At 42.7% G+C, this 115,343-nt stretch carries 104 protein-coding genes, 2 tRNA genes and 1 other RNA gene (2 of these 107 running past the window's edge); 35 read left to right on the top strand and 72 right to left on the bottom strand.

Features of this window, described 5'->3' with window-relative positions:
* Nucleotides 1-66: the 3' portion of a hypothetical protein gene (locus MCT08_RS06350; protein ID WP_274678059.1), read on the top strand. It extends 753 nt beyond the left edge of the window; the window shows 66 of its 819 coding nt (coding positions 754-819); its start codon lies off the left edge, out of view; its stop codon occupies nt 64-66.
* Between the two features lie 371 nt (nt 67-437).
* Here MCT08_RS06350 and MCT08_RS06345 read toward each other — a convergent pair whose 3' ends face one another.
* From MCT08_RS06345 to MCT08_RS06330, 4 genes are all read right to left on the bottom strand, one after another.
* Nucleotides 438-1,061 carry a Tn7 transposase TnsA N-terminal domain-containing protein gene (locus MCT08_RS06345; protein ID WP_274681340.1) on the bottom strand — a complete coding sequence of 208 codons (624 nt, stop codon included), beginning with the start codon at nt 1,059-1,061 and terminating at the stop codon, nt 438-440.
* A 120-nt stretch (nt 1,062-1,181) separates the two neighbouring features.
* An RNA gene (gene ffs / locus MCT08_RS06340) (signal recognition particle sRNA small type) lies at nt 1,182-1,278 on the bottom strand.
* 164 nt (nt 1,279-1,442) lie between these two features.
* A complete protein-coding gene (locus MCT08_RS06335) occupies nt 1,443-3,464 on the bottom strand; it encodes a GGDEF domain-containing protein (RefSeq protein WP_274678058.1) in 2,022 nt (673 codons plus the stop codon).
* Nucleotides 3,465-3,591: 127 nt separating this feature from the next.
* Nucleotides 3,592-4,329, bottom strand: a complete 738-nt coding sequence (locus tag MCT08_RS06330) for a VP0952 family biofilm-associated protein (protein WP_172532653.1) — start codon at nt 4,327-4,329, stop codon at nt 3,592-3,594.
* Nucleotides 4,330-4,381: 52 nt separating this feature from the next.
* Here MCT08_RS06330 and MCT08_RS06325 point away from each other — a divergent pair, with 52 nt between their 5' ends.
* The gene (locus tag MCT08_RS06325) at nt 4,382-4,684 is read left to right on the top strand and encodes an MGMT family protein (protein WP_053312166.1); all 303 of its coding nucleotides are present in this window, start codon (nt 4,382-4,384) and stop codon (nt 4,682-4,684) included.
* 30 nt (nt 4,685-4,714) lie between these two features.
* Here MCT08_RS06325 and MCT08_RS06320 read toward each other — a convergent pair whose 3' ends face one another.
* The gene (locus MCT08_RS06320; RefSeq protein ID WP_053312167.1) at nt 4,715-5,146 is read right to left on the bottom strand and encodes a YbaY family lipoprotein; all 432 of its coding nucleotides are present in this window, start codon (nt 5,144-5,146) and stop codon (nt 4,715-4,717) included.
* Between the two features lie 137 nt (nt 5,147-5,283).
* On the opposite strand from MCT08_RS06320, the gene tesB reads away from it, so the two are divergent.
* A complete protein-coding gene (tesB, locus tag MCT08_RS06315; protein ID WP_274675140.1) occupies nt 5,284-6,144 on the top strand; it encodes an acyl-CoA thioesterase II in 861 nt (286 codons plus the stop codon).
* 64 nt (nt 6,145-6,208) lie between these two features.
* Here the strand turns inward: tesB and MCT08_RS06310 are convergent, their stop codons facing one another.
* On the bottom strand, nt 6,209-6,667 hold the full coding sequence (locus tag MCT08_RS06310; RefSeq protein ID WP_261917548.1) for an Lrp/AsnC family transcriptional regulator: 459 nt from the start codon (nt 6,665-6,667) through the stop codon (nt 6,209-6,211).
* 119 nt (nt 6,668-6,786) lie between these two features.
* On the opposite strand from MCT08_RS06310, the gene MCT08_RS06305 reads away from it, so the two are divergent.
* Complete coding sequence (locus tag MCT08_RS06305; protein ID WP_168521605.1) at nt 6,787-7,857, top strand: PLP-dependent cysteine synthase family protein; 1,071 nt, start codon at nt 6,787-6,789, stop codon at nt 7,855-7,857.
* Between the two features lie 59 nt (nt 7,858-7,916).
* Here MCT08_RS06305 and MCT08_RS06300 read toward each other — a convergent pair whose 3' ends face one another.
* Together MCT08_RS06300 and MCT08_RS06295 are read right to left on the bottom strand one after the other, a co-directional pair.
* On the bottom strand, nt 7,917-8,234 hold the full coding sequence (locus MCT08_RS06300; RefSeq protein ID WP_053312171.1) for a DUF1244 domain-containing protein: 318 nt from the start codon (nt 8,232-8,234) through the stop codon (nt 7,917-7,919).
* A 166-nt stretch (nt 8,235-8,400) separates the two neighbouring features.
* Nucleotides 8,401-9,273, bottom strand: a complete 873-nt coding sequence (locus tag MCT08_RS06295; protein ID WP_168780582.1) for a Tim44 domain-containing protein — start codon at nt 9,271-9,273, stop codon at nt 8,401-8,403.
* Between the two features lie 179 nt (nt 9,274-9,452).
* Between MCT08_RS06295 and MCT08_RS06290 the strand changes: the two genes are divergently transcribed.
* From MCT08_RS06290 to MCT08_RS06280, 3 genes are all read left to right on the top strand, one after another.
* A complete protein-coding gene (locus MCT08_RS06290) occupies nt 9,453-10,043 on the top strand; it encodes a TetR/AcrR family transcriptional regulator (RefSeq protein ID WP_168786626.1) in 591 nt (196 codons plus the stop codon).
* Nucleotides 10,044-10,058: 15 nt separating this feature from the next.
* Nucleotides 10,059-11,930, top strand: a complete 1,872-nt coding sequence (locus MCT08_RS06285; RefSeq protein ID WP_274678057.1) for an MFS transporter — start codon at nt 10,059-10,061, stop codon at nt 11,928-11,930.
* Nucleotides 11,931-12,091: 161 nt separating this feature from the next.
* Nucleotides 12,092-13,015 (top strand): YeiH family protein, encoded by a 924-nt coding sequence (locus tag MCT08_RS06280; RefSeq protein WP_274678056.1) that lies wholly within the window; start codon nt 12,092-12,094, stop codon nt 13,013-13,015.
* Between the two features lie 57 nt (nt 13,016-13,072).
* Here MCT08_RS06280 and MCT08_RS06275 read toward each other — a convergent pair whose 3' ends face one another.
* The 7 genes from MCT08_RS06275 to MCT08_RS06245 all read right to left on the bottom strand — a co-directional run bounded on the left by MCT08_RS06275 (nt 13,073) and on the right by MCT08_RS06245 (nt 20,685).
* Nucleotides 13,073-13,246, bottom strand: a complete 174-nt coding sequence (locus tag MCT08_RS06275) for a hypothetical protein (protein WP_171822959.1) — start codon at nt 13,244-13,246, stop codon at nt 13,073-13,075.
* Nucleotides 13,247-13,372: 126 nt separating this feature from the next.
* Nucleotides 13,373-14,815, bottom strand: a complete 1,443-nt coding sequence (menE, locus tag MCT08_RS06270) for an o-succinylbenzoate--CoA ligase (RefSeq protein WP_274678055.1) — start codon at nt 14,813-14,815, stop codon at nt 13,373-13,375.
* A complete protein-coding gene (gene menC / locus MCT08_RS06265; protein WP_274678054.1) occupies nt 14,815-15,801 on the bottom strand; it encodes an o-succinylbenzoate synthase in 987 nt (328 codons plus the stop codon). Before menC ends, menE begins: the two co-directional genes overlap by 1 nt.
* Nucleotides 15,802-15,992: 191 nt before the next feature.
* Nucleotides 15,993-16,859 carry a 1,4-dihydroxy-2-naphthoyl-CoA synthase gene (gene menB, locus MCT08_RS06260; protein WP_053312178.1) on the bottom strand — a complete coding sequence of 289 codons (867 nt, stop codon included), beginning with the start codon at nt 16,857-16,859 and terminating at the stop codon, nt 15,993-15,995.
* A 37-nt stretch (nt 16,860-16,896) separates the two neighbouring features.
* Complete coding sequence (gene menH, locus MCT08_RS06255) at nt 16,897-17,676, bottom strand: 2-succinyl-6-hydroxy-2,4-cyclohexadiene-1-carboxylate synthase (protein WP_274678053.1); 780 nt, start codon at nt 17,674-17,676, stop codon at nt 16,897-16,899.
* Nucleotides 17,666-19,381, bottom strand: a complete 1,716-nt coding sequence (menD, locus tag MCT08_RS06250; RefSeq protein WP_261915305.1) for a 2-succinyl-5-enolpyruvyl-6-hydroxy-3-cyclohexene-1-carboxylic-acid synthase — start codon at nt 19,379-19,381, stop codon at nt 17,666-17,668. The genes menH and menD overlap by 11 nt, the downstream gene beginning before the upstream one ends.
* The gene (locus MCT08_RS06245) at nt 19,378-20,685 is read right to left on the bottom strand and encodes an isochorismate synthase (RefSeq protein WP_168521585.1); all 1,308 of its coding nucleotides are present in this window, start codon (nt 20,683-20,685) and stop codon (nt 19,378-19,380) included. The genes menD and MCT08_RS06245 overlap by 4 nt, the downstream gene beginning before the upstream one ends.
* Nucleotides 20,686-20,902: 217 nt before the next feature.
* Here MCT08_RS06245 and MCT08_RS06240 point away from each other — a divergent pair, with 217 nt between their 5' ends.
* The 3 genes from MCT08_RS06240 (at nt 20,903) to MCT08_RS06230 (ending at nt 24,187) form a co-directional block, all read left to right on the top strand.
* On the top strand, nt 20,903-22,117 hold the full coding sequence (locus MCT08_RS06240; RefSeq protein ID WP_168521583.1) for a pyridoxal phosphate-dependent aminotransferase: 1,215 nt from the start codon (nt 20,903-20,905) through the stop codon (nt 22,115-22,117).
* Between the two features lie 98 nt (nt 22,118-22,215).
* Nucleotides 22,216-22,800 (top strand): 5'-deoxynucleotidase, encoded by a 585-nt coding sequence (gene yfbR, locus MCT08_RS06235; RefSeq protein ID WP_247651901.1) that lies wholly within the window; start codon nt 22,216-22,218, stop codon nt 22,798-22,800.
* A gap of 58 nt (nt 22,801-22,858) precedes the next feature.
* Complete coding sequence (locus tag MCT08_RS06230; protein ID WP_053311743.1) at nt 22,859-24,187, top strand: anti-phage deoxyguanosine triphosphatase; 1,329 nt, start codon at nt 22,859-22,861, stop codon at nt 24,185-24,187.
* Nucleotides 24,188-24,206: 19 nt separating this feature from the next.
* Here MCT08_RS06230 and MCT08_RS06225 read toward each other — a convergent pair whose 3' ends face one another.
* Nucleotides 24,207-24,815 carry a tRNA-uridine aminocarboxypropyltransferase gene (locus MCT08_RS06225; RefSeq protein ID WP_176245808.1) on the bottom strand — a complete coding sequence of 203 codons (609 nt, stop codon included), beginning with the start codon at nt 24,813-24,815 and terminating at the stop codon, nt 24,207-24,209.
* Between the two features lie 3 nt (nt 24,816-24,818).
* Between MCT08_RS06225 and rrtA the strand changes: the two genes are divergently transcribed.
* Nucleotides 24,819-25,412, top strand: coding sequence for a rhombosortase (gene rrtA / locus MCT08_RS06220; protein WP_274678052.1), 594 nt, complete (start codon nt 24,819-24,821; stop codon nt 25,410-25,412).
* Between the two features lie 82 nt (nt 25,413-25,494).
* Here the strand turns inward: rrtA and sohB are convergent, their stop codons facing one another.
* Nucleotides 25,495-26,556 (bottom strand): protease SohB, encoded by a 1,062-nt coding sequence (sohB, locus tag MCT08_RS06215; RefSeq protein ID WP_274673348.1) that lies wholly within the window; start codon nt 26,554-26,556, stop codon nt 25,495-25,497.
* A gap of 90 nt (nt 26,557-26,646) precedes the next feature.
* Between sohB and MCT08_RS06210 the strand changes: the two genes are divergently transcribed.
* Nucleotides 26,647-27,390, top strand: a complete 744-nt coding sequence (locus MCT08_RS06210; protein ID WP_274673347.1) for a YciK family oxidoreductase — start codon at nt 26,647-26,649, stop codon at nt 27,388-27,390.
* A gap of 72 nt (nt 27,391-27,462) precedes the next feature.
* On the opposite strand, the gene MCT08_RS06205 is transcribed toward MCT08_RS06210, so the two are convergent.
* Nucleotides 27,463-28,407 carry a chemotaxis protein CheV gene (locus tag MCT08_RS06205; RefSeq protein WP_053311748.1) on the bottom strand — a complete coding sequence of 315 codons (945 nt, stop codon included), beginning with the start codon at nt 28,405-28,407 and terminating at the stop codon, nt 27,463-27,465.
* 90 nt (nt 28,408-28,497) lie between these two features.
* Nucleotides 28,498-29,715 carry a sugar metabolism global transcriptional regulator Mlc gene (gene mlc / locus MCT08_RS06200; RefSeq protein WP_053311749.1) on the bottom strand — a complete coding sequence of 406 codons (1,218 nt, stop codon included), beginning with the start codon at nt 29,713-29,715 and terminating at the stop codon, nt 28,498-28,500.
* 281 nt (nt 29,716-29,996) lie between these two features.
* On the opposite strand from mlc, the gene pyk reads away from it, so the two are divergent.
* Nucleotides 29,997-31,445, top strand: a complete 1,449-nt coding sequence (gene pyk, locus MCT08_RS06195; RefSeq protein ID WP_168523964.1) for a pyruvate kinase — start codon at nt 29,997-29,999, stop codon at nt 31,443-31,445.
* A gap of 95 nt (nt 31,446-31,540) precedes the next feature.
* Here pyk and MCT08_RS06190 read toward each other — a convergent pair whose 3' ends face one another.
* Both MCT08_RS06190 and cydH read right to left on the bottom strand, forming a co-directional pair.
* Nucleotides 31,541-32,707 (bottom strand): patatin-like phospholipase family protein, encoded by a 1,167-nt coding sequence (locus MCT08_RS06190; protein ID WP_274678051.1) that lies wholly within the window; start codon nt 32,705-32,707, stop codon nt 31,541-31,543.
* Nucleotides 32,708-32,725: 18 nt separating this feature from the next.
* Nucleotides 32,726-32,815, bottom strand: a complete 90-nt coding sequence (gene cydH / locus MCT08_RS06185) for a cytochrome bd-I oxidase subunit CydH (RefSeq protein WP_141652903.1) — start codon at nt 32,813-32,815, stop codon at nt 32,726-32,728.
* An 835-nt stretch (nt 32,816-33,650) separates the two neighbouring features.
* Here cydH and MCT08_RS06180 point away from each other — a divergent pair.
* Together MCT08_RS06180 and MCT08_RS06175 are read left to right on the top strand one after the other, a co-directional pair.
* Nucleotides 33,651-35,111: a sodium-dependent transporter gene (locus tag MCT08_RS06180; RefSeq protein WP_168521571.1), complete on the top strand. Its 1,461-nt coding sequence runs from the start codon at nt 33,651-33,653 to the stop codon at nt 35,109-35,111.
* A complete protein-coding gene (locus tag MCT08_RS06175) occupies nt 35,111-35,212 on the top strand; it encodes a MetS family NSS transporter small subunit (RefSeq protein WP_141652904.1) in 102 nt (33 codons plus the stop codon). Before MCT08_RS06180 ends, MCT08_RS06175 begins: the two co-directional genes overlap by 1 nt.
* Before the next feature lie 551 nt (nt 35,213-35,763).
* Here the strand turns inward: MCT08_RS06175 and ptsG are convergent.
* The 14 genes from ptsG to yceD all read right to left on the bottom strand — a co-directional run bounded on the left by ptsG (nt 35,764) and on the right by yceD (nt 48,162).
* A complete protein-coding gene (ptsG, locus tag MCT08_RS06170; protein WP_168786622.1) occupies nt 35,764-37,194 on the bottom strand; it encodes a PTS glucose transporter subunit IIBC in 1,431 nt (476 codons plus the stop codon).
* A 445-nt stretch (nt 37,195-37,639) separates the two neighbouring features.
* Nucleotides 37,640-38,407: a TatD family hydrolase gene (locus tag MCT08_RS06165; protein ID WP_168786621.1), complete on the bottom strand. Its 768-nt coding sequence runs from the start codon at nt 38,405-38,407 to the stop codon at nt 37,640-37,642.
* Nucleotides 38,398-39,366 (bottom strand): DNA polymerase III subunit delta', encoded by a 969-nt coding sequence (gene holB / locus MCT08_RS06160; protein ID WP_168786620.1) that lies wholly within the window; start codon nt 39,364-39,366, stop codon nt 38,398-38,400. Before holB ends, MCT08_RS06165 begins: the two co-directional genes overlap by 10 nt.
* Nucleotides 39,367-39,376: 10 nt before the next feature.
* Nucleotides 39,377-40,006, bottom strand: a complete 630-nt coding sequence (gene tmk / locus MCT08_RS06155; protein WP_168521563.1) for a dTMP kinase — start codon at nt 40,004-40,006, stop codon at nt 39,377-39,379.
* Between the two features lie 2 nt (nt 40,007-40,008).
* The gene (gene mltG, locus MCT08_RS06150) at nt 40,009-41,019 is read right to left on the bottom strand and encodes an endolytic transglycosylase MltG (protein WP_053311757.1); all 1,011 of its coding nucleotides are present in this window, start codon (nt 41,017-41,019) and stop codon (nt 40,009-40,011) included.
* Nucleotides 41,016-41,819 carry an aminodeoxychorismate lyase gene (gene pabC / locus MCT08_RS06145; protein ID WP_168786619.1) on the bottom strand — a complete coding sequence of 268 codons (804 nt, stop codon included), beginning with the start codon at nt 41,817-41,819 and terminating at the stop codon, nt 41,016-41,018. Before pabC ends, mltG begins: the two co-directional genes overlap by 4 nt.
* Before the next feature lie 79 nt (nt 41,820-41,898).
* Entirely contained in the window at nt 41,899-43,143 is a 1,245-nt protein-coding gene (fabF, locus tag MCT08_RS06140; RefSeq protein WP_053311923.1) for a beta-ketoacyl-ACP synthase II, read from the bottom strand.
* 91 nt (nt 43,144-43,234) lie between these two features.
* Nucleotides 43,235-43,468, bottom strand: coding sequence for an acyl carrier protein (acpP, locus tag MCT08_RS06135; RefSeq protein ID WP_053311759.1), 234 nt, complete (start codon nt 43,466-43,468; stop codon nt 43,235-43,237).
* A 233-nt stretch (nt 43,469-43,701) separates the two neighbouring features.
* Complete coding sequence (fabG, locus tag MCT08_RS06130; RefSeq protein ID WP_053311924.1) at nt 43,702-44,436, bottom strand: 3-oxoacyl-ACP reductase FabG; 735 nt, start codon at nt 44,434-44,436, stop codon at nt 43,702-43,704.
* Between the two features lie 19 nt (nt 44,437-44,455).
* Complete coding sequence (gene fabD / locus MCT08_RS06125; RefSeq protein WP_168521558.1) at nt 44,456-45,379, bottom strand: ACP S-malonyltransferase; 924 nt, start codon at nt 45,377-45,379, stop codon at nt 44,456-44,458.
* A gap of 63 nt (nt 45,380-45,442) precedes the next feature.
* Entirely contained in the window at nt 45,443-46,393 is a 951-nt protein-coding gene (locus MCT08_RS06120) for a beta-ketoacyl-ACP synthase III (protein WP_053311761.1), read from the bottom strand.
* 5 nt (nt 46,394-46,398) lie between these two features.
* The gene (gene plsX / locus MCT08_RS06115; RefSeq protein ID WP_053311762.1) at nt 46,399-47,424 is read right to left on the bottom strand and encodes a phosphate acyltransferase PlsX; all 1,026 of its coding nucleotides are present in this window, start codon (nt 47,422-47,424) and stop codon (nt 46,399-46,401) included.
* A 9-nt stretch (nt 47,425-47,433) separates the two neighbouring features.
* A complete protein-coding gene (gene rpmF / locus MCT08_RS06110; protein WP_053311763.1) occupies nt 47,434-47,604 on the bottom strand; it encodes a 50S ribosomal protein L32 in 171 nt (56 codons plus the stop codon).
* A gap of 33 nt (nt 47,605-47,637) precedes the next feature.
* Complete coding sequence (yceD, locus tag MCT08_RS06105; RefSeq protein WP_053311764.1) at nt 47,638-48,162, bottom strand: 23S rRNA accumulation protein YceD; 525 nt, start codon at nt 48,160-48,162, stop codon at nt 47,638-47,640.
* 146 nt (nt 48,163-48,308) lie between these two features.
* On the opposite strand from yceD, the gene MCT08_RS06100 reads away from it, so the two are divergent.
* Nucleotides 48,309-48,890 (top strand): Maf family protein, encoded by a 582-nt coding sequence (locus MCT08_RS06100; protein ID WP_168521545.1) that lies wholly within the window; start codon nt 48,309-48,311, stop codon nt 48,888-48,890.
* A gap of 60 nt (nt 48,891-48,950) precedes the next feature.
* Here the strand turns inward: MCT08_RS06100 and rluC are convergent, their stop codons facing one another.
* Complete coding sequence (gene rluC, locus MCT08_RS06095; protein ID WP_053311925.1) at nt 48,951-49,898, bottom strand: 23S rRNA pseudouridine(955/2504/2580) synthase RluC; 948 nt, start codon at nt 49,896-49,898, stop codon at nt 48,951-48,953.
* Nucleotides 49,899-50,512: 614 nt separating this feature from the next.
* On the opposite strand from rluC, the gene rne reads away from it, so the two are divergent.
* The 3 genes from rne (at nt 50,513) to MCT08_RS06080 (ending at nt 56,254) form a co-directional block, all read left to right on the top strand.
* Complete coding sequence (gene rne, locus MCT08_RS06090; RefSeq protein WP_274678050.1) at nt 50,513-53,452, top strand: ribonuclease E; 2,940 nt, start codon at nt 50,513-50,515, stop codon at nt 53,450-53,452.
* Between the two features lie 250 nt (nt 53,453-53,702).
* Nucleotides 53,703-55,262: a SulP family inorganic anion transporter gene (locus MCT08_RS06085; RefSeq protein ID WP_053311767.1), complete on the top strand. Its 1,560-nt coding sequence runs from the start codon at nt 53,703-53,705 to the stop codon at nt 55,260-55,262.
* A 116-nt stretch (nt 55,263-55,378) separates the two neighbouring features.
* Entirely contained in the window at nt 55,379-56,254 is an 876-nt protein-coding gene (locus tag MCT08_RS06080; protein WP_053311768.1) for a DMT family transporter, read from the top strand.
* A gap of 113 nt (nt 56,255-56,367) precedes the next feature.
* Here MCT08_RS06080 and adhE read toward each other — a convergent pair whose 3' ends face one another.
* Entirely contained in the window at nt 56,368-59,043 is a 2,676-nt protein-coding gene (gene adhE / locus MCT08_RS06075; RefSeq protein ID WP_274675292.1) for a bifunctional acetaldehyde-CoA/alcohol dehydrogenase, read from the bottom strand.
* A gap of 625 nt (nt 59,044-59,668) precedes the next feature.
* On the opposite strand from adhE, the gene MCT08_RS06070 reads away from it, so the two are divergent.
* Both MCT08_RS06070 and MCT08_RS06065 read left to right on the top strand, forming a co-directional pair.
* Nucleotides 59,669-60,307, top strand: coding sequence for a YchE family NAAT transporter (locus MCT08_RS06070; protein WP_192076042.1), 639 nt, complete (start codon nt 59,669-59,671; stop codon nt 60,305-60,307).
* 50 nt (nt 60,308-60,357) lie between these two features.
* Nucleotides 60,358-61,221 (top strand): ion transporter, encoded by an 864-nt coding sequence (locus MCT08_RS06065; protein ID WP_168521538.1) that lies wholly within the window; start codon nt 60,358-60,360, stop codon nt 61,219-61,221.
* A gap of 38 nt (nt 61,222-61,259) precedes the next feature.
* Here MCT08_RS06065 and asd read toward each other — a convergent pair whose 3' ends face one another.
* On the bottom strand, nt 61,260-62,375 hold the full coding sequence (gene asd / locus MCT08_RS06060) for an aspartate-semialdehyde dehydrogenase (protein WP_053311772.1): 1,116 nt from the start codon (nt 62,373-62,375) through the stop codon (nt 61,260-61,262).
* A 427-nt stretch (nt 62,376-62,802) separates the two neighbouring features.
* Here asd and nhaC point away from each other — a divergent pair, with 427 nt between their 5' ends.
* Nucleotides 62,803-64,245, top strand: coding sequence for a Na+/H+ antiporter NhaC (nhaC, locus tag MCT08_RS06055; RefSeq protein WP_168521536.1), 1,443 nt, complete (start codon nt 62,803-62,805; stop codon nt 64,243-64,245).
* 61 nt (nt 64,246-64,306) lie between these two features.
* Here the strand turns inward: nhaC and MCT08_RS06050 are convergent, their stop codons facing one another.
* Both MCT08_RS06050 and yejK read right to left on the bottom strand, forming a co-directional pair.
* Nucleotides 64,307-65,581: an Hpt domain-containing protein gene (locus MCT08_RS06050; protein ID WP_274678049.1), complete on the bottom strand. Its 1,275-nt coding sequence runs from the start codon at nt 65,579-65,581 to the stop codon at nt 64,307-64,309.
* A gap of 87 nt (nt 65,582-65,668) precedes the next feature.
* A complete protein-coding gene (gene yejK, locus MCT08_RS06045) occupies nt 65,669-66,670 on the bottom strand; it encodes a nucleoid-associated protein YejK (RefSeq protein WP_053311774.1) in 1,002 nt (333 codons plus the stop codon).
* Between the two features lie 84 nt (nt 66,671-66,754).
* On the opposite strand from yejK, the gene MCT08_RS06040 reads away from it, so the two are divergent.
* The 4 genes from MCT08_RS06040 to MCT08_RS06025 all read left to right on the top strand — a co-directional run bounded on the left by MCT08_RS06040 (nt 66,755) and on the right by MCT08_RS06025 (nt 69,191).
* Entirely contained in the window at nt 66,755-66,979 is a 225-nt protein-coding gene (locus tag MCT08_RS06040) for a YejL family protein (protein WP_053311775.1), read from the top strand.
* A 24-nt stretch (nt 66,980-67,003) separates the two neighbouring features.
* Nucleotides 67,004-68,809: a DUF3413 domain-containing protein gene (locus tag MCT08_RS06035; protein WP_168521532.1), complete on the top strand. Its 1,806-nt coding sequence runs from the start codon at nt 67,004-67,006 to the stop codon at nt 68,807-68,809.
* 62 nt (nt 68,810-68,871) lie between these two features.
* Nucleotides 68,872-68,948, top strand: a tRNA-Pro gene (locus MCT08_RS06030).
* Nucleotides 68,949-69,100: 152 nt separating this feature from the next.
* A tRNA-Ser gene (locus tag MCT08_RS06025) sits at nt 69,101-69,191 on the top strand.
* A 110-nt stretch (nt 69,192-69,301) separates the two neighbouring features.
* On the opposite strand, the gene MCT08_RS06020 is transcribed toward MCT08_RS06025, so the two are convergent.
* Both MCT08_RS06020 and MCT08_RS06015 read right to left on the bottom strand, forming a co-directional pair.
* Entirely contained in the window at nt 69,302-69,442 is a 141-nt protein-coding gene (locus tag MCT08_RS06020; RefSeq protein WP_274678048.1) for a hypothetical protein, read from the bottom strand.
* A gap of 12 nt (nt 69,443-69,454) precedes the next feature.
* Entirely contained in the window at nt 69,455-69,655 is a 201-nt protein-coding gene (locus MCT08_RS06015; RefSeq protein WP_274678047.1) for a hypothetical protein, read from the bottom strand.
* Between the two features lie 444 nt (nt 69,656-70,099).
* Between MCT08_RS06015 and MCT08_RS06010 the strand changes: the two genes are divergently transcribed.
* From MCT08_RS06010 to MCT08_RS06000, 3 genes are all read left to right on the top strand, one after another.
* Entirely contained in the window at nt 70,100-73,189 is a 3,090-nt protein-coding gene (locus MCT08_RS06010; protein ID WP_274678046.1) for a glycosyltransferase family 32 protein, read from the top strand.
* A gap of 336 nt (nt 73,190-73,525) precedes the next feature.
* Nucleotides 73,526-75,520, top strand: coding sequence for a cellulose-binding domain-containing protein (locus tag MCT08_RS06005; RefSeq protein ID WP_274674536.1), 1,995 nt, complete (start codon nt 73,526-73,528; stop codon nt 75,518-75,520).
* Nucleotides 75,521-75,732: 212 nt separating this feature from the next.
* On the top strand, nt 75,733-77,106 hold the full coding sequence (locus MCT08_RS06000; protein WP_274678044.1) for an HD-GYP domain-containing protein: 1,374 nt from the start codon (nt 75,733-75,735) through the stop codon (nt 77,104-77,106).
* A gap of 32 nt (nt 77,107-77,138) precedes the next feature.
* On the opposite strand, the gene MCT08_RS05995 is transcribed toward MCT08_RS06000, so the two are convergent.
* Both MCT08_RS05995 and grxD read right to left on the bottom strand, forming a co-directional pair.
* A complete protein-coding gene (locus MCT08_RS05995; protein ID WP_274678043.1) occupies nt 77,139-79,079 on the bottom strand; it encodes a DNA topoisomerase III in 1,941 nt (646 codons plus the stop codon).
* Between the two features lie 83 nt (nt 79,080-79,162).
* On the bottom strand, nt 79,163-79,495 hold the full coding sequence (gene grxD, locus MCT08_RS05990) for a Grx4 family monothiol glutaredoxin (protein WP_053311780.1): 333 nt from the start codon (nt 79,493-79,495) through the stop codon (nt 79,163-79,165).
* Between the two features lie 348 nt (nt 79,496-79,843).
* On the opposite strand from grxD, the gene sodB reads away from it, so the two are divergent.
* The 3 genes from sodB (at nt 79,844) to MCT08_RS05975 (ending at nt 81,911) form a co-directional block, all read left to right on the top strand.
* The gene (gene sodB / locus MCT08_RS05985; protein ID WP_053311781.1) at nt 79,844-80,428 is read left to right on the top strand and encodes a superoxide dismutase [Fe]; all 585 of its coding nucleotides are present in this window, start codon (nt 79,844-79,846) and stop codon (nt 80,426-80,428) included.
* Nucleotides 80,429-80,550: 122 nt separating this feature from the next.
* On the top strand, nt 80,551-81,051 hold the full coding sequence (locus tag MCT08_RS05980) for a VC2046/SO_2500 family protein (RefSeq protein WP_168786603.1): 501 nt from the start codon (nt 80,551-80,553) through the stop codon (nt 81,049-81,051).
* Nucleotides 81,052-81,239: 188 nt separating this feature from the next.
* Nucleotides 81,240-81,911, top strand: a complete 672-nt coding sequence (locus MCT08_RS05975; protein WP_053311783.1) for an SDR family oxidoreductase — start codon at nt 81,240-81,242, stop codon at nt 81,909-81,911.
* 34 nt (nt 81,912-81,945) lie between these two features.
* Here the strand turns inward: MCT08_RS05975 and MCT08_RS05970 are convergent, their stop codons facing one another.
* The 23 genes from MCT08_RS05970 to sixA all read right to left on the bottom strand — a co-directional run bounded on the left by MCT08_RS05970 (nt 81,946) and on the right by sixA (nt 103,370).
* The gene (locus MCT08_RS05970) at nt 81,946-82,710 is read right to left on the bottom strand and encodes an MlaA family lipoprotein (protein WP_274674539.1); all 765 of its coding nucleotides are present in this window, start codon (nt 82,708-82,710) and stop codon (nt 81,946-81,948) included.
* A 69-nt stretch (nt 82,711-82,779) separates the two neighbouring features.
* Entirely contained in the window at nt 82,780-83,997 is a 1,218-nt protein-coding gene (gene ccmI, locus MCT08_RS05965; RefSeq protein ID WP_274678042.1) for a c-type cytochrome biogenesis protein CcmI, read from the bottom strand.
* A complete protein-coding gene (locus MCT08_RS05960) occupies nt 83,997-84,491 on the bottom strand; it encodes a cytochrome c-type biogenesis protein (protein WP_053311927.1) in 495 nt (164 codons plus the stop codon). Before MCT08_RS05960 ends, ccmI begins: the two co-directional genes overlap by 1 nt.
* Complete coding sequence (locus tag MCT08_RS05955; protein WP_053311786.1) at nt 84,491-85,042, bottom strand: DsbE family thiol:disulfide interchange protein; 552 nt, start codon at nt 85,040-85,042, stop codon at nt 84,491-84,493. The genes MCT08_RS05960 and MCT08_RS05955 overlap by 1 nt, the downstream gene beginning before the upstream one ends.
* A complete protein-coding gene (locus tag MCT08_RS05950) occupies nt 85,043-86,998 on the bottom strand; it encodes a heme lyase CcmF/NrfE family subunit (RefSeq protein ID WP_053311787.1) in 1,956 nt (651 codons plus the stop codon).
* A complete protein-coding gene (gene ccmE, locus MCT08_RS05945; RefSeq protein ID WP_053311788.1) occupies nt 86,995-87,480 on the bottom strand; it encodes a cytochrome c maturation protein CcmE in 486 nt (161 codons plus the stop codon). The genes MCT08_RS05950 and ccmE overlap by 4 nt, the downstream gene beginning before the upstream one ends.
* Entirely contained in the window at nt 87,477-87,683 is a 207-nt protein-coding gene (gene ccmD / locus MCT08_RS05940) for a heme exporter protein CcmD (RefSeq protein WP_168521516.1), read from the bottom strand. The genes ccmE and ccmD overlap by 4 nt, the downstream gene beginning before the upstream one ends.
* 1 nt (nt 87,684) lies before the next feature.
* Complete coding sequence (locus MCT08_RS05935) at nt 87,685-88,437, bottom strand: heme ABC transporter permease (RefSeq protein ID WP_168521513.1); 753 nt, start codon at nt 88,435-88,437, stop codon at nt 87,685-87,687.
* A gap of 103 nt (nt 88,438-88,540) precedes the next feature.
* A complete protein-coding gene (gene ccmB, locus MCT08_RS05930) occupies nt 88,541-89,209 on the bottom strand; it encodes a heme exporter protein CcmB (RefSeq protein ID WP_053311791.1) in 669 nt (222 codons plus the stop codon).
* Nucleotides 89,210-89,211: 2 nt separating this feature from the next.
* Nucleotides 89,212-89,829, bottom strand: coding sequence for a cytochrome c biogenesis heme-transporting ATPase CcmA (ccmA, locus tag MCT08_RS05925; protein WP_053311792.1), 618 nt, complete (start codon nt 89,827-89,829; stop codon nt 89,212-89,214).
* Nucleotides 89,830-90,055: 226 nt separating this feature from the next.
* On the bottom strand, nt 90,056-90,553 hold the full coding sequence (locus MCT08_RS05920) for a DUF2802 domain-containing protein (protein WP_053311793.1): 498 nt from the start codon (nt 90,551-90,553) through the stop codon (nt 90,056-90,058).
* On the bottom strand, nt 90,553-91,047 hold the full coding sequence (locus tag MCT08_RS05915) for a chemotaxis protein CheW (protein WP_053311794.1): 495 nt from the start codon (nt 91,045-91,047) through the stop codon (nt 90,553-90,555). The genes MCT08_RS05920 and MCT08_RS05915 overlap by 1 nt, the downstream gene beginning before the upstream one ends.
* 37 nt (nt 91,048-91,084) lie before the next feature.
* A complete protein-coding gene (locus MCT08_RS05910; protein ID WP_053311795.1) occupies nt 91,085-92,101 on the bottom strand; it encodes a chemotaxis protein CheW in 1,017 nt (338 codons plus the stop codon).
* Nucleotides 92,094-92,870 carry a ParA family protein gene (locus MCT08_RS05905; protein ID WP_053311796.1) on the bottom strand — a complete coding sequence of 259 codons (777 nt, stop codon included), beginning with the start codon at nt 92,868-92,870 and terminating at the stop codon, nt 92,094-92,096. Before MCT08_RS05905 ends, MCT08_RS05910 begins: the two co-directional genes overlap by 8 nt.
* A 10-nt stretch (nt 92,871-92,880) precedes the next feature.
* The gene (locus tag MCT08_RS05900; RefSeq protein ID WP_053311797.1) at nt 92,881-93,993 is read right to left on the bottom strand and encodes a protein-glutamate methylesterase/protein-glutamine glutaminase; all 1,113 of its coding nucleotides are present in this window, start codon (nt 93,991-93,993) and stop codon (nt 92,881-92,883) included.
* A 27-nt stretch (nt 93,994-94,020) separates the two neighbouring features.
* Nucleotides 94,021-96,255, bottom strand: coding sequence for a chemotaxis protein CheA (locus tag MCT08_RS05895; protein WP_274678041.1), 2,235 nt, complete (start codon nt 96,253-96,255; stop codon nt 94,021-94,023).
* Nucleotides 96,256-96,264: 9 nt separating this feature from the next.
* A complete protein-coding gene (locus tag MCT08_RS05890; protein WP_053311799.1) occupies nt 96,265-96,984 on the bottom strand; it encodes a protein phosphatase CheZ in 720 nt (239 codons plus the stop codon).
* 60 nt (nt 96,985-97,044) lie between these two features.
* Nucleotides 97,045-97,413 (bottom strand): chemotaxis response regulator CheY, encoded by a 369-nt coding sequence (cheY, locus tag MCT08_RS05885; protein ID WP_168523960.1) that lies wholly within the window; start codon nt 97,411-97,413, stop codon nt 97,045-97,047.
* Nucleotides 97,414-97,457: 44 nt separating this feature from the next.
* Nucleotides 97,458-98,192 carry an RNA polymerase sigma factor FliA gene (locus MCT08_RS05880; RefSeq protein WP_053311800.1) on the bottom strand — a complete coding sequence of 245 codons (735 nt, stop codon included), beginning with the start codon at nt 98,190-98,192 and terminating at the stop codon, nt 97,458-97,460.
* On the bottom strand, nt 98,185-99,072 hold the full coding sequence (locus MCT08_RS05875) for a MinD/ParA family protein (protein ID WP_053311801.1): 888 nt from the start codon (nt 99,070-99,072) through the stop codon (nt 98,185-98,187). The genes MCT08_RS05880 and MCT08_RS05875 overlap by 8 nt, the downstream gene beginning before the upstream one ends.
* A 13-nt stretch (nt 99,073-99,085) precedes the next feature.
* Nucleotides 99,086-100,579 carry a flagellar biosynthesis GTPase FlhF gene (gene flhF, locus MCT08_RS05870; protein WP_053311802.1) on the bottom strand — a complete coding sequence of 498 codons (1,494 nt, stop codon included), beginning with the start codon at nt 100,577-100,579 and terminating at the stop codon, nt 99,086-99,088.
* Between the two features lie 56 nt (nt 100,580-100,635).
* Entirely contained in the window at nt 100,636-102,729 is a 2,094-nt protein-coding gene (gene flhA / locus MCT08_RS05865; protein WP_172532353.1) for a flagellar biosynthesis protein FlhA, read from the bottom strand.
* A 176-nt stretch (nt 102,730-102,905) separates the two neighbouring features.
* Nucleotides 102,906-103,370 (bottom strand): phosphohistidine phosphatase SixA, encoded by a 465-nt coding sequence (gene sixA / locus MCT08_RS05860; protein WP_274678040.1) that lies wholly within the window; start codon nt 103,368-103,370, stop codon nt 102,906-102,908.
* Nucleotides 103,371-103,582: 212 nt separating this feature from the next.
* Here sixA and MCT08_RS05855 point away from each other — a divergent pair, with 212 nt between their 5' ends.
* The gene (locus MCT08_RS05855) at nt 103,583-106,360 is read left to right on the top strand and encodes an insulinase family protein (RefSeq protein ID WP_274678039.1); all 2,778 of its coding nucleotides are present in this window, start codon (nt 103,583-103,585) and stop codon (nt 106,358-106,360) included.
* A 31-nt stretch (nt 106,361-106,391) separates the two neighbouring features.
* Here the strand turns inward: MCT08_RS05855 and MCT08_RS05850 are convergent, their stop codons facing one another.
* Nucleotides 106,392-106,988, bottom strand: a complete 597-nt coding sequence (locus MCT08_RS05850) for a VOC family protein (RefSeq protein WP_274678038.1) — start codon at nt 106,986-106,988, stop codon at nt 106,392-106,394.
* Between the two features lie 205 nt (nt 106,989-107,193).
* On the opposite strand from MCT08_RS05850, the gene argS reads away from it, so the two are divergent.
* Both argS and MCT08_RS05840 read left to right on the top strand, forming a co-directional pair.
* On the top strand, nt 107,194-108,927 hold the full coding sequence (gene argS, locus MCT08_RS05845) for an arginine--tRNA ligase (protein WP_168521495.1): 1,734 nt from the start codon (nt 107,194-107,196) through the stop codon (nt 108,925-108,927).
* 85 nt (nt 108,928-109,012) lie between these two features.
* The gene (locus MCT08_RS05840) at nt 109,013-109,441 is read left to right on the top strand and encodes an HIT family protein (RefSeq protein WP_261915270.1); all 429 of its coding nucleotides are present in this window, start codon (nt 109,013-109,015) and stop codon (nt 109,439-109,441) included.
* 54 nt (nt 109,442-109,495) lie between these two features.
* Here MCT08_RS05840 and MCT08_RS05835 read toward each other — a convergent pair whose 3' ends face one another.
* The 4 genes from MCT08_RS05835 to MCT08_RS05820 all read right to left on the bottom strand — a co-directional run.
* Nucleotides 109,496-109,726 (bottom strand): FeoC-like transcriptional regulator, encoded by a 231-nt coding sequence (locus MCT08_RS05835; RefSeq protein ID WP_053311809.1) that lies wholly within the window; start codon nt 109,724-109,726, stop codon nt 109,496-109,498.
* The gene (gene feoB / locus MCT08_RS05830; RefSeq protein ID WP_274678037.1) at nt 109,723-111,996 is read right to left on the bottom strand and encodes a Fe(2+) transporter permease subunit FeoB; all 2,274 of its coding nucleotides are present in this window, start codon (nt 111,994-111,996) and stop codon (nt 109,723-109,725) included. The genes MCT08_RS05835 and feoB overlap by 4 nt, the downstream gene beginning before the upstream one ends.
* Nucleotides 111,996-112,223, bottom strand: coding sequence for a FeoA family protein (locus MCT08_RS05825; RefSeq protein ID WP_053311811.1), 228 nt, complete (start codon nt 112,221-112,223; stop codon nt 111,996-111,998). The genes feoB and MCT08_RS05825 overlap by 1 nt, the downstream gene beginning before the upstream one ends.
* 598 nt (nt 112,224-112,821) lie before the next feature.
* Nucleotides 112,822-115,343, bottom strand: the 3' portion of a protein-coding gene (locus MCT08_RS05820) for a helix-turn-helix domain-containing protein (protein ID WP_425609324.1). Its footprint extends 838 nt past the window's final position; the window shows 2,522 of its 3,360 coding nt (coding positions 839-3,360); its start codon lies beyond the right edge, outside the window; it ends in the stop codon at nt 112,822-112,824.

The raw sequence follows: 115,343 nt of genomic DNA, 5'->3' as shown, positions 1-115,343 counted from the left end.
TATTATTTTGAAAAAATGAGCCTCTTACAATTGGTTTATGATAAAAAATACAAAGAGTATTGTTGATTACTTGTTCGCATAGTAGTCATACTCAAATTTCTCTCGAGTTTACTCCCGTGATATACAAAGTGTTTACTAATGAAATATCTATCGGTTGGATTGTTTTTATTAAAAAATAGGCAATTACAGGGTGTGGGTAAGTATTCGGTCTAACTAGCTTTGGGGCAGAAACACGTTAGACCTAATGCTCTAGAGCTCACACCGAAAGTAAGCCAAAAAACAAAAAACCACCAAGCCTAGACTTGATGGTTTTGATTATTAACTGCTTGTTCAGCAGGATGGTTGCTTTCTTCCAGACCTATTCTTAGCTGCCTATGCGGCAGGACACTATTAACTATAAATAAAACCAAAAACATCATCAAAGTCTGACGCCATACCTAACACCAAACGTAGCTATTCAAACCAAAATCAGAACTTCTAATATCGGTTCTAACTCTCCCTGACGATAGCCAGCAGAGCGTCGATATCAGCGTTTCATGCTCAGATAGTCCTAGGTATTCAGATACTTCGCGTAACTGCACTTTTTGTTTACGTTGTATAAACCCAAGAACAGACTTTTGAACTTTTGTGACGGTATGCAAACCAGAATAACGATGTAATAGCTTGAGGTTGCTAAAAATAGGGTCAATGCGAATTTGTTTTTCTGTCACCAAAACAAGACGTTTTCCTTGCTCTTCAAGTGCTACCCGTTGTTTTTCAGCGAATCGCTGTCTGAAATCAGGTTTTAAGATTTGGCTTGAGTTCTTAATTTCAATAAGAGTAGACTCGTCTTTATGATCATCGGCTAAGAAGTCTGGCGTATAACGACACTTGCGACCATTAAAGTAGTAATAAAAACCGTGTGGTTGAGATATGTACCTTTTAACATCAGGGTTATATTCGAGATGGAAACAAAAATCGAACTCTAAAACAGAGAGAGTGCGAACGACAGCATCGTTTTTCAAGCTCATGAACTTGCAGATGTTGTGGACGTGAGAGGATTTTTTGGTTTGGTCGAACATAGTGCGCTTCACTTTTGTTGTAAACCTACAACAAAAAATAGACTATGCTGACTTATAGTGCGAATTTGCTAAATATTTTGCAATTTATGCTAAGTTATTTTGCAAACATCAGAAGGGTGGAAGCCCCAGCCACATCCCGGCACACAAGTCACTCGCTGCGGCTGCTTCCTTCCGGACCTGACCGAGTTCACGAGCTATTGTTGCGGGAGGACCAGGGCCTCCATAGATTTTTTATCTTGGTTTGAATCACCAAAGAGTGCGAGGATTATCAAGCATCACTCTGACTAATGCAAGCCGAAATCCTGACAGATTTCGTCATTTGGCTTTAAGTGACTAGCATTTAAACAATTCGGGAGGCAAAAAGACATATTTACCCTTATATTAACGAGTTGATGTACCTATCACTTTTAGTTTTGGGGTAGATTTTGGCTCTGCATGCCGATGTTTTGCTTGGTACATCGCAATATCGGTTTCATGAAGTACATCTTGCAAACTCATGAAATGATCACGTTGGTTTGATACACCAATCGCCACATTCACTTCAATGCTTAAACCTCTCTTCTCATCAATAAATAGGAATGATTCTAACTGCTTTAGAATGGAAGAGAGCGAGTCATTATTATATTGGCCGATAAGGATAAACTCATCACCACCAATGCGATAGCTGCGACCGCGCCAGATATTATTGATACGACTGGCTAGTGATTTAAGAACTTCATCTCCCACTTCATGCCCATAATTGTCGTTAATCGGTTTAAAGTTGTTCACGTCTAAATAGATCAGTGTTACGTAGCTATTTAATCCTCCGGAGTAGCGGCTATACAGCGCTCGGCGGTTACGCAGTTTGGTTAAGTTATCCGTGTTTGATTGCGAATGAAGGTACAGAGCGACAATGGATAGAAAACCGAGCACCAACATAAACAACCATTGAGTTTGTCGTGAAAATGCTTGCTCTGCGGCTAGCGTAGCACGCCAGTCTGGTTGATAGTCATAGCTGTTAATGATTTTGGGGGTATCAATCATCTTAATAGCACGAGAAAACAGCGGAGCAAGCGAGGCTCCCATGCTATTTTTAGGAAAACCAATAGCAATATCAGAAGAATAAAAACTACCGATCAAAGTATCTTCGACCAAAGGTAATAAGTTATCCGCTTCACGCAGTACCTGGTTGAAATTGGCTCGGCTCAAAACAACATAATCGACTTCTTTATTTAACAGTGCTTTGATCTGCTCATCCTGCATTTTATAAACGTTTAATGCTTTATGCGGTAACATTCCACTGAGCAGTTCTTCAAAAAAGTCATCTTTAATAACGCCAATACGCTCCACCACAAGTTCAGATATATTGCTATAGACATTATCTTTGTAGTTTTCACGCTTGACCAAAATAGCTTCTGGTCGATAGTAACTGTCGCTGAAGTAAAGCAAACTTTTCCGCTGTTGAGAAATCGTAACCGGGGCAAGAATATCAATCTGTTTATCAAGTAAATCACCATACATACTTTCCCATGTTTCATCAGCCGTACTAGCTAATTGACACTTAAGCAGTAAGATATCACACGCTTGAAATACAATATCTGCACTGATCCCTTTAACCTCACCGTTGCGTTGATATTGCGCAAATTGACTGGCATTTTCTAACTTTATTTTTAATGGTCGCTGTACATTGAGCCCGCTGTCGATAACGGACTGACGCAATGCTTGTTTACGAATATCAAATTGGTACTTCTGTACCGACTCACGTAATAACTTTTGCACAGCAGCAGAATGTACATACGACTCAATTTGCTTCAACAGTAGAGTATTGTGTTGTTTAGGTGTAATGATTGAAACAGGTTGAATCGGCAACTGATCATTGAGCAATTGTGCATCGAGGCCTTCCATCAACATCGGTTTTAGCTGATTAATTGCATCAACCACACCATCCACTTTTGCCGCTTTGAGTAATGCTTTAGCTTTAATAGCACCATCATATTCAATTAATTCAATGTGAGGATAATGATCGCGGAACAATGATCCATAAATGGTCCCTTTCGGCACGCCTACTGTTCTCATTTCATTTAACTTTGCATTGATATGACTGAACACATACGTATATTCAATATTGGTTGGGCTAGAGAAGTCGAATCGTTCGGCACGCTCATTGGTATAGGTAACGTTCGCGGCAAAATCACTTTCACCAGACTCAACCGATTTTAAAATCGCATCAAAACTGGGGTAATTGACATAGTCAATATCAAGATGGAATTGGTAAGCAACGGCATCAAACAAAACGCGAGTAACGACATCGTCAGCCTCTGTGGCAACGCGGTAAGTTTTATCAGTCACTATCGGGGCTGACACCGCGGTATTGGCCGCTAATATCGATCCGAGAAGACAAAGATGTAAAAAAGCTTTAGCCATGACGTGTAACATTATTTTTATCTGTTTTTTTGATAAAAACATCATATACCAATGCCGTTGATATGCATAAGCATGAACTAACATTAATATCTATAATTTTGCACTAAATGTGATTGTGCATTCACTTTTATTCTATTTGCTCTTCTGTGCTTTTGAGCAAATAATCCGTCATCCACGCCGTACACAATAGGCAGATCCAAACCACAAACACCGAGCTAGGTACCTCGCTCGTTGGTGACACAACCAAAGTTGCAAAGCCGACAGTGGGCAATGTCCAACACAGTAAAGGGTTCCAACTAAACGTGGTGAGTTTAGTTAAACTTTCCATCGATGCCATGATGCCAGTGATGCTGAGTGCGACCAGCACCGCATAAGAGAAGTCCGCCATCCACAAGGGTAATAACAGACATAGAGCCCACCAGCGATGTTTATTTGAGGGTTTCCAGTGTGAAGCTGCCCACCAGACCAGTATCACCGACAAGGTTTGAATGATGGTTAACCAACCAGTACCGCCCAGTTTTCCTGCCGACTGCGTAACAATAATACCCACTTGCAGAGTGACAACAATAAGCGCGCTGATTAATACAACTCCAAGCCGACTTCGCTTGGAAAATGCCACCATCAACAATGGCAGCAGCACCCAAATACTAACGGATAAAGCAATCGGTTGATAAGACAACGTAAAGCCGTATGTTGTCATCGCTGCAAGAAGTACTAAACCTGCCACTCCACCTTGTGGCAAAATCCACAAAGCAGGAATGACAACGGCCAAAACGGGAATGTCGCCGTCACTTAAACCGATGGCGCGCGCGCAAACTACAGCTAACGCTGTTGTGATCAGAAATTGAAATGTTGAAAATAGCATGCCCTCTCCTTATACCGTTCCTTGGTAACAATCGAACTAGGACATTATTAGTATGGACCAATTTTTAGCACAGATCTTTGCGGTGATTCACCAAATTCCAGAAGGAAGAGTAACAACCTATGGTGAAATTGCACATTTAGCAGGCTACCCCGGCTATGCTCGCCACGTCGGCAAGGCTTTAAGCCGCTTACCAGAAAGCAGTAAATTACCTTGGTATAGGGTTATTAATAGTAAAGGGGAAATATCCTTGAAAGGTGATGATTTAGAACGTCAAAAACGAAAGCTTATCGCAGAAGGGGTCGCGGTTACGGAAAGTGGTAAGGTTAAATTACGGCTCTACAAATGGCAGCCATAAATGCTGCCATTTATTATTCGTTAACCTTTTTTATTTGCTGCCGACACCAATCAAACGCAAATTGACATGTTTAGTGTTATTCTCATCAGTAATTACGGCATAATGTGTATCCGTGATAAAGCGAAGTTTTCCGTCAATTTCAATACGAGCGCTTACGCTATAGGTATGACGTGCATCAATTTTTCTGCTGTCAAAAGCTAAATCAAACTCAAGCGGCACTTGCATGCCATTGGTTTCAAAGCGGTGCTTAGCAATGATTTGGGCTGGTGCATCCGCTAATGACACATCTTGTAGCGTCACGGTAACTAATGCGTGGTCCGGCAATGCAATTCGCTCACGATACGCTACCGTACCAGTGATAGTTTGGATTGGTTTCGCAGAAGATGGTTTTGGTGATGACTGACAACCAACTAGAAGCAAACCTAGGGCTGCTGATACGATAAACAACAATGCCTTTTTCATAAAACCTCACTTATGATATTGAATTGTCGGTGAGTATAGGCATGGTTCACTTTTCTGTCATGTAAGCTTTTAGATATTGACAAAATAATGACTCAGTAAAAAATACGATAAAGAGATTGATAATTAGGTGAGGATCTATGAGTAAGCCACTAAATGAACTATTAGATTTACTACAACTCGAAAAATTAGAAGAAGGGCTATATCGGGGTGAAAGTGAAAATTTAGGCTTGCCACAAGTTTATGGTGGGCAGGTCATTGGTCAGGCTCTCTCCGCCGCTCGTTACACCGTAGAGTCAGACCGTACCGTTCACTCGTTCCACAGTTATTTTCTCTACCCTGGTGATCCTGAAAAGCCAATTGTATACGATGTAGAGAATCTCAGAGACGGCCGTAGCTTTAGTACACGCCGAGTCAAAGCGATTCAAAATGGCCGCCCTATTTTTTATCTCACCGCTTCATACCATGGTGAAGCCCCAGGATTTGAGCATCAAAACACCATGCCCAATATCCCAGGGCCGGAAAATTTTGCATCCGAATCAGAATTAGTCGAGCAAATCGCTCAATTTTTACCAGAGAAGGTAAAGAAAATGTTCTGTGGTGAAAAAGCGATAGAAATACGCCCTGTCACTGTGATTAATCCATTGAAACCCAAAAAAGCAGAGCCAAAACAATACCTTTGGATTAGAGCCAATGGCGCATTGCCCGACAACCAATTGATCCACCAATACCTGATGGGTTATGCCTCAGACTGGGGATTTTTAGTGACTGCACTGCACCCGCATGAAGTCTCTTTGATGACACCTAATTTTCAGGTTGCGACCATCGATCATTCCATCTGGTTCCATCGCCCCTTCAAAATGGATGAGTGGTTGCTCTACGCTATAGAAAGCCCAACAGCCAGTAACACACGCGGCTTAGTTCGAGGGGAAATCTATAACCGTCAAGGTGACTTGGTCGCAACAGCCGTTCAAGAAGGTGTAATGCGCTTTACTAAATAACGACCAACCAAAGCTTTACCTTAACCTAGGGTAAAGCCTTTGTGTTTTGAGTAACCGGCTCAGCTCATAAAGGTAATTGAGTGGTATATTTCAACGACTCCATAGCAAAGGTTGACGTAACATTACTGATACCTTCAACGCTATTGACCAGTTTTTTGTAAAACTGATCAAAACACTTCATGTCTTTTACCAGCACTTTCATCATGTAATCATATTCTCCGGCCATTCGATAAAATTCCATGATTTCTGGGTATTCCGAAACTGTCGCAACAAAACGGCTATACCATTCATGTGAATGGTCACTGGTTTTTATGAGCACAAACGCCGTAAAACTTAGGTCCAGCTTTTCAGGGTCTAACAACGCCACTTTCTTGGCGATCACACCGGATTCTTCTAATTTTTTCAATCGCTTCCAGCAAGGAGTTGTCGTCAGGTTTACCGCTTCAGCCAACTCATTGAGTGATAAGGTACTGTTTTGTTGCAGTAATGAGAGAATCATCCTATCAATTTTATCGAGTTCCATCTTTTTACCAAAAAAGGAGAATTATTTTCTCCAAAAATACAAAACCACAGTCAAGATAGCAAAGTTTTTCTCCTCAACTAAGGGTAAATTACACTTATAATAACAACGGAGATAGACTCATGTGTACTGATCATCAGTGGATTAATAATGCAATAAAAAAAATAGAAGCTGACTATCAACGCTCAGCCGACACGCACTTGATCAAATTAGATCTACCTTGTGTCGATGGCATTGACATCTATTTGAAAGATGAAAGCACACACCCGACAGGCTCGTTAAAGCATCGTTTGGCGCGTTCTCTTTTCCTTTATGCTATTTGTAATGGCTGGGTTGGCCCTGAAACCACCATTATTGAATCATCATCTGGTAGCACTGCGGTTTCTGAAGCGTACTTCGCCCGCTTGCTTGGTTTGCCTTTTATCGCGGTGATGCCGAAATGTACGGCTCGCAAGAAAATCGAGCAGATTGAAATGTACGGTGGTCAGGCACATCTTGTTGATCGTTCAGACCAAATTTATGCTGAATCTCACCGCTTAGCACAAGAGCTCAATGGTCACTATATGGACCAATTTACTTATGCAGAACGCGCAACAGACTGGCGTGGTAACAGCAACATTGCCGACAGCATTTTTAGCCAAATGAAAATGGAAGACCACCCCGTTCCTACTTGGATTGTCATGAGTCCTGGTACTGGTGGTACTTCAGCAACGATTGGTCGCTTTATCCGCTACCAAAAATACGACACAAAACTGTGTGTCGTTGATCCTGAAAACTCAGTATTTTACGACTACTTCCAAAGCCGTGATCCTAACCTTACTCTGGTCTGCGGCAGTAAAATTGAAGGGATTGGTCGCCCACGTGTTGAACCTAGTTTTATTCCTGGCGTAGTCGATGATATGCGCAAAATCCCAGATGCAGCAAGCCTTGCAACCGCCTATTGGCTAGAAAAATTACTTGGAAGAAAAGCAGGCCCATCGACAGGCACTAACTTGTACGGTGTATTGCAACTCGCCAGTGAAATGAAACAACGCGGTGAGAAAGGGTCAATTGTGACACTGTTGTGCGATAGCGGTGAACGCTATTTAGACACGTACTATAACCCAGAGTGGGTTGCCCGCAACATCAGTGATCTACAACCTTATTTAGATAAACTGAACCTGTTCGAGCAAACCGGCCATATAATGAATTAACTATTCTCAAATTCAAAAGCCTTTTAGCAAAACGCCCTCTGTGATGGGGGCGTTCTCGTTTATTTATTCTGTTTAGCTTCAAAAGCCGCAAGTTGCTCTGGAGTAGCCGGCGGCTGATGATTCAGCTTCCACTCATCATAAGTCATGCCATATACACGCTCGCGGGCGTCATCGATATCCAGTTCAATCCCTTGGTTATCCGCTTCCGCTTTATACCATTTACTAAAGCAGTTACGACAAAAACCCGCAAGAATCATTAAATCTATATTTTGCACATCTTTATTATCATCTAAATGTGCTAGCAGGCGACGAAAAACCGCAGCATCTAGCTTATCTTGCTCTGCTTGTTCAAGGTTTTTATATTTAAATTCAGCCACTTTATTTCCTTTTTATTTTTATTGAAGACAGACATGAGTATGTCTTAACTATCACCCCTTGCCAACGTCTTACAAGATTGTGGGAGATAAGAAAGACAAAACGCCCAAGAAGACTTGAGCGTTTAATATGATCATCAGATTAATGTATAACCTTAAATAACAGCGGTTAGCCTTGAATACCGACAATTAACCATGGCGCATTAGGCTGAGTGAGATCTCGTTCTAAATGCCACACATCTTCAATATCTTCTTCAATACCTTCTACAGCATCACGATAACGACCGCTAAACTGCAAGCTAAGCTGCGCTTTGTTAGCATCGTAGTCAGCACGAACGATTTCAGCATCAACGTACATCACGTCGGTATGTTGTTCACCCTCTAACTTAGCACGCTCTTGCTTTAGGTCTTCAAACAAGCTTGGAGACACATACTCTTCAACCGTTTCAAGTTGGTTGTGGTTCCACGCACCTTGTAAAATACGGTAGTGCTCACGTGCACCATTTACAAAGGAGACTTTATCAAAACCAGCAGGATAGTTATGCGGGATATCGCTGTGTGCATTGGCACCAAATCCACCCGTTGCTTGTGGTTGCTGTTCGAAGTTGTGAACGTTAGGTTGTTCAAATTGATGTTGATTGCTGTTCGCACCACCAAAAGCTGGTTGTTGTCGATTCATACTGCCTTGCTTGGCTCCAAGCATGCCGCGCATAAGCTTGAATAAGACAAACGCGATAAGGCCCATGATAAGAATATCCATAAACTGGATACCTTCAAACGCACCACCAAAGAAGGCAGCAAGAAGGCCGCCCGCTAACAAACCGCCAAGTAAGCCGCCCATTAGACCTTTTTTGCTCGAACCAGCTTTACCTGTTTGATCTTGTTTAATTGTGTCATTTTTTGGTGTTTGTTGTTTTGGCGCAGGTGCCGTTTTAAAACTTTTACCAAATGACTTACCGCCACCAAATTTCTTTGCTTCGGCTATTGGAGTGACCGCAACAGCGACCATCAGTAGCGCAACAAGGGAAAAAAGACGTTTCATGTTTTTCCTTAGGGTTATTTTTTATTGAGGCGCTACCATCATAACCACTTCGGATATACAAGAAAACCTCTGCTTTAAGTGGACATGTATCAGAATATTGCAAATAAAGTGTGTATCAGTTGACGCTTATACACCACCTATCTAGAATATCGAACATTGTTCATTATTAAAACATAACCATGGCAAGACGAAACGATCACACCCGAGAAGAGCTGATTAAATTGACACTCAAGGTAGTAAAACGCTTTCTTGAGGATCACACCTATCATGAGTTAAGTTTACGCAAAATCGCCACCATGATTGGCTATGTACCAAGTACGTTAGTCAATGTGTTTGGTAACTACAATTTGCTGCTTTTGCATGCCGTAGCACAAACGCTTGATGAATTATCAGCGCAAGCTAAAAAAGCCGTCAATCAATGTGATGACCCAAGACAAGCGCTCTATCTGTTAGCCTACTGCTATCATGACTTTGCTTTGCAGCATCCTAATCGTTGGCAGCTTATTTTCGAACACAATATGAATGGCGAAGCCCTACCTGACTGGCAAGCTGAGCGCATAGATACCATGACAACCATGCTTGAAGGTTTGTTACAAATAATCGCACCACAGCGCACCAAACAAGAAATTTTGCAAGCAAGTCGCGTATTATGGTCTGGCGTGCATGGTATTACCTTATTAAGTGTAGATGACAAGTTTTTCGCAGCCGAACCGATTGATGGTAAGGAGCTGATCGAAAACTTACTCTCCAATTATCTCACTAACTGGTAAAAATAAGGAATAGCAATGCCTCAGCATCAATCCTCGCTGCTTACTCAACGACGTTTTCTACCTTACTTTATCACCCAGTTTTTTGGGGCTTTTAACGATAATATTTTCAAAAATGTACTGCTGCTTTTCGTCGCTTTTGCCGGTGCGAATGTTTTACCTATATCAAGCAACCTTTTTATAAACCTCGCTGCTGGGTTATTCATTCTGCCTTTCTTCCTCTTTTCAGCCTCTGCGGGTGTGCTTGCAGACAAGTACGAGAAATCCGCCTTTATTCGTAAAGTCAAACTAGCCGAAATTGGCATTATGTGCCTTGGAGCAATAGGTTTTATTACTGAAAGTTATGCTATTTTACTGTTGTTACTCTTTTTAATGGGCACGCAATCGGCATTTTTTGGCCCAGTAAAATACGCATTACTCCCTCAACAGCTTAAATCTGAAGAGCTGGTTCCTGGCAATGCGTTAGTAGAAACGGGAACTTTTCTGGCGATTTTATTAGGTACGTTAGGTGCTGGGTTGATTGCGTCAGCAGAGAATGCAAAATACGTTGCCGCTGCAGCGGTTGTCGTGTTCGCTATTGTGGGTTACTTAGCCAGTCGCCATATCCCTAATGCTCCCGCTTGCGCACCTGATTTGAAGTTTCGTTGGCAGCCAATCAAACAAACCAAGCAAACCATTGCCATAGCAAAAAGTGACCGCACAATTTTTCAATCGATAATGGCCATCAGCTGGTTTTGGTTTTTGGGCGCAGCCTATTTAACTCAATTTCCTAATTTCACTCACCATTATTTAAATGGTAACGAAAGCGCTGTCTCCTTTTTGCTGGCGCTCTTTTCGATTGGAATTGCCACCGGTTCAATGACATGCGATAGGCTCTCTAACCATCGCATCGAAGTCGGTATCATTCCTATTGGTAGCTTTGGTATTACTATTTTTGGTTATTTGATGGCACAAGCGGTTCCTGATAGCTTGCCGATATTTACCGACTTTCATAGCTTTTTAAGCTACCAACCACTGTGGCCATTATTTTTCTATTTGCTGATGATTGGTGTCTCTGGTGGTATCTTTATTGTGCCTTTATACGCCTTAATGCAGCAACAAGCTAAAGTGACACAGCGAGCACAAGTGATTGCCGCACTCAATATTTACAATTCACTATTTATGGTCGGTAGTGCCATTTTAGGTATTGTTTGTTTAACTATACTGGAACTCTCCATCCCTCAATTGTTTGTTATTTTAGCGTTACTCAATCTATTCGTTACGCTCTATTTGTGCTTACAGGTGCCCATGTTTTTAGTTCGTTTTTTAGTGTGGATTTTGACTCACACTATGTACCGAGTGAACCATAAAAACCTGCATCATCTCCCCGAAAAAGGCGGAGCATTGATCGTATGTAACCATGTCAGCTATATGGATGCATTGCTACTCAGCGGCGTGTGCCCACGATTAATCCGATTTGTGATGGAAGAAGATTATGCAAACTTGCCGCCTTTGCGCCGATTCCTAAAGCGTGCTGGCGTTATTCCTATTTCGGCAAGTAATAGAAGCTCTATTCGTCGCGCTTTTAGTGAGGTAGAACAAGCATTAGCTGAAGGTCATATCGTGTGTATTTTCCCTGAAGGACAATTAACCGCCGATGGTGAAATCCATGATTTTATGCGCGGAATGGATATCATCTTAAAACGCAGTCCCGTCCCTGTCATACCGATGGCTTTAAAAGGGCTGTGGGGCAGCTACTTTAGCCGAGTAAAAGGGCAAGCGTGTCGCGGCTTACCGACTCGATTCTGGTCTCGTCTCGAAATAGAAGCCGGAGAACCTGTTGCTCCGTTACAAGCCACAACACAAGTGATGCAAGAAAAAGTCATTCAACTACGTGGAGACTGGCGTTAACACGCTTACGAATTGCGCTTTGTCTCTGCGTAATACTCTACTCTCATTGCCATCATTTTGAACTGGCGTTCAATAAAACTGAACGCCAGTTCAAAACATCGAAACTACAATCGCGTGTGTATCCTATACAATGACACTCTTCTTATCTTTCGATTAATACGATGAACATCTCTTTTAAGCACATTGCATTTTTACTGGCCGCTATTGCTTGTTTAACACCTTACATCACCTCTCCTACCGCTTTGGTAATTGGCTTTTTTATGGTGAGTGTAGGTTTGGTGCCAGGCAATCTACCGATTACCAAAATGACTAAGAAATTGCTCGCCTATTCAATCGTCGGCTTGGGGTTTGGTATACCTTTGCAAGAAGCGTTAACGGTAACCAGCAATGGGATAGGACTTATTATTGCTTCGATTACAGCCACGTTATGTGTAGGCTGGGTATTAACTAAACGGCTAGGATTGGCACGAAAAACTGGCTATCTTATTGCTTCAGGCACAGCAATTTGTGGTGGTAGCGCCATTGCTGCGGTCGCCCCAGCCATCAATGCTGACGATGATGAAATCGGTTTAGCGCTGGCCACCGTTTTTGTCTTAAACTCGGTTGCTCTGTTTATATTTCCACTCATTGGCCATGCTTTGCAGCTCGATCAACACACTTTTGGTACTTGGGCAGCCATCGCTATCCATGACACCTCTTCTGTTGTAGGGGCAGCTTCTGCTTATGGCGAAGAAGCACTTAAAACCGCGACAACACTAAAGCTCGCGCGAGCCTTGTGGATAGTACCTGTTGCTTTAATCAGTACGATGATTTTTCGCAGCCAATCCAAGAAAGTCACTATCCCTTACTTCATTGTCTTTTATTGCATCGCAATTTTAGTCAGTGATTTTTTTCCGCAGTTTGATGCGATATATAACGCAATCTTTGCTGTGGCGAAAAAAGCACTCGTCGTTTGTCTATTTTTGATTGGTTGTGGTATTTCAGTAGAAAAACTTAAAGCATCAGGACCGAAACCCCTGATTCTTGGCATCACTCTATGGTTTGCTATTTCAGTTTCATCATTGGCGTGGTTAATGTTCGCTTAATACCAAAATGGGAAAATAGAACAACGATGTATCAGGTGATATTAAGAAAGGCAAAGCCTAAAAATCTTCAGTTTTGAAAGTTGCTTGCTGAGACTTATCGATTCGATATCTAAACAGCCACACGACAATAGCAATAAAAGCAAATAACTCAGCAACTGAGCGAACCACGCCCTCACTGCTTATCGATATTCCAACAAGTAGCGCGATGATGATGATAAATACGCCTTTCATTATTTCTCGCTATTCCAAACTCTGCTTTTTAATAACTTCATTATGAGGTTGAGTTATAAGCTTGAGAAATTCAGTTTTGGACTATCTAATAACTAAGGCGTGTTGTACTCGTGAGGTGAGTGCGAGTTAATCGGCGATTCGGTACTGGGGTTGGTGGTTGGACAACCACGCTTTAAGCGCACTACGAGAGACTTTGATGCCTGAGTCTGCCAATGCTTCTGGCATCAAAAAATAAGCCACTGGCCATTTAAACTTATCTAATTTACCCGTCAACCACAGCTCTATTTCTTGCTGATTAAGTGGTAAATTCCCACGTACCACGGCAATCGCTCGGCAGCCGAACTCAGCATCTTTAACCGCTACAACCATCGCTTGTTCAATATCAGGGTGGCGATTGAGCACCGTTTCAATTTCTTCACAGTGAATATTCTCTCCGCCGGAAATAAATTGGTTATCGGCTCGTCCGATAATACGCAGTTCGTCACCTAACCATTCGCCGAGATCTTTACTGTCAAACCACCCCATAGCATCGACAAAAGGAATAACAATCCCCTGGCGATAGTAACCACTGGCCAGAGTCTCACCACCAATCCATATACGCTTTTGTTCTATTTTCAACTGGCGATTCGGTAATAAATAACCCGCACTATTTTGAGTATCTACCCGCTTGGCGGTGACTGTCGACGCAGCCTCGGTCATGCCATAACCTAACCAAGTTGCAATACCAAGTTGTGCTGCTTGTTGGCTGAGACTATGTGGAATATGACTACCACCAAGCAAAACATGAGTTAAAGTAAGTGCTTGCCCGCTTTCAAGCAGACGTTTTAATTGCGTAGCCACCAAAGAAGCATGAGTGACTTGCTGGATATCTTGACTCAGTTCTCCACACCCAACTTTTAAACACGCCCCAGCACTAAGCCAGCGGTAGATAATCGCCAAGCCAGAAACATGATACATCGGCAAACTCAATAGCCATGTATCCTGCTCTGTATAAGGAAAGTGCGCCAATAGCCCAGTTGCAGAAGCAAAATGCTGTGCAGAAGTATGGACGACCGCTTTGGGCTCACCCGTTGAACCGGAAGTAAACACGATCGAGCTCAATCGCTTTGCGTCAAAACCTTCCGCAATGGGAGTGCTACTCGCTAGCATCTGGCTATCATCAAGCTTAACGACCTCTGTTTTTGGTGTTAATGCGGCGATTTCAGCAGTGCTCAACGCCGCACCACACCCGAGCCACAAGCACGCGGTTTGGTCCGGCTTATATAGGGTCTTCAGCTTTTTTTGAAGCAGTTCGTAAGGCTGCGGCATGGTTATCGCGCAGATCACGCCAAGTTTAAGGCTCGCCAAATACAAAAACAGCAATTCAGGGCTATTTTTACCCACCAACGTTAATACGTCATTGGCTTTCAGCCCTTGCTGCCTAAGCACATCAGCATAGCTATTCACTAACTGTGTTAACGCTGACCACGTGTAATCACCTGATGGGGTAATTAAAGCCAGTGAATTGGCCACCTGTTGCGCTTTCTGCTCCCAAGGGAGAGAAGATAATGTGTGCCGAGCTTGTTGCATTATGACTGCCAAACAACGCACTGGTTAGTCAAAGATTGCAGTGGTAAATCGCACCCCGGCCAACTCACTTCTAATTGGGCTTTAAATAAACCAATCGTGTCTAGCCCTGGCACTTCGTCAGGCAATTGCCACTGTGCCAAACGGGCTAATTGGCAAAGCCCCAAACTGGATTCAATGCTTGAACTTATCACCGCTTGAATGCCCATCGCTTTGGCTTTTTCAATCAATGCAATGCAACGGGCAACAGAGCCAATCAATGTCGGTTTAATCACAATGGCTTTTGCACCCGTTAAGTCTTCTAAACGAAAATCATCTCGGCGCACGGCATGTTGCAGTGTTTCGTCCCAGGCAATGGCGATACCACTGTTAATCGCAAACGCGAGACTGTGACTTGGCGACTGACATGGCTCTTCTAAAAAAGCAATGCGTTGACGTACCGAAGGAGAAACATACTTGGCAAACTGTTCCGCTTTAGCTGGCGTCCAAGCGCGATTCGCATCCAGACGAAGTTGTAAATCAGGCATCGATTCTAAAAATAGGTTCACTAGCATCCCATCACGGATCGCCTCATAAAGACCCACTTTTACTTTCGCCACTTTTTTACCCGGCATGGCATTTAACAATGGAATCAACTCATCAGGGTCACCAGTGCATAAAGGTGCTGCGTGATAGTTGCCCATTTGTGGCAATTCACCATTCAGCTCAAGCTCTGCCATCGAGAGGCCAAAGGCAACCGAAGGGAAAAGATCATCATAGGCAATTTGCTCACCACCAACCCAAAGCTCAAGTTGTTGCGCGGCTTGCTGTTGTGCTTCTTCAGCTGACTCCACACTAAAACCGACCAGCGGTGCAACTTCACCTAAGCCTTTATTTTCGCCTTCGCACAACTCAATTATGAAGCCTTCGCGCTCCACCAGCTTTTGATCACGAAGAATTACGCCGCTATCCATCGGTAGACAGTAACGATATAGTTTGGCACTGCGCATAAATTTCATCTCTTTCTTAATGACGTTCTCTAGAGAGTAATAAATCTTCTCTAGCTATAATTTTCCTACTTGAAGTTGTTTGGGTATATCAATGTACCGTGAATAAAAACAGCCATCAAAGGCGATAAGAGATGCTTAGTACTACTAATAAGCACCTCCAATATGACCATGAAACGACTGATGAGATTCAATTAAGGGTTGCGAGGAAATTTATTAAACTCTGGGCGTCTTTTTTCATTAAACGCATTACGACCTTCTTGGCCTTCTTCTGTCATATAGAACATCATGGTTGCGTTACCCGCCAGTTCTTGTAGGCCGGCTTGACCATCACAGTCAGCATTTAATGCTGCTTTCAGGCAGCGCAGCGCCATAGGGCTATGCTGGAGAACTTCACGACACCAACGTACCGTCTCTTTTTCTAGTTCATCAACCGCAACGACGGTATTCACTAAGCCCATATCCAACGCTTCTTTCGCGTCGTAAAAACGGCATAAGAACCAAATTTCACGCGCTTTTTTCTGACCAACGATACGGGCCATGTAAGAAGCACCCCAACCGCCATCAAATGACCCCACTTTTGGACCAGTTTGACCAAACTGTGCGTTTTCAGCCGCGATGGTTAAGTCACACATCATGTGTAATACATGACCACCACCTACTGCCCACCCAGCAACAGAAGCAATGACAGGTTTTGGACAAGTGCGAATTTGGCGTTGGAAATCAAGTACATTAAGGTGGTGCGTACCTGAATCGTCACGGTAGCCGCCGTAATCACCACGAATTTTTTGATCGCCCCCAGAGCAGAAAGCATCTTCGCCCAAACCAGTAAGAATGATCACACCAACTTGTTCGTCATAGCGTGCGTCCGCCAGCGCATTGATCATCTCTTTTACAGTTTGAGGGCGAAATGCATTGCGCACTTGTGGACGAGCGATGGTGATTTTTGCAATGCCATCTGGGGATTTGTGATAGTGAATATCTTCATATGCTGCGCCGCAGTCATTCCACACAACGGGCGCGTACAATTCTTCTTCAGTAATACCAACAGTTTTAGCCATGATGATTTTCCATTGTTGTTCTAAATTCGATGCTTATTTAGCATCGACGTATAAATTCTCGAATAATTTCGGCAAAAGCCTGTGGCTGCTCTTGGTGAACATTATGTCCAGCGTCTGGCACAGGGTAATACCGCAAACCACTTTGCTTGGCCAATTGGGTAAACTTAGTGTCGTTCTCGCCACAGACATAACACATTGGTATCTGCGACGACTTTAACTTATCAAGCAAATAAGGCTGTTTAGCAAGCGAGGTAGAAACTAGCGTCTGAGCAACCGCAGCGCCAAGGTTAGCACTACGTTTTGTGATTAAGGTTTGTCTTTGCTCATGATTTAATGAAGAAAATACCGCTTGCTGATACCAATCGCCCAACACTTGTTCAATTGGCTCACTTTTGAACCGTTCTGACCAAGCTGTGTCACTGGCAAGTCGCTCACTTCTGAGTGCGTCATTCTGTAAACCAAAATTACCGCCTTCGATCACGACACCTTGAATATTAAGTGTATTGAAACATTGCATCGCAACACCATACATCGCCATTCGTCCGCCTAAAGAATAGCCGATCAGAACAATAGGAGTATTCGGCGCTATGTGCCGATTAATGATATTAGAAATGTGATTACAATCAGCTTCAAAGCCACCGCTTGGGGTTGATTGGCTTATACCATGCCCTGGCAGTTCAATCGTCACACAACGATAGTCTGTGAGGTAATGAATACTCTCTAGCCAATCATCACCACCCCCCAATAAACCATGAACAAACACCAACACGGGTTCGCTGTTTATCGCTATTGGCTGTGGACGTCGACTAGCTGGCATCAATTTGCTGAGTAAATTGTTTAAGTTGAGTTGAAGCTTGTTCAGGAGGTGTGATCACTTCAACGATTAATGTTCCTTGTCCCTGCTGTAAGTGCTCACTCACGGCAGATTGATACGCGGATAATGTTTGAGGACGAACATAGGACAAACCAAATTGCTTGGCCGCAAACTTAAACTGATAGCCATGAGGCATTTGATAAAGCGCTGACTTTTGAGCGGCAGGTACTGGCAATAAATCAAAAATCGCCCCTCCATCGTTATTGGTGACCACAATCACTAATGGCGCACAAGTATGAGTGACTAGTGCAAGAGAGTTGAGATCATATAATAAGGCGGTATCACCGATAAGCATAAGCATCGGCTGTTGGTTAATGCGTTGCACACCAGCCATGGTTGCCACTAAGCCATCAATGCCAGAAGCACCTCGGTTGGAATAGACATGGCGATTGTCGAGCGTAGCAAACATATCAACTAGGCGCACAATTAGGCTGTTACCAAGAAAAAGATCAGCATTTTGGCTACGCTCAGCAAGATCCAACGCAACCGCAATTTCACTTAATGACTCATCACCACACAAATGCAGTTGTGCCAGTTGCTCAAGCTCGCTAGCTTTGCTTTTTAATTGGTCAGCCCAACCTGCTTGAGTCGCACCTAATGCCGTCCACTTGCTAATGTGCGTTTCGACCCACTGTTCAATATCAGCAACAAAGTGCCATTGAGGTAAGTGGGAAGGGTTATTACGCTCAGCTTGAGATGAAACATATATATACTGCGCTGCGCGCTGCGTAACCTGTTCACTTAACCATTGATTAAGCCTTTTCGACACTAAACGAGATCCAAATTGAACAATCACCTCACATTCGCTGAGCTGCTCTTTCGCTACGCTATTTTGCAGCCATAAATCAAAATGTGCCCAGTCGCTGTTCACCCCAGATTGTGGATCACACAATACTGGCCAACCGAGTTTATTTGCAAACTGCTTGGCTTTCTTTGCGTTTGCTAGGTTCAATGAACCAATAATGACTAAACCTTTTTTATTAAATAGCTCACCACAATCCATGCTTTCAGTGCACCATTGCCCAAAGCTTGAACTGTATGGCTGAGAGCTTGACTGCCATGAATCGATAGATGCTAGATAGCCAGCAAACTGGGTTTTATCCCCTTGCGAATATAAAGGTTCGGGAAATGGGCAGTTAATGTGTACCGTTCCACCTTGTCGAGCTTGGTTTGCCATCATTTCATCAAGGCTAGTGAGCAGCCAGGTTAATGGTACTGCGGTATTTGGGCTCGGTAAGTTAAGGGTTTGAGTCACATGTGAAGAATAGATGCCAACTTGATTGATGGCTTGATTCGCACCACACCCTACTAACTCAAGTGGGCGATCTGCGCTTAAAACCACCAATTTTTCGCCGGTGAGTTTAGATTCAGCAATCGCTGGCAACAGATTAGCCACCGCGGTGCCAGAGGTCACGATTACCGCGACTGGCTTTTGACTTGCCTTGGCTAATCCCAAAGCTAAAAAGCCTAAACCACGTTCATCAAAATGCGTATGCAGTGTGAGTTTTTGATTGGCATCCGCTTCAAGGGTCAAAGGAGTCGAGCGCGAACCCGGTGCAATACAAACCTCTTCAACATCCAAACGTGTCAGCTCTTCAAGAAGGGTCTGGCTCCAAATTCGATTCAATACCGCTTGATCTTGTTTCATGATGCGACTCCTAGTGGCAAGTGGTCACTGATCAAACTCAACAATGTTGACATCTTTTTATCTAGTTCTTGCCATTCATATTCCGCCACTGAACCGGGGACAATCCCAGCCCCAGCAAATAGCTGCACTTGTTTATCCACTAATAACGCACTGCGAATGGCCACACAAAACTCCGCTTTTTGATGGCTGATATAGCCTACCGAACCAGCATACCACCCACGAGCAAAAGGTTCATGGGCGAGAATGAAATCCATCGCCTCTTTGCGCGGTAAACCTGCAACCGCAGCCGTAGGTTGCAATGCACTGAGCAGTTGCACACCGTTAATGCCTTTTTTAAGCTGAGCATGGATACTACGTTTTAAATGCTGCACTTTACGTAACCGCACTAAGCGCGCTTCCTGTTCTACCTCAACACATTCAGAATGTGGCGTTAAACGCTCAACAATATCATCCACCACATATTGGTTCTCATTGAGATTTTTACTGTCTTGAGAGAGCCAATTTGCCAATTCCATATCTTGGCTCGCATTCATGCCACGACCAATGGTTCCAGCCAGAGCTTCCGTATAAAGCTCATTTCCTTGACGCGCATATAAACGCTCAGGGGTTGAGCCCATAAAGCTGTGTTTTTGGTCCAGTGCTAACAAAAAATGAAAACTGTGATGGTTTTGCGTAGAGCTAGCTTTCAACAATTGCGCAGCACTGAGTGGCGAATCTAAATTCAGTGTTGTTTTTCTTGCTAGCACCACTTTCTTAAATGCATTTGCCTCAATCCCATCAAGTACCTGATCGACAAGCTGCTGCCATTGATTCTCATTTGGCTCATGCTTTATGCATTCAATATGTGAAGAGATTGAACGTAATGGGCTTACATCCATTTGCAGTTTACTCAGCGCCGCTAAAGTACGGTGGCGTTCTGCGGTCACGTTAACAGCAATTGACCATTGTTCATCAAACCGAATCAATTCAATTTGTGGCAAAAAAAAGAATGACGACATGCAACGCTTGTTTTTATCGGTATTACCATCAAACGAGCGACCACCCCAGACACGTTGCTCAGCACCTAAAATAGTATAAGCAGGTTCTGGTTCAGAGAACGTATATAGTTGGCCTAACGCGACCACTTCTTCACGCGTGTCACGTGATTGCCAGTAAAACTTAGGGAAAATTGGTTGGGCTTCAAGCCAATCAATAGACGCGAAAAGTGGAGCTTCTTGCAAATTTTGTACAAAACGAACGTCATCATCCTTCGCGTCGTTTATTTGCTCTATCAACAGAGCAATGGCTTGATGAAAATGCGACAAATCGACCTCGTAAATATTGAGAGACGGGCTTTACTGATGGCTACTCTATTTAGACAGGCAGCGTAAATCAAGGTTGCCTCCCATCTTTTGCAAATTCCTGTGATAAAGAGCTAGCCTATCACTTCCGAAAAAGCACCCTATTGTAGATTTTTATTCTATCAAAAATCAATTTGGTGTATTTTAATAAAGAAATCATTTAATTTTCAGGAATCACACAATGCAAAATATCGGGATGTCGTCAAAACTCGATAATGTCTGCTACGACATTAGGGGACCTGTACTCAAACATGCTAAGCGCATGGAAGAAGAGGGGCATAAAATACTGAAGCTAAATATCGGTAACCCAGCCCCATTTGGCTTTGACGCCCCAGACGAAATCCTTGTTGATGTGATCCGTAACCTCCCAACATCTCAAGGTTATTGTGACTCGAAAGGTATCTATTCGGCACGTAAAGCCGTAGTGCAACATTACCAGAAAAAAGGCTTACGCAGCTTAGATGTCGAAGACGTTTATATTGGTAATGGTGCCTCTGAACTTATCGTGATGGCAATGCAAGCCTTACTTAATAATGGCGATGAAATGCTGGTTCCAGCACCTGATTACCCACTATGGACAGCTTCTGTCGCACTTTCTGGTGGTAAAGCCGTACATTACCTATGTGATGAAGAAGCCGATTGGTATCCCGACCTTGACGACATCAAAAACAAAATCACGCCGAAAACGCGCGGTATTGTGTTGATCAACCCGAATAACCCAACTGGTGCAGTTTATAGCCGCGACTTTTTACTAGAAATTATCGAAATTGCTCGTAAACATAAGTTGATCATCTTCGCCGACGAAATCTACGATAAAATTCTCTATGACGGTGCGACTCACACGCCGATTTCAACACTAGCTGATGATGTCTTAATGCTAACGTTTAATGGTCTATCGAAAGCTTATCGAGTATGTGGTTTCCGCGGTGGATGGATGTTCATCACCGGACCAAAACATATCGCTCAAGGCTATGTAGCTGGCTTGGAAATGCTCGCATCAATGCGCTTGTGCGCCAACGTGCCAATGCAACATGCCATCCAAACGGCACTAGGTGGCTATCAAAGTATCAATGAGTTGATTCTGCCGGGCGGACGCTTGCTCGAACAGCGCGATCGCGCTTGGGAATTGATCAACCAAATCCCTGGCGTTTCTTGTGTGAAACCGAAAGGGGCAATGTATCTGTTCCCGAAAATCGACACCAAGATGTACAACATTAAAGATGACCAAAAAATGGTCCTCGATTTTCTGAAACAAGAAAAAGTACTGCTTGTACAAGGTACGGGCTTTAACTGGCCAAAACCGGATCACTTCCGTATTGTAACATTGCCTCACATTGAAGATTTGGAAATTGCTATTGGTCGGTTTGAACGTTTCTTATCAACCTACAGCCAGTAGAATTTTAACGTAAAGTTCCATATGCTAAACGGACGCACTTTCCTAAACTGAAAGAGCGTCCGTTTTCTTTTCCACTCAAAGCAAGGATGTTTATTGCAATGAAAGAGAGCCATTTTTTTGCCCATCTCGCTCGAATGCAGTTAATTCAACGTTGGCCTTTAATGCGTTCGGTTTCCAGTGAAAACATTTCAGAACATAGCCTGCAAGTTGCTTTTGTCGCACACGCATTAGCGGTGATCAAAAACAAAAAATTCGGTGGGAAGGTTAACCCTGAACGAATTGCAATTTTGGGGATGTATCATGATACCAGCGAAGTATTAACTGGCGATTTACCGACACCAGTCAAATACTACAACCCAGATATAGCTAAAGAGTATAAAAAGATTGAAGCCGCTGCTGAGCAAAAACTGCTTTCTATGCTGCCAGAGGAACTGCAGGAAGACTTCGCGCCGTACCTGGTGACGCAAGCAGCGCATCCTGAAGATGCGGCTATTGTAAAACAAGCTGACTCTATCTGTGCTTATCTCAAATGTTTAGAAGAGTTGAGCGCTGGAAACCACGAGTATGCACTCGCGAAAAAGCGCCTTGATATCACTCTTAAAGAGCGCCGCACACCTGAAATGGAGTATTTCCTGAATACCTTTGCCCCAAGTTTTGAATTAACGCTGGACGAAATCAGCTAATTAGCGATAAGTTACCAGGTAAGTGTTTGAAAATTAGCAATGTGTTGCAGGAGATGGTATGGAAATTTCCATTAGCCCTAAATGGCTTGAGCGCAAAGATGATGAACATAAAATTCGTCGAGATGATCACCGCAGCCCATACCAACGTGATCGCGCACGTATTCTCCATTCAGCGGCCTTTCGTCGCTTACAAGCGAAAACTCAGGTACACGGTACCAGCCTTAATGATTTCCACCGCACCCGTTTAACACATTCACTGGAAGCGGCTCAATTAGGTACTGGTATTGTTGCTCAGATAAAGCTAAAACAACCCGAATTTCGTGATCTATTGCCTTCAGATAGCTTAATCGACTCATTGTGCTTGGCGCATGATATTGGTCATCCCCCTTATGGGCACGGAGGCGAAGTCGCGTTGAACTACATGATGCGTGAACATGGTGGTTTTGAAGGTAATGCTCAAACCTTTCGCATTGTGACAAGCCTTGAACCCTACACCGAACACCATGGCATGAATCTTTCTCGGCGAACGGCGTTAGGACTACTAAAATATCCCGCTTTACTTAGCCAAACTCGAGCTGAAAAACTTCCCGAGGCGGTCTCACATCAACGTCAACTCAAAGCAAAAGATTGGTCTCCTGCCAAGGGTATTTATGATTGCGACCAATCGATTTTGACTTGGGTTTTTGAACCGTTATCAGCACAAGATAAAGACTTATTAAGCCAAATGCGTGACCTACCAGCAACGCCTTATCAGCACAAAAAGACGCGCTTTAAATCACTCGATTGCTCCATAATGGAGCTAGCGGATGACATTGCCTATGGGGTGCATGACTTGGAAGATGCTATCGTACTTGGCATGGTCACACGCCAGCAGTGGCAAGAGGCGGCAGCCTCTCAATTAGCCGAATGTGGCGATGCTTGGTTTGAAGAACACATTGCTTCAATCAGTGAAATGTTATTTGCTGGCAAACACTATCGCCGCAAAGATGCTATCGGTGGCATGGTCAACGCTTTACTCACTAGCATTAATGTTAAACCAGTGGACGCTCCGTTTCACAATGAACTCCTCGCTTTTAATGCCTTTCTCGAACCCAATATGGCTAATGCGCTTGAAGTTTTGAAGAATTTCGTTAGCCAATACGTCATTCAAATTCCACAAGTTCAACGTGTGGAATACAAAGGACAACAGATCATCATGGATCTATTCGAGGCGCTCAGTGCTGACCCTGAACGGCTACTGCCAGAAACAACTCGCGGTAAATGGCAACAAGCAGAAGATGGCTCTGGAGATGGAATGCGGGTGATATGCGATTACATTTCTGCCATGACCGATGGCTATGCACAAAGAATGCATCAACAATTGTTCTCAGCGCATCACCACTGCTGATGTGCCGCGCAAAGACTATTTATTTGGACAAATAGTTACGCTCAAATACGCCTGGGGGCATCTGGGCAATTTGAAACTCTATCATCTGTTCAAAAGCTGTCATTAGTGGTTGAAAATTTCGCGTTGGCTCAAGCAGCGATAAAATATGATATCCCGCTTCAACCGTCGATAAACTGTTTTCACTCGGCGCTTTACGAATACGGTAATTACCGACGAGGTCTTTAGGTAAATGTACACTTGGCAACGCGTGCAAGTTGCCGGAAAGTTGCCACATTTTATATGCTTTCTTCCATGTACCATCGAGTAAAATGATACGAATTTTTTTGGCTGGAGATAACGTCGACAGCTCAGATGCACAGCGAGAAACATCACTGGGATACAGCACATAGTGAGCGACATCAGGCTCAGAAAGTAGCGCATTGAGCTGCGCATGTTGGCTGAAATCTTCTCCTACCAAACGCATACTGTTCGCCAAAGATAAATCCAAAATACGCGCAGTTCCCATCGGGCGATGTTCTTCTGTCGGATGTTGAAGGATGATAAGCTCTACCGACGATGCAAGCGGTACAATAGATGCACAAATACACGCCTTAAGCGATTTACCACATTGAGAACAATAACGAGACATAACGTGAACCACTTCCGCCTGAATTTTCTAAAAATGAGTAGCATAAAAAAAAACTATTTAACGCTAATGACCATCAGTTTGATTTGCTTCGTTTTGCAATTTGAACCCCTTGCTACATTCAGCGAATGGAACTTATCCGCAATCAAAACGGGTCAATGGTGGCGAATCCTAACAGGAAATTTTACTCATACCAACTTTGCACATCTTGGCATGAACCTCGCTGGACTGTGGGTCATCCATTTTGTGTTTCAACCTAGCAATAAAAGATTGCTACTTAGCCTTCTTATGACCAGCTTTACGGTTGGCGTTAGCCTTTTTTTTAGTAGTATGCAGATTTACGTCGGTTTGTCTGGTGCTCTACACGGGGTGTTTGCCTATTTGGCTCTACAAGAAGCGTTACAAGGACGCCGAAGCAGTTGGCTGTTGGTGGTAGGTATTATCGTTAAAGTCACCTGGGAACAGACGTTCGGAGCTTCAGTCAGCACCAGTGAACTGATCAATGCCCGCGTGGCCATTGAAGCACATCTGGCTGGCATGCTGGCAGGCTTTGCAACCGGATTATGTGAATGGTTACAGTTAAAAAAAGCAGAGAAATAACGCATTTCCCCGCTTAATGCTTCTTTTGCTCATTCTCTTTCAATTGAAATGCAACGCACTTCAACCAAAAAAACAGCGCAGATTAAACTATCGGACGTTGACCACGGCTGATTAGCTTCATCAACACGCTATCAGCGGCTTCACCTGCCACACCAGCCAATTTATCGGTCAGTTTTTTCTTTTGTACGTAATGAATCGCCAATACCGTTTTGTCTTTGCACGCTTCAACGACTAAATCATCAGAGGTTTTAATTTCATCAACCAAACCTAACGCCTTCGCTTGCGTACCAAACCAGTGCTCACCTGTCGCCACTTTATCAAGATCAAGCGCTGGGCGATGATCACGAATAAAGTCTTTAAACAGTTCATGCGTTTCTTCTAGCTCTTGCTTGAACTTTTCACGCGCCTTATCGCTATTTTCGCCGAACATAGTCAAGGTACGTTTGTATTCACCCGCCGTTAACTGCTCATATTCAATGTCATGCTTTTTAAGCAGTTTGTTGAAGTTTGGTAGCTGCGCAATCACACCAATAGAACCCACAATCGCAAACGGTGCTGACACAATTTTATCGGCAATACACGCCATCATGTAGCCGCCACTAGCCGCCACTTTGTCAACCGCTATCGTCAATGGTAAGCCGGCAGCTTTAAGGCGATCTAATTGCGATGATGCCAAACCATAGCCATGAACCATGCCACCACCCGTTTCCAAGCGCAGCAGTACTTCATCACCTTCACGAGCAACAGCCAATACAGCGGTCACTTCTTCACGCAAGGAGGCGACTTCTTTGGCATCAATGCTGCCGTTGAAGTCCAAAACAAAAAGGTGTGGTTCGCGTTTTGTGTCTAACTCACCTTCTTTCGCTGCTTTTTTAATGGCTTTATCACGCGCTTTTGTTTTCTCTTTCTCGCTTTTTTTCTCAGCTTTATCTCGCGCCTTTATAAACGCATCATCATGTAAATGGTGCTCAAGCTGTTCGACGATATCTTTATGGCGATCAGTCAAATTCACCACTTCCAATTCACCTTTTATCGCACTGTTTTTTCCACCCACGGATTTCACAATGACTAACAATACAACGAGAGCGACGACGACAGTCGCAATCTTGGCCAAAAACAGGCCGTAGTCCAACAAAAATTCCACAGTCATAATCCTCTTAATGTGCGAATTGGTGTATTGTACCCACCTTGTCACAAAGACTTAAAGTAAATCATAAGAATAAGGAAGCACAACGTGGATTATTCAGTTTCTGCAGATGCCCTCAAGGATAAAGTCATTTTAATTACTGGTTCTGGTGATGGCATTGGCAAACAAGCCGCCATTAGCTATGCCGCACATGGCGCGACCGTTATTTTATTGGGCCGCACAGTAAAGAAATTGGAACAGACTTACGATGAAATCGAAGCCGCTGGTTACCCACTACCCGCTATTGTTCCGCTAGATATGAAAGGTGCTACCAAACAGCACTACCTTGATATGGTTGATACGATTGAGGAACAATTTGGCCGTTTAGATGGCGTACTACACAATGCTGGCATGTTAGGTGTAATAAGCCCATTTGATCAAATTGGCGAAGACTCATACGATGACGTGATGCAAGTGAATGTCAAAGCGCAGTTTTTGCTTACTCAAGCCGTGCTACCACTGCTGCATAAATCTGAAGATGCTCGTATCGTTTTTACTTCATCAACCGTGGGGCACTGTGGCCGTGCATTCTGGGGCACATACGCTATCTCAAAATTTGCCACCGAAGGCATGATGCAAGTATTAGCAGATGAATTGAGTAATACGCACATCCGTGTCAATGCGATTAACCCAGGCGGTACGCGCACAGGTATGCGCGCAAAAGCTTTTCCTGCAGAAGATACTGATTTACTGAAAACGCCGAAAGATATCATGCCATTGTATGTGTACTTAATGGCTGCAGAAGGTAAAGAAATTAACGGCCAGTGTATCGACGCTCAACCTAAAAAGTAAAGCTTCAGCTCACCACGCTCAATGCCCTGCTCACTGCAGGGCATTTTTTATGTTATGTAAAACTTTATATCACTAAGAAAGCACGTCACGTAATCTATCTTGGGCAACTTGTACCAATAAATCGGGTTGGAATTTAGAGATGAAACGGTCACAACCCACTTTCTGTACCATCGCTTCATTAAAGCTACCGCTAAGCGAGGTATTGAGTGTGACGTACAGGTCTTTCATCCGTTTATCACTGCGAACTTCATGAGTTAGCTTGTAACCATCCATTTCTGGCATTTCAGCATCGGTTATCATCATCAATAACTCTTTGCTCACCTCACGTCCTTCATCACACCAAGATTTCAGTAAAGTTAACGCTTCTAGGCCATCTCGACACTCAATAATTTCAATACCTAACTGAGAAAGCGTTCCTTTAACCTGGTTGCGGGCTGTTGAAGAGTCATCAACAATCAGAACTTTTCGGCCAATCATCTGGTTAGCAAGCTCGCGATCCAGAACATCTTCTGAAATCGATACGTCGTAATAGATAATTTCAGCCAACACTTTTTCGACATCAATGATCTCAACAATAAATGACTGTTCATTGTCTTTAACTTGAGTAATCGCCGTTAAATAATTTGAACGCCCTGCTGATTTAGGCGGCGGCTGAATTTCAGTCCAAGCGGTGTTGATGATATTACGCACCTGCCCAACCAAAAAACCCTGAACCGTACGGTTATATTCGGTCACGATAAGGTTCTGCTCTTGGTTATCCAACCGAGAAGGTGGAAAGCCAATAGCACTGCGTAAATCAATAATGGGAACGGGCTCACCGCGCAGTGAAGCCACCCCAGTGATATTGTGATGAGATCCCGGCATTTTAGTCAGTTGAGGGACTTTTATCACCTCTTTAACCTTAAACACGTTAATCGCAAAGATTTGTCGACTATTTAGGCTAAACAGCAACAACTCAAGGCGGTTTTCACCGACCAGATTAGTACGTTGATCAACCGTATTTAAAACACCTGACATACGAAATCCCGAAATTAAAAAGTAAACCCATATAACAGTATAGCTATATGGGTTCATTGTAAAAAATATAAATCAATTAAAGACGCAAAATTAGCCTTCAACCACCTTCATCAATAAAAGCCCATCATAAAGTGCTTGTTTGATTAACGCCGCCCCTGGCATCGTCGCCTGTTTATAGAAACGAGACTCTACTAATTCGAGGTCTTGGTGATAAACCGGTAAACTTTGCTCTTCAATGCATGTTTGAATGGCAGGATATAACACACTCTTTGCTTGATTAATGACCCCACCAATTAATATTTTTTCAGGGTTAAATAAGTTAATGACAATAGCAATAGCCGCACCAAGATAACGACCAAGCTTTTCAATTACATCAACGGCAAGTGGGTCACCATCCGCCGCTGCGGCGCAAATATCCTCAATCGTAATTTCACTTTGAGCCGTTAAAGACGACGCTTCACCTGCGGCAATACGCTGTGCCACTTCTTCACGAATAGCTTGCGAACTTGCCACTGTTTCTAAGCAACCAATATTTCCACAGTGACATCGTTTGCCGTTAGAATCGATTTGGATATGACCTAATTCACCAATATTACCATGCCGCCCTTGCAATACCCGACCATCTAGAATGATACCAGCCCCTAAACCATGGTGAATCGAGATAAGAACAGAGTTGTCGTTGTCTTGTGAGTGACCAAACAGCTTTTCAGCTAGCGCCCAAGCTCGAGTATCATTGGCAATGAAAACGGGTAGGCCAGTTGCCTTATAAATCTCTGGACCTAACGCTAAATTCTCCACATTGTAATGTGGCATTTGCAACACGATGCCTTGTTCAGAATTGACTAAACCAGGCAAAGTAATTGCGATACTGGTCACTCGGTCTAATTGAGACGAGTAAGTTTGAAAAAACTCTTCTATTTCATAAAGTAACCGTGCAAGTACGTCGTCTTGGTCCAGTTCATGAATTTCTATCTTGGTATCGATCAGCACATCACCACCAAGTTCATGCAACGCAATCGTCAAGTAGCCTCGACCTAAACGCATCGATAAAAACTGCCAACCTTCATTGTTCGTCTGTAAACCTACTGCAGGACGACCACGACTAATGGCTTCTTGTACTGTTGTCTCATGGATCAAATGAGCTTCAATCAACTCACGGGTAATTTTTGTAATACTTGCAGGTGCAAGCTCACTCTCCTTTGATAAATCAATACGAGAAATGGGACCTTTTTGGTCGATGAGTTTATATACACGACCAGCATTGACCTGTTTGATATGATCAATATGGCCTGGTTGAGCCATGTACATTGGGAGCTCCAGAAATCAATAACATGCTAATTTTTTTACTTTGCGAAGTAATTGTGAAGCGCTTTGGTATATTGCCGTGACAAGCATCACGGATATACATGGATCTTTGCGAATTAAGTCAAGCCATCACTGATTTTTTACATAATTCAAATGCGATGTAAGTCTTATTTTCTCTCGAAAAATATCATTTATAACACAATAAATACTCATTGATGCGCTTCATTTTGCGAGATCTTGCATATACTTATCTCAGTATCACCATGCTATTAACGGAGAGCACAATGATCCCTGCATTAAGAAGAACAAAAATTGTCACTACATTAGGGCCATCGACAGACAAAGGTGAAATATTAGAAGCCATCATCAGAGCTGGTGCAAATGTCGTACGTATGAATTTTTCACACGGTAGTGCTGAAGACCATATATTACGCGCTCAAAAAGTACGCGCCATTGCCGCAAAATTAGGTCGCCATGTTGCCATACTCGGTGACTTGCAAGGCCCAAAAATTCGAGTATCTACATTTAAAGAAGGTAAAATTCTGTTAAATGACGGTGACAAATTTATTCTTGATGCCGACCTCCCAACGGGTGAAGGTGATCAAGATTCGGTCGGAATTGACTATAAAAAGCTTCCTCAAGACGTGCAATGTAATGACTTATTATTGTTAGATGATGGTCGAGTGCAGCTTCAAGTCACAAGTGTTGATGGTGCGAAAATTCACACCATCGTCACTGTAGGAGGCCCTCTATCTAACAATAAAGGGATCAATAAAAAAGGCGGTGGCTTGTCTGCTAATGCTTTAACAGAAAAGGATAAGCGTGACATCTTACTGGCCGCAGAAATCAAAGTTGAGTATCTAGCCATATCCTTCCCTCGCAATGGCGAAGATATGAAATATGCACGCCGTTTGGCGCGCGATGCTGGACTAGAAACGAAATTAGTAGCAAAAGTAGAAAGAGCGGAAACTGTAGCGAATGATGCAAATATTGATGACATTATTATGGCATCTGACGTGATCATGGTTGCTCGTGGAGACTTAGGTGTTGAAATTGGCGACCCAGAATTAGTTGGAGTTCAAAAAAAGCTCATCCGTCGTGCCAAAGAACTTAATCGGGTTGTCATTACGGCAACACAAATGATGGAATCGATGGTTGAAAATCCAATGCCGACGCGCGCTGAGGTGATGGATGTAGCCAATGCGGTACTCGATGGCACTGATGCTGTGATGCTGTCAGGCGAAACAGCGGCAGGGAAATATCCTATAGAAACCGTCCGCTCAATGGCTGAGGTCTGTGTTGGGGCTGAAAAAATGATTGAAGCAAACCAACAAAATTATCGTATTGATACATCGTTCGTCACCGCGGAAGAAACCATCGCAATGTCGACAATTTATGCGGCTAATCACATGGAAGGGGTCAAAGCGATGGTTACACTCACCGAATCGGGGCGAACGGCACTCATGACATCCCGTCTCAACTCTGTGCTCCCGATATTTGCCATGTCGCCCAACGAACGAACATTAAACCGTTGTGCTTTATACCGAGGAGTGACTCCCGTCTATTTTAACACCAAAGCAGATACCGGGTTTGACGTCGCGGCGGCGGCTTTAAATACACTAAAAGAACGAAAATTATTAAAATTTGGCGACTTAGTGATCATTACACAGGGTGACATTATGGATGTAGAAGGCTCAACCAACTGTATGCGTATTTTACCAGTCCTTGAGTAAATGACTGTCTGATATCACTTTACTCGCTAGCGGAGTTACTAGGGCGTGTTGAAATTTCGAGGTTGCTGTTATAGTGAAACGCCAACACGTCCAAATTAACGTTGTTTAATACGCTCTTTATACGCTGACTGCGCTTTATCAAACTGCTTGATAAATTCATAACCTGCTTTTACTCCTAATGCATAGTCATAAAGCAAGTCATCTTTGTTACTCAACAGTGAACTCGATTTTAAAGGCTCACTGGGAGCAATTTGTAGAACAAAAACATCATCAGGTGGTTTATGCAAAAAATCTTGAGTGAGCGAATAAGTTTGATAGTGCACCATAAGCATGTCAGCGAGACCAGAATCAAATTTATCGCCAATCAGATGGCTTAACCGATAAATATCATCAGCACCAAAAAGCCATCGACCTCCGTTAAGTAACTGTAAATGGATTTGTTCTTTTTTTTGTTCTTTGGCTCGCTCAATTTTCTGTTGTACGAAACCATTCCAATCTTGCTTCCATTGCGATAACTTTTGTTGCCACTGCCCTTGAATATTATTCAAAGGTTCAGAAAGCCAATGAGCTTCGCCAGTAAAAGAAAGCTTCGGTTGCGTTGTGTTGGCTTTGGGGTCGTAGTCAGCACACTCAGTACGGATAACAGCAACGAAACGAGAGCCTTTCCTCCACGCTTCCTGAACCGGTATCGAAGCGGATACTCCCCCATCAATATACGCACTATCATCTAATTTTACTTCATGCGGATATAAACGTGGGATAGCGCAGGTCGCGGTTAATACATCACGCCACCGCTCTCCAAGCAGAGGAAAATAATGATCATGTAATGTACTTGCAGAGGTTGTCGCAGCGTAAGCCTGTCGCTTCTCAAGTACTTTTCTACCCATATCAATATCTAAGCGGTACGGAAATTCAGAGATTCTGTCCAAAGCCCAGTCTAGATTTAAATATTGTTTGCGCCGTACATAACCAAAGAGGTTAAAGAAGTTGGTGTCAGTAGTGAGGTCTAAAATAAACGCTTTACCTAAACCACGCTGGCGGCAGAGATAAGCGCATAAGTTGAGTGCACCTGCAGAGGTACCATAGAATTCATGAAATGGGTCAAAATTAGATAAAAGAAAGGCATCCAACACACCAGCAGTAAAAATACCTCTCTGCCCACCACCTTGAGCAACTAATGCATTTTTACCACCAATGTATTTCGAAAATTGATCGACATCGACAGTGTTCTCTTTGTCAGAGACAGTTCCACTATTGTTCATCAGCAGAACCCTCCGTCATTAATGAGTAATAACGATTAGCCCATAACCAATGAGAATAGCAAAAATTGTTGCTGTGATAACTAAAGCGTATTTGAGTTCGTGTTCCATAAAAACCTCCTGCTATACAACAAAGTAATAACATCTGGATAAAAACGCTTCAAGTGTTGTTTATTTCTAAATACAATTATGGAGTTATCATCACAATAACTCAATCATAAAGGTACTGGTTAATGTAGTTATGTTAATGAAAACACATAATCAAATTATTTTCGTTACCTGCAAAATATACATATATACCCAAACAACTTGAAGTTGCAGATAGGTGGTAATTGAGTTCATCCCCATGAGCATAGATAAACTATGTGATTGGGGTGAGCGAATGTAGCCAACACAGATGCAACTGGGTATACCAACTTCGTATCCTCAATAAACGTTTTTTAATCACTTACCTAAACTGAGAATTTTTGTATCTCATCCTATTTTCGGTGATATCCACTAGTGAGTGTCTATTTTTCAGTCAGACACCCTAGCAATAAAAATAGTTTTATCATTTAAAAAAACTAAAAATTACAGCCTTATCAACCACCCACTGTGACTTTTTCCTACTCATTACCCTAAAAAAATGACAATTTAACAACTAATAAACCATCAAAAAACCAGAAAATAACATTTACAATCTATTGCCTTAACCAACTTTAGTCTGTAGTCTCAATGCCATGCGTAGCTGATTGTTTCAGTTTTCGCAAACACACATCGTACAATTAAGAACAATATTCTGAGAAATCTCAAGGCTAACAACATATAAAACTAACTTTTTGCCAGTTCATGGATGAAGGCACAAATATTTAGGATCGCTTTAGCACACCTACTGTATTCATCATTCTAAAACTGGCTCTAGCCAAAGAGAAGCTTCATACCTCAGGGAGTCGTAAAGGAGTAAATTATGAAGCGAGAACAATGGGGATCCCGAGCCGGATTCATTTTAGCCGCAGTGGGTTCAGCAATCGGTTTAGGAAACATTTGGCGTTTTCCTTATATGGCCTATGAAAATGGTGGTGGTGCATTCTTCATCCCTTACCTTTTTGCCATGATTACCGCCGGAATTCCATTCATGATCCTAGAGTTCAGTATGGGTCAAAAACATCGTGGTTCTGCACCAACAACGTTAGCGAAAATTCACGCTAAATTTGAATGGTTAGGTTGGTTCCAAGTTGGCGTTGCTGCCGTCATTGCTGTTTACTATGTTGCAGTTATTGGCTGGGCTATCTCTTATTTCGGCATGTCATTTACTCAAAGTTGGGGCACGGACACCAATGCCTTTTTCTTTAGTACTTATTTAGGCTTGGGTGACAATTCACCAACTAATCTAGGTAGTATTCAGTGGAAGATCGCCATTGCAATGCTCATTGCTTGGGCGATTACTTATGCCGCTATTGTAGGTGGTGTAAAAGCTGGGATTGAACGCGCCTCTAAGATCATGATGCCAGTACTTTTCATTATGGTCTTACTGCTGATTGGTCGTATGATTTTTCTTCCAGGAGCATTAGACGGCGTTAACTATATGTTTGAGCCTGATTTTAGCAAGATTTGGGATGTGAAAGTTTGGGCGGCTGCATACGGACAAATTTTCTTCACTCTAAGTATTGGCTTTGCCATTATGCTTGCCTATTCTAGCTACCTGCCTGAAAAATCAGATATCACTAACAACGCATTTATGACCGTGTTGATCAACTGTGGCTTCTCAATTCTAGCGGGTATTATGATTTTCTCTGTTCTTGGCTATATGGCTCAAGAACAAGGTAAGCCATTAACAGAAGTCGTTTCTGCTGGTGTCGGTCTTGCATTTGTGACTCTACCTGCGGCAATCAACCTACTTCCTGCGCCTTATATTTTAGGGCCACTATTCTTCTTTGCTTTAGTAGTCGCTGGCCTAAGCTCTCATATCTCTATTATGGAAGCGGTAACCTCGGCGGTAATGGATAAGCTAAAATGGAATCGTAAAAAAGCAGCAAACATTGTTATCGGTACTGGATTAGTCGTTTCAATGGCATTTGCTACTAATGGTGGTTTACTGTTACTTGACCTTGTTGATCACTTTGCCAACAACGTAGGTATTATGGTGAGTTGCTTGGTTGAAATTGTGCTGATGACTTGGCTATTCAAAATTTCAGATGTACGTAAATACGTCAATAGTATCTCAGACTTTAATATTGGTGTTTGGTTTGATATCTGCCTACGTTTTGTTTCGCCAGTTATTCTTGCCATTATCGTAGCCACTAAGCTACAAACATTATTCACTGAAGGTTACGGTGGCTATGACCTAACATTAGGTTGGGTGATGATCGCACTGTTATTTGCTACCGGTGTAGCGATCAACGTAACAAGTAGTAAGGAGCACAACTAATGACAACAAGCGCAATTATTATGATGGTTATTGGTTTGGGTATTACATGGGGTGGCGCTGCCATTTGCATTAAAAAGGCTATGAATAAGCAAGACTCATAAACCGAAATATCTTTAAAGAATATAAATGCCGACAGTCAATGTCGGCATTTTTATATTTAAAAAATAAATACCATGCTGCAAGGAAAGTGCTACTGATTACCCCATAAAATCCCCTGCATGCCACTCTAGGCCTATATCTAAACGTTGCCTTACCTTACCACTAGCCAGCCTAGAGGTATTTTTACGCTCGCTCAATAAGTCATTGCAGCCAATACCCTTGCAACAAGTAAAACAAAAGTCACCGCTGTTTGCTCACCCTTGGTATAGCGTTAAATGCACCGCACCTGTTCTTGCCTTGGGATAGTAACTCAACTCTCAGCAAAGCCCAGTCAAGAATCTCCCACGGTGCAAACATGATGTAAGGCTGAATGATGCGATGGAAAACGTTAACTTCCTCATGCGCTCACACAGTTATACTTAGCAATGCTTGTCATCATCACACCACATACCGAATTTGAGCCTGAAAAATTACGTTAATAGATTGAAATAATTAAAGAAAAGAAAAAGGAGACCGAAGTCTCCTTTATTACCTTATAGGGGATAGATAGTGATTAACCGTGGTTACGGATCCACTCATCCATTTCTGTTTTAAGGTTGTCAGATTTAGTACCGAAGATAGCTTGAACACCACCAGATACTACAACTACACCTGCAGCACCAAGTTGTTTTAACTTCTCTTGGTTAACCGCTTCTGTTTTCGCAACAGAAACACGTAGACGAGTGATACAAGCATCTAAGTTAGTGATGTTCTCTTTACCACCGAATGCAGCAACAAGTTCACCAGCAAGCTCTGTACCTGTAGCAGCAGAAGAAGCTTCTGTTTCATCTTCGCGACCAGGAGTTTTAAGGTCCATGGTACGGATAACAAAAGTAAATACTACGTAGTATAGAACAGCGTAAGCAATGCCAAGACCAACCAGAAGAAGCATGTTTTCAGCACGAGGAGATTGAACAACAAAGTCAATGAAACCGTTAGAGAACGTGTGACCGTGAACAACACCTAGTGAGTTAGTCAATACATATGCAAGACCAGAAAGTACTGCGTGAATTCCGTAAAGTACTGGAGCAATGAATAGGAAAGAGAATTCGATTGGTTCAGTAATACCAGTTAGGAATGAAGTCAAAGCAGCAGACGCCATGATACCCATTACTTTAGCACGGTTTTCAGGCTTAGCACTGTGTGCAATTGCGATAGCAGCAGCAGGAAGACCGAACATTTTGAATAGGTAACCACCAGCAAGCTGACCAAAACCGTTACCCGCAGCACGAGATGCGTCATCAGCAGTCAAGAAACAAGTCATGATACCATTAACTTGTTCACCAGCGTTGTTTACACAGCTACCAGCTTCGTAGAAGAAAGGTACGTTCCAGATATGATGAAGACCAAATGGAATTAATGAACGCTCAACTATACCGTAGATACCAAATGCCGTTACTGGGTTTTGGTTTGCAGCCCAATCAGAGAATGCTGCGATAGCAGAACCTACTGGTGGCCAAATTACAGATAGAATTACACCCAAGCCAATCGCTAGGAAACCTGTAATGATTGGCACTGCACGTTTACCCGCGAAGAAGCCTAAGTATTCAGGTAACTGGATTTTGTAGAAACGGTTGAATGACCAAGCCGCAACACCACCAGCTAGGATACCACCGAGAACACCAGTCTCGATACCATCAACACCCATTACGCTCGCCATTACTTTTAGCGTCGCAACCATGATGCCGTAACCGACAATAGCAGATAGACCTGATACACCATCATTATTAGTGAAACCAAGTGCTACGCCGACAGCAAATAGTAGTGCCATTTGACCAAAGACTGAACCGCCCGCTTGTTCCATCAAGTGTGAAACAACTTCTGGTAGCCAGCTAAAGTTTGCTGCACCTACACCCAGCAAAATACCTGCAACTGGTAAAACTGATACTGGTAGCATCAAAGCCTTACCAACTTTCTGCAGGTTTGCAAAAAGGTTTTTAAACATGTTTATGCTCCTGATTAAGTTATTAGAATTGTTCGGGTTCTAACGGCACACCCCCGTAGCCTAAATGTTAGCACCCAATGAAAATGTAACCACATGTGGCATTATATTTTTCGCCTCTAAATATATATTGATGCCCCTCAAACTTTCTAGTTAGTAACGAAATTTAGTTTCAAAACATTAGCCTGATCACAATGTGTTACAGTTAATGAAAAGCTTTACATGAATACTAACTTTATGTTTTATATGGTTTTTATTAATAACAACATTAATTTTACTACGTAAATTAAATTAACTCGGTTGTTATTTTTAGTAACAAAATTACAATTCCACCTTTAAAGGACAAACTTTCAACAGTTTTAGTAAACAAGGAAGTTTTTATCCATAATCATGACATCAAGCACAAAAAAAAGGAGCTTACACTCCTTTATCATACAAAGTTTAGTTTCTATCGCAAAAAAAGATCTTGGTAGTTTTTGGCGGTTTTTTGTCCAACCTCTTTCAAGGATACACCTTTCAGCTGTGCAATATAGGCAGCAACCTCGACAACATAGGCTGGTTGGTTCTGCTTTCCTCGATGAGGAACAGGCGCAAGATAAGGCGAATCAGTTTCAATAAGCAGCCGTTCAAGAGGCAAAGCTTTAACAACTTCTTTTAATTCTGTAGCCTGCCGGAAAGTGACAATTCCAGAAATAGAAATATAAAAACCTAAGTCCATGGCTGCCTGTGCAAAAGCGAGATCTTCAGTAAAACAGTGAATCACCCCACCACACTTTTCTGCTCTCCCATTTCGCAGCATATCTAATGTATCAGCGCGAGCATTGCGAGTATGAATAATTAGCGGCTTATTCAGTGAAACAGCGGTTTCGATATGCTGGGCAAAACGTAACTTCTGTAGGTCAGCTGTTTCTGGTTGGTAATGGTAATCAAGTCCCGTCTCACCGATCGCCACAACTTTCGGATTTTTAGCATACCTATGGAAACGATCGAGCTCAAATTCACTTTCAACATCTAATGGATGAACCCCACAAGATGCGTGAACATTGTCAAACGGCTCGATCATCTCAAGCATATTGTCGAAAGAATCCAATGTGACACCAACGGAAAGAAGCTGTTTTACATTGGCTTGAGATGCTTTCTCAACTACATCAGCCACACTGGTATGGAGTTCTTCATAATCAAGCTTATCTAAGTGGCAATGTGAATCTACGAACATAATTCCTCATTATTAAAATCAAATAACCAATTCATTGTTAGCAGTTCACAATTGAGACCACTAAAGGCTGTTAGCCTTTCCATTAAGCGTATTAGTGCGTTCGTTTGTCGAAAAAGTACCGGATAAGATATTTGCTTAGCCAGAGAAAAGCTCATTGGTACAAAATCATCTTGCATCAAACCAAACTGAACCTTCTGCGTATCAGTGAGGATAGCCCAAAGCCAAGTTAAATACTTAGATGGTTCATTAGCAATTTGCTTTGCCCAAGCAGATACATCAGCATTAGAATTGGTTAAAACATCTAAAAAACTCTTTTCAAAGGTTTGATATTTATCCAATTCACCAGAATTGACAAAGGCTAAAGTGTTGAGCGGCGAATTTTGGTTAAGATGCGCCACATACGCTGGAATCACTTGTGAGGTTTGCGAACCCAGCCACTGCGATACATCGAGCGAACTTGGCGAAGTCAATAGCGTTTTTTGACAACGGCTAGTAATGGTCGGTAGCAAGTGGTTAATTCGTGAAGCGACCAATATGAAAAAACAGTTTTTGCCTGGAGATTCCAACGTCTTTAAGAGTGCATTCGCTGCTGATTCATTCATTGCGTCAGCAGGTTCAATGATAATAACCCGAGCACCAGACAGTTGAGCTGATTCTTGCGCCAATTTATTACACTGACGTATTTGGTCGACCGTGATCGATTTTCCTTCTTTCTCTGGGAAAATTCGATGAAAATCAGGATGACTGCCAGATTTCATCAGATCACAACTGTGGCAAAAACCACAAGCTTCTATGGGCTGATGTGAACACATCAACGCACCACTAAGACGATCAACTAATTGTTCAGCACCTAGTCCTTTAGGAGAAACGAGTAACGTCGCCGCCGGGAAACGCTGATTGGCAAGGTTGTGTTGCCACTGCTGCCAGTAGCTTGTCAACCAAGGATATAGGGAGTTCATATGCACTATCCTATTGCATTTTCAACCATTGAATTAACGCCGCTTTAATTGCTGCTGCAACGCTTTCTATTGGCTGCTCTGCATCAATAATAGCAACATTTGTCTCTGACTCTGCCAGTTCAAGATAACGACTTCGAGTGCGCTCAAAAAAGCTGATATCCATTTTTTCAATACGATCTAACTCACCACGACCTTTTGCTCGCTCAAGTCCTATACGAGGATCAAGGTCTAAATACAGTGTAAAATCGGGTTTAAAATCACCTAAAGTTACCGCTTTTAAATTACGCATGGTATCGAGAGGGATTTGTCTCCCACCACCTTGGTACGCTTGGGAAGACATATCATGGCGATCACCCACAACCCAGTTACCTGCAGATAATGCTGGCTTAATGACATTCTCAACCAATTGAACTCGTGCTGCGTACATTAGCAACAGCTCAGTCATATCCTGTAATACTTCACCGTCATGTTCTTCTTTTACTAGTGCGCGCATTTTTTCAGCGAGAGCCGTGCCGCCAGGCTCTCGCGTATTGGTGATATTATTAATACCGAACTCTTTTAATGTTTCCGTGATCGCTTGAATAGCAGTACTTTTTCCAGCGCCTTCAAGGCCTTCTACAACAATAAATTTAGCATTCATAATTATTTTCTTAATTGTTTTAAATAGGCGCGAACTGCGCGATTATGTTCGGTTAATGTTTTCGAGAAAACGTGACCACCAGTACCACTGGCTACAAAATACAGGTAGTTACTTTGCTCTGGGTTTAATGCCGCTTTAATGGAATCTTCACCAGCCATCGCTATCGGTGTCGGTGGTAAACCAAAAATAGTATACGTGTTGTAAGGAGTTGGTGTGCGCAAGTCTTTCTTACGAATATTACCATCATAGCTATCGCCCATACCGTAAATAACGGTGGGATCAGTTTGCAGGCGCATACGTTTGTTGAGGCGGTTGACGAAAACCGAAGCAATTCGCTCTCGTTCTGAAGCAATTGCGGTTTCTTTCTCGATAATCGAAGCAAGAATTAACGCCTCATAAGGCGTTTTGAGCGGTAGACTTGCTTGTCGAGATGCCCAATACTTATCAAGTAATGTTTGTAATTTTGCATGTGCACGCTGCAAAATCTCTAAATCAGTGGTGCCAAACGTAAAATGATAGGTTTCAGCGAGGAAAAGACCTTCTAATTTATCTCGGTCAATACCCAACTGTTTTGCAATTTCAGCCTCTGAAAGTGCATTTAAAGTGCTAGTTAAACCTTGAGTCTGTGCAAGTAGTGCTCTCCACTCATTGAAACGACTTCCTTCGACAAACGTAATCGCGAACTGGTGCTCTTTACCATCCACGGCCTTATTTAAGACATCAATCAAAGCCTCTGATGCTAAGATTTGATAAGTCCCCGCTTTAATTTTGGTGAGTTCAGGATGTAGTCTTCTGACTAACTTGCTCAGCGGTGAGTCTGCAATCCAGTTTTTTTCAGACAATATTGTCAAAACACCGTTCAAACTAGTGCCAGATGGGATGGTAATTATTTCAGAGGAATGGATAGCTACCGCTTGGTGCAGATATCCATCCACTTGCTGTTTAATATAGAAATAGCCAGCACTGGTAATGGCGATTACGAGTAAAAGCAATAAGGTAAGTTTTTTTATCACGAGGTGAAACACTCCTGAAAACATCGTGTGTGGTTGCCAAAGGAAAAAGTGGTCGCTGCAATTTTGGTCACAGGTGCGACACCTAAAATGGAGTTAGTGATAAATACTTCATCAGCACTAAGCAGATCATCTAATGAGAACTTATCAATTGAGATCGGCAGATTTAAGTCCTGCGCGATCGATAGCACTCTACGACGAGCAACACCCGCAACACCCGCTTGGTCTAAATTAGGTGTACAGAGTCTATCATTAGTGACCCAAAATATATTTGCAGATGTTGTCTCTATCACATGCCCTAAAATGTCTAATGCCACACCTTCAACATAACCTTGTGCATCCATCTCGGCCTTTAACAATATCTGTTCAAGACGATTATTGTGTTTGTGGCCAGCCAATAATGGGTTAAGACCGAGTCTTTGCCGACAAAGCCCTAGCTCAACTCCACTATCTTTCCAGTCAATGTAGTGCGACGGATAGTCGAAAACCGTGATCGTCACCTTCGGCTCTAGGTTCTGCGTTGGGCTATAACCCCTTCCCCCTTCACCACGACTAACATGAATTTTAACACCTGCGTTGTCGGCAGGAAGCACAACTTGCTCAACCCACGAGGCGACTAGCGACCAGTCTGGAGAGGGAATACCTAACAACAATAAACAGGCGTCCATACGTTCAACATGCCAATGCCAGTATTGGAGCTTTCCATGACAAGATAAAATGGTAGTAAAACAACCATCTCCATACTGGAATGAACGATCGGAGAGGGAAACCGTCTGACTCGGCTGTCCGTTAACCCAAAACATATTCACTACCCTATAAAAAGAAACGGCTCAATGCTAAAGCATCAAGCCGTTTGAACTCAAGTTTCACATCACAACGTCGTTAGATTTTTTTGAAAATCAACGAACCGTTTGTGCCACCGAAACCAAAGGAGTTACAGATCGCATACTCCATACCTTCGACTTTACGAGCAGTATGTGGTACCAGATCAATGCCTAAACCTTCTTCAGGATCATCAAGGTTAATAGTTGGTGGAACAATTTGATCAACCAGTGACATCACCGTGATGATAGCCTCGACTGAACCCGCGGCACCAAGTAAATGGCCTGTCATCGATTTAGTTGAAGAAACCAATACTTGTTTTGAACCTTCTTCACCAAGGGCTCGTTTAACGCCTTTAATTTCAGCCACATCGCCAGCTGGTGTTGATGTACCATGCGCATTCACATAACCGATTTGAGTACCCGTTACGCCAGCATCACGCATCGCCGCTTCCATCGCAAGGGCGCCACCTGAACCATCTTCACTTGGTGATGTCATGTGATAAGCATCACCAGACATACCAAAACCAACAAGTTCAGCGTAAATCTTTGCACCACGAGCTTTAGCGTGTTCGTACTCTTCCAGTACCATCACACCAGCACCATCACCAAGAACAAAACCATCACGGCCTTTATCCCAAGGGCGAGAAGCCTTTTGCGGCTCATCGTTGCGCGTTGACAGTGCTTTCGCAGCGCCAAATCCTGCCATACCCAGTGGAGTTGATGCTTTTTCTGCACCACCAGCCACCATCGCATCTGCGTCACCGTATGCAATCATACGAGCGGCGTGGCCTAGGTTGTGTAAACCTGTCGTACACGCTGTAGAGATGGCAATATTCGGACCACGCAGACCACGCATAATCGACAAGTTACCCGCAACCATGTTGACGATGGTCGATGGTACAAAAAATGGGCTAACTTTGCGTGGGCCTTTTTCTACTAACGATTGATGACCTTTTTCAATAAGGTCAAGACCACCGATACCAGAACCAATTGCCACGCCAATTCTTGGTGCGTTTTCTTCGGTAACAGTGAGACCTGAATCATCAAGGGCTTGAATACCCGCCGCAATACCATACTGGATGAATAAATCCATCTTACGGGCATCTTTTTTAGACATATACGCTTCGCAGTCAAAGTCTTTAACTAGACCAGCGAAACGAGTTGAAAAATTGGTTGCATCAAAATGTTCGATATCAACGATACCACTTTGACCAGCTAGCAGGGCTTTCCAAGAGGATTCTACAGTGTTGCCTACCGGTGACAACATCCCCATGCCAGTGACAACGACACGACGCTTGGACACGATCATATTCTCCGGGATTGAAAGATTCTATGAGAGGTATAGAAGAGTTAGAAAAAACTCAGGCGGCCAGAAGGCCGCCTGGGGAGAGATATTACTGAGCGCTGTTTACGTAGTCGATTGCAGCTTGAACAGTAGTGATCTTCTCAGCTTCGTCATCTGGGATCTCAGTGTCGAATTCTTCTTCTAGAGCCATTACTAGCTCAACAGTGTCTAGAGAATCTGCACCTAGATCTTCTACGAAAGAAGCTTCGTTTTTAACTTCTGCTTCGTCTACACCTAGCTGTTCAACGATGATTTTCTTTACGCGTTCTTCGATGTTGCTCATTTTTTCTTTTCCTTTACAGATTTCGCCTAATGCGATGATTCCGTAGTTTATTCTAACTAGGGAAAGTTGCAAGTGGGTCATTGCTGGTCAAACCACAAATTTAGCGATTTTAACCGAAATTCAGACCATTTTTGACTTAAATCATGCACAAATGTTGCGCATATCACCAGCAAGTTTTACACGATATTGACAATGATAGATGTCTATTTTTGCCAAACCAGTAAAAAACAAGCTTAAACCATGTACATCCCGCCATTTACGTGCAAAGTTTCGCCCGTAATGTACGCAGCTTCAGGAGAAGCTAAAAATACCACTGCTGATGCTATTTCACGCGGGTCGCCTAAACGACCTGATGGTACTTGCGCTAGTGTAGCAGCACGTTGGTCATCATTCAGTGCTTTTGTCATATCAGTTTCAATAAAACCTGGCGCAACTGTGTTAACCGTCACACCACGAGATGCAACTTCTCGCGCCATCGACTTAGTAAAGCCAATCACACCCGCTTTTGCAGCTGCATAGTTGGTTTGACCTGCATTACCCATAGTGCCAACAACCGAACCTACATTGATGATACGACCATTGCGTTTTTTCATCATGCCACGAAGTACCGCTTTAGATAAACGGAAAATAGATGTCAAGTTAGTATCAAGAATATCGGTCCACTCGTCGTCTTTCATACGCATAAGCAGGTTATCGCGAGTAATACCGGCATTGTTTACCAAAATATCTAACGCACCAAACTCTTCATTAATCGCTTTTAATACAGATTCGATCGACTCAACATCAGTAACATTTAGCGCTAAACCTTTGCCTTTATCACCTAAATAGTCACTGATTGCAGCCGCGCCACTTTCACTGGTTGCAGTACCAATAACCGTTGCACCACGTTCAACAAGCAGCTCTGCGATTGCACGGCCAATACCACGGCTTGCACCTGTTACTAGGGCAATTTTACCCTCTAGATTCATCATGTTCTGTTTCCTTCGATTACTTAGCTGCATCAAGAGAAGCAGTGTCATTCACTGCCGCAGCTTCAAGCGTCTTCACGATACGTTTTGTTAAGCCGGTTAAGACTTTCCCAGGGCCAACTTCAAGTAATTTCTCAATGCCTTGCTCGCTCATTAATTGCACGCCTTCAGTCCAACGTACTGGGCTATGTAATTGGCGAACTAATGCATCTTTGATTTTTTCAGGAGTCGTCTCTGTCGCAACATCAACATTATTGATCACTGGGATTTGTGGAGCATTAAATTCAATAGATTCAAGTGCTACAGCAAGTTTCTCAGCGGCTGGCTTCATCAATGCACAGTGAGAAGGCACCGATACTGGCAGCGGTAAAGCGCGTTTAGCACCCGCTTCTTTACACAATGCGCCCGCACGTTCAACCGCATCTTTATTACCCGCAATGACTACTTGGCCTGGAGAGTTAAAGTTAACTGGAGAAACCACTTCACCTTGCGCTGCTGCTTCACACGCTTTGGCAATGGCTTCATCATCAAGACCGATGATAGCTGACATTGCACCGACACCCGCAGGCACAGCTTCTTGCATCAGTTGACCACGTAGTTCAACCAATTTGATTGCTTGCTTAAAGTCAATAACACCTGCACAAACTAAAGCCGAATACTCACCTAAACTGTGTCCAGCAAGCAGCGTTGGCTGCGCCAAACCCAAACTTTGCCATACGCGCCAAATCGCTACTGATGCTGCCAGCAACGCAGGTTGTGTACGGAACGTTTGATTGAGGTCTTCAGCAGGACCATTTTGCACCAATGCCCATAAGTCATAACCTAGCACTTCAGAGGCTTCAGCAAATGTTTGTTGAACAACATCATATTGCTGCCCAAGTTCAGCAAGCATACCCACTGTTTGTGAGCCTTGACCTGGAAATACGATAGCAAACTTGCTCATTGTTTGTTTCCTTAAGTAAAAATAAGGAGTTATAGCAACTCCTTAAAATAGATATTTGTTACGTTAAAATTTAACGAGTGCCGAGCCCCAGGTGAAACCACCACCAAACGCTTCTAATAACAGTGTCTGACCACGCTTAATACGGCCATCACGCACCGCTTCATCAAGTGCCGTTGGTACTGTCGCCGCCGAAGTATTACCATGACGATCCAGTGTGATAACCACCTGGTCCAGAGACATCGACAACTTCTTCGCCGTCGCGGAAATAATGCGGTAATTAGCTTGGTGAGGAACCAACCAGTCTAGCTCTGACTTATGCATATTATTGGCTTCTAGGGTATCTTTCACTAACTTAGATAGCTGAGTAACTGCAACCTTGAAGACTTCATTACCGGCCATATACAACCACTTATCGACATCACCAGTACGCTCTGGAACTGGCAAACTCAATAAGTCACCAAACGCGCCATCTGAGTATATATGAGTCGAAATGATACCCGGCTCTTCACTCGCACCAACGACCACAGCGCCCGCACCATCACCAAATAAAATAATGGTAGAGCGGTCTGTTGGATCACACGCTTTTGACAATGCATCAGCGCCGATAACCAGAACATTTTTACACATGCCGGATTTAATATGTTGGTCTGCAACCGACAAAGCATAGACAAAACCAGAACACGCAGCCGCTAAGTCAAAAGCAGGACAACCTTTGATGCCAAGTTTTCCTTGCACCTGACAAGCAGATGAAGGGAAAGTATGGCTGCTACTGGTAGTGGCAACAATAATCAAATCGATATCGTTTTTATCAATGCCCGCCATTTGGATGGCGTTTTGTGCAGCATAGAAAGCCATATCAGCCACGGTTTCGTCGTCAGCTGCAATGCGTCGTTCGCGAATACCTGTGCGTGCTACGATCCACTCGTCACTTGTCTCTACCATTTTCTCTAAGTCTGCGTTAGTACGCACCTGAGATGGCAAGTAGCTGCCAGTACCTAAAATTTTGCTATACATGAAGACTAATAATGCCTCTCGAGTAAAACCGCTTCCAAACGATCGCTTATACGGCTGGGTACTTGTCGTTTGACCTCGTGTACCGCTTCGGAAATTGCATTTACGACAGCGGATACATCAGCACTTCCATGACTTTTTATGACAATGCCGCGCAATCCTAGCAAACTTGCACCGTTATACTGGTCGGGGTTCAATGTTTTTAGTTCAGTAAATAGTTCAGAAAACAGTATTCGTGCGATCCAACCCTTTATGGATGAGGCCAATAACTTGGCTTTTAACTTATCAATAAAGAGTTGTGCAGTACCTTCACACGCTTTTAAACATACGTTTCCAACAAAACCATCGCATACGATGACGTCAGCGACATCATCTAATAATTGGTTACCTTCAATATATCCAATATAGTTTACCGCTTGGGTTTGGTTGAGCATTTCAGCACAACGTTTCACCAAGTCATTGCCTTTGATTTCTTCCGCACCGATATTAAGAATTGCGACGCGAGCTGGGCGGCCTAAGTGCTGCTCAGCTAATGCACTCCCCATCACTGCAAATTGAAACAAAGAATCCGCATCACTCGATACATTAGCACCGAGATCAAGCATCCAAGTACGATTACCCGATGTCGTGGGTAACGCAGAAACCAATGCAGGTCTATCAATTCCGGGGAGAAGCTTCAAACGGAAACGAGAAAGCGCCATTAAAGCGCCAGTATTACCACCACTAACACAAGCATCCGCTTGACCGTCAGCGACGAGATCAATGGCAATACCCATTGAGCTACCCGCACTATTTCTTAATGCTAACGACGGTTTTTCAGAGTTAGAGATGACTCGGTCACTATGCGAAATACTCAAACGAGCATTAGGTTCGTAACCTATTTGAGATAATTGACGTGCTATCGCAGGCTTATCACCAACGAGGATCACTTTGAGCTCTGGGAAATGCGACAGTGCCTGCACGGCGGCAGGCACTGTAACGCGAAGACCGAAGTCCCCGCCCATTGCATCAAGTGCAACGGTTAAATATTGCAAAGGTCAACCTTACTTGTTGATAACCTTTTTGCCACGGTAGTAACCGTCAGCAGTCACGTTGTGACGTAGGTGAGTTTCACCTGATGTTGCATCTACAGAAAGTGAAGCTGTAGTTAGTGCATCGTGTGAACGACGCATGCCACGACGTGCGCGTGATTTTTTGCTCTTTTGTACGGCCATTGACCCTACTCCTTTGTCTTAACTTACAACGAATTATCGTTTTAAGTTTTTTAAAACATCAAATGGATTCGGTTTCTCTTCCACAACATCTTCCGGAAGTTCACCAAATACCAAATTATTTGAGTTAACGCTACAATCCGCGTCATCGTGCATTGCTACTTGAGGCAAGTTAATGATGAACTCATCTTCAACTAACTGTACAAGGTCGACTTCACCGTACTCATTCAGATCTACCAAATCGTACTCTTCCGGTGCGTCTTCATCAGTTTTACTACCTAAATAAGGAGTATAAATGAATTCAACTTCGCACTCATGTGCGAAAACCTCATTACAGCGTTGACATTCTAAATCAACTTCGATGTTAGCTTTACCAGAGATAACAACGAGTCGCTGTTCATCAAGCCCAAATGACAATGAAACTTGAGCGTCGCGTTTTACGCTTGCAACCGATTCTTCTAAACGCTTGAAAAGACTAGATTGGATGATGCCATCATAGTCGAGTCGTTTCTGAGCAGCTTTAGCCGGATCAACCGAGCGCGGTATTTTTACCTTTTGCATAGGGCGCGAATATATCTTCCAAATCTATTTTAGTCAAAGAAAAAGACAAAAAAGTTAGCTTTTTTACCCTTTCCACAGCGAGAATTATGTATAGCAACCGTTGTTGATATATGCTGCTACAAAACTCCCAGCGATTCTAAATCAAAATGCAAAATTACCAACTAGTTTTAGCGTCAACATCCCCTTTTCGGCAGCAATTACTTAAAAAGCTCGGTTTGCCATTTGTCACCGCTTCTCCTCAATGTGATGAAACAGCGCATCAGGGGGAATCTCCGCAAGCCTTAGTTACTCGATTAGCTGAAGAAAAAGCACGCTCTTGCACAATAGACCAAGCCAGTTTAGTTATCGGTTCAGATCAAGTCTGCGTCATTAACGGCGAAATCGTAGGTAAACCTCATACCAAAGAACAAGCCATCGCCCAGCTTCTTAAACAAAGTGGTAAGGCAATAACCTTTTATACTGGGCTTGCTCTATACAATTCGTGTAGTAATACATGCTTGGTAGACATTGATACGTTTATCGTTCATTTTAGAAACCTTTCGCTGGAAATGGCAACAGCTTACGTTGAAAAAGAACAGCCCCTGCAATGTGCTGGCAGCTTTATGAGTGAAGGTCTTGGTATTGCTTTATTTGAACGTTTAGAAGGTGATGACCCAAATACATTAGTCGGATTACCACTCATAAAACTGGTCAAATTGCTTGAGTCGCAAGGTGTGAATATATTGTAAGCGCGCTGTTTTTAGCAAAAAATCCGTGTTCACTCCATTGCCGAGTCAACACGGGTATTTTTAAGCATTTCGCAGTTTAGCTAAGACTTGTTCTAACTGATTATCTAGTGGGGCGTTAATGTCCATTTGCTCTTCAGTTGCAGGATGGATAAAACGAATATTGGCCGCGTGTAAAAACAGCCTATCTAGACCAACTTGTCCTGTATAAGCGTCAAATCGACGATCGCCATAACGATCATCCCACGCAATTGGATGCCCAGTATATTGAGTGTGAACACGAATTTGGTGTGTTCGGCCAGTAATTGGGCTCGCCTGTAGCAAGGTTGCTTGCTCAAATTGCTCTAGGATTTTAAAGCGAGTCTCAGATGGCTTACCATTTGGATTAACGCGCACGATACTATTTATTTCATTTTTTAGTAATGGTGCATTGACCACTTTACAGCTACGCTTCCATTGCCCCATCACCAATGCGAAATAGTATTTTTGAACTGTTTTTTCTCGAAATTGAGCTTGAAGATGGCGTAAAGCCGAACGCTTTTTCGCTACCAACAAAATACCAGACGTATCTCTGTCAATACGATGCACCAACTCTAAGAAACGAGCCTCAGGGCGCAGCGCACGCAGCGCTTCTATTGCGCCAAATTTCAAGCCGCTCCCACCATGTACTGCCGTGCCAGACGGTTTATTGAGGATCAAAACATGGTCATCTTCAAAGATAATGCAATGCTCTAACTCAGCCACTTTGTTCAGTTTAGTGTTAGGTGCTGTGGTTTCGTTGGCTGACTGCTCAATATTGACCGGTGGAATACGCACCACATCGCCAGCGCACAGTTTATACTCTGCTTTGATCCGTTTTTTGTTTACACGCACCTCCCCTTTACGCAGGATGCGATAAATCATACTTTTAGGAATTGTTTTTAATTGGTTGCGCAAGAAGTTATCAATGCGCTGACCAGCCATATCTTCATCTATGTCGATGAGTTGGACTTGGGTTCTAATTTCGCTCATAGCGGTATTGTAACACTGTGAATCGCGTAAATTCATATTTTCTTAGCAAGAGAAATATATTTTCATCGCTTATTCACCCTTAAATTGATGATAATTGCATCAACCAAAATGCGACTGTGGATAAAATTAATAATTACTCAGTAAAATCCCCCACTTAAAGTAGATAAAACTCTTTTAAAACAGACAACTAACAATATCACTTTTACGCCTATTTCCTTTTTTTTGACCTGTTCATAACAAAGCAGATTGCTGTGTTTACCTGTCACTGCTATAGTTCACAGCTGCAATGGATGAATTGGTGATTTTTTATTCTTTACCGTTCATTTTAGAGCAAAATAGTGAGTAGACAGCTAAGCGTCAGTGTGCTGCATATGGCGTAAGACACTATTGAGCGAAGCTATCTTGTTGCTCTACTCATCGTCATTTCATGTTGAGTAATTTCCGCCATATATGCGGATCGCAGGCAATCGTGTGCGTGTGATAACTGAAGTGCCCTAGAGCATCCCCTCCAGCCGGGAGGCTGCACCTTTAAGTCATGGGATCTGGCACCGTGAAAACGAACCGAAGCAACAAGATCAATAATCAAAACTAAAGAAAGATAACGAGATTTTTAAATGAAAAGAATGTTAATTAACGCCACTCAAAAAGAAGAGTTGCGTGTTGCGTTGGTAGATGGCCAGCGACTTTTTGATCTAGACATCGAGAGTCCAGGACATGAATCCAAAAAAGCGAATATCTATAAAGGACGTATCACCCGTGTTGAACCAAGTTTAGAAGCTGCTTTTGTAGATTACGGCGCTGAACGTCACGGCTTCCTTCCTCTCAAAGAAATTGCTCGCGAATACTTCCCAGAAGGTTATACCTATCAAGGCCGCCCAAGCATTAAAGAAGTGCTTAGAGAAGGTCAAGAAGTCATTGTTCAAGTAGAAAAAGAGGAGCGAGGTAGCAAAGGCGCTGCGTTAACTACTTTTGTTTCTCTTGCTGGCAGTTACTTAGTTCTGATGCCGAACAACCCTCGTGCTGGCGGTATTTCACGCCGTATCGAAGGCGATGAGCGTACCGAACTAAAAGCAGCACTAAGTACTCTTGAATTACCTCAAGGTATGGGTTTAATTGTTCGTACGGCAGGCGTAGGCAAAAGCGCAGAAGAACTTGAGTGGGATCTAAACGTTCTGCTTAACCACTGGAGTGCAATTAAACAAGCCTCAGAACTGCATCCTGCACCATTACTTATCCACCAGGAAAGTAACGTTATTGTACGTGCCATTCGCGACTATTTACGCCGCGACATCGGCGAAATCCTCATTGATAGCAATACTATTTATGAACGTGCTCTTGAGCATATTCAGTTAGTGCGCCCAGATTTTGTCAGCCGTGTTAAAAAATACGATGGTGAAGTGCCACTATTTAGTCATTACCAAATCGAAAGCCAAATTGAGTCGGCTTTCCAACGAGAAGTTCGCCTACCATCTGGTGGTTCGATCGTCATCGACCCGACTGAAGCACTGACCTCTATTGATATCAACTCTGCTCGCGCTACTAAAGGCGGAGATATTGAAGAAACGGCTCTCAATACCAACTTAGAAGCTGCAGACGAAATTGCTCGCCAATTGCGCCTACGTGATTTAGGTGGTCTAGTCGTTATTGACTTCATTGATATGACTCCAGTGCGCCATCAACGTGAAGTTGAAAACCGCTTACGCGATGCTGTTCGCCTTGACAGAGCTCGAGTTCAAATTGGTCGTATTTCTCGCTTTGGTCTGCTTGAAATGTCTCGCCAACGTCTAAGCCCATCACTAGCAGAGGCAAGCCATCATATCTGTCCTCGTTGTTCTGGTACTGGTGTTGTTCGTGATAATGAATCTCTAGCGCTATCTGTACTACGTTTGATCGAAGAAGAAGCGTTAAAAGATAACACTGCGCAAGTTTTAGCGGTGGTACCAGTTCCTATCGCCTCTTACTTGCTGAATGAGAAACGCCGCTCTATCAGTCATATCGAACGCATCCAAGAAGTTAATATCACTATTGTTCCAAATTCTGATATGGAAACTCCTCATTTCGAGGTTATCCGTGTTCGTGAAGGTGAAGAGCAAGACATCCTGTCTTATATGGTACCTAAAAAACTTGAAGCTCTAAAAGAAGCCGAAAGTAAAGAACCTTCAGAGGCAGATTTCAGACCAAAACGCATTGAAGAGCCAGCTCTGAAAGGCTTTGCTGCACCAGTGCAAGCAGCCCCAGCTCCAGCACCAAAAGCGGCTCAACCTGTTGTAAAAGAAAACGTGGTTGAAGAAAGTGCTAAACCTGGTTTATTCAGTCGTATATTTAAAGCTATCGGCAGCCTATTCTCTGCACCTGTTGAAGAAAAGAGCACAGAAAAAGAGCAAGAAAAACCAGAAAACAAACGTAGCCAGCAACCACGTCAACGTCGTGACCGCAACGACCAACGTCGCCGCAATAACCGCGATAATGCTAATCGTGACAAGAATAAGCGCAAGCCTGTTGCTGCTGAAAGTACTTCTGAAAAAGAAGTAACTCCGGCTGAACAGAGCAAACCGCAAACTCGTAAACCACGACAAGATCGTCGTAATAAGCGCGATGACCTAAAAACAGAAAAACTTGCAGAACAAGGTCAGCAACTTGCAGTAGAAGCACAACAAGCTGAACAAAAAGATGTTAAGACCGAAGAAAAAACGGCCAAAGTTAAAGAACGCCGTCAGCGCCGTAAACTGAATAAACAAGTTCGAGTGAAAGATCAAGCCGCTGCAAAAGAAACAGTAGTAGCCATCACTTCACAAGATACAGCGACTGTTGCTGAAGCCATCGAAACTGTGAAAGCCGAGTCAGTCAAAGCCACTGAGCCAACAACGGTTGTGTCTGATGATGCCAATAACAAAGATGAGCAAAATCAGCGCCGTAATCGTCGTTCACCTCGTCACTTACGTGCAAGTGGTCAACGCCGTCGTCGCGGTCGTGACCGTCGCCCTAACCCATTCCGCCTTCGTAAAGGTGGAGTTGCATCACCAGAAATGGCGATGGGTAAAGTGATGCCTCGTTATGACCTAGCTAAAGCTCCAGCTCAAGCACCTCGCCAAGAAGAGAAAGTTGAAGCTCCGATTGTTGAAGCCGTAGCAACAGTTGTAGCAGATACTACCACTAAGGTCATCGGTGGCTTCGCATGTCCAGAAATGGCAATGGGCAAAGTGATTATTCGCAGCGCCGCAGAACCAAAAGCTGAAACGCCAGTACAAGCACCTGTTGAGGTTGTTGTTGAAACACCACAACCAGTGGAAGTAGCTGAAATAACGACGGTAAAAGAAGTTAAAACTCCAGAACCGGTTGAAAAACCAGCGGCAACTTCAAACATTTCACTACCTAAAATTATTAAAGCTCATGCTTGTGCACCGATGGCAAAAGCGCCAGGTTCAAACGAACTAAAAGAGATTGAAGTGGTTTCGGCTCCATTGCGTTCAGAACGCTATGAAGCTCGTGGTGCAGGCAGTCAAGTTGCCCGTAGCCAAGCAGGCTCAGCAATGAGTAAACCTCAAAGCATTTAGCATTAGCTATACCATCGAAAGGGCTGCTTTATTGCAGCCCTTTTTATTTATCTCGAGGAAACTATTTACCACAAACATGATTCAATACTTGCTTCATTATTGAACTTAATCACAGTTTTCTGTAGCATTCCCCGCTTCGAGCCGACGACGTTTCTCTTACTCCATTGCTCTTTTTTAATACATTTTGCTTGGGTTACATTTAAGAGTGGACGGTTGGACTACATTCATTATTCGCAAACACTGAGTACTCATGTTCGAATTTCCAAAATTTTCTAAGCACTCTGTAAAAAATGATGTGCTTTCTGGTTTAACCGTTGCCCTTGCTCTGGTTCCAGAAGCTGTAGCTTTTGCCTTTGTCGCTGGTGTTGACCCAATGGTTGGACTATATGCCGCCTTTATTGTTGGTCTGATCACTTCTATTTTTGGCGGCCGCCCTGGTATGATTTCTGGCGCAACTGGCGCTATGGCCGTGGTAATGGTAAGCCTAGTTGCAACCCATGGTGTCCAATATCTTTTTGCGGCAATCTTATTTGCAGGGCTGCTGCAAATTACCGCTGGTATCTTCAAGTTAGGTAAGTTTATTCGCATGGTGCCTCACCCTGTGATGATTGGCTTCGTCAATGGCTTGGCAATTGTGATCTTCTTAGCTCAACTTGGTCAATTTAAAGCGCCAGATTTATCGGGGGCACTTAGTTGGTTGCCAAGCGATCAAATGTTCCTAATGCTGGGGCTGGTTGCTCTAACCATGGCGATTATTCATTTCTTACCTAAACTAACAACAGCCGTCCCTTCTTCGTTAGTGGCTATTGTGACCATCACGCTATTGGTCCAAGGTCTGGGTTTAGACACTCGAACTGTGGTGGATTTCTTACGCACAATGTCTGGAAATGAAGCAGCAACGCTTGCTGGTACCTTACCAACATTCGCAATTCCAAGCGTACCGTTCACTTGGGAAACGCTACAAATCATTCTTCCTTATTCAATTATTTTAGCCGCGATCGGTTTAATTGAATCCTTGCTTACACTTACAGTATTGGATGAAATGACAAACACTCGCGGCCAGTCAAACCGTGAATGTGTCGGTCAAGGTTTAGCTAATGTCACTTGTTCAATGTTTGGCGCAATGGGTGGTTGTGCGATGATCGGTCAATCGATGATCAACGTAAACTCGGGCGGTCGCGGACGCCTATCTGGTATAGTGGCGGCAGTGATGCTGTTGTGCTTTATTTTATTCGCTTCAGCACTGATTGAGATGATCCCGCTAGCTGCACTGGTTGGTGTGATGTTTATGGTCGTGATTGGAACCTTCGAATGGGCAACGTTTAAACTTGCTCGCCGCGTACCGAAGCAGGACTTCTTTGTCATTGTATTGGTAACGGTAGTAACGGTACTCACTGATTTAGCCATCGCTGTGGCAGTCGGTGTGATTACATCAGCACTCATGTTTGCATGGGAACACGCAAAACATATTTACGCCAGTAGCCAAATCAATGCTGAAGGCTCTAAGGTTTATCATATTAATGGACCTATCTTCTTTGGCTCTGCAGCAAACTTCCTTGAGTTATTTGATGCACAAAACGACCCACAGGATGTCATCGTTGATTTCGCACGCTCACGAGTAGCTGACCATTCAGCAATTGAAGCCATTGAAACGATCGCCGAAAGATATACTGCGCTTGGGAAAACGTTGCATTTACGACATTTAAGCCAAGATTGTCGAGCTCTGTTACATAAAGCAGGTAGCTTGGTTGAAATTAATGTAAAAGAAGATCCTAGCTACAAAGTTGCCACCGATGTTTTAGCTGGCTAACTTACACATCTTCTCTTAAGAATAAGGCTTCCGATGGAAGCCTTATTACTTTTCACTTGCTGAAGATTCCAGCGTCCCATAGCATGATGTTCTTGCATCATGGACTGGACTATTCAATGAATTGGATTTTTTTCACCTTTCTGGCTGCTTTTATGCAGTCTTGGCGTAACGCATTCCAAAGCCGCCTCGCTGGTGAAGTAAGCACCACCGGCGTCACCCTTGCTCGTTTTTTATGGGCTAGCCCAATTGCAGCACTCTATCTTGCTTTTTTGTATGGCTTACAACCGACCGTAATGCCTACCTTTTCATCTACATTCATTACCTTTATTGTCGCTGCTGCGCTGATGCAAATTGTCGCAACTGCACTGATGGTTAAATTATTTAAGTTTAATAACTATGCAGTCGGTGCAGGTCTAGCAAAAAGTGAAGCACTAGTCGCCGCAATTTTAGGCATGATATTTTTTGGTACTAACTTATCGTTTTGGGGCTGGTTAGGCGTCATCATCGGTGGGGTCGGGGTTTTCTTAATGAGCACTCAGGGCAACCTGCGACAAATGTCGCTAATGACCATTTTACTAGGACTAGGAAGTGGTAGTGCTTTTGCTCTTACCTCGTTGTGGATACGCGAAGCAAGCTTATCACTTGGGCTACCATTTCCTCACAGCGCTGCCTGGGTGTTGTTACTGGTTATCTCACTACAAACCTTGCTACTCACTACTTATCTATTCATTGTAGACAAACACACCTTAACGCAGTTATGGATACGTCCTAAACTCACTTTATTAACCAGTACAAGCAGCTGTATTGGCTCAATTGGTTGGTTTAGCGCCATGTCATTGCAAGCAGTTCCTTACGTAAAAACACTCGGGCAAATTGAAATATTTTTTACGATGCTCATTTCTGTGTTTTGGCTAAAACAAAAAATAAAGATAAAAGATGGGTTTGGACTCATGCTTGTTGCTCTTGCTGCCATTTTGGTAATGTGGGGATAAAGCAATAAGCATAACCACACGATAATTAGAAATAAAAAAGCCCTACCAAATGGCAGGGCTCATGATTACTAGAGATGTTACGTGCTAGCGAAAACAACTCATAAAAGTATTACTTACTTTTTAGCTTTCTTTGCTTTTGGCTCTTCAGTTTTCTTAATTACTGTAGTGCCTTCAAACGTTTCGCCTTCAACGAATGCTTTACCGTAGTAAGAAGCGGTTAGAACTTCTTTCAACTCACTGATTAGTGGGTAACGTGGGTTAGCACCTGTACATTGGTCATCAAACGCTTCAACTGATAGTTGGTCTAGTTTCGCTAGGAAGTCAGCTTCTGGAACACCAGCTGCTTGAATTGATAGCGGGATATCTAGTGCAATTTTCAGCTCTTCCAACCATGCTAGTAGACGTTCAATCTTCTGAGCAGTACGGTCACCAGCTTGGCTTAGTCCTAAGTGGTCAGCAACTTCAGCATAACGACGACGAGCTTGTGGGCTTGCGTACTGAGAGAATGCCGTTTGTTTAGTTGGGTTATCGTTCGCGTTGTAACGTACAACGTTAGAGATAAGTAGTGCGTTAGCTAGGCCATGTGGTACGTGGAATTCAGCACCGACTTTGTGAGCCATTGAGTGACACACACCTAGGAAAGCATTCGCAAACGCAATACCAGCGATAGTAGCCGCATTGTGTACTTTTTCACGAGCGATTGGGTCGTTTGCACCATTTGCGTAGCTAGATGGTAGGTACTCTTTAAGCATCTTAAGTGCTTGTAGAGCTTGACCGTCTGAGTATTCGTTCGCTAGAACTGACACATAAGCTTCTAGTGCGTGAGTTACTGCATCGTAACCACCAAACGCAGTTAGAGACTTAGGCATGTTCATAACAAGGTTCGCATCAACGATAGCCATGTTAGGAGTTAGTTCGTAGTCAGCTAGTGGGTATTTAGCACCAGTTTTATCGTCTGTAACAACCGCGAATGGTGTAACTTCTGAACCTGTACCTGAAGTTGTAGTAATACATACAAGCTCAGCTTTTTGACCCATTTTAGGGAACTTGTAGATACGTTTACGGATATCCATAAAGCGCATTGCTAGTTCTTCAAAGTGAGTTTCTGGGTGCTCGTACATAACCCACATAATTTTAGCTGCATCCATTGGTGAACCACCACCTAGAGCAATAATTACGTCTGGTTGGAAGCTCTTCATTGCTTCAGCGCCTTTCTCTACGATTGATAGAGTAGGATCTGCTTCTACATCAAAGAATGTTTGAACTTCAATGCCTTGAGCTTTAAGAAGTTTAACGATTTCATCCGCGTAGCCGTTGTTGAATAGGAAACGGTCAGTTACTAGGAATGCACGTTTCTTACCTTCAAGATCGCTCATTGCGATTGGAAGGCTACCACGACGGAAGTAGATAGACTTAGGTAGTTTGTGCCACAACATATTTTCAGCTCGCTTCGCTACGGTTTTCTTGTTGATAAGGTGCTTAGGACCTACGTTCTCAGAGATAGAGTTACCACCCCATGAACCACAACCAAGAGTTAGAGAAGGTGCAACGTTAAAGTTGTAAAGGTCACCGATACCACCATGAGTAGTTGGGATATTTACAAGAATACGTGCTGTCTTCATTTTGTCGCCGAAGTAACGAATGCGATCAGCATTGATGTCTTGGTTAGTGTACAGGCCTGATGTGTGACCGATACCGCCAATCTCAACCATTTTCTCAGCTTGCTCTACTGCGTTTTCGAAAGAAGACGCGCGGAACATACCAAGAGTTGGAGACAATTTCTCATGAGCGAATTCGTCATCGTAAGAAACTTCACCAATACCTTCACCAACAAGGATCTTAGTATCAGCAGGTACTTTAACGCCAGCCATTTCAGCGATTGCTGTTGCAGGTTGACCTACAATTTTCGCGTTTAGTGCACCGTCGATAAGCAGTACTTTACGTACCTTATCAGCGTCAGCTTTGCTTAATACATGAGCTTTATGAGTTGCGAAACGCTCTTTCACTTCATCATAAACTTCATCCATAACGATAACCGCTTGCTCAGAAGCACAAACTACACCGTTATCAAATGTTTTTGACATAAGAACAGAAGCTACTGCACGTTTAATATCCGCAGTTTCATCAATAACAACAGGAACGTTACCTGCACCAACACCGATAGCTGGCTTACCAGAAGAGTAAGCAGCTTTAACCATGCCTGGACCACCAGTTGCAAGGATAAGAGCAATGCCATCGTGCTTCATAAGTGCATTAGAAAGCTCTACAGACGGTTGATCAATCCAACCAATGATGTCTTTTGGTGCACCTGCTGCTACTGCTGCATCCAAAACAAGTTTCGCTGCATCGTTAGTTGAGTTCTTAGCACGTGGGTGTGGTGAGAAGATGATGCCGTTACGAGTTTTAAGAGAGATTAGAGATTTGAAGATAGCGGTAGAAGTTGGGTTAGTGGTTGGAACGATACCACAGATAATGCCAACTGGTTCAGCGATAGTCATTGTGCCGAACTCTTCGTTTTCTTCAAGAATGCCACACGTTTTTTCGTCTTTGTATTTGTTGTAAATGAACTCAGACGCAAAGTGGTTCTTGATTACTTTATCTTCAACAATACCCATGCCAGATTCTGCTACCGCTTGTTGCGCTAGAGGAATACGAGCTTGGTTAGCTGCTAATGATGCTGCGCGGAAAATTTTATCTACTTGCTCTTGAGAGTAAGTAGCGAATTCTGCTTGAGCTGCTTTTACGCGAGCTACGAGTGCATCAAGTTCAGCCAAATTTGTTACAGGCATAGTGGATCTCCTAAAAATAGAAAAATTAAAAACTCTTTATTAAGCACACAGTCTCTAAGGGTTAATTCTCTCAATGACTTAAGTAATCGTAGACTTAGTAAATTGCTTTCAGGACTGAGTATAATATTTCAGGGTATGAAAAAAATTGACTCAGATCAGTTCTGAAAAATTAATTACCCACTTAGGGGTAAAGTCCAACAAAAACAATAATTAAATCATTGAAAAATAAAAACAAAACAACAATGAGTCACATGATTAAAAAAGCTTCATTTGAACAACAAAAAATTTAAAAGCTAAAACATTTTGTAAAAAAGTTTCATTTTTGAACAATACAGGCAAAATTCATCGCCTTTTACGTGCTACTAACAGTATATCGACTATCGCTTTAAGCACCACCGACAGCTCTATATTTTATTAAAAATGTGCAGATGTTAACAATTGTGTAAAAACTAACACCATTAGCCCTCATGTCAAAAACAATTCACAAACATTACCTGTGTCGAATTAGTTTTTCTCAGCAATGAAACGCCAATAACTTTAGTTTTTTTCATTCGTGATATTCTCTGGTTTGGCTTACATTACGTACGAAATATTTCATCTAAGTGATCGCTCCGAGACTGACGCCATGCAAACCATTGAGCTAGCCATTTTCTTACAGTTTTTCTTAGGTTTAGTCGCCGCAGTTAACCCTGTCGGTATTATGCCTATTTTTGTGTCCCTAACGGGGCACATGACACAAGAAGAAAAGCACAAAACAGCCGCTACTGCGAATATTGCTGTTGCTGTGATCTTAATTGTTTCACTTCTCGCTGGGCAGCTTCTTTTAGATATGTTCAGTATCTCACTCGACTCATTCCGTGTTGCCGGTGGTCTGCTTTTGTTAAGCATCGCGTTTTCAATGATGAGTGGTAAGTTAGGTGAAGATAAGCAGAACAAACAAGAGAAATCGGAATACATTAGCCGCGAGCAAATTGGGGTAGTACCTCTTGCCATGCCATTAATGGCTGGCCCAGGCGCCATCAGTTCGACCATCGTTTATGGTTCGCGTTATCCAAGCCTGTTTGATACCGTCGGGATCGCCATTACCATTGTTGTGTTTAGTTTGTGCTCATGGATGCTGTTTCGCTCAGCGCCATACATTGTCAGGCTGCTAGGTCAAACAGGGATTAACGTGATCACACGGATTATGGGCTTAATTCTCGGTGCACTTGGTATCGAGTTCATCGCTAACGGATTAAGAAACTTGTTCCCAGGATTGGCGTAACACTCTATTAACGCTATGATATTGCGACCAACCTACTGTGTCGCAATATCATGTCTCAGCAATCTATTAAGCATCACCTTTACATCATCATCTTTGGTACTCATACCAAAGCGGGCCGGGCTTTTGATTTATCACTGATCATTGCAATCATGATATCTCTATCGATACTCATTTTGGAGTCAATCCCCGAAGTAGCTCAGGTATGGGGATCATGGCTACGATATGGTGAGTATGCATTTACCACGCTGTTCACACTCGAATACCTGCTGAGGTTGTACTGTTCACCAAAGCCTAGTGCTTACGCAAAAAGTTTTTATGGCGTTGTAGACCTTCTTGCTATTCTGCCTACGTATATTGCATTTTTCTTCCCTGGCGCCTCGTTTATGGGCGTAATTCGCCTACTGCGTGTGTTGCGTATTTTCCGCATCCTCAAGCTGGTTCGTTATTTACAAGATTCAAATATTTTGCTTCGTTCATTAATGATGGCAAAAAGAAAAATATTCATATTTTTCAGTGCAGTTGCCATTCTTGTGACTATATTTGGCGCGTTAATTTTTGTGATTGAAGGGCCAGAGCACGGATTTAACAGCATACCCGAAAGTATTTACTGGGCGATTGTGACGATTACCACCGTTGGTTATGGCGATTTGGTTCCCAAAACTGCACTAGGCCAAGGTATTGCTGCAATGACGATGCTATTAGGGTATTCGATTCTGGCAGTACCAACCGGCATCATTACCGCTGAACTGAATAATGAAATGCACTCACACCGCCAGTTAGTCAAATGCCCAAATTGTTCACAAAGCGGTCATGAATCAGACGCCTTATTTTGCAAGCATTGTGGTAGCCAACTAGCAGATCCAGAGAAGAGAGTCGTTCCAATTGAGAGCCATCAAAAAGAAGAGCGCCTTTAGGCGCTCTCAGTAGAATACGTTTTTCTGAAAAACAATATTTATTTCTTTTCAGCCAGGATAATGCGTAAAGTACGACGTAATGGCTCAGCAGCACCCCACAAGAGTTGGTCACCAACCGTAAAGGCATTTAAGAAATCATCACCCATTGCCATTTTACGCAAGCGGCCAACAGGAATTGACAATGTACCCGTCACTTTTGCTGGGCTTAGTTCTTGAGCGGTAATATCACGATCATTTGGAATCACTTTAACCCAATCATTATGGGTAGCAATCATCTCTTCAATCTCGTCCATTGGCACATTTTGCTTTAGCTTAATCGTCAATGCTTGAGAGTGACAACGCATTGCACCGATTCGCACACAGGTGCCATCGATTGGGATTGGTGAAGATTGAAGACCGAGGATTTTGTTCGCTTCAACGCCCGCTTTCCACTCTTCTTTGCTTTGACCATTATCACGTTTAACGTCAATCCAAGGGATAAGAGAACCTGCTAGTGGCGCACCGAATTGATCCGTTGGGAAAGAAGACGAACGCATGGTTTCCGCAACTTTTCTATCAATGTCCAAAATAGAACTTGATGGATTTGCAAGCTCTGAGCTGACTGAATCATTAATAACGCCCATTTGAGAAATAAGCTCGCGCATATTCTGCGCGCCTGCGCCAGAGGCCGCCTGATAAGTCATGGCACTAGTCCACTCGACAAGACCTTTTTCATACAGACCACCTAAGCCCATTAACATAAGGCTGACAGTACAGTTACCGCCAACAAACGTGTTGGTGCCAGAATGAATACCTTGCTGGATTTGTGCTAAGTTAACAGGATCTAAAGTGATGATGGATTCTTTGTCCATACGGAGGGTGGATGCCGCATCGATCCAATACCCTTTCCAACCCGCTTGTCGTAATGCCGGGTAAACCTTTTCAGTATAGCTACCACCCTGGCAAGTAATCACCGCATCGAGTTGTTTTAGGCTATCAATATCGTAGGCGTCTTGCAGAAGACCCGCTTCTTTTCCTAAAGAAGGGGCAGGAATACCGATTTGGGATGTACTGTAAAAAACAGGCTCAATCAGATCGAAGTCTTTTTCTTCAACCATACGCTGCATCAATACAGAACCGACCATACCACGCCAACCAACTAAACCTACTCTCATCGCGCTAACTCTCCGTGTATCTAAAAAAGTAAAAAAATGTACCCCACCATCTATAAGTGGTTCAGCATAAAATCTCAAGACTTTCTTGGTAAAAATCATCACTTTTTGTTCTGAAATACCCCTTATTCACCAAAAATGGCCAAGAGTTAGGAAATCACCATTTAAGTCGTTATTCAGAATGTAATAATAAACCAGACGCTAAATTATCACGCTCTTGTTACACAATAAAACCATGTTACAAAACATTTCGATCTATTAACTTTAACCAAAGGCAACATTTAATGCTATTCATTAACCATGCAGACGACATGAATCACATACGAGAGGTTTAATGTCGATATATTATTCTGGGTAATGTAAAGTGCAGGCGAACTCAGTGAGGGCATGAAGATGCCTTTGGCTCATAAATCTGACAAGAGGCTCTTTTATGACGCAAGTCCCCCAACGCCTGCCAAGCATAATGCAAGTTATTATTGCGCTAGGCTTATTCCTATTACTCGCATTTTCGTTTACTGCTCAACTCGATTTACCTATCCAACTCGCTCTATATATTGGTTGGTTTATCATCATTGTGTTGGGTGTTAGATTGGGTCACCAATATAAAGATTTAGAAAAAGCAGCACTTAATGGTATTTCTAACGGCTTAGGAGCTGTTTTAATACTTTTAGCCGTTGGTGCACTAGTGGGGACTTGGATCTCTGGCGGAATCGTACCAACCATTATTTATTATGGTCTCCAGGCAATACATCCTTCGATTTTCCTTCTTGCCACCATGATTATTTGCTCTCTGACTGCGTTAGCGACTGGTACATCATGGGGCGCAGCAGGTACAGCCGGCATTGCAATGATGGGTATTGGGCAAGGTCTAGGTGTTCCTGCGCCAATAACTGCTGGTGCTGTACTATCTGGCTGCTATTTTGGCGATAAGATGTCACCGTTGTCAGATTCAGTGATTCTTGCTTCATCAATGTCGAACGTTGAAGTCATGGAGCATATCAAAGGGATGCTGCCCATTGCTTTAATCAGCTACATCATTACTGGCATCATGTTTACACTGTTTGGCTTCCATTACGCAGGTAATGTCGATATGTCTCAGGTTCAAGGTGTTATTAAAGCCATGGAGACACAATTCTACATTACGCCGTATTCATTTGTTCCTGTATTGATTGTCCTTGGTCTGTTGGCTATGCGTATGCCGTCTTTCCCTGTCATTAGCTTCGGCTCATTGCTTGGTATTATTTGGGCGGTGATGATCCAAGATGTCGATTTCCTACGCGCTTTCAATACCGCTTGGGCTCCTTATAGCATTGAATCTGGCGTTGACTTTATCGACTCGATACTAAACCGTGGCGGTATGTCATCAATGTTAGGCTCAGTCGCTGTGATCGTATTTGGTCTTGGATTTGGTGGTTTACTGGATAAAGTTGGGGTTTTAGAAACCATAGCTAAGCTATTCGAGCGCCGTGTAACGAGCGCAGGTTCTCTGGCTACTAGCACGATTGGTACGGCATTTATGGGTAACGTTTTCGGCTCTGCAATGTATGTATCCTTGATACTGACGCCTAAAATCTGCGCGAAAAACTACGACCGATTAGGTTACCAACGCAAGAATCTATCACGTAATGCCGAATTTGGTGGCACCTTAACTTCAGGCATGGTTCCATGGAGTGATAATGGTATATACATGGCGAGTATTTTAGGTGTTGCAACTCTTTCTTATGCGCCCTTCATGTGGTTAAGTTTTGTGTGCATCATCGTCACCATATTTACCTCATATATGGGTTGGTTCGTTGATAAGTGTGACCCTACAACACCAACAGAAACCGATGAAGAACTTGCCGAACTCAGCTTAAAAAAACAGTCCGTTTAGCTAAGAAATCTGTTTCACAAATAAAAAGCTGAGCCCATTTGGGTGCTCAGCTTTTTATTTGTTATTTGTCTAAATGAAGCCGCGCACTCTCAATGGCAGAAGATAGATATTTAGCCAAAAGGTGAAGTTGTTCTTCACTAGGTATTGAACCGTTATCTAACACCTGTTCAATCTCATACGAGATCTGCTTTAAACCTTCAGCACCTAAATTTGCTGCCACACCTTTTAAGCTATGTACTCGCCTTCGAGCCCCTTTTCTATCGGAATGAATTAACGACTCAAGTTGCTCTGCATCTTGACTATGATCTTGAATAAAGACACCGAGTAACATTTGTACTGAATCGTTATCTCCATTTAGGGCATCTAGCATCTGCTGCACATCCACCTTTGACTCAGCATATTTAGGCGTTAGCGCTGCCGTATCAATAACTTCATTTACCTCAGCCTTCTGTACGTTAGGTTCTTTTACAACGGTTCCTTCTTCATCTGGCTCAATCGTTTCCGAGCCTACCACCACTTGACTCGAAATGCTTAACAACCAGCCCATCAACAACAGTGCGATGGCACTAATAGCGGTGATCACATAACCATATGATTTGAGCAAATAATGATATTGATCCTCAACATAGGTAATTTGTTGATAGATAGAATGACGCAATAAGTTCTGTACTAAATAGGCTCCTTGGGCATATTGGTTCAGTAGTTCCGAAGCTTGTGCTAACGACTGCTCTAATTCTTGCTTTTGCGCTGGAGGCAACTGTTGAGCTTCAACATAGAGCCTATCTAATGTGCGATATATTTGAGGATTTTGCTCCATATCGCTAAACATCGCTTCAAATACATAGGCACCCAAAGTCGTATATTTTTGTTGTACTTCTGGGGGAGTAGTCGGCTTATCACGCAATAACTTCAACTGTTCAACTAACTCTTGAATCTTTAACTCAATCGACAAATAAGATCTTGTTAATTGGATATATCGATCTGTTACGTGCAACAGTTGCTGAATATCAGGCTGAAAAAGGTGTACCCGATGTTCCACCTCAAGCTGTAAACGTAACGAATAGAGTAACTGAATATTCAAAGCCAAGTCATTAGCACGAGCGGAACGGTACGGTTCTTTGAAATAAAGTGAGCTTCTTAATTCATCAACGCTATTACCGAGCTCTTCTACTGCTGACATTGTTTGGTAACTGGAATGGTTCTGCCAATAAACTGTACCAATCAAAGCTGCCCAACCGAGAAGGATCAACAGATAATATCTGACTTTAATACCATTCCATTTTCTATAACCAAACACTTGCGCTACCACATCTAATTTACAATTAAATACAAGCATATACCTAAAGTAGTGAGCCTGCTCTGTTACCGATTAAAACGATGATAAAAAAAGAGAGCCATCTCAAGCTCTCCTTCTCATCAGTTTTTAGCGATTTCGTGTTAGTTGGTCACGCAGATTAGGCGGTGTCCCTTTGATGGTCAACGTGTCCGTCTCTGGGTCGTAAAAAATACGCTCACCCAGCAACAGGCTATCAAAGCTAACATTCAGCCCTCCACCAGCACCAACAAATTTAGTTAGCTTACGTACGGTAGAACGATCACCGGGAAAACTGTCTTCAAGATCATAGCCATGTGCTGCAGTATACTCTAGGAAACTGGTTCCATCTTGGCTTGGTGACAGTTCACCAGACAACTCGCGAACTTGAATCTCTTCGCCTGCTTTAATCTGTTCGTTACAATAGTCGTACACTTGCTTTTTGTAATTTATCGCTTCATCTTTTTCTAGCTTAGAATCAGAGCAGAAATCTTGCACCGCTTGCATCAATACTTGGTTTTGAACCTTGGTATCTAAACCTACATCAGCTTGCAGAAAATCTAAAAAGAAATCAGATACTTTGCGCCCTACACGCCCTTTGATATAAGCAAGGTAACGATTCGATTCTTTGTCGGTTTCAAAGCTGGATAAGTCAATACGAGCAACAATATCCATTTTGCTAATATCGAGATAATCGGTGGCACTAATATCCAAACCTTCAGTCACTTTCAAACTTTGGTTAAGAGGCAGGATCCCGATAAATAAGTAATCGGTCGCGAGAGACTGATATTCAGCCATCACTAAAATACCTTCATCGGCAAAAGGATATTTTGACAATTCTTCTTTTAGTCTCTGGGCACTAACTTGAGAAAAATCATAAAAATTACGCTCACCTTGGCGAAGTTCCTGCAACCAAGTTTGAAAATCACTGTCAGATTTAAACGAACCAAAGCCTTTACCTGCCTTCGAGTTAAATACGCGATGCAGCTCTGCGACTAGGTTTTCTGTGGAAGTATCATTATCTAAAGATTGTGAGCGGTACTTAACAACCAGCTCGTCTTGTTCATTTTTGCTCAGTTGGTGCAAAATCACGTTGGTAAGGTGAAGGCTCATAGTGAAATTATCATCGTTCTGGTTTCAGTTGTAAGGCATTGTAGGTTATCATAAGCCGCTTTTACTATCATCATTAGAGTCTTTATGCCAATTACATCTAAATACAGCGACGAGAAAATTGAAACGATTTTGACTGAGGTTGCTGCCATTCTCGAAAAACACAGTGCCTCTCCAGAGCTCACTCTTATGATTGCGGGAAATATTGCAACCAATGTCTTAAACCAGAACGTTGCAGCTTCACAACGCAAGACGATTGCTGAAAAATTTGCTCATGCTTTAATGTCGTCTCTAGAAGACAACACCCACTAATAAGAATGTATAGATAGAAATCACATGGTAGATAGCGAAAATACATACGGTGAACGCGTATCACGTTTGGTTGGTTGGGGGCATTGGTTTGCTTTCTTCAACATAATAGCAGCGATGCTTATTGGTACTCGATACATTGTCCAATCACCATGGCCTGAAACCTTGCTGGGGCAATTTTACCTAGCGTTTTCATGGGTTGGGCATTTTGGGTTTCTTGTTTTCGCTCTCTATCTACTCGTGCTATTTCCTCTGACATTTGTCATTCCGTCACGCAAACTATTTCGTTTTGTGGCGGTTTGCTTTGCTACCCTAGGCTTAACGACTTTATTGATCGACACTCAAGCCTACCAAGCAATCAATCTCCATTTGACCCCAATAGTATGGGAGTTACTGTTTACCGATGAAGCCAGTACGATCAGCGCTGACTTGCAACATTTATTTGTTGTCATGCCGCTCATTTTTCTGTTGCAGCTTGGCTTGTCCGAATGGGTGTGGCGTAAACAAAGAAAATTATCACACAAGCACGTTGGTCGCCCAATCGCAGCTGTCTTTTTTATAAGCTTCATTACCAGCCATTTAATATACGTTTGGTCTGACGCTTATTTAGAAAGTTCTGTGACCAGTCAAAAATCGAATTTTCCTCTTTCCTATCCAATGACAGCAAAATCATTCATGGAAGAGCATGGGTTATTTAACCGTGACGAATATCTAAAACGCTTAAAAGACAAGCCTGATAATGTTGACCTGGTTCGTTACCCTATCGAACCACTTAAATTTGAACGCAGAGCCAATAACCTGAACATTTTACTCGTTAGCGTGAACAATTTAAGAAGCGATGTATTGACACCAGAGATCATGCCAAGTGCTTATCAATTTGCCAGCCAAAACTTGAAATTCAATAATCATTACAGTTCAAGTAATGATATGTTTGGTATTTTTGGCCTCTTTTACGGTCTGCCTAGTAGTTATGCAAGCAGTATTCGCTCTCAAGGTGAATCACCAATATTGATTAATGTTCTTCAGCAGCAAAACTACCAATTTGGTCTGTTCAGTGGTGATAATTTTGATGACTCACTCTATGAAGAGACGGTATTCAGAAACCTGAATGTATCAAAAGCACCATTCAACAAAAACAGTAGTCATGACGAACAAACGATTGAACGCTGGGCGAAATGGGTACCACAACAGGCAAATAAACCTTGGTTTAGTTACTTGGAACTTACTACGGTTGATAACTTTAATGATTTTGATAAATCACCGACCGAAAGTAGTACCAGTGACCGTTTAAGAGCCGGCTATAATAACTCGGCAAATTTCGCTGACAAAGAACTCGGACTACTGTTTAACAAGCTAGAAGAATTACAACTGCAAGCAAATACTGTTGTTGTGATCACTTCTAATCATGGCGCAGAATTTAATGAGACTAAAACCAATAGTTGGGGCGCAAATAGCAACTACAGCCGCTACCAATTACAGGTCCCGATGATTATCCATTGGCCTGGTAAAGTCGCAGGGGAATATTCACATCGCTCAAGTCACCTCGACTTTTCAGTAACGCTGCTTCAAGATTTGCTAGGGGTTTCTTCTAACCCAACCGATTTTAGCAGTGGCCGAAACTTGTTTAACGAAAGCAAGAGAAAGTGGATTTTGGCTGGAGACTCAAGAGAATTAGCGCTCATCACTGCAAAGCAAACCACGGTTATCGACAAATTTGGCAACTTCAAGCTATTTGATGAAAACTATCAGCGCCAGAGCAATACCAGCCCAACGCTACCAGTTCTGATGCAAGGCTTAACCGAACTGCAGCGTTTTTATGCTAAAGATAATTAAATCAGGCTGTTAGAACTATTGTCTCTTGACGATAAAAAGAAAAATGAGTAGATTACGCAAATCGGACTGTAGCGCAGCTTGGTAGCGCACCGTCATGGGGTGTCGGGGGTCGGAGGTTCAAATCCTCTCAGTCCGACCATACACCTAGAAAAGAGGGCTTCGGCTCTCTTTTTTTATATAAAAAACATATACCTTTTGATAAAAAACACCATTAAGCGCACACAAAACAACCAAACGGTCATTTTGGCACTTTACAAGTGAAAACAGTATCGCTAATATGCGCAACAACACGGAGAGATGGCTGAGTGGTCGAAAGCACCGGTCTTGAAAACCGGCAACCGTTAATAGCGGTTCTAGGGTTCAAATCCCTATCTCTCCGCCATATTAAGAGACAACCCACTAGAAATAGTGGGTTTTTTCGTATCTGAAACCTCGAAATTCATATTGCACAGAAAGGTAATATGACAACATCACGCTTGCACTTGGTCAGGTTCAGTATGCCGATGACTGCACCATAGTACAAAAATTTGGATCGTAACGGTAGGCAATAGCAGTTTTCGTCTGCGCATTTAAATTAACCCATTCAGTCATGCGAGCAACAGCAAAAATAACATCCTCTGCACGTTGTACCATTTTCTGGGTGTATTACGCTCGAGGGTCTGAGTAATCCGTGTACCAAGATGAAATCACTATGTCTGCATCAAACTTCCCTAAATCAATGAGTTGGCCTTTATAACGGCGTTCATAGAAATGAACATCTCCCACTGCCACTAAAGCAAGTTCGGGGTCGACGGTTCCGTAAGCAACTTTAAAACTGGATAAGTGGCTGTTACTCTTGTCCCCCATTTAATTCCATAAAAATCTTCATTTTATTATAAATGACCTATTTCAAGCTTATAGTTATATATCATTAGCATACCCTTCAGCCCAACATATAAATCACTGCAAATATCATGATTTTTCACTACATTTTAAACGCAAAAATAATAATGATGCATAGCGCCAAGTGGCATATTAAGCCTATTTATATTTAGCGAACAACTAGCGAAACTATCAATCTAAATTGCAGAGAATTTTATGCCATACACAGTACCGCCACGATCTCATACAACACCGGCCATGCAACATAGAATAAGCACAGGTCAGCATCAGCGACATTTCTTCGGCACACAAATAAAAAGTATACGTAGGGCGGGTTTTCGTACGAAAAGGCCACCAATAAGCTCCCATAATTATAAAAATCTAGCAGCTCATAAACCTGTTGAGGGTTGCTTTAAGCCAGGGCTGACAATGACGGTTCTTACATTACTGCAGTTGACAGCTCTTTCACAACACAACTCTCTTTTACCGTCAGCACAAAAGCGCTCAGAAAGCTCAGCACTCTGTATACCGCCAGTTAAACCTAACAGAGATATCCTGCCATATAGGACACCATCAACAGTCCCATCACTACCCCTTATACAAACTCACCAATCACCGCCAGCTGAAAGTAAAACAGGCCGCAAACCGTGGAGTTTACTACCTGTAGCAGACGCATCTCCTTTACCGGCTAATAGCAATAAAGGTTTACCTTCAACAAATGACCAACGCGATTTTGAAATGGGTGAAGTCCTCGCAGAACTGAGCCATCTTATTTCTATCAATGACCCGACCAATTTATTACACCTCTTCGACCTTTTAGATAAAATCAGTGCATTATTAGAGCTATACCCAGACCATCAAACGCAGTCGTACTTTCCAGCCGGAGTTGAGAGTGCCGACCTACGCGGTGAGACACCGCTGCAGATGGGAGCAAGAACATGGGCAGCAAAGAGAGGATGTGCACCATTAAATATTTTCCCCTCGGACGGAACCACTAAACAACAAGTTGGTTTCGTTTTAGAAGAAATCGGACACTCTTTAAAGGATCCGGTTAAGGCAATACTCAACCATATGACTAGATTGGTTGCAATATTCTCCGGCAATCCGTGTTTAGCACAAGCGTCTGCCACTACTCTATCTAGAACCAGTATCGCTGCAAGTGCATTTTTAGATTTACCTATCGGCCTGACCTCATATGCCGCTTCAACTGTTGTTGGTTCTGCCTTCGAGGAAGCCGGTCATTCACTCGCGGTTGGAAAAATCGATCAAAATCATCTTATAAAGGAGTCAAAAGAAACGCTCGTATCATTGGCAACTCTTGCAGCCTTTCACGCAGCCGGAACCGGGGTATCTGAAGCCACAAATAAATTAATTAATAGTTCAATATATAAATCTGCGCAAAAAACGCTAGCAGATAATACCGCTCGACTTTTGGGGATGCTTGGTGATGAAGCTGAACGTATATTTTCAGCCCAAACCGTCAATAAGTTAGTTGACATTATGAATATTGTAGGTATGTCAGCAGAACATTTAACAGGACAAAAGGTATTTGTTAGAAAATACAATAGCAACTTTGAAGGTATGGCAAGAACAGAATATGAAAGAGCACAAGATGTAAGTATTTTGAAAACCATGGTACAACATGGTGAGATACCTCATGCGTTAGTAAAAGAGGATGGAAAAGCCATTGTGGTTGAACTAGATACATCAGGGCTAGGAAACCTCAGCGCTAAACCAGCTTCTCCCAAAATAACGGCTTATGGTGAGAGCATTCAATTAGATAGCATTCAATACATAAATGAAGATAAAGGTTTTGTTGGAGTCAATTTAGTTGGTAATCAATACCCTGTATTTTTTGATCATATCACTGGTAAGTGGGAACATGCAGAATTTTCACAACAAGAAATAAACGAAGCAGCAATGCTCTCACCCAGAGGTAATCCAGATTTTATACCATTGAAAATATTAGCAACTGACAAACAATCCTTCACAGATTTTTTGAATAAAAACTATCATTTACGAGGTCAAAAAAATAAGCTAACAAGACTAAATGGAGTACCAGCTGATATTCCATTATTCCTCGGAACGTATAAGAGAAATATTATTAAATATATCTCTTATAGGGGATTTGAAGTACCAATTACTCGCGTTATCACTAATGATGGCATCGAGAAAATCATGGTCTTAGATCCAGAAAAACAAGAGCCAACAGAATATATCGTTAGATTTAAAAACTCTGGAATAGAAATAGAAATCGATGATACTGAAATTTCAACACTCGGTTGTAATCGAATTAAAAGATCTATAGATGCTCAAAGTAATTGTGAGTTCCCTCTATTTATAGGAACCGATGGATTAACCAAAACTGGTGTTTTAAAGAACATTTTTTATATGCGAATGTTTATGGATGACTCTAATCCTGTGACTTTGCATGAACTTCGTAGTAAACGCCGTGTGTATATAGATATAAATACAGGATTAATACATATCGGACCTAGAAGCACTGATTTTAACTTTATAAAATCATCCTCTATGCAAACATACAAAATCATTCCTATAGACAATGATAAAATCAGACTGGAAAGAGTGCTTTTCCCTGATCACAGTACTACTTTCACCCCGGTTCAGGCAGCCGAGTTTAAAAAAAACCTAGGCCTAGAACCCAGTGATTTATACAAAATTAATCCGACTGATTATACAGTTGAAATCCCTAACCGTGTGAACATGTGCTGGGTTGGACCTAAAGAGTTCCCCCACATATCTGAGTTGGAAGAAAGCCTCAGAAATACTGAAGATGGTAAAACACAATTTCATATTTTTCTTGATAGTGATGATCCATACTACACTCAAACAAGAGATAAAATAATGAAACTTAAAAATGCAGACAGAGTAACTATACATGATGTAAAGGAATTTCCACTTCTAAAGGATTTGGTTGGTAATCCTGCCTATTCATCGGCTAAACAAAATGGTTACTCAGCATTTCTCTCCGATATTGCACGTTATATTATTCAAGGCACCGAGGGGATTGGAGGGGTATACATAGATACTAAACATACAATCCAACAGATGCCAAATGAGAAAGTTTACATCGAAGACAACGGCCTTCTTATTAGTAGAGATAACATCGTTAATCCTACGACTTATAATAATGATATTATCGTCACTTCAGCACGCGGTAGTTCATTTTTGTTAGACCTTGCTAAAGTCGGACTGAAAACGCTCTCTAATAATGCTCAGGAAATAGCTAATCACGTCCCAAGTTCTCCTCCATCTCAGTCTAGTTTAACTCATAAGTTATTGCATAAATTCGGAGTAAAGGCTTTTTCAAAGGAAATAATTAACAAATCATCATTAGCTAGGTATTCATTTATAGCCTATCAGCATCATAATGATTTCGTTGATTTAGAATGGCATAGAGCTACATCTCAATTTACGTCCTTTAATTATGGAAAAAAAGCCATTCCTAGTGCTCATGTTAAAAAAGGTAAATATCAAAAGTCTTGGGATCATGAATAATGATGAAAAACAAACTGTATCTACCACCATCATTCCAATACAGTAATATGTAAACACTTGTAAACCCTACCTCTTAAGGTAGGGTTATCGGATAGTGATGTCAATAACAAAAAAATTATCAAATCTGGAAATAAAAACCCCCATAGTTTACAAAAAATATATATCACTTTTCTTCACTTTATATAAAAAACATTTAACGAGAAAATATCACACATCTTGGTACATAAAGTTTTTATAGAGAAAAATCGTTAATTTCAAAATAAAGCATCACAAAATGTAATCCATGATATTAGTTTTAACTTTTATATTTATCCCAAACTCGGAGATCAATTTTATATGATAAAACCCACAGACTTTAATAAGTCATTAATTGCCTTATCGTTAACTTTGGGGGCGAGCTGTTTTTCGTTTTCAGCAATAGCCAGCGCTCAAGTAGGACAAAACATTGTTAACCCAACTGGAAATATCCTAGAAGGTTATTGGCATAATTGGTGTAATTCTAATGGAGGAGATGGCTATCAGGCTGGCTCATCTGCCTGTATTCAATTACAAGAGATCCACCCAGATTATAATGTTGTGATGGTCTCATTTATGAAAGCATCTGCACAAAATCGAATTCCAACTTTTACTCTTGACACATCTCTTGGAATGACGGAGCAAGATTTCATTAATCAAATTGGCACATTGAATGCTCAGGGCCGCTCAGTGCTCCTCTCACTAGGTGGTGCTAATTCACATATCGAGCTCCAGAGAGGCGATGAACGCGCTTTTGCTGATGAAATCATTCGACTAGTTGACTACTATGGTTTCGACGGGTTGGATATTGACCTAGAACAGAATGCTATCAAGGCGGCTGATAATGAATACGTGATTACCGAAGCACTAAAAGTAGTGAAGCTGCACTATCAGGAACAAGGTGAAAACTTCCTCATTGCTATGGCTCCAGAATTTCCAAACTTACGGGTTAATGCCGCAAATACTTATAAAGAATACATAGAAAAACTTGATGACTATTATGATTGGATTAGTCCTCAGTTCTATAACCAAGCTGGTGATGGTGTAAATGGTGATTACAGCGATGGCGAGTGCAACAGATTTATCCCGCAAAATAATGATAACTGTAAAAGTGAATTTATATACTGGAGTGCATATAATGTTTCCAATGGTCTGGATGGCATGGTTAAAATACCGCACGATAAACTAGTTTATGGTATTCCAGCCAATAAAGATGCGGCAAATAATGGACAAGTTTTAGATCCTCAAGATCTGTTTAATGCATTTGAAAGATTAAAAAGCGAAGACTTGCCTCTGCGCGGTATTATGACTTGGTCTATCAACTGGGATATGGGTAAAGACTCTAATCAAACGAGCTATGATAGCCAATTTGTTAGGACATACGGCCCTTTCATCCATCCTGGTGAAGGTGAAAATACAGCACCCATTCTATATGGTATTGAGCACGTCGATATCTTAATTGGAACCAATTTTGACCCCATGCATAACGTTACTGCCTATGACGATCAAGATGGCGATTTGACCAGCGCAATAAATATAACGGGCTCGGTCGATACCAGTGCTGTTGGAGTGTACCCACTTCAATACTCAGTTACAGACCAGCAAGGCTTACAAACTGCAAAAACCCGTAACGTAACCGTGAGTGAAACACCTGAGTGTGGTGAAGTTAATGAATATCCAAACTGGCCACGAAAAGACTGGGAAGGCGGTGATTATAATCATGCAGATACAGGCGACTTGATGAGCTATCAAGGTTCAGTTTATGAAGCTCAATGGTACACATCTTCAGTACCTGGCAGTGATGCAAGTTGGATATTGGTCGACAGTTGTCAAGGTGGTGGAAATCAAGCCCCAACGGCTATTATTGACGGCCCAAATAGCGCTAACATCACTGACCCGATCACATTAGATGGTCAAGGGTCCTCCGATGAGGATGGCTCTATTGTTAGCTATCAATGGACATGGAATGATATGCCAATGACGTTAACTCAACCCATTTTAAACATGACTTTTAGCGAAGAAAATAAGGGCGAAAATGTTTTCACGCTAACCGTTACTGACAACGAAGGTAAGGATAATACCGTAAGCCACACCGTTACTGTTACTTCAGATGACGGTGGCACTGAACCTGGCGACTGTGGTGGTATCCCTGCTTATCAAAATTATGATCCTACAACAGGCGAAGGAATTTATATGAACAAGGATCTTATTTCTCATCAAGGAAATAAATACGAGTCTCAAGCCGACAATTTGTATAACGTTGAGCCGGGTACAGCGGAGCACTGGTGGAAACTACTCGGTGCCTGCCAATCATAGTGAATATAAAATTCTTCTTTAAGTAAGCAAAGCCCTGTAGCGATATCATCCTACAGGGTTTTTTATTTCATATCCTTGGGGAAAAGTGAGTAAAAACTTAGTACTAAACTAAAGTTTGTTCACAAACGGTGACTCTTCATCAATAATCATTAAAAGCCAAAACATAATCGATCTAAAAATAAAATGAATCTCTTACCGATCTAAGGATAAGCATGCAAACGACTATTGACCCCGTAATGCCGCTATCAGAGTTGATGCTCGCGCTAACCATGGCATTGGATATGACGGAAGGGCAACCCCCTGAGCACTGCATTCGATGCTGTTGGATAGGCATGCACATTGGTGAAGAGATTGGGTTAACGGAACAACAGCTCTATGATCTATTCTTCACTCTACTGCTTAAAGATGCTGGATGTAGTAGTAATGCCGCACGCATTTGTGAACTCTATCTGGCTGATGACCTTACATTTAAACGTAATTATAAAACTGTCGGTACAAGCTTATCTAGCGCCATTAATTTTGTCGTGAAAAATGCGGGAGCAGGACAAAGCTGGATGACTCGGATTTCAACTACAATCGATATCCTGAAAAATGGTACTAACTACGCACAAGAATTGATTGAAACACGCTGCACTCGCGGTGCAGAAGTGGCGCGAGAACTTCGCTTCAGTGAAGATGTTGCTCAAGGTGTGCACAGTTTAGATGAACATTGGGATGGAAGTGGTAAACCAGAGCAATTAAAACACGAGCAAATTCCGCTTTATTCGCGCATCGCTCTTTTAGCACAAGTGGTCGATGTATTCCAATTTGAGCATGATTTGAGTACCGCATTGGACGAAGTGAAATCCCGCAGCGGAAAGTGGTTTGATCCGCGGCTAGTCGATGCTTTTGTCTCTGTCTCACAACAACTGGCGTTTTGCCAGGGACTCAATGCAAATGATATTTGCCAAAGAGTCATGAACCTAGCCCCCGCACAAGTCAGCATTTCGGTAAATGACGAATATTTTGACTGCATCGTTACCGCATTTGGAAAAATAGTTGACTCTAAAAGCCCTTATACCGCAGGTCATAGCGAACGCGTTGCGGTTTATACAGACCTGATTGCCGAAGAGCTAGGCATCGAAGAAAATGAACGCAAATGGCTAAAACGAGCAGTTTTATTACATGACCTAGGCAAGCTCGGTATTAGCAATACCATCTTGGACAAGCCAGATAAGCTTAATGATGAAGAATGGGAAGCGGTAAAAACTCATTCCGCTTTAACTGAACAAATTTTATTGCAGATCTCCCCTTTCCAATCACTAGCGAAAATCGCAGGTGCACATCATGAAAAGCTCGATGGTACTGGCTATCCGAAGAGGCTCAGTGGTGACGAAATATCACTTATGACACGTATCATTACCACTGCCGATATTTTCGATGCCATTACTGCAGAAAGACCTTATCGTGGGGCAATCCCCATCCCTAAAACCCTACAGATCATGGAAGAAAATTTACATACAGCCATTGATGAACGTTGTTTCAATGCACTAAAAATCGCGATCCACAAACTGCCAAGCCACTATTTATCGTCTGAAGTTGCTTAGGTCGAAAAGATAGGTGGATGCTGCATACAGCCTCATAATTTGGAGGCAGCCTTACCTTTACGACGTGCACGGCTGCGCTTAAAAGCTGGGCGTTCTACTTTTGGTAAAGAACGCAGTGATTCCGGCACAGGCCCTGACTTAGCCTGTTCCATGATGTGAGTAATGCGTTCTTGCAGCACTTGCATAAACGGCTGATAGGCTTGGCCTCGTTCTGCCATCGCATGCAGTTGATGCTCCCAATGGGCAGTCATATCAGGGTAAGTCGATTCATTAGGCAATGCATGAATTAACCCTCGCCCAGCAGTGGAGCTCATGATCAACTTATTTTGTCGTGTTAATAGCTGACGCTTAAATAATGTATCTAAAATACCCGCTCTGGTTGCCTCTGTGCCTAAGCCATCGGTTTCACGCAGAATTTTCTTTAGTTCGCTGTCTTCGACATAACGAGCAATACCTGTCATGGCTTGCAGTAATGTCGCTTCTGTAAAATAACGCGGTGGCTCGGTTTTCCGATCTTTAACCTCTCCCTCTCGACATGTAAGAACCGTGCCTTCATTTAAGGGAGGGACGCTATCCACACCACCATCATCTTCTTCCACTTTGCCTAAAAGTATTTTCCAGCCTGTAGAAATCAGTTGCCGCCCTTTCGCAATGAAGATCCCACCAGCAATATCAAATACCAATTTAGCTTCTGCATAAATCGCTGCTGGGTAAAACTGCATTAAATACTGACGAGCGATAAGCTGGTAGACATTCATCTCATAGCTCGACAATGCATTCACAGATGCCTGTTTTGGGGTGGGGATAATCGCATGATGAGCCTCCACTTTTTTATCATTCCATGCTTTCGATTTCAGCGATAAATTTGCACCATTTACGGCGGTGGTAAGGTCTTTGGCATTGTTAGCAATCGCTTGAGTGACTGAGGATGCCTGAGCATAATGCTCCAATGGTAAATATCGGCAATCAGAGCGCGGATAAGTGATTAACTTATGCTTTTCGTACAATGACTGACACGTATCGAGCACCTGCTGAGCACTCATGGAGAAACGTTTTGCCGCATCAATTTGCAATGCAGAGAGCGAATACGGTAAAGGTGGAGCTTGCTTAGTTTGCTTTTGCTCAGACTCAATCACTTTGGCCGGTTGCCCTGCTATTCGGTTAGCCACATTTTCGACAAGTTTGCGATTTAAAATTCGTCCATCTTCATCTTGCCATGGCAGGCAAGCCTCACTGGGCTTCCAACGAGCACGAATGTCAAAAGCCGCCTGCCCGTCTAGATACGGAATAAGAGCATCAAGAGTGAAGTAGTCACGAGGAATAAAATTTTCGATCTCTTCATCTCTTCTCACTACCAGGCCAAGTACCGGCGTCTGCACTCGCCCAACCGATAATACACCTTGATAACCCGCTTTTTGCCCAAGTAGTGTATAAGCGCGAGACATGTTCATGCCATACAGCCAGTCAGCTCGTGAACGAGCCAGAGCTGAAACCGAAAGTGGGATAAAATCTCGATTGCTGCGCATCTGGTTCAAAGCACGTTGCACGGCTGGTAGGTTTAAGTCACTGATAAGCAAGCGTAATGCTTGGTCTTTCTTGGTTTGGCTGACTTTACAATAGTCAATCACCTCATCAACCAGTAGCTGCCCTTCTCTATCTGGGTCACCGGCATGAATGATTTGTGTGGCATCTTTTAGCAGTTTACGAATAACCGTCAGTTGTTTGCTCGATGTTTTACGCGGCCGAAGTTGCCATTGTGCCGGAATAATCGGTAGATCGAGCATATTCCATTTTTTGAAGCGTTGATCATAAGCGTCTGGCTCAACTTGTTCTAGTAAATGCCCGATGCACCAAGTTACGATATCGCCATTGGCGCAACGAATAAAACCTTGATCTTTTTTATGCGGCTTAGGCAGGGCATCAGCAATCGCTCGCCCTAAGCTTGGCTTTTCGGCAATAAATAAACGAGTCATAAACACATTCGGCAAATACAATTAAGGCCACATTAACCAATGTGGCCTTAAAAAATCAAGAAAAACTGTGATTTTGTACAGTGTTATTCTTCATTTCCTGCACGTGCTGCTGCTTCTTTGATCAATGGCTGCAATTCGCCTTTTTGGAACATCTCTAGAATGATGTCACAACCACCGATAAGCTCGCCTTCGATCCACAACTGTGGAAACGTTGGCCACTGTGCATATACAGGAAGTTCAGCACGGATATCTGGGTTTTGTAGAATATCTACATAAGCAAACTTTTCGCCACACGCCATTAAAGCTTGTGCCGCTTGAGAAGAAAATCCACAACTTGGTAATTTTGGAGAACCTTTCATATACAGAAGGATAGTATTTTCTTCAAGTTGCTGTTTAATTTTGTCGATAGTTTCCATTGCTTCCTCTTCATGGATGGAGATTGTCTTTACGCCATTCTAAATCATTAGTGGAGAATATAAAGCACATATTATTTGTGGATATGTGGGGTATTTTCGTTGAAATAGCCACATTCACCAGTTTTGCTCATAAGCCAAACTTAAAAATATGAAAACTATCAATAGCAACTTAACCGTGACGCAAAACTTTTATACTCACGATAATGCAACAATTTTTAAAAATTAGGGTTTTAATAAAGTAAAAAGTTGCTAAAATGATTTGCAAGTCAGTCATATCGACGAATATCACAATAACATTGGAAGCAACCGAAAGAGAAAACTCTTTCTACCACTATGGAGAATCGAGCAATGGCATTTGAATTACCAGCTCTTCCTTACGCTAAAGACGCTCTAGAACCACATATCTCAGCTGAAACTCTAGATTTCCACCACGGTAAGCACCATAACACTTACGTTGTTAAGCTAAATGGTCTTATTCCTGGAACTGAATTCGAAGGCAAATCTCTAGAAGAAATCATCAAAACTTCTACTGGTGGTGTTTTCAATAACGCAGCTCAAATCTGGAACCACACTTTCTATTGGCACTGTCTAGCGCCAAACGCAGGCGGTGAACCAACTGGCGCTGTTGCTGACGCAATTAATGCTGCATTTGGTTCTTTTGAAGCATTCAAAACAAAATTCACAGACTCTGCAATCAACAACTTTGGTTCTTCTTGGACTTGGTTGGTTAAAAAAGCAGATGGTTCTCTAGATATCGTTAACACTTCAAACGCAGCGACACCGCTAACTGAAGAAGGTGTAACACCACTGCTGACGGTTGACCTATGGGAACACGCCTACTACATTGATTACCGCAACCTACGTCCTGATTACATGAACGGTTTCTGGGCACTGGTAAACTGGGCATTCGTAGCAGAAAACCTAGCAAAATAATCCTTTCCCCTAGGATTTACATTTAGTCATATGATAAGCCTGCTTCCCCGCAGGCTTTTTTATTATTTAATCTAAAGTTATCTGCATCCTAGCCGTTAAAAGTGCATCGGTTGGAGAGGCAAATGCAAGTACATACATTAGATAAAGCCAGTATTATTAACGAGCTTCAGTTCGGCACAGGCCTCAGTCATGCCGTACAGCAAGGGCGTCGGGCTGATTTTGCTCTCATCTTGTCAATGTTTTCTAACGATGTTCGTGATAATACCCCAGTGGAGCGAATAGAGAACCCGCCCACTAGCGATGAATTACTACGTAAAAGGTTTGAGCTCTGCGATCCTCAAGCCTTGCGTTCTGACTCTACGTCCTACACGGTTTCCGCAAAGCAAGCCGAATTGTTTCATCACGGTGGGCTAGCTAGTGCTAAGCTGAGCCATTACTTAAAGCCTGAAGTGCTCACTTATTTACCTGAAGATACACATAATTTCCCGGAAGAGGTTTATTTGAACTTGTCTGGGCATGAACGGCGTCATCTATCAGCACCTAAAACTGAATTGCTTGCTGCAGATTTATATGTCCAATTAGCGGTCGCACATCGACACGATCAGATCCGTACTCAAGTTTAGTGTCTTAGATGCAATACCAAACGACATTATCCATTGCAGAATGTGAGACCGAGCAAAAAAACAGCACACCATGCCTCTTCAGAGCGCGTTATTTGATGCTATTCACATCGCGACCATAACTAATCAACCATCCTATACAGACGAAATCCATCGAGAACGACAACACAAATAATAGGGTGAGGCACCCAATGGATATAAAAAGTGCAATTGTATTAATCACTTCAGCAAGCTCAATACTAGGCAGTACTCTGGCTGTTCATTTTGCCCATTTAGGTGCAAAAATTATTTTATGTGACCAAGATGAAAATGGGCTAATGGAAACATTCACTCGTTGCCATGCGATATCGAATGATGTGCATTACTATCATACGCCGGACTACTCCTTAGATAGCATCAATCAACTTCTTGATTATATTAATGATACGTACCAAAGTGCACCAGATGTTCTGGTCAATAACTGGCCAAATGCCCCTTTACCATCTCTGATAGGGGAACAGCATGCCGAGCTGTTCATCCAAAAACTGGCCATGATGGCATCAACGCTGTTTATCTTTGGTCAAGTCAGTGCTGAGCGAATGCGCCAAAGCAATAAGCATGGGGTAATTGTTAATGTGGTTTCACAAAATGAAGAGTATGACTTGTCGGGGATTGAAAATGCGAATTCAATGGTGTCTGGCTTTACCCAAAGTTGGGCCAAAGAGCTAACCCCGTTCAACATAAGAGTTGGAGGCGTGGTAGCCACATCAAATAGCGATCTTGGTGAGCAAATTCATTGGGCTGAAATGCAAGACGAATTAATTCGTAATACAGAATATATTGTTGCTAATGAGTATTTCAGCGGTAGAGTGATGTCGGCATAGTTGTATGACATACCGACATCGAATATACGGATAATCAAAAACCTTCTTCTAAATAATCATCAAGGAAATCTTCTTCTGATTCATCAAAGGTTTGGTTGTCAATCTCGGCTTTGAAATCTTGTCTTTGTAGATAGACATCACGTGTCAACGAGTATGGATCTGGTGAATTCTCAAGTGTCGATTCTTGTGATACGAGCAACGCCCGTTTTTCCATTCCCTCAAATGCCCATTTGCCTAAGCTTGCCCATATATTCAGATAGGATAACGGGACATACATACCGTCTACGACATCCGTTACTTCACGGATAGTATAGGGACCATAAGCAGGTATCATTACATAGGGGCCATTCCCTACTCCATAGTGCCCTACTGCGTCACTGAATGCTTTCTCATTATGTTTGGTGATGCCTGCTTCAGAAGCGATATCTATCATACCAAGTAGGCCAAGTGTACTGTTCAGCCAAAAACGATTTAAGTGGTCAACGGCTTTTTCACCATTACCCATTAGTAAATTATTGATAACGCTTGATGGCTCATCAAGGTTAGATAACACGTTGGCAATGACATTCCTTATTGGCACCGGAATGTAACCGACATAAGCAATGGAGATCGGACGAACTATATAAGGATCGAGGTAATCGTAGTTAATAGTCCACATTGAACGATTAAAACTTTCGAATGGATCTTCAAGGCTGGATTCACTTAATTGCGGTGAATTTGAATCTGGTGCACTAGCACATCCTACAAGAAGGAAAAATAGTAGAGTAAGATATGTGGCTCGGCCTATTCGGCTTATCATATTCAATTTCCATGTAAAAAGGCCGATGACTGCATCGGCCTATCCTGTTCTAAGTATATTCGGTTGTAGTTAATATTGCTTATTAATTACAACTTCGACGGGCTGCCCCATCTCAACAACCGTACTCTCGCCAAACCAATCGCCAGTTTTTGTGCTGACATTACCGTCGCTATCAACACGAACTCGAACGATAAATTGTGCTAAATCGGATAACTGACGTCCTTGCACCATGCTGTTACGATTATCCAACGTCACTTTAAGTGGAAATTGCGAAAGAGGATAACGTGCAGCGGCAACTGGCATAGGTGCGCCATCAGCACTATGTACTGAAACAATTAAGACAGCATTTTGCGGCAAGGTTACTGAACTGTCCAATGCAATAGTGACTGGCACGGAAACACCATCAGTATCAGGTTGCTGCATTTTGCCTTGAGCACTTTCAATACTGCGCGCCAACATTTCATAACGACTATCTTGGGGACCGATCATCTTCTGCATTAAGCTCCAGTATTTGATCGCTGCAGGGTAATCCTGACGCTCAAAGGCATCAAATGCAAGTAATGAAAAGACTCGCAAATCAACGTAGTCTTGCTGAACTAGCCCTGTGAGTATTGAGCGAGCCTGATTTTGATCAATTTCATCTTGAGACAACATCAATGCTTGCGCATAACCTAGCTTCACGTCGGCGTCTTTAGGCTCTAAACGATACGCTTTTTTCATTGAACCAATCGCGGTTTCGATATCTCTATTTGCCAATGCAATACGCCCAAGCAGCAACCAACCGGTTGCATCATCTGGTTGATAATGGAGACGTGTGCGCAGAGCCAACGTTAGATCTTCCATTTCATCATCAGTTAACGCTTCCCCATTGGGTGACATTAGCTTTTTCGATAATGCAGGTAAGTTAGCATTTACTTGCTGCCACTGCTCGACCTGATCAGCAGCACCTAATTTTATATAAACAGCGTAACTTAGCACCACCACCAGTAAAATTGATGGAATGAGTACCAACGCTGGTGAGATATAAGAAGAACCATTCACTTTAGACTCAGCCGGAATATCATCAAGCAAGGACTGTTTTAGATCTGAAATCAGTTCTTGTTCATTATCCACAAGCCCTTCTTCAGTTTCTACTTGCAGCTCAGATAGGCGATCTTTAAAAAGAGCTTTGTTCAGTTCATCGCGCAATGCCACATCATCATTAGATTTTTGTTTGATAATAGGCAATATGATAAACACACAACCGATGAAGGTAAGAATGAGGGTCGATAACCAAAAAAACGCCATTATTGCTTGTCTCCATTCTTCTCATCAAGAGCTTCATTTTCTAGTAACTGCTTTAGTCTCGCTTCCTTTTGGGCATCCCAATTTTCAGCTTGCTCTGTGACAGAAGCTTTACTGCGACGGGTTCTTAAGACGATAAACCCAAAACCAAACACCACCACGGCCAATGGCCCCAACCACAAAATAGAGGTTGCTACCGTGAATGGTGGGTTATATGTCACAAAGTTGCCGTAGCGTGCGATCATATAATCAACGATTTCCTGCTCTGATTTGCCTTGTTTTGTCATTTCGTACACTTTATGGCGCAAGTCCTGAGCAAGCGCGGCATTCGAGTCGCCAATCGTATTATTTTGGCATTTAGGGCAACGTAACGTGTTGCTTAAGTCTTTAAACTGCTGCTCTTGCTGCGTATTATCAAATTCATACACCTCAATCGCAGCTTGAACGGATAAGACCAAGGCTAAACTGGCAAGGATTGATAGAACAAAGCGCTTCATCATTTTGCCTCCTCAAGCAGTTTTTGATACATCGGCTGCAAGGTATCTTTCCAGTTGGTTGGGTTAACATCACCCACATGGCGGTAACGAATCACACCATCAGAGTCAATTAAGAACGTTTCCGGTGCACCATATACGCCAAGATCGAGCCCTAACATACCATTACCATCAAATAAGCTAATCAAGTAAGGATTACCCAGCTCATTTAACCATTTCACCGCTTTGTCACGTTGATCCTTATAGTTCAGACCGATGATTTTCACACCATCACTGGCTAACTTATTAAGGTATTGATGCTCGGCATAACAAGTTGGACACCAAGTCGCCCAGACGTTAAGTAGCAGTGGCTCACCTTTAAAAACTGACTGATCATAAAGTTTGCCTGGTTCGGCCAGATCTTCCAAACGAAATTCTGGTACCTGCTTACCAATCAGGACTGACTCCAATTTGGTTGGATCATCCCCTTCGGTATTTTTCACTAATTGGGTGGTGAACACCGCAACCAAACCAAGAAAAGCAAGCAGTGGAATAAATAAAATCTTTTTGTTCATTTAGGCCTCCTGCTGGGTATTTTTTCTAAAGCGGTAACGTTTATCACTGATCGCAATCGCGCCACCAAAAGACATCAACAATGCTCCAGCCCAAATCCAACGAACAAACGGCTTATAGTAGATTCGAATTGCCCAAGAATGGCCATCTTCTAATCTTTCACCCATTGCTATGTAAAGGTCGCGAGTAACACCACGATCGATGGCTGCTTCTGTCATCATCGATTTAGCAGTTCTGTAGAAACGCTTTTCAGCGTGCAATGTATTGACATATTTGCCATCTTGAGTGATTTCAAAGTCTGCAATATAACCGTCATAGTTCGGGCCATCTTTATCTCTTAAACCCTCAAAATAAAAATCGTATTGCTGAATTTTAAATGACTCCCCCGGAGCAAGACGCACATCACGTTCAATACTGTAGTTTTGTACCATCGCAATACCAATGACGGTAACAGCCAAGCCAATATGTCCTAGCATCATTGCCCAGTGACTGCGTTGCAACTTCTTCACACCGTCCCAGAAAGTATGGCGATGTGTCGCTCGCTCATACAGCTCTACACCATGTAGCAAAATAATCCACAGCGCCATCACCCACCCCATAAACGCCATTAGGCTAAAGTGCTCGGACAATAGATAAACCATAGCAGCCGAAATAACGAGTGCAGCGGTTCCACACAGCAACATTGGCTTTAATAGCTTCGAGAAATTATCTCGCTTCCAACGGATAAGAGGGCCAATCCCCAGTAAGAAGGCAAATGGCACCATTAACCACGCAAACAACATATTAAAGAAAGGCGCGCCGATAGAAACCGAACCAAGACCAATCTGTTTATGCACCAATGGCAGCAATGTTCCCACAAGCACCACAACCAGTGCAGCTATCAAGAGGATGTTGTTAGAAAGTAATGCATTTTCGCGCGAGACCAATTCGAAGTTGCCGCGAACCCGCACTGATGCGCCTTTCAATGCAAATAACAACAGTGAGCCGCCGATAACAAAGACTAAGAACCCAAGAATAAATAGCCCACGAGAAGGATCGGAGGCAAAAGCGTGTACCGACACTAAGATGCCGGAACGTACTAAAAAAGTGCCGAGCAAACTGAGTGAAAATGCGGAAATAGCCAGTAAAACGGTCCATGCTTTAAACGTGCCACGTTTTTCTGTCACCGCTAAAGAGTGCATTAAAGCCGTACCTGCTAACCATGGCATAAACGATGCGTTTTCTACAGGATCCCAGAACCACCAGCCGCCCCAGCCAAGTTCATAGTAAGCCCACCATGAACCAAGAGCGATGCCAAGTGTTAGAAATAACCATGCAGCGGTTGTCCATGGGCGAGACCAACGAGCCCACGCTGTATCAAGGCGTCCAGTCATTAATGAAGCAATAGCAAATGAGAATGCAACCGAGAACCCAACATAACCCATATAAAGCATCGGTGGATGGATAATCAACCCAGGGTCTTGTAATAATGGGTTGAGATCGCGCCCATCAACAGGAAAGTAAGGTAGCGTGCGTAAAAACGGGTTCGAGGTAACAATAATGAACAGTAAGAAGCCAACACTGATCAAGCCCATGACAGCAAGTACCCGTGCAACCGATTCTTGTGGCATACCACGGCTGAAAGAAGCCACGGCTACCGTCCAAATTGCTTGGATCAATACCCAAAGTAACAACGAACCTTCATGGGCTCCCCATACTGCAGTTAATCGGTAATACCACGGTAACTGGCTATTTGAATTACTGGCCACATATTGCACGGTGAAATCATTGACATAAAATGCCCACAATAAGACAGCGAACGAAAGCAGCAGTAATAGGAACATTCCCCACGCTAGTGGACGCGCAGTATTCATCAGCATGGTATTGCTGCGAGACGCACCAACCAAAGGCAAGATACTCAATAAAATTGCAAGCCCTAGAGAGACAATAAGGGCAAAATGTCCAATTTCAACAATCATTGAGCGCTTCCTTGTTTCTGTTCCGCCGTATAGTCTAGCGGCTGATGTGTCTTTTTCATCGCTTCTGCTATTTCTGGTGGCATGTAATTTTCGTCATGCTTTGCTAGCACTTCAAAAGCTTCGACTGTGGTTGGATCTTTAAGCACACCTTGAGCAACAATCCCCTGACCTTCACGGAATAAATCAGGCAAAATGCCTTCATATTCGACCGTTACATTCGGTCCAACATCGTGCAACTGAAAACTCACTCTTAATGATTCAGGGTCACGAGTCACTGACCCCACGACAACCATGCCACCAATGCGTAAACGTTGACCGACTTCAGGTTTCGTGCCGTCCGGTTTACCTTGAACTAGCTCTGTTGGCGTATAGAAAAGATCCATATTTTGATTTAGTGCGTACAGCATTAAGCCAATAGTGGCGCCAACCCCGATGAATAGTGCCAAAATAATCGTTAGCCTTTTTTTACGTCTTGGGGTCATAGTGTATTCTCCATATGCTTAGCGGCATCAATTCTTGCTTGACGATCCACTTTTGCTTGAACGTCTTGTAATAAGGTTTTTCCACGTTTCATGCTAACGGCTAATAGAATTAGCATCGATAAAAAAGTGATACCAAAAGCACTCCAAACGTAACCGGCGTAACCACCCATCGCTAAGAAATCACCAAATGAATCAAAATGCATATTAAATACCTTTCTTAATTTTGCTGGTTGCGAGTTCGATAACCCACGGGCGATGACTTTCTTTGCTAATGATTTCGTTACGCAAACGAATCATAGTAACGGCGGCAAAAAAGAAAGCGAAACCAAAGATATTGAGTAACAATGGCCACAACATGTCATTGGATATTGACGGTTTTTCAAATTTGGTAATGGTTGCACCTTGATGCAACGTATTCCACCATTCCACAGAAAAGTGGATGATTGGTAAGTTAATAACACCAACAATCGCCAATAAACCGGCGGCTTTCGCAGCAGTTTTTTGATCATCAAACGCGTGATAGAGCGCGATAACACCTAGGTAGAGAAATAGAAGGATAAGCTCTGAAGTCAGACGTGCATCCCATACCCACCACGTCCCCCACATTGGTTTTCCCCACACCGCACCAGTAATCAGAGCGATAAAGGTAAACACTGCACCAATCGGAGCCATGGCAGCCGCCGCCATATTAGACAGTTTCAATTGCCAAACAAGGCCGATAAACGCCGCAATTGCCATCGACATATAGATACCCATAGACCAAATAGCAGCAGGTACATGGATATAAATAATCCTAAAACTGTCACCTTGTTGATAATCAGCAGGGGCATAAGCTAAGCCTAAAACATTACCGACCACTAAACATATCAACGCACTTATCGCAAACCAAGGTAGTAACTTACCGCAAAGTTGGTAAGCAGATTCAGGCTTAGCGTAGGGATGTAGCCATTTCCACATTGTTATCTCACTCTCACTTCATTGCTCCTGAACATGTGTCTGCTCAGTTTATTGTTTGTACACTGAGCTAAAATTGGCCCAGATATGGTTAACTCAGATAAAATTAGTTGACGCTGACTCTTAATGCAGCGCTGATGGCAAAAGGAGTAAGTGTTATTGCCCCCATCAGCATTGCTCCTAAAATCGCAAGTTGACCGTTATACGTCATTCCTAACGAAGCGGCATCAATCGCCGATGTAGCAAAGATCAAAATTGGGATATACAGCGGTAGAACCAGTAAGCTTAGTAAAACACCACCTTTTTGCAGACCGACCGTTAAAGCCACACCAATAGCCCCAATAAAACTTAACGTGGGTGTGCCTATGACCAAGGTCATGACAACAGCAAGCCAAGTATTAAAGTCCAGTGAAAGTAGCACCGCAAGCAATGGACTGATCAAAATTAATGGCAGACCTGTCAATAGCCAATGAGCCACCACTTTTGCTATGACAACAATAGGCAGAGGAACTGGCAGTAACATCATTTGCTCTAGCGAGCCGTCCTGAAAATCATCTCGAAACAGCCGTTCTAGCGATAACAGTGCAGATAACAACGCTGCCACCCATACGATACCAGCAGCAATGCGTGCCAATAAGCTGGGTTCAGGTCCAATACTCAACGGAAATAATGTAATCACGATAATGAAGAACCACAGTGGATTAAAGATATCCGCTTGGCGACGAAACGCTATCAGTAACTCTCGACGAACGACCATACCTATGGCTGAGATCACGGTTAATCTCCCAACTTAATTTTGCGTAATTGCGGATAGTCTGAAAACATATCTTGGTGAGTCGTTAAAATCACTATTCCGCCTTGCTGCGCATGCGTTAGGAATAATGTTTCTAGCACCTTAACGCCTTGCTTATCAATCGCTGTTAATGGTTCATCTAAAATCCATAACTTTTGTTCACTTAACCATAAACGAGCTAGTGCAACACGGCGTTGTTGGCCCGCAGAGAGTTGGGCAACCACAACATCTTCGCGACCGGCTAAACCCACTTGGGCTAACGCCTGGTAAATATCATTTTTTTCTGCTTTTGAAGAATGTATTGATTGGTAAAAATGAAGATTTTCAAACGCGGTGAGATCGCGTTTAACGCCCGTTTGGTGACCAAGGAAAAGTAGATCTTGATGGTACTCGTCACGAGCCGATTCAATATGCTCGCCATTCCATAAAATAGAGCCTTCATCCCTATCACCTAAACCAGCAATAATACGCAACAATGTCGTTTTCCCCGTACCGTTGCGACCTTCAATTTGTACCAGTTCTCCTGCATCAATAACAAAGCTCAGTGTTTCAAATAGAACTCTGTCATCTCGAATGGCAGTTAGGTCATTTACTTCAAGCATGTGCATCTATGTCAAAAAATTTGAGTCGCTATATTACCACACAGCGCAAAAGACAAAATACAATAAGACCATTACGAATCACGAATCTAAGTAAGAAACTGTTAATTTTTAATTATTTTTTGTCTCATTTACTACTTTATGGCTACATTTTGATTTATCGAAAATCTTGTGTAGTAAAAACTAAAAAAGGAAGCCAATAGCTTCCTTCTTTAGTTTTTACTACCGACTATTTACGTACAGTACGTTTTTCATTGCGAACAGGTCGCCTACCTTCAGGAGAACGGCTGAGTGGTGGAACACTTTCTTGCCCTGCCAATTTCTTTTGTAGCGACATCATCAGTTCAGCTTCAGCTTTTGGTAATTCACACTGCTCAATTAGCTCATTAATATCAGCACCAAGCTGCACCATTTTTGTGGCTCGGCTGTATAAACGCCCATCGGTATCAACGTGCTCTAACTCAATAATGCGCTCATTTAAGTGCTGGATAACATCTTGTTGCTCTGTCACTCTCTGACCAAGACCAAGCACAACAGAACGAACCTCTAACAGCTGTTTGTTACCTTTTTGTAATTCTTTCTCTAAAGAACGGGCATGCTGCCTCTGATGCTCTATTTGCCGAGTAAGACTGTACTTTACTCGCATAACCACAAGCAACAGCAGCAAAATAACTAATACCGCACCACCCGCTAAAATAGGTGCACTGAACAGCATCGCTTCATTCATTATAGATGAGCCATCTCATCCCACTCGTCTTCTGTTAGCAGTTTATTCAGATCAACGAGAATCAGCAGTTTGCCATCGCGGTTACTCACACCTTGAATAAACTTCGCACTTTCGTCAGTACCAACGCTTGGCGTAGTATCGATTTCAGAAGAACGTAGATAAACAACTTCAGCAACACTATCAACCAAAATACCAATCACTTGACGCTCAGACTCAATCACGATGATACGTGTATTATCGGTGATCTCACCTTGCATTAAGCCAAAGCGAGAGCGAGTATCGATAACGGTAACAACGTTACCTCGTAGGTTAATGATACCGAGAACATAATCTGGAGCTCCAGGAACAGGAGCAATTTCTGTATAGCGAAGTACTTCACGTACTTGCATTACATTAATTCCATATGTTTCCTCTTCTAGTTGGAACGTCACCCACTGAAGCACTTCGTCATTAGACTTATCTTTTCTTACTTCCACTTCGTTAGTCTGAGACATACCTTTTCCTCTCTAAGTCGATTCCGACATAAATGTATTATTTCTCTAGTGCTTTTACATCAAGTCCTGCATTAAGCATAGCTATCAATGCTTCAACATGGATCAAAGCGCACATTTTTTCTTTTACCATTCCAGCAAGCCACGGGCGTTTCCCCGCTAATTCTCGCCAGCGAACCTTTTCCGTGCTCAGTAACTCAGTACCCATAAGTTGAGTACTTGCTAATCCCCACATACTTTCACCAAGCATCACAATATATTGATAACCCTCTTTATAAGAATCGTCATACAGTTTTTCTGCCATCACCCATTTTGCAGTGTCGACAACATCTAGTTGGTTATCTTTATTGGTTTGTAATCCTAAATACCAAGCCGGTCGTCCGATAAGATGATTCAGCGAGCCCATGCGGTGAATGCCACCAAGCTCATCAAGTGGAACAGCAAATGTGACACCATTGACTTCAAAATAAAGTACTTGAAAGTCTTGTGTTCTCTGCGTACTTTGCCACGCAGCCACACCATCGGCCCCTGTTTGTGTCTCTAACGATAGCTCATGCTCAGTGGTATTATTTGGCTGAACAGCATCAATAGCTGAAGCTTCGAGTTCAATATTAATCTCTGTCTCAACATCCGACTCAAGATTAATATCAGGTTTCGCACTCTCGGTATCCACAGTATCCCATTCTTGAATTTCTTCTATGGGTTCTACCACTGGCTCGACAATAACAGGCTCAGTTTTCAAAGAAATTTGTGCGGTGTTTTGCTCCATAATTTCTTCAAGATCTAACTCTGCTACAGGGTTACTTGATTCAAGCTGGCTCAGTAAGCGCTGTACATCATCTAAATTTGGTAATTCAAATTCTGCAACTTCAGAGTGAAAATGACTTTTTTCAGGCACAGATTGAATCGATGTCGATAATTCAGGTTCAATTTCGATGCTTACTGGCTCTTCTTGCTGTAAATCTTGTACATCAAGCTCTACAGCTTCTTCATCTAGCAAAGCGGTAAAGTAGTCATCAAGTGCTTGCTCGCTCGATAATAATGGCCCACTACTCATCTATAGCTAGCCTCTCTAAATATATTAGCAACTGTTTATAAGCAAACACACCACGACTTCCTTCTGCAAAATGAGAAGCGGGTAAGCGTTTCAAACTTGCGTCACGGAATTTAGTGTCAATCGGTACCGCAGAGCTCCATACCTGTTCTGGATAATCTTTTTTCAACTGATTCAAGGTTTGCAGAGAAGCTCGAGTCCGCTTGTCGTACATGGTTGGCACTATCGTCACTTTGAATAAACGGCTGCGTGATTTTTGCATGATGGCCAAAGTGCGAATCATCCGCTCAAGCCCCTTCATCGCCAGAAACTCAGTTTGAACGGGAATAAGAATACGATCACTCGCGGCTAGCGCATTGACCATCATCACGCCTAAAATTGGTGGGCAGTCTATTAGCACATAATCATAATTATCGCGTAACGCGAGAAGCGCGCGCTTTAAAATCAAGCCCATACCACTACGATTACCCATCACGCGATCAAGTGTCGCTAAAGACATATGCGCAGGAATAATATCAATGCCTTCAATATCAGTCTTCAGTATCAGAGGGGTAACACTCTTCTCGGTAAGTTCACGTTGTTGAAATAGATCGAATAAACTGGCAGGTACATCGTCAGAGTCATACCCTAAGTATGTGGTAAGCGAGGCATGAGGATCGGTATCAACCAGCAACACTCTTTTTCCTTGCTGACTCAGCAAACCGGCAAGCGTAATCGTTGTGGTTGTTTTACCCACACCGCCCTTTTGATTTGCAACGCTCCATACAATCATTGAACTTCCTTTATGCAAGACCAACTTCAACCAACATACGTTCAGCAATACGCTCTAACGGTAAGTCTTCAGTCGAAATCCCTGCTTTAGCAACCGCTTGTGGCATACCATACACCACACAACTTTCTTCATCCTGAGCCCAGATTGTCGCACCAGCACTTTTCAACATACGAGCACCTTCACGGCCATCAGCCCCCATACCCGTTAATACCATCGATAACACTTTATCAGCGTAGATCTTCGCGGCAGAACCGAAGGTTACATCAACACAAGGCTTATAATTCATCCGTTCGCCACCATCAAGAATACGCAGCTTTGCAGTACCCGGGCGTCCTTCGATCATCATTTGCTTACCACCAGGAGCCAAATAAGCAACTCCAGGTTTTAATGCGTCGCCATCTTGCGCTTCTTTCACTTCAATTTTACACAGAGAGTTCAACCGACTTGCAAAAGCAGCGGTAAACGTAGCTGGCATGTGCTGAATAAGCACAATTGGGTGTGGGTAATTAGCGGGTAACTTAGTGAGAATTTTTTGTAATGCAACAGGACCACCGGTAGACGTACCAATCGCTGTCAATTGATATTTTTTACCTGACGCTTTAAAACGAGCCAGTGCACTCGTTGGTTTTGGCGTATGAGACGTTGTTGGTGATGGAGATCTACTCGATAAAGATGTCGCTGCTGACACTGCTGGACGTGAAACCAGCGGTCTTCTTAACAACCCTTTTTTAGATGCAATTTGGATAACACGCTGCTGTAACAGAGCAACTGCTTCATCTCTATTGCGTGCGATGTCTTCAAATTTTTTCGGTAAGAAATCTAATGCACCCGCATCTAACGCATCCAGAGTGGCTTTCGCCCCATCATGAGTGAGTGAAGAAAACATCAAAATTGGAATTGGGTTCTGTGCCATTATTTCCCGAACAGCAGTGATGCCATCCATGATCGGCATCTCAATATCCATTGTGATGACATCTGGCTTTAAGCTTCTCGCCTTTTCAACAGCTTCTTTACCGTTGGTAGCGACATCAATGACTTCAAGACGAGTTTCTGAGTTAATAATCTCACTCACTCGACGTCTAAAAAAGCTTGAATCATCAACGACTAATACTCTAATCGCCATGGGTATCCTTATTCTTGAGTGCTCAAATTATATCCGCGAAGCCGCCGCATATTGCTTAAGCAAATCTGGCACATCTAATATCAGTGCAATATGACCATCGCTAGTGATCGTGGCTCCCGCCATACCTGGCGTACCTTGAAGCAACTTATCTAAGGGCTTAATGACCACTTCTTCTTGACCAATTAGTGCATCAACAACAAAGCCGACTCGTTGGCTGCCAATTTGTACAATAACAACATGGCCATGACCTTTACGTAATTCGACTTTACCGGCTTGAGGAGCTAACCAGTTTTGCAGATAGAAAAGTGGTATCGATTTTTCACGTACAATGATAGTTAATTGACCATCAACAATATTGGTACGGCTAAGATCTAAATGGAAGATTTCATTAACGCTCGCCAAAGGAAGTGCAAACGGATGCCCAGCAACACCCACCATTAGAGTCGGCAGAATCGCTAACGTCAGAGGAACTTTAATGGTGATCTTTGTACCTTTGCCCATTTCAGAATCGATATCAATGGAGCCGTTTAATGTATTGATTGCTGTTTTAACAACATCCATACCCACACCACGCCCAGAAATATCTGAAATTTTTTCTTTGCTTGAGAAACCAGGCATGAAGATAAGGTTGAAACACTCTTTGTTTGATAAGCGAGATGCGGCATCCTCATCCATCATACCGCGTTTCACCGCGATACCACGTAGAACGTCTGGGTTCATACCACCACCATCATCAACGATAGCGAGTTCGATATGGTCACCCTCTTGAGAAGCAGACAAAATAACCTTACCAGTACGAGATTTACCAGCTTTTACACGATCGTCTGGCATTTCAACGCCGTGGTCAACCGAGTTACGCACTAAGTGGATCAATGGATCGGCAAGCGCTTCAACTAAATTTTTATCGAGATCCGTTTCTTCTCCTCGCATTTCCAACACGATGTCTTTGTTTAAACTACGTGCTAAGTCTCGAACAACTCGAGGAAAACGACCAAACACTTTTTTGATTGGCTGCATGCGGGTCTTCATTACCGCACCTTGTAAATCAGCAGTCACAACATCAAGATTAGAGACGGCTTTGGCCATTTCTTCATCATTACTGTTCAGGCCAAGGCTAAGCAAACGGTTACGAACTAATACTAACTCACCAACCATGTTCATGATGATATCAAGTGTCGAGGTATCAACTCGGACAGTCGCTTCCGCTTGTTGCGCTTTTTTAGCAGCGGCCGGTGCGACTTCTTTTTTATCTGTAACGACAGCAGTTGCAGCTTTCGCAGGTTCTGCGGTAACTTTAGGTGCTGGCTCTACGGCTGGTTTTGCAACTTGTGCTTTTGGTTTTACAGGCTCTGTAGGCTGCACATTCGCAGCGGCAGGCTTGGTCGCCATTTCCAGCTCTTCCACAGAAGGCCCTTTACCAGAACCATGTAGCTCATCGAGTAGTTTTTCAAACTCTGCATCGCTCATCAAATCATCACTAGCGCCTTGCGTTGGCTTGGCAGCTGGTGTTGTAGGAGTTACTGGGGTTTCAGAAACGGTTTTAGGCTCATCTACCGATGGCCCTTTTCCTGCACCGTGCAGCTCATCAAGCAATTTTTCAAACTCATCATCGGTGATGTCACCGCTTGCCGTGCTTACACTTGGTGTTTTTACTTCTGGTGTTGCGACTGGAGCAGAGCTAACTGCGTTAGGTGCAGTGCCCTTACCATGTAATTCATCCAGTAATTTCTCAAATTCGTCTTGAGTAATTTCATCGATAGAATTTGAATCGACAATATTGGCTGAAGTAGTGGCTTCCGGCAGTGACTCTTCAATGACGGGCTCGTCTTCAACAACAGCATCAGCTACGACTTGTTCGACTTCATCTTCAGATTCAGGTCGGCAAAGTTTGTGCAGTTCATCGAGTAAAACAGGATCTGCGGCTTCAAGGGGTTCCCCTTCTTGAACAGCACTGAACTGTGCATTAACGGTATCCAAAGCACGCAACATCGTATCCATTAAGCTAGATGTCACACTTCTTTGGCCATTACGCAAGATATCAAATACGTTTTCAGCACCGTGGCAAGTTTCAACCAACTCCGTTAAAGCAAGAAACCCTGCGCCCCCTTTCACGGTATGAAAGCCGCGGAAAATTGCATTTAATAAATCTTTGTCTTCAGGGTTGTTTTCAAGTTCAACCAATTGCTCTGACAGCAATTCCAGAATTTCACCCGCTTCAACCAAAAAGTCTTGAAGAATGTCTTCGTCTAATTCGTAGCTCATACGTTACCCCTAAAAACCAAGACTCGATAACAAGTCATCGACTTCGTCTTGAGATGAAACCGCGTCTTCTCTTTCGTGAGGATTCAGTATTGGACCTTCAGGATCGATTGAAGCGTTCTTCTTCTTATCCGATTCTTGTTCTATTTGGTTAGTACCAAAGGCTGTGAGGATTTCAACAAGACGACCCTCAACCTCATTAACCAAAGTAATTACACGTCTAATTATTTGACCTGTCAGATCTTGAAAATCTTGCGCCATCAAAATCTCAGTTAGCTGACCACGTAATTCGCTGCTGTTGCCTTCAACTTGTGACAACAATGCATCAATACGGTGGCAAAGCGCTTTGAACTCGTTGAGATCAATGCGTCCATGCATTAATTCGTTCCACTGAGGACGAACTTGAAGCAACCCTTCATGGAGGTTGTCGGCTATCGGCATGCATCTGTCCACTGCATCCATTGTCTTATTCGCAGCCACTTCTGTTTTATCAATGACGTATTGAAGGCGGTCCCTTGCATCTGGGATTTCGTCATTGGCAATTTGCGTCATTCGCTCATCAATACTGAACTGTTTCAAAGAATCATGCAGTTCCCTAGTTAAAGCCCCTATTTCTTGCAGCATTGGATTGCTTGCATTGTCATAGATGTCTTTAAGTAGCAGATCTGCCTGTTCTTGCTGTTCATTTTCTAGTAGCTGAACGAGCTCTTTTGCTTGTTCTAATGAAATCATCCGATTGGCCTTTTCGCGCGTAAAATGAATAGAATACCTTTTGCCTATGGCAAAAAAGCTTTATAAACGCTCGAAAATTTTATCTAGTTTTTCTTTAAGCGTAGCAGCCGTAAATGGTTTTACGATATAGCCATTAACACCAGCTTGCGCAGCCTCGATGATCTGTTCACGTTTTGCTTCTGCCGTAATCATAAGTACAGGTAAATGCTTTAGCGCTGCATCTGCTCGAATGTTTTTCAGCAAATCGATGCCTTGCATACCTGGCATATTCCAGTCAGTAACAACAAAGTCAAAATCACCTTTCTTAAGCATAGGCAACGCTGTCAGGCCATCGTCTGCTTCTTGGGTATTATTGAAGCCCAAATCTCGAAGTAGATTCTTAACAATACGGCGCATTGTTGAAAAGTCGTCAACAATAAGGATCTTCATGTTTTTATTCAAAATTGCCTCCACTGAGCTCGAAATCAGTGATATTAGTCATTTTGCGTCCAAGAACTTAACTTTACTCTTAGTCGCTGCATAGATTGGCTTAGTATTTGGCTAACGCGAGATTCGCTAACCCCAAGTACTTCACCAATTTCTTTTAAGTTTAGCTCTTCATCATAATAGAGCGAAAGTACTAAAGCTTCACGTTCTGGAAGTGATTTTATTGATTCAACCAATGCTTTACGAAACGATTCATCTGCAACTCCCTTAAATGGCGAGTTATCTTCATCGTCATCTAAAGGGGAAATTGCATCATCTGAAATGCCTAAGTCTTCAATACCGACAATTCGTGAGCAATTAATATCAGTCAATACAGTATGGTACTGATCTAATGACATGCCCAAAAACTTTGCAACTTCGGTATCAGATGGCTCTCGATTCAGCTCACCTTCCAGTACTGAAATAGCTTGGGTAATTTCTCGATTGTGTTTATGAACCGAGCGTGGTACCCAATCACCACGTCGAATATCGTCAAGCATTGCCCCACGAATTCGAATCCCTGCATAGGTTTCAAAGCTTGCACCTTTGGTCCCATCATAATTTTTCTGTGCTTCAAGTAGGCCGATCATACCCGCTTGTATCAAGTCTTCGACTAATACGTTGGGCGGCAGGCGTCCAATCAAGTGGTGTGCAATACGCTTTACCAATACAGAGTATTTTTCCAAAAATGCTTGTTGGCTATTAAGGTTTCCGTGTTGGTCATAAGTAAGCGCTTTATTCACCGAATGGTTCCCCTACACTTTCTGTTCTATTGAGTAAACGCTCTACAAAAAACTCTAGATGTCCACTTGGTGTTCTAGGAATCGGCCAAGTTAATGCTTTGTTCGCCAGTGAGCTAATTGCAAGTGCCGCTGGCGAGCGTGGATATGCATCGACGACAATCTTTTGTCTTTTAACGGCTTGGCGTACTTTATCATCTAAAGGTATACAAGCGACAAGCTCGAGGCTCACATTTAGGAATCTTTCTGTCACTAAAGTTAATTTAGCAAACAATTCCCTACCTTCACGATAGCTTCTGACCATGTTAGCGACAATCTTAAAGCGTTGAACTTGGTGCTCTCTGCTCAAAAGTTTGATCAGTGCATATGCATCCGTGATAGAAGTTGGCTCATCACACACCACAATAACCACATCTTGCGCTGCACGAGAGAAACTCACCACCATATCAGAGATACCGGCTGCAGTATCAATGAGTAAGATATCCATCTCATCTTCTAAGCTGCCAAAGGCACGTATTAAACCAACATGTTGCGCATGTGACAACTCTGTCATTGATTGTGTACCCGATGTCGCTGGGATAATTCGAATACCAAAAGGGCCCTCAACAATGGCATCTTTTAATTCACACTCACCCGCGAGTACATGCCCTAAGTTTCGCTTCGGTCGGATGCCAAGCATGACATCCACATTAGCAAGACCTAAGTCAGCATCCAAAACCATGACTTTCTTACCCTGACGAGCCATACAGATCGCCATACCGAGTGTCACGTGAGATTTACCAACACCACCTTTACCACCCGTCACTGAGATGACTTTGGTAAGTGACGGTTGAGTTAAGCGGCGTAAACCGCTCGCTTGGTCATATATCATATTATTCGCCATATCTGTCCGCCGCCTAGAATCTCTCGGAGTCACTGCTCCAGTAATGAGGTTCATTTTCTGTCGACTTCTCTAGCAATTCATTTGCCTTTGCGACCATGTATTTCGGCTGTGCAATCACAATATCTTCGGGTACACGTTGACCATTCGCGATATAAGCGACGGGTAACGCATTTTGAACGACAACACTCACAAATTCACCCAAACTCAATGATTCATCCAGTTTAGTCATAATGCACCCAGAAAGAGGTATCCTTCTGAAATGCTCAATGGTTTCTTGTAGTACTTTTCTTTGAGCCGTAGCTGGCAATACAAGATAACTATGAATCACTTCGCTACTCTCTTGCATCAAGGTATCGAGCTGTTCGGATAATCGAACATCACGTTGCCCCATACCAGCAGTATCAACTAAAATTAGGCGACGATTACGTAGCTGATATATTACATCGGCTAACTCATTGGAATCTTTAGCAACTCTTACAGGACATCCCATAATTCTTCCATAAATGGAAAGTTGCTCATGTGCACCAATACGGTAAGTATCAGTAGTAACGAGTGCGACATTGTCTGCGCCATATTCCATCGCTGCGCGAGCCGCCAGTTTTGCAATCGTGGTAGTTTTACCCACCCCCGTAGGCCCTAGCAACGCGACCACGCCACCACGTTTTAAAATATCTTGTTTAGAAACAGGGACTTGATCAGCCACTAAGCCAAGTAACGCTTTCCACGCTTTTGGTGGTGGCGTATCTTCTGGAATATAACAAGCCAGTTGATCCGCTAACTCTTGTGAAACACCCATTCGCTCAAGTCTTTTGATCAACATTGCTCGCAGTGGCTCACGACGTTCGACTTCTTGCCACATGAGACCAGACACTTGATGTTCTAATAAGCGTCGAATCGACGTCATTTCTTCACGCATATTCTCAAGCTCAGGGTTTGCAGCATTCTGCTCTTTAACTTGTTGGCGATCGTAGCGGGATGGATCTAATTTTGGTGCTGGTCGAGATGCCGATCTTCTGTCTTCAGCAATCAATTTCGCGAGTGGTGAGTCAGCATTTAACTCTGGGCTATTTCGCCCTGTATTCGAATGTTTAGAGCCCGACTGACGTTGTAGCAATGCCGACAAGGAATCTTCATTCTCTGAACGATATTCAGAATCAGAGCTTCCCGGTGTACTGTATTGCTTAAGCATATTCGCGAAACGCTTGGTCATTGAACGCCCAGTATCTGCACTATTTTGCAGACTGACGCGATCATCATCGAGTTCGCGAGATGTATTAGCATTATTCAATGACGGGGTGACCTGGGTATATCCCTGCGCCCTAGGCTGAGAACTGTAACGCTTGTTACTGTTTTGTTGCGCTGGCTGCTCACCATCAACAGCGGCGACAATTTCTACACCACCCGCGACTTTTTTATTCGACATGATCACCGCTTCTGCGCCAAGTTCTTCTTTTACTTGAAGCAGTGCGGTACGCATGTCTTTGGCAAAAAATCGTTTTATTTTCAAAGCAGATATCCGTGTTTAAGGGGCAAAGCCTTATGTATCAGTTGGCGGCCGTTCCGTTAGTTTCCGACGGCTTGAACAATTCGAATTTGTTTCTCGTCAGGTATTTCTTGGTAAGAGAGCACACGCAAATTCGGTATTGTGTTTTTCACAAACTTCGCCAATGTCGAACGAAGTACGCCTGAGGTTAGTAACACCGCAGGTTCACCTTTTAATTCCTGCTCTTGCGTTGCATGGCTGAGTGCAGCTTGTAAGCGTTCCGCTAAACCAGGTTCAATACCCGCAGACTCTCCGCCCGATGCTTGCATTGTCTGATGCAATATTTGTTCCAGCTCAGGAATGAGTGTAATCACTGGCAACTCAGGCTCTATTCCATTGATTTCTTGAACAATTAAACGTTTTAATGAGATCCGAACCGCTGCGGTTAATATGTCAGGTTCTTGACTCTTACCTGAGTACTCAGCCAATGTTTGAATAATGGTTCTGATATCTCGGATAGGAATAGCTTCATTGAGTAAGTTTTGCAGCACTTTTACGACGGTACCAAGTGGCAGTTGGTCAGGGACAAAGTTTTCCACCAATCTCGGTGCTGATCGCCCAAGCATTTCGATAAGATTTTGCACTTCCTCATGACCGATAAGCTGTGAAGCATTATTTGTGAGAAGTTGGCTAAGGTGTGTAGCGAGAACGGTTGAAGAGTCAACAACAGTGTAACCTAACGCTTGAGCATGTTCACGTTGATCTTCTCTGATCCACACGGCTTCAAGGCCAAAAGCAGGGTCAACCGTGCGCTCGCCATCAATAACGCCGTAAACTTGCCCTGGGTTAATCGCAAGTTCTTGATCGGGACGAATTTCTGCTTCGCCAACGGCTACGCCCATCAATGTTATCCGGTAGCTGTTTGGAGTTAACTCTAAGTTATCGCGAATGTGCACCGCTGGAATCAAAAACCCAAAGTCCTGAGACAGCTTTTTACGGACACCTTTTACTCGCTCTAACAACTCGCCACCTTGGTCCCTGTCGACCAGTGGGATCAAACGGTAACCTACTTCCAAGCCAATCACATCAACGGGTTGAACATCATCCCACGACAACTCTTTTTGTGTAGGCGTATCGCTATCAACTTTAGCGGGCAATTGTTTCTCTTCTGCCGCTTTCTTCTGTTTGCGCTGCATTAAATAGGCACCGCCACCAGCCAAGGCTGCCAATAGTAAAAACGCAAAGTGTGGCATTCCCGGGACAATACCCATTACACCCAAAATACCTGCGGTGATGGTCAGAGCTTTAGGGTTGTCGAACAACTGAAAAATAACCTGCTCACCCATGTCCTCATCAGTATTTTGACGAGTCACCATGATGGCTGCCCCGATCGATAATAGTAACGATGGGATTTGAGCAACCAAACCATCACCAATGGTCAACAAGGTATAAATTTCAATGGCTTCTTTAAAGCCTAGGCCATACTGAGCCATACCGATGGATAACCCACCGATAATGTTAATAAATAAGATAAGGATACCAGCAATCGCATCCCCTTTAACAAACTTTGACGCACCATCCATCGAACCGTAGAAGTCAGCTTCTTTGGTGACTTCAAAACGGCGTACACGAGCTTGCTCTTGATCGATTAACCCCGCATTCAAGTCAGCGTCTATTGCCATTTGCTTACCTGGCAATGCATCTAAGGTAAAGCGAGCACTTACTTCTGAAATACGGCCCGCACCTTTAGTCACCACCATAAAGTTGATGATCATCAGAATTAAGAAGACAACTAGGCCAACCGCATAATTACCACCAATAACCACATTACCAAATGCTTCAATCACATTACCCGCCGCGCCTGGGCCTTCATGACCGTACAGTAAAACGACTCGAGTGGAAGCAACGTTCAGTGCTAGTCTCAACAAAGTGGCAATAAGAAGCACCGAAGGGAACGCAGCAAAATCTAATGGCCTACGGGTATAAACCGTCACCAATAGCACCACCATAGATAGGGCAATGTTAAACGTGAAAAACAGATCCAACAAAAATGCGGGGATCGGTAATACAACCATCGCCAACGTCGCCAAAACCATAATCGGCGCACCGATAGCAGGCATACTACGTTGTGGTATTGACGGTAATCTATCCGCAAATGGGAGTGTGAATTTCATAGGCTAGCAAGCAATCTATTGATGAATATTGATATATATGACAATGAATTAGCATTGTGATGCAATTTTCAGTCCAGCAACAAAGTCAAAATAATGGCTACATATGATAAATGTTACTCTCATTGATCAAACGTAGCCTAGTTATTCATCTTATGGGAGTTTTTTACCCGCCCTCATTAAGGGTAGATACTCCACATCTGCTTTCCTTGCATAGTGTGCGGATCATAGTCGATGCCGATCAGTCCCGAGGTCGGAAACATCGGTGGTACAAGATCGGTGACAAATTCTGCGGCCAAATAACCGACTAATGGTAAGTGAGAGACCAATAAAACTGACTCTAACTGCTCGATATCCACTAACGCTGAAACATAGTCAAAGACCGTATCGGCTTGTCCATAGGGCGTAATATCATCATAAGTAACCACATCGTCAGATTCAAAATATGACGCGATAGATGCCCATGTTTGTTGCGCCCTTAGGTAAGGGCTAACAAGCACCTTGTCAAAGTGACGAAGACCTTGTTTCTCACAAGCAACGGCCACAGCTACTGACTCGCGCTGCCCTCTTTCGGTTAAGGCTCTTTCTGCGTCACTCGCGGCATAATGCACAGCTTCTCCGTGGCGCATAATAAAAATCTTCATTACTCATTCCTAGTGATTATCATGTTGGCAGTCTACGCTGCATTATTTTCAATTATATCAGGAGACCTAGCAAAGACTTCGACCTTGTTAACAGTCTATTAAAGTTGATCAAAGACTTAAAATGACATTTTGTTCATAAAATCGTTGCTTACTGTTTGCACCAAACTGTTTCAACGCCATAATTAGAATAGCATTTTCTGTGGAGATTCACCGTGCATTTAAGCCCAAACGACACTCACCATTATCGCTATGTAACATTGACTAACGGGTTGAGAACGTTACTAATTCAAGCCGATGATGCGCAAAAATCAGCGGCGGCCTTAGCGGTCAATGTCGGCCATTTTGATGATCCATCAGATAGAGAAGGCCTTGCACACTACCTCGAACACATGTTGTTTTTGGGCACAGAAAAATACCCGAAAGTAGGCGAATTTCAAAGTTTTATTAGTCAACATGGTGGCAGCAATAATGCCTGGACAGGAACAGAACATACTTGTTTCTTCTTCGATGTCAGCCCGAATACGTTCGAAAAAGCCCTCGACCGCTTCAGCCAATTTTTCTGTGCTCCCCTGTTTAATGAAGAAGCCTTAGATAAAGAAAGACAAGCCGTCGATTCTGAATTTAAACTCAAACTCAACGACGACTCTCGCCGCTTGTACCAGGTGCAAAAAGAAACCATCAACCCTGCGCACCCCTTTGCGAAATTCTCGGTGGGTAATTTAGATACTCTGTGTGACAGAAATGATGTTTCTATTCGCGAAGAAATCGTCCAGTTCCATAATCAACACTACTCTGCCGATTTAATGACGCTTGCTTTATCGGGCCCACATAGTCTAGATGAACTTGAGCAGCTAGCAGAAGAAAAGTTCTCTTCAATATTGAATCAGCAGCTTGGGCATAAATCTGTCTCGGAACCTTTTGTGTTGGAAGAGCATACCGGGGTATTTATCCAAATCGAGCCATTAAAGGAACTTCGTAAACTTATACTAAGCTTCCCAGCGCCAAGCATGGATGATTTTTATGAAGTGAAACCATTGTCTTACTTCGCTCATTTACTCGGTTATGAGGGTGAAGGGAGCTTGATGCTAGCCCTAAAAGAAAAAGGTTGGATCACCTCTTTATCAGCAGGGGGAGGCGCTAGCGGTAGTAACTATCGCGAGTTTTCGGTCAGTTTTAATCTCACCCGCGAGGGACTAAATCATATTGAGGTGATCATTCAAGCGCTCTTTACCCAAATTAGCCTGATCGCCGAGCAAGGGCTAGATGAGTGGCGCTATAACGAAAAAAGAGCAGTGCTTGAATCGGCTTTTCGCTTTCAAGAAACCACTCGACCATTAGATATGGTGAGCCATTTAGTGGTAAATATGCAGCATTACAAGCCGCAAGACACCATTTATGGTGACTACATGATGGCAGGTTACGATGAACAGCTTCTACGACAAATGCTTTCGTATCTAACGCCTCGCAACCTACGAGCTACTTTAGTTGCCAAAGGTGGTGCTTATGGCAAACACGTAAAATGGTATTCTACCCCCTATTCTGTGACGCCTTTTTCCGACTCACAGCTCGCACTATTTTCAACACCCATTGATATAGCGACCTCACTACCACCGAAAAATCCATTCATTAGTTACGACTTAGACCCAAAAGATTTGGAACCATCACAGTCAGAATATCCTGAAATTATTGAAGAGTTACCAGGTTTTCGTTTGTGGCACTTGCAAGATAGGGAATTTAGGGTACCTAAAGGGGTAATTTACATCGCCATTGATAGCCCGATTTCAGTTGCAAATCCGAGTAATATCGTCAAAACACGTCTATGCGTTGAAATGTTTTTAGATTCGCTTGCCAAAGAGACTTACCAAGCTGAAATCGCCGGCATGAACTACAACATGTACGCACACCAAGGTGGCGTTACATTAACTATTTCGGGGTTCAGTCAAAAACAACCTCAATTGATGGACATGATTTTAGAGCGCTTCGCCAAACGTGATTTCAGCGAGAGTCGTTTTAAAACTATTAAACAACAACTTTTGCGAAATTGGCGTAATACGACTAAAGATCGCCCAATATCGCAGATTTTTAATGCCATGACAGGGATTTTGCAACCCAACAACCCTCCTCATCCCGTACTACTCGAGGCGTTAAAAGACATCAAGTTAGAAGAGTTACGTGACTTTGTTGATCAAATTTTAGCTCAGCTGCATGTTGAAATGTTCGTGTATGGAGACTGGTTACGGAAAGATGCACAATCGATGGCCGAGACATTGAAGAATGCATTGCGAGTGAAAGACCAACAATATGGAGAGTCACTGCGCCCACTGATCATGCTTGGAAAAAATGGGACGTTTCAAAGAGAAGTTCATTGCGATCAAGAAGACTCTGCGGTAGTGGTGTACTACCAATGTGATGACACCTCAGCGCGCAATATCGCCTTATATTCACTGGCAAACCATCTGATGTCAGCGACTTTTTTCCATGAGATCCGTACCAAGCAACAGCTTGGTTATATGGTCGGCACGGGCAATATGCCACTCAACCGACACCCAGGTATTGTGCTTTATGTACAATCGCCTAATGCGGCTCCTAGCGAGTTAATCACCGCTGTCGATGAATTTCTGAATGCTTTTTACATGGTGCTTCTTGAACTTAATGAATACCAATGGCACAGCAGTAAACGCGGGCTGTGGAATCAAATTTCAGCGCCAGACCCAACCCTACGTAGCCGAGCACAACGGCTGTGGGTCGCCATTGGCAATAAAGATGCCGGATTTGACCAAAGAGAGTTGGTCTTGGAAGAACTTAAGTTACTCAGTCGCAGTGATATGATTCGCTTTATCGTTAATGAATTAAAACCAAGAACAGCAAACCGCTTGATTATGCACTCGCAAGGTAATGCTCATCACGATGCTGAAACGCTGAGCTTAGGCCAAGAAATCGGCTCAATTGAAGAATTTCAGCTTCGTCCTAAAGATTGCGATTTAGGTTAATATATTTAGCAGCAAAAATAGTCAGGGCAAGTTATGCTTGCTCTGACGCTACGATATCTTTCAATGAATGCGGGTGTAACTTAATACATATCCCCTGCCACTTAAAGGCAACTGTCGGGTTATTCAACCGTTCCCCCTCTCCTTTTGGGCTCGATAATTTTACTTTAACCCCTTTTGACTCAAGCTTATTCCACTGCTCTTGCAGAGATGGATAACGCGACTGTATGTCATGCAGATATTCTTGAGCAGTTTGCGCATTGGATTGCACAACAAACTCGATGTGTTCCCAAGTTTGCTGTGGGTAAATTTTTCCAGGAGCCGGATAAGGCAGTTCTAGACACTCAATTGACCAACTTAACACCTGTAATGGTGATGAAAATTCAAGCACAATAATAGGACGCCCGTTAATTTCAGCATTCGAAATCTCTCTTCCTTCATTAAGCCAAGCTTTATGTGCCAATATTGCTAAGTCAGGATCATTAATACGCAACGCGATGTGGTCGGCTTTATTGCTTGATAAATCAATATGCAAAATTTCAGTTAGGTCTTGAATTTTATGCATAAATTGAATGATATTTTGTTTTAACTGCTCAGGGTGAAGTTGTGCATCAATGAGAGGTTCAAACATTTAAACGGTCCAAAATAATGATTTTCGCCCAATAGTACCAAGATCGGTTTGAAAAGTAGAAAATTTCCTAATTTAGTCCCTGTAAGCGCCTTAATAAAATTGGTATTATGTGCGCCAAATTATGAACAAAATCGAGATATGCATTCACCCAATGCGGTGAATAAAATGCATACCTTTGCAATTCCCAGAATTGAAGGACACGCGTGTGAATATCCAAGCACTTATTAATGACAAAGTATCTCAGGCTCTTGAAGCCGCTGGCGCACCTGCAGGCAGCCCTGCAGCTGTTCGCCAATCTGCAAAACCACAATTTGGTGACTACCAAGCAAACGGCGTTATGGGCGTTGCTAAACGACTAGGCACTAACCCTCGAGAATTTGCTCAGAAAGTATTGGACGTTCTAAACCTAGACGGTATCGCTTCTAAAGTTGAAATCGCAGGTCCGGGTTTCCTAAACATCTTCCTAGATGAAGCTTTCCTAGCAAAACAAGCAGACGCAGCATTGGCTGATTCTCGCCTTGGTGTAGCAACCGCTGAAACGCAAACCATCGTTGCAGATTACTCTGCACCAAACGTTGCGAAAGAAATGCACGTTGGTCATTTACGTTCTACCATCATCGGTGACGCTGTGGTTCGTACATTAGAGTTTCTCGGTCATAAAGTGATCCGCGCTAACCATATCGGTGACTGGGGTACTCAGTTTGGTATGCTTATCGCCAACCTTGAACGAGTACAGCAAGAGTCAGGCGAAGTATCAATGGAACTGTCTGATCTTGAAGCCTTCTATCGCGAATCGAAAAAACTGTACGACGAAGATGAAGCGTTCGCAGTCAAAGCGCGTAGCTATGTGGTAAAACTGCAAGGTGGCGATACGTACTGTGCAGAAATGTGGAAGAAACTGGTTGATGTCACAATGATCCAAAACCAGCGCAACTATGACCGCTTGAATGTATCTTTAACTCGTGATGATGTCATGGGTGAAAGTATGTACAACGACATGCTACCAACTATCGTTGCTGATCTGAAAGAGAAAGGCTTAGCTAAAGAAGACGATGGTGCACAAGTTGTATTCTTAGATGAATACAAAAATAAAGATGGCGAACCAATGGGCGTTATCGTTCAGAAGCGTGATGGCGGTTTCCTATACACCACAACCGATATCGCTTGTGCTAAGTACCGTTACGAAACCTTGGGCGCGGATCGCGTCTTGTACTTCATCGACTCTCGTCAACATCAGCACCTAATGCAAGCTTGGACCATTGTTCGCAAAGCGGGTTATGTTCCTGAAGAAGTCACTCTAGAGCACCACGCATTCGGTATGATGCTAGGTAAAGATGGCCGTCCATTTAAGACTCGTGCTGGCGGTACAGTACGCCTTGCTGATCTTCTTGATGAAGCACAAGAGCGCGCTGCAAAACTAATTGAATCGAAAAACCCAGATCTCGCTGCAGATGAGAAAGCCAATATCGCAAATACAGTTGCGATGGCCTCTGTAAAATATGCCGATTTGTCTAAACACCGTACCACTGACTACGTATTTGATTGGGATAACATGTTAGCGTTTGAAGGGAATACTGCACCATACATGCAATATGCCTACACTCGCGTTGCATCTATTTTTGCAAAAGCTGGGGTATCAATGGATAACCTCACTGGCGAAATCAAAGTTACTGAAGAAAAAGAGAAAGCCCTCATTGCTAAACTACTTCAATTTGAAGAAGCGGTACAAACCGTTGCTCGTGAAGGTCAGCCACATGTTATGTGTAGCTACCTATTCGAACTTGCAGGTCAATTCTCTAGCTTCTATGAAGCCTGCCCGATCCTTGTAGCAGAAGATGAGAGCATCAAACAAAGCCGTCTAAAATTGGCTGCGCTTACTGCGAAAACCATCAAACAAGGCTTATCACTGCTAGGCATTGATACTCTAGAACGCATGTAATTATTTGATGTGACAAATATAAAAGGTTGGCAAACGCCAGCCTTTTATTTTATCTAGTAAAACACGACTTATATTGGATAGCGCTATGGATTTTGAACTTCACCCTCAACTGACTAAAGATACTTCGTTAATAGGTCAGTTTCCTCTTTGCTTAGCTTTATTACACAAAGATAACGCGGTTCCGTGGGTTATTCTCGTCCCTAAACGAGCAAACTTAAAAGAATTACACCACTTACCCATGCACGAACAACAGCAATTTTTGCTTGAATCACAGGCGGTTAGCCAAGCACTTGAAGCAACATTTTGCCCCGACAAATTAAACCTAGGTGCACTAGGTAATATGGTGCCTCAACTTCATATTCACCATATCGCTCGCTTCAAAAGTGATATTGCTTGGCCTGGTCCTATTTGGGGAAATACTCAAGGCGTAATGCGCACCGAGCAAGAACAGTGTGATCTATTAAGAAGAATACAGAATGTGCTTTCATTAAGTTCAATTTTTAATAAAGCTTAAACACAAAAGCCGCTGATAATTCAGCGGCTTTTAAAAATCGAACCATTAACGAAGTTACAAAGTTACCGTTAGTGATAAGCCATCATTGCGGTTAAGTGCATAACGCACCCTTGTCACATGATGTGCTTTATTGGTATCGATGGTACGTGAAATAATCCCTTTTTTAATCCAGACATTCAGCATTGCATCTACCCCATCCTCACTCATTGAAAATTTCTTGGCGAGGTCAGCACGGCTGACAATACCATTCTCTTCAATGTAACCTTTTAACTCCGTTAAGATCATGCGGCTTGTATCTCCAGTAGCGACTGCAATTTACGCCCACGAATCTTCAGTGTTTGGTATATCAATAGACTCGTGATGACTATTGCGCCGATCCAAAGTGAACTTTTCACAGGTTGCTGCATAAAGTGGCTAGCTTGGTAATACAATGTCGCACTACCGTAGGCCAACCCCATGGTCCAAATCGCAATAAAACGGGCATATTTCATACCAAACTCACGAACATAAGCTCCCATTGCCGCGACACAAGGCGTATAAAGTAAGATAAAAATCAGATAAGCAAACGCCGCATGACCGGTCACAAAATGATGCTTTAGGTTGCCAAAAATTGAAGCATCTACCGCTTGCTCTTCTGCAATAGCGTTACTGTCCGTTAAGTCACCAACTTCAATACCTAATGGATCAGAAAAACTTAACCCCATTAAGTTTTCAGGTATCGACATTACTGCTTCTTGCAGACTTGCTACAAGGTTATACTCACCCTCATCGCTGGCGGCTGATGTGTACAAGTTATTCAAAGTACCGACTACCGCTTCCTTGGCAAAAATGCCCGTGATAATACCTACCGTTGCAGGCCAGTTGTCTTGATTAACACCTATAGGTGCAAATACTGGAGTCACAACTTGCGCCGCTTTAGACAATACTGAATTGTCACTGTCTTCATTGCCAAAGCTACCATCGATACCAATTGAGTTTAAGAAACTCAAAATGGTCACGACCACAACAATGGTTTTCCCTGCGCCTAAAACAAAACGTTTTAATTTTTGCCACGTTTTGATCAGCACGTTTTGTACGGTAGGGATCTCATAGTCAGGCATTTCCATCACTAAACTATCACTGGAACCAGGAAAAAGTGTGTGCTTCAAAATAAGCCCAGTGAAAACTGCCGCCAAGATACCCAACAAATAAAGCGCAAAGACCACATTCTGACCGCTTTCAGGAAAGAAGGCCGCGGCAAATAATGCATATACAGGTAAGCGTGCACCACAAGACATAAACGGTGCCATTGACGCGGCCAATTTACGCTCGCGCTCTTGATCTAATGTTCTGGTTGCCATAATCGCAGGAACATTACAACCAAAGCCTAGGACTAACGGCACAAAAGCTTTTCCTGGTAAACCGATACGCTGCATTACTTTATCCAGCACAAATGCGGCACGAGACATATAGCCCGAGCTCTCCAAAATAGCCAAGAAAAGATATAAACAAGCAATGACAGGAATAAAGGTGGCAACCGTTTGAATACCACCACCTAAACCATCAGCAAGCACAGTAACTAACCAAATTGGTAAATGGTCATCCAGTAGATAATGCCCACCATCAACCAACAATGCACCGACCCCGATATCAAAAAAGTCAATGAATGCGCTACCAATGTTGATAGAGAACATAAACATTAGATACATGACTACAAAGAAAAATGGTACACCAATCCATTTATTTAAAATGAATTTATCGGCTTTTTCAGTGAAGTTATGGCTTAATTTTCCTTCCGTTTGACGGATTTTTTTACATTGCTCATGTAAAAAAGTGTATTTGGTATCAGCAACATGTAGGTCGATATCTAAACCACTTGATGTTTGCTCTCTACGAACAAGAGCACGCTGTGACTCAGGTAAACTATTAATCACCAACAGATCATTTTCTAAAGCACGAATAGCCAATGCACGCGCAACCACTTCTTGATGCTGAAAAGCTGTCGATAATTTTTCAATTGATCGTTCAAATGCCAAACCATAGTCAAGTACCAGTTCTTTAAGAGCAACACCTTGCAGTAATAATTTGTGCAATTTCTCTTTGAAGCTATTGACCTGCTCTTTACTGGTAGCCGACAGCATGAATACCGGGCAACCCAATATCTTTTCAAGTCTTTTAATATCAAGGCGTTGTCGCTCTCGCTTCAAAGCATCCATTTTATTCAAAACGACAATCATCGGACGCCCTAATTCACGAAGTTGCAGCGTCATGTATAAGCTACGTTCAAGGCAAGTCGCGTCGACAACATTGATAATGAGATCCGCTGGATGAGTCAATACCGCTCTAGAGGCAATAGACTCATCGATACTATTACTGTCATTACCACTATCTAAAGCGTAGATACCCGGCAGATCGGTTAATTTAAATTCATCGCCAGAGTGAGAATAGTGGCCTGTTTTTTTCTCTACGGTTACACCAGCCCAGTTACCGACTTGTTGTTTGGCACCTGTCAAGCCGTTAAATAGTGTTGTTTTTCCACTATTGGGGTTACCAACGGTTAGAATTTGATATTGCATTAAGCTTTCTCCACCTCAATACAAGCTGCGATTTTTTCACGCACAGCTAATGACACTCCTCTTACTTCAATTTGAAGTGGGTCTCCCATTGGAGCTCGTCGAACTAAAGTCACCGCAGTTTGAGGCAACAATCCCATCACCATCAATTTTTTGCGAACATCGTTTGGAAGTTGGTAAAACGCCGTAATATTTGCGCTTTCCCCTGCTTTTAATTGAGATAGTTTCATTTATAGCACTCTCAATGGTAGTGGTAATGAGAAATATTTTTATTAACATGAATAATACACGTTGATACGACTAATGTTCTTGAGTGAAATCAAAGATTGCGCAAATCAAAACGTTGCTTTTGTTAAAACGTACCACGTCAAAAACGTTAAATTGACCTTTTCATAAAATAACAAATGAACAAAAAAATGAACTCATGCTTACGACCTTTCTATTTTTAGATTTAAAATCATAATGTTATGAAAATATCGAACTATGTCGTTTTTCTTATGGCATCTTGTCGTTAATTTTATAAGTGAAATAAGTGATTAGTCATATAGTGAACCCATCGAAAGGAAACTTCTCCTTTGATATGAATCCAGAGGTGATGTGAGGCTAACTCATATCACTCCGGCAGCAAGCGAAGGCACCTTTGGTGCCCGTGGTATAGTCCCCCCGGCTATACCACGATATTTTTTTTATCATCACATCAAAACTTTCTCTTCGAATACGACAATTCAATCAACATACTCTTAGGCATATCTATAGATATATCTATTTTCAATCATCATGCTCGCTACAAAACGTTCTTGAGCTCGCTATAGCTTATGGAGTTAGTTTTTACTCGTTGTCATCAATAAACTGAGTCGGAGATAAACCAAAGTGATGTTTGAATCTTTGGCTAAAGTAGGAGGGATCATTAAAGCCACTGTCGAAAGCAACTTGAGATATTTTTTCACCAGCTAATAAACGCTGACATGCTTTTTCTAAGCGAACCTCATTCAAATACTCTTTGAAGGTTTTTCCAGTAACAGCTTTAAAACGTCGCTGAAGGCTTCTCTCTGAAACAAATAAGAGCTTAGCGGCCGATGATGTACTGAATTCAGGGTCGGAATAGTATTGCTGTATCAGCAGTTCAACTTTTTTGAGCCACTCTTTCTCCAGCGGGTCAATCGTTACCTTCTCTGCGGCATCTTCCAGTTCAATGGCTTCAGACTCTTCTGTTAATAAATCCACACTAGGCCAAGACAGCTCTGTCAAGTTTCGCTCTGAAGAAGAAAAAATATGGATTTCACCACCTGAAGATCGCATTAATTGATGTAACTCTTCTTGTTCAAAACCGGAAGTAGAGCCGTCAACGCTTGAGTTCATCATTTGATCACCACTATCAATAATAACAACAAATAAACGTCTTTCACGCTCATAGCAGTGGATCTGTAATGATTGATTGCGATATAGACGATTAACAGCATCAGACAGTAACGTATTGAAAATTAAATCAAAATTAAAGCTTTCAGATTCAATGTAAGATTGCTTGAGCTCATTATTAACGACTAATGTGATTTCGGCTTTATCGAATTCATCTCGCCAACTGTCGATTGATGAGTTAAGAATGATCGATAAATCATAAATTTGCTGAGTGGAAGCTTTATCACTTCTCACATTACGTAATAGCGTAAGTTCTCGTTTCACTTTTTGTGCAAGACGTTCTAAACGACCAAGTTGATTGAGTTGGGTACGATAAATCAACTGATCTAGAGTAGGTGAAATTGAATCTAGCATCTGTTCCACAAAAACATGTCGAATTTGTAGCTGCTTACGTAATTGGTGGTTGTTAGTGAGTACAATTTTACTTTGATGGCGCAATTGTTCCGTCTTCAATGCCACTTGTGATTTCAATTCTCTGTTCGCTTTCGCCACCCAATGCGAACGCCATAAAGAGGCTACAGCAACACAGCCCAATACTATAATGCTGTAAAACAAGATTGCCCATGATGAAAGATACCACGGCTTAGCAACAACAAATGATAAGCTGTTCATTGTGCTGTTTTGTGGATATTGAGTGTTGTCTCTAACTAAAATTCGGTAGTCACCAGGAAGTAAATGATCCAGCGTTAATTGCGACCCCTCTAGCGGTTGCCACTGGCCATCGCCTTCAATACGAAATTCAAGCGATTGGGTTCGGGATTCAGGTAAAGAACCAAATAAAAAACTAATCGAGCTACCATATTTCAGTTCTAGAGGGTGAAAACGGCTACGACCAATCATCACTGGCGTATGATCGATACTTATTTGGCTAAAAATAATCGACGTATTTGGGGGGGTAGCCGTAACAAGTTTACCCGGTGAGACCCTAAGCAGACCAAAACGGGAACCAGACAACAACCACGCTTTATTATCAATAATACTTGATGTACAAACCCCACTTTGAAATTCATTATGAATAAGACCGTGAGGTGCAGCATAGTGTTTTTTTATATCACCTTGTCGATTATAAAGAGAGATACCATTCGATGAAGTAAGCCATATTCCTTCTTGTGATTCGGCTAAGCATTTAGGGCTGATATTATCCTCGGCCAAAGGGATTGAAGTAAATTCATTCCTGTCATGAGAAAGGTTAAACAAACCGTAACTACTCGCAAACCAGATATCCCCATTGCTCCCTTCAAGTATATTGACACTGCGCCCATAACCACTTGTTGGCCGTCGAAAAACGATCTTACCTTGATTTAAGGTATAAACACCATGGTCTGTCCCGATAAACAGACCACGCTGAGTCGCTTTTAATAAGGTCACTTTAGCTGGCAGAAAGGCGTCAACAAACCAATCGATACCGTAATTAGTCAACGTATTAGCACCAACATCATAGGACCACAGTTGGTTCTCATTCGCTCCCCATACTAAACCGTTATTATCAAGGGTTAAGTGTAGGATATCTGTCGTGCGTAGATTTAAGGGCAAATGAGAGGATTCCTCCGCCTCGGTTTCTAAGTTATAGACAACAAGACCTTCATGGGTGGCAAGCCATAACGATGTGTTACTCAATTGCACAAAATCATTTATTGGCAGGTTGAACAAAAGCTTAATCTTGTTCCAATTACTATCGAATTGGTAGAGACCTTGATTGGTTAATACCCAGTAGCCTTTTTTATCTAACCGCGGAACAATTTTCTTAATTTGATTATGAATTAACTGTGGTTGCTGGTTGCGTTCAAAACGAAACCCAAAAAGCGAAAAATAGCGAATTCCTTTATCCGTTGCTATCCAAATACCACCTTGCAAATCATTGACTAAAGAGTAAATTTGATTACCTGGTAAACCATTGCTGTCTTGATCATTGCTTTCCAATTTAACTACGTTGT

This window comes from Vibrio aestuarianus, from assembly GCF_028858425.1.
In the GTDB taxonomy this organism is placed as follows: domain Bacteria; phylum Pseudomonadota; class Gammaproteobacteria; order Enterobacterales; family Vibrionaceae; genus Vibrio; species Vibrio aestuarianus.
Note: the sequence above shows the minus strand (reverse complement) of the source record. Positions and strands in the feature narration are given on the sequence as shown.

What these genes read in the sequence shown, in the direction of transcription:
- MCT08_RS06085 (WP_053311767.1), top strand. Translation starts at nt 53,703, where the DNA reads ATGTTCGAATTTCCAAAATTTTCTAAGCACTCTGTAAAAAATGATGTG.
- MCT08_RS06100 (WP_168521545.1), top strand. Translation starts at nt 48,309, where the DNA reads ATGCAAAATTACCAACTAGTTTTAGCGTCAACATCCCCTTTTCGGCAG.
- MCT08_RS06275 (WP_171822959.1), bottom strand. Translation starts at nt 13,246, where the DNA reads ATGAAAGGCGTATTTATCATCATCATCGCGCTACTTGTTGGAATATCG.
- menC (WP_274678054.1), bottom strand. Translation starts at nt 15,801, where the DNA reads ATGCGCAGTGCCAAACTATATCGTTACTGTCTACCGATGGATAGCGGC.
- acpP (WP_053311759.1), bottom strand. Translation starts at nt 43,468, where the DNA reads ATGAGCAACATCGAAGAACGCGTAAAGAAAATCATCGTTGAACAGCTA.
- yfbR (WP_247651901.1), top strand. Translation starts at nt 22,216, where the DNA reads ATGAAAGAGAGCCATTTTTTTGCCCATCTCGCTCGAATGCAGTTAATT.
- MCT08_RS06165 (WP_168786621.1), bottom strand. Translation starts at nt 38,407, where the DNA reads ATGTTCGTAGATTCACATTGCCACTTAGATAAGCTTGATTATGAAGAA.
- MCT08_RS06285 (WP_274678057.1), top strand. Translation starts at nt 10,059, where the DNA reads ATGCCTCAGCATCAATCCTCGCTGCTTACTCAACGACGTTTTCTACCT.
- menE (WP_274678055.1), bottom strand. Translation starts at nt 14,815, where the DNA reads ATGCAACAAGCTCGGCACACATTATCTTCTCTCCCTTGGGAGCAGAAA.
- MCT08_RS06290 (WP_168786626.1), top strand. Translation starts at nt 9,453, where the DNA reads ATGGCAAGACGAAACGATCACACCCGAGAAGAGCTGATTAAATTGACA.
- pabC (WP_168786619.1), bottom strand. Translation starts at nt 41,819, where the DNA reads ATGTTTTGGGTTAACGGACAGCCGAGTCAGACGGTTTCCCTCTCCGAT.
- MCT08_RS05915 (WP_053311794.1), bottom strand. Translation starts at nt 91,047, where the DNA reads ATGTCTCAGACTAACGAAGTGGAAGTAAGAAAAGATAAGTCTAATGAC.
- MCT08_RS06190 (WP_274678051.1), bottom strand. Translation starts at nt 32,707, where the DNA reads ATGAACAATAGTGGAACTGTCTCTGACAAAGAGAACACTGTCGATGTC.
- MCT08_RS06000 (WP_274678044.1), top strand. Translation starts at nt 75,733, where the DNA reads ATGCAAACGACTATTGACCCCGTAATGCCGCTATCAGAGTTGATGCTC.
- feoB (WP_274678037.1), bottom strand. Translation starts at nt 111,996, where the DNA reads ATGCAATATCAAATTCTAACCGTTGGTAACCCCAATAGTGGAAAAACA.
- MCT08_RS05955 (WP_053311786.1), bottom strand. Translation starts at nt 85,042, where the DNA reads ATGAACAAAAAGATTTTATTTATTCCACTGCTTGCTTTTCTTGGTTTG.
- MCT08_RS06020 (WP_274678048.1), bottom strand. Translation starts at nt 69,442, where the DNA reads ATGGTACAACGTGCAGAGGATGTTATTTTTGCTGTTGCTCGCATGACT.
- MCT08_RS06180 (WP_168521571.1), top strand. Translation starts at nt 33,651, where the DNA reads ATGAAGCGAGAACAATGGGGATCCCGAGCCGGATTCATTTTAGCCGCA.
- MCT08_RS05995 (WP_274678043.1), bottom strand. Translation starts at nt 79,079, where the DNA reads ATGACTCGTTTATTTATTGCCGAAAAGCCAAGCTTAGGGCGAGCGATT.
- menB (WP_053312178.1), bottom strand. Translation starts at nt 16,859, where the DNA reads ATGGCTAAAACTGTTGGTATTACTGAAGAAGAATTGTACGCGCCCGTT.
- asd (WP_053311772.1), bottom strand. Translation starts at nt 62,375, where the DNA reads ATGAGAGTAGGTTTAGTTGGTTGGCGTGGTATGGTCGGTTCTGTATTG.
- holB (WP_168786620.1), bottom strand. Translation starts at nt 39,366, where the DNA reads ATGAACTCCCTATATCCTTGGTTGACAAGCTACTGGCAGCAGTGGCAA.
- MCT08_RS06010 (WP_274678046.1), top strand. Translation starts at nt 70,100, where the DNA reads ATGACGGTTCTTACATTACTGCAGTTGACAGCTCTTTCACAACACAAC.
- ptsG (WP_168786622.1), bottom strand. Translation starts at nt 37,194, where the DNA reads ATGTTTAAAAACCTTTTTGCAAACCTGCAGAAAGTTGGTAAGGCTTTG.
- sixA (WP_274678040.1), bottom strand. Translation starts at nt 103,370, where the DNA reads ATGAAGATTTTTATTATGCGCCACGGAGAAGCTGTGCATTATGCCGCG.
- MCT08_RS06175 (WP_141652904.1), top strand. Translation starts at nt 35,111, where the DNA reads ATGACAACAAGCGCAATTATTATGATGGTTATTGGTTTGGGTATTACA.
- fabG (WP_053311924.1), bottom strand. Translation starts at nt 44,436, where the DNA reads ATGAATCTAGAGGGTAAAATTGCCCTAGTAACAGGTGCAAGCCGTGGT.
- MCT08_RS05960 (WP_053311927.1), bottom strand. Translation starts at nt 84,491, where the DNA reads ATGAAGCGCTTTGTTCTATCAATCCTTGCCAGTTTAGCCTTGGTCTTA.
- MCT08_RS05950 (WP_053311787.1), bottom strand. Translation starts at nt 86,998, where the DNA reads ATGATTGTTGAAATTGGACATTTTGCCCTTATTGTCTCTCTAGGGCTT.
- adhE (WP_274675292.1), bottom strand. Translation starts at nt 59,043, where the DNA reads ATGCCTGTAACAAATTTGGCTGAACTTGATGCACTCGTAGCTCGCGTA.
- MCT08_RS05935 (WP_168521513.1), bottom strand. Translation starts at nt 88,437, where the DNA reads ATGTGGAAATGGCTACATCCCTACGCTAAGCCTGAATCTGCTTACCAA.
- MCT08_RS06050 (WP_274678049.1), bottom strand. Translation starts at nt 65,581, where the DNA reads ATGCTTGTATTTAATTGTAAATTAGATGTGGTAGCGCAAGTGTTTGGT.
- nhaC (WP_168521536.1), top strand. Translation starts at nt 62,803, where the DNA reads ATGACGCAAGTCCCCCAACGCCTGCCAAGCATAATGCAAGTTATTATT.
- ccmE (WP_053311788.1), bottom strand. Translation starts at nt 87,480, where the DNA reads ATGACCCCAAGACGTAAAAAAAGGCTAACGATTATTTTGGCACTATTC.
- cheY (WP_168523960.1), bottom strand. Translation starts at nt 97,413, where the DNA reads ATGAAGATCCTTATTGTTGACGACTTTTCAACAATGCGCCGTATTGTT.
- MCT08_RS06225 (WP_176245808.1), bottom strand. Translation starts at nt 24,815, where the DNA reads ATGTCTCGTTATTGTTCTCAATGTGGTAAATCGCTTAAGGCGTGTATT.
- MCT08_RS06080 (WP_053311768.1), top strand. Translation starts at nt 55,379, where the DNA reads ATGAATTGGATTTTTTTCACCTTTCTGGCTGCTTTTATGCAGTCTTGG.
- MCT08_RS05910 (WP_053311795.1), bottom strand. Translation starts at nt 92,101, where the DNA reads ATGAGTAGTGGGCCATTATTATCGAGCGAGCAAGCACTTGATGACTAC.
- MCT08_RS06015 (WP_274678047.1), bottom strand. Translation starts at nt 69,655, where the DNA reads ATGGGGGACAAGAGTAACAGCCACTTATCCAGTTTTAAAGTTGCTTAC.
- grxD (WP_053311780.1), bottom strand. Translation starts at nt 79,495, where the DNA reads ATGGAAACTATCGACAAAATTAAACAGCAACTTGAAGAAAATACTATC.
- MCT08_RS06120 (WP_053311761.1), bottom strand. Translation starts at nt 46,393, where the DNA reads ATGTATAGCAAAATTTTAGGTACTGGCAGCTACTTGCCATCTCAGGTG.
- MCT08_RS05895 (WP_274678041.1), bottom strand. Translation starts at nt 96,255, where the DNA reads ATGAGCTACGAATTAGACGAAGACATTCTTCAAGACTTTTTGGTTGAA.
- mlc (WP_053311749.1), bottom strand. Translation starts at nt 29,715, where the DNA reads ATGTACATGGCTCAACCAGGCCATATTGATCATATCAAACAGGTCAAT.
- MCT08_RS06330 (WP_172532653.1), bottom strand. Translation starts at nt 4,329, where the DNA reads ATGCTATTTTCAACATTTCAATTTCTGATCACAACAGCGTTAGCTGTA.
- menD (WP_261915305.1), bottom strand. Translation starts at nt 19,381, where the DNA reads ATGAAACAAGATCAAGCGGTATTGAATCGAATTTGGAGCCAGACCCTT.
- MCT08_RS06335 (WP_274678058.1), bottom strand. Translation starts at nt 3,464, where the DNA reads ATGGCTAAAGCTTTTTTACATCTTTGTCTTCTCGGATCGATATTAGCG.
- MCT08_RS05840 (WP_261915270.1), top strand. Translation starts at nt 109,013, where the DNA reads ATGGATTTTGAACTTCACCCTCAACTGACTAAAGATACTTCGTTAATA.
- rluC (WP_053311925.1), bottom strand. Translation starts at nt 49,898, where the DNA reads ATGAGCGAAATTAGAACCCAAGTCCAACTCATCGACATAGATGAAGAT.
- MCT08_RS06345 (WP_274681340.1), bottom strand. Translation starts at nt 1,061, where the DNA reads ATGTTCGACCAAACCAAAAAATCCTCTCACGTCCACAACATCTGCAAG.
- MCT08_RS05850 (WP_274678038.1), bottom strand. Translation starts at nt 106,988, where the DNA reads ATGTTTGAACCTCTCATTGATGCACAACTTCACCCTGAGCAGTTAAAA.
- rpmF (WP_053311763.1), bottom strand. Translation starts at nt 47,604, where the DNA reads ATGGCCGTACAAAAGAGCAAAAAATCACGCGCACGTCGTGGCATGCGT.
- MCT08_RS05920 (WP_053311793.1), bottom strand. Translation starts at nt 90,553, where the DNA reads ATGAATGAAGCGATGCTGTTCAGTGCACCTATTTTAGCGGGTGGTGCG.
- MCT08_RS06240 (WP_168521583.1), top strand. Translation starts at nt 20,903, where the DNA reads ATGCAAAATATCGGGATGTCGTCAAAACTCGATAATGTCTGCTACGAC.
- MCT08_RS06295 (WP_168780582.1), bottom strand. Translation starts at nt 9,273, where the DNA reads ATGAAACGTCTTTTTTCCCTTGTTGCGCTACTGATGGTCGCTGTTGCG.
- fabD (WP_168521558.1), bottom strand. Translation starts at nt 45,379, where the DNA reads ATGAGCAAGTTTGCTATCGTATTTCCAGGTCAAGGCTCACAAACAGTG.
- sodB (WP_053311781.1), top strand. Translation starts at nt 79,844, where the DNA reads ATGGCATTTGAATTACCAGCTCTTCCTTACGCTAAAGACGCTCTAGAA.
- MCT08_RS06305 (WP_168521605.1), top strand. Translation starts at nt 6,787, where the DNA reads ATGTGTACTGATCATCAGTGGATTAATAATGCAATAAAAAAAATAGAA.
- cydH (WP_141652903.1), bottom strand. Translation starts at nt 32,815, where the DNA reads ATGGAACACGAACTCAAATACGCTTTAGTTATCACAGCAACAATTTTT.
- MCT08_RS05890 (WP_053311799.1), bottom strand. Translation starts at nt 96,984, where the DNA reads ATGATTTCATTAGAACAAGCAAAAGAGCTCGTTCAGCTACTAGAAAAT.
- MCT08_RS06040 (WP_053311775.1), top strand. Translation starts at nt 66,755, where the DNA reads ATGCCAATTACATCTAAATACAGCGACGAGAAAATTGAAACGATTTTG.
- MCT08_RS05900 (WP_053311797.1), bottom strand. Translation starts at nt 93,993, where the DNA reads ATGGCGATTAGAGTATTAGTCGTTGATGATTCAAGCTTTTTTAGACGT.
- MCT08_RS06070 (WP_192076042.1), top strand. Translation starts at nt 59,669, where the DNA reads ATGCAAACCATTGAGCTAGCCATTTTCTTACAGTTTTTCTTAGGTTTA.
- flhA (WP_172532353.1), bottom strand. Translation starts at nt 102,729, where the DNA reads ATGAAATTCACACTCCCATTTGCGGATAGATTACCGTCAATACCACAA.
- MCT08_RS06325 (WP_053312166.1), top strand. Translation starts at nt 4,382, where the DNA reads ATGGACCAATTTTTAGCACAGATCTTTGCGGTGATTCACCAAATTCCA.
- tmk (WP_168521563.1), bottom strand. Translation starts at nt 40,006, where the DNA reads ATGAATGCTAAATTTATTGTTGTAGAAGGCCTTGAAGGCGCTGGAAAA.
- menH (WP_274678053.1), bottom strand. Translation starts at nt 17,676, where the DNA reads ATGCCAGCTAGTCGACGTCCACAGCCAATAGCGATAAACAGCGAACCC.
- rne (WP_274678050.1), top strand. Translation starts at nt 50,513, where the DNA reads ATGAAAAGAATGTTAATTAACGCCACTCAAAAAGAAGAGTTGCGTGTT.
- yceD (WP_053311764.1), bottom strand. Translation starts at nt 48,162, where the DNA reads ATGCAAAAGGTAAAAATACCGCGCTCGGTTGATCCGGCTAAAGCTGCT.
- MCT08_RS06230 (WP_053311743.1), top strand. Translation starts at nt 22,859, where the DNA reads ATGGAAATTTCCATTAGCCCTAAATGGCTTGAGCGCAAAGATGATGAA.
- tesB (WP_274675140.1), top strand. Translation starts at nt 5,284, where the DNA reads ATGAGTAAGCCACTAAATGAACTATTAGATTTACTACAACTCGAAAAA.
- MCT08_RS06310 (WP_261917548.1), bottom strand. Translation starts at nt 6,667, where the DNA reads ATGGAACTCGATAAAATTGATAGGATGATTCTCTCATTACTGCAACAA.
- MCT08_RS05980 (WP_168786603.1), top strand. Translation starts at nt 80,551, where the DNA reads ATGCAAGTACATACATTAGATAAAGCCAGTATTATTAACGAGCTTCAG.
- MCT08_RS06065 (WP_168521538.1), top strand. Translation starts at nt 60,358, where the DNA reads ATGTCTCAGCAATCTATTAAGCATCACCTTTACATCATCATCTTTGGT.
- MCT08_RS06005 (WP_274674536.1), top strand. Translation starts at nt 73,526, where the DNA reads ATGATAAAACCCACAGACTTTAATAAGTCATTAATTGCCTTATCGTTA.
- ccmD (WP_168521516.1), bottom strand. Translation starts at nt 87,683, where the DNA reads ATGCATTTTGATTCATTTGGTGATTTCTTAGCGATGGGTGGTTACGCC.
- MCT08_RS05835 (WP_053311809.1), bottom strand. Translation starts at nt 109,726, where the DNA reads ATGATCTTAACGGAGTTAAAAGGTTACATTGAAGAGAATGGTATTGTC.
- MCT08_RS06280 (WP_274678056.1), top strand. Translation starts at nt 12,092, where the DNA reads ATGAACATCTCTTTTAAGCACATTGCATTTTTACTGGCCGCTATTGCT.
- MCT08_RS05905 (WP_053311796.1), bottom strand. Translation starts at nt 92,870, where the DNA reads ATGATTGTATGGAGCGTTGCAAATCAAAAGGGCGGTGTGGGTAAAACA.
- MCT08_RS05825 (WP_053311811.1), bottom strand. Translation starts at nt 112,223, where the DNA reads ATGAAACTATCTCAATTAAAAGCAGGGGAAAGCGCAAATATTACGGCG.
- pyk (WP_168523964.1), top strand. Translation starts at nt 29,997, where the DNA reads ATGATCCCTGCATTAAGAAGAACAAAAATTGTCACTACATTAGGGCCA.
- MCT08_RS06035 (WP_168521532.1), top strand. Translation starts at nt 67,004, where the DNA reads ATGGTAGATAGCGAAAATACATACGGTGAACGCGTATCACGTTTGGTT.
- yejK (WP_053311774.1), bottom strand. Translation starts at nt 66,670, where the DNA reads ATGAGCCTTCACCTTACCAACGTGATTTTGCACCAACTGAGCAAAAAT.
- ccmA (WP_053311792.1), bottom strand. Translation starts at nt 89,829, where the DNA reads ATGCTTGAAGTAAATGACCTAACTGCCATTCGAGATGACAGAGTTCTA.
- MCT08_RS05875 (WP_053311801.1), bottom strand. Translation starts at nt 99,072, where the DNA reads ATGGCGAATAATATGATATATGACCAAGCGAGCGGTTTACGCCGCTTA.
- MCT08_RS06205 (WP_053311748.1), bottom strand. Translation starts at nt 28,407, where the DNA reads ATGTCAGGTGTTTTAAATACGGTTGATCAACGTACTAATCTGGTCGGT.
- ccmI (WP_274678042.1), bottom strand. Translation starts at nt 83,997, where the DNA reads ATGGCGTTTTTTTGGTTATCGACCCTCATTCTTACCTTCATCGGTTGT.
- MCT08_RS06320 (WP_053312167.1), bottom strand. Translation starts at nt 5,146, where the DNA reads ATGAAAAAGGCATTGTTGTTTATCGTATCAGCAGCCCTAGGTTTGCTT.
- MCT08_RS05975 (WP_053311783.1), top strand. Translation starts at nt 81,240, where the DNA reads ATGGATATAAAAAGTGCAATTGTATTAATCACTTCAGCAAGCTCAATA.
- MCT08_RS05970 (WP_274674539.1), bottom strand. Translation starts at nt 82,710, where the DNA reads ATGATAAGCCGAATAGGCCGAGCCACATATCTTACTCTACTATTTTTC.